Below are 115343 nucleotides of genomic sequence, written 5' to 3' on the forward strand. Positions count from 1 at the left end.
AAACCGTCTGGTACAACCTCTATGAACCTGGGGTCGCCCTGCTGGTGCTCGTCGCGATGACCAAACTCGGCGTCCCGGAGCGGACACAGTTGAAATCGCTCAGACAAGGCGCATTGAAGCGCGCAGTCCTCGGCGCTAGGGCGTCCCGTCCTGGACCATGAACGCTACGGCAACGCCCTGTCCCCTAGCTCTGAGAGACCCGACCGGCCGAACCTGTACCGCGCCAGAGGGCTGGTTTCAGAACATCCGGCGCGCATTTAGGCCCTTTGACATGGCTAAACGACACGTCCCCCATGCGAAAAAATACGTGACATCTACAGCCCGGCGGGGCCAGCATCTGCCAGCAGATTCAATCGGCCAGAAGCCTGTTGTACGTAGCGGTGATAATCGTCAACGCTTCGACTTCGTCCGGCGCTGAATTCTTGGCGCGAAGTTCGTCCGCAAGCTCCGCCGCATCCTTGATTCGACTGGGCACTCGTACATACCAGTCGAAACCGCTGGGGAACTTCGCGATTCCCGCCAGCTGAAGGCCGAAATTGACGAACTCATCGATCGTTCTTTGATCGTCGTCGGTGAACTCCTCGAAGTGACTCTCTCGCTGGCCAGTCCGCGGGTTTGTGTGAGTGACCTTGACCGGGGGGCGAGCCGAGATCGGGACGGCAACACGGAAAGCGCGGGCCGGTCCTGCCGCCCACACGGTCATCAGATCGTGGCTGGTCATTGCGACTCGCACATAGTGCCCACCCTCGACGGTATCCGGCAGACTGCTCGGCTCGTGGGAGACCGGGAAATCGCTCCACTGCTGGCTCATCAGTAGGACCTCCTGACATCACCTCGACGGCACACACCATCAGAGTGTGTGCCGCCGAGGTGAGCTTGTCGACTACCCGATCTGGAATTGGCCGATTGTCTCGCCCTCTCGCGAAAGAAGCGGCACAATTCTCGTGGTCGCGGTATCGGTGGACGGTTGCGCCGTCAGATCACTGGCACGGACGAATCCGGCTTGCAGGTCGGATCCGATAGCACTGACCAAGTCAGGCAGCTCAGCGTCGCTTTGAACGTTCAGCGCGTCCCCGTAACTCTCGCCCCTTGCGTTGACTCCGCTCTCGCCCGCCGTGAGAGCTGGCTGGCGCTGAAGAGCTGAGGGCGCAGGGAACTGGAGCGGATCGGTCGGGAACGTGACGTATTCGTTGATGGCGCCGTTCGACTGGTTGAGAACTGCTACGAATCCGTGACTGTTGTAAAAGCCTGCACCGCAGTCCCTTTGCGTGCTGGCAACTTGGGAGTTGGAGATGAGGGCATTGAACCGGTAATCGGTGGCACTGCACAGGGCGCCCTCGCGGAACAGCCGCGCCTTCGCTCCCATGATGCCCGGGGAGACCACGTTGGCGAACGAGGTGTAGATCCGACTGCTCGCGATGGGCACTCCCCCGTTGTCGATAGTCGAGGTGTGGAGGAAGATCGTGCCGTTGACCGGTGGAGTGGGTCCGATCCAACCGGTGCGCACCTCCGCTTGAGCTGGGGACGCACCTACCAGTGCAAGAACAGCTGCTGCGGCGATCGCTCCTGGAATGATTTTTCGTAGAGATGTCATACCTTTGTCCTTTGCTTGGTTGTCAGGCAGAGACATTGACGTGCAGGGGGTTTCGGATCAGCGATTGAAATAGCAGACTCGGTTTTGGGTGGGGCAGATAAATCGTTCGCTCTGTGGCCCAGGACCCCATACTGAAGCCGTTGTCGGGATCGACCAGACATAGTCGTAGCCGGATGGCTGAAACTGCATACGCCCTTCGATGAAGTACGTGCCGGCATCGACGATGTTCGACCCTTGAGCTGGTCCGTAGTTGAATCTGGGGCTCGCCTCCGAGACAGTGAACGGTGATCCCATGTAGTTGATTCCGCAACTCGTATCCAGGATCGGTCCGGGAACCACTTCACGGCAATGGGCGTCGTGCCGAATGAAATTCAGCGAAGGTCCTTCGTCATGGATCACTGTTGTAGTGATTCGTGTGGACCGTCCGTTCAAATTCAAATGAACGATCCAATCGAAGGTTCCCACCACACCGTCTTCGTCGCCGTAGATCATGTTGCTCTTCGCTTCCGACTGGTACTGGGCGATTTCCCTGATGCATGGGGAACTCGAATCCGGTTCACACCAGAGGTCGTAGTCAGGATCATCATTTAGCCGTGACTGCGGATTCGGAGGTGGCACCGGCTCCACAAGGTCAGGGCGAGGGACGACCGGAAGCACCTCCTGGCCGTCGGGAGTAATCAACATCGCTCCGTTGCAGACCCAGTTGGAGATGTTGCGCTCGAGCGCAGTATTGACACACTGCTGCCCAGCACCGGGAACTTGCATCATTTCCGGAGGAAGATCAGTCGAGGGATATTCCTCTACAGCGGGCGACTCAGGGGCAGGTTGGTCGAGTGTGTCTGGCGAGGCGCCGGCCACAGGTGCAACAGCCAGGGATAGCACCATGAGTACGACCGAGACCAGTGTGCGACGTTTCCACAAATTCGTTTTGACCACGCGGAGTACCTCCAGTGAGGTGCAGCAGCTCAGCGAAATGGCTGCCTGCGAAATTGACCGGTTAGCTAAGGCCAGCAAGTGATTCCGTGTGAGACTAACCGACCGCGCGGTTTCAAGCTAGGGCTTCACTGGAAAAATTTCGAGAGAGAACCCCTTTGGCGATTACATCAAAGATGTTTTGCCGCAATGGAAAACAGATCCCGGACCGGGTTTCCCCTCAGGATTGAGCTGGTTTGCCGCTATGTTGTTGAGGGTGAGGAGTTTTCGACAGAATCGAGTGTGCGCCTCTCGCGCGAGGAGAGTATTGAACTGGCTCGGGCTGTGACGACAGCGCCTATTGCGCCGCCGTGTACCCGATCCGCTTCCCGTGTCGCGCACACCGAACTTCTGCGGGCCGATGGATCGGGTGGAGCGACGGTGTTTGTCGAACTCGACGGTTGTGGGCGTGTGTATCTCGATGGCTATCGCACGTTGGTCCCTGATCAGGTGGCGATCCTGTCTCGATGAAGTTGGGTGCCGTCGGTATCTACAGCCGCGCATCCGACGAGGTGGGCGCGCACCGGGGTCCTGGGGGTCAACGAGGCATCGGATCCGCCTTGTTTCAGACGAGAAGGCTTGCTTAGTGCAGAGAACTGAGGAGCGCCCACGCATAGAGCTTTTTGGCATGGTGCCTTCGAGGCGGAGTCCTCCGGCGAGTACGCGCAGAGGGAGCTTGTCGGGGCGCGTGGCGTTCTTCGCCAAGGGCAGGGCGCGGTTCGTTTCGACGATGACCGGCTGGGGCTGTGGGAGTAGTGGGCGCAGGGTCGGGGTCAGTGGCCACGGCTCCTGCCAGCCGTTGAAGTCCGGGGCGGTCATAGCGCCTGCGGAAGTGGAAGCGGAGCCGATTGTTCGGGAGCGTGGGCCGTCCACCCCACTGCCCGGGCTGTGGGGCTCAGATCGAACCTGCCGGACCGGGGCGTATCCCCCGGCCCACTTGACCTCGATATCGACGGAGAAGCCTGTGATGCGGCCATAGCCCTGCCCGATCCCCGTGTAATTGGTGACGTGGGAGTCGATGCGGATATCCGCACCGTCCCATCGCCCTTCGGTGACCACCAGGCAGGAACCTTTGCTGCGTGCACGGGCGACCACCGCGCGCGCTCTGGTCGGCGGAACGGCGGCACCGGCCAGCCCGAGGACAACTAAGTCCATTCCGTCGAGCAGGATCGCTGCACATTCTCTTGGGGTACAGCGCCGTCTCAGATATTTGGGAACACGGTCGTTGCAGCTCAAAGGCTTTCACCGCGAACCTAGCAGATTGCAACAGGTGTCGCGCAGTAGAAACAACAGCCACCGGCCCCAGAACCGCGAGCGGCGCTATTTCTCAAGTCCTTTCATGGCGAACGAACAGTTGAGCTAGTCGCGCCAGATCGCTGTGAACTCGTACCAGGGGCCGCCGAGATGCGTTGCAGAGAAGTGGCCGAACCCAGAAAGTGTCCCGCTGGGTGAGTACACCCACCCCCGCGTCGTGGTGAACATGCTGCCGTTGTCGATGAAATAGACCTCATCAGGAGGTACGACACGGGTGCGACGAATATCGAACGAGCCGATCTCCAACTGTTCGGCAACAGTTCCCGCATTCTTGAGGAGGTCGAGTGCGATGGTCTCGAATTCTCCGCTCTTGTCGAGGAAAGACACCTGAGGCACCAACATCACCACAGCGACCGCGGCGGTGACGACGAGCGGCGCAGGCAGGATCCACCACGACCAGCGCCGGTCCTGACCCACGACGTACAGCGTGCGGATCGCCCACACCAACCCCACCATCACCAGAATGACCAACGCCGCAGCAGAAACGAGCAAAGGATCCAACCATCGGAAACCCCCGAACGGGGAAGGCCACCACCCGTAATGCCTACACATCAACACAAGAACCGGAACAACAGTGAACGCAAGAAGAATCGGCCCCGGAGGCTTCGACGATGCAGGCGGATCAGCTGCTACCCATTCACCCAACGACCTCAGCTTTCGCATCGCCTCACCGTATCGCTATGTAGAAGGGCGGACCTCAGCGATGCCACCCTCGGACCGACCCAGAGCGCTGCGGGCATCCATCGCGCCCGCGGTCGATCCCCTCGTTGTTTTTCAAGTTGTTTCCCCAATGTTCTCCGCGCACTCATTTCAAGCGGCGGATGTTGATCTCCAACAGGATCACCAATATCAGTGTCACAGCCGAAGCAATCAACAACGGTGTGCGGACATACTCGCTCTCCGACCACACGGAAACAGCCACCACGACAATGAGCACGAACAAAGCCAACACCGAGATCTGAAGATTTCGCATTTCCCCTCACATTGGTAGACGAGCACATTTCGCACGCTGCGCCACGCGTTACAAGACCCAGCTGCGTTGAGATCTCATAGGTCCAGACAAGACCTCTAGGTGCCCTGCTCGAAGGAAAACCAGTTCTCAGCAACGGGTTTGAGCCGGCGGAACCGATCCAAATTCGGAGTGCAATTCGCTGTGTACAACCACCCCACGACCTCAGTGGGGGTGCTCCGCCTGCTATCGACGAAGTACACACAGTTGTCCACCCGGATGAAGACAGTGGAGAATTCGTAACCGTCGATCTCGGTGGGGCCGAGATGCTCGGTACCGTCACGCAGCATCGAGTCCGCAAGCTCCGCCATCTCTGGATTGGCTCGATCGAAAGCGCGATCCGTTGGCGTTTGCACCGTGAAGAACACGAGAGCAGTCGCTACCACGACCAGAGGGGCAGGTCCCATCCGCCACGACAGGCGCTGCTCCCGTTTCCAGAAACCGTAGGACCGGACAACCCAGAACACCCCGATGGCAAGGAGTCCCAGGAGCGCGAAACATACCGTGGCGGGTTCGAGGAAAATGACTGCGGCTGTGGGGTACTGCCACCAGTCGTAGCGGACTCCCGCAATTATCGCGAGAAAGGGCACGGCAGCGAGGGCGGTGCCCAGCGCAGGCGGACGCACTAGTCGAGCATCATTGCCGGCGCTACCGAACACCTGTCCCCCTCCTTCTTCGATCCCCGATCGTCGATCGCCTGCACACCCACCATTCACGGACGGTTGAGACTAACGGAATCGATCTGCGTAACAGTGGTTTCGACCTGACCTGCTGCGCAATCCCGCCCGGCAACAGCGTGGTCGCGCGGAGGCAGGGCGGTTCGGTCGTTCACCTCCGTTCGGTTCGAGGAGTTCCGGCCGCAGCCGGCCAAGACCTTCAGATGCTGGCCTTTACAGCCAGCGTTTTCGGCGGAACAAGGTGAACAACGACACCGCGCCGGTCACCGCGATGATCCACCACAGCAGGTACCCGTATCGCCATCGCAGTTCCGGCATGTCCTGAAAGTTCATGCCGTAGATCCCGGCGAACGCAGTCACGAACGCCGCCACCGACGCCCACGCGGTGATCTTGCGCAAATCGGTGTTCTGCTGAACATTGACCCGAGCAAGAGTCGCAGCGACGAGAGAGCTGATGACATCGTCGAACTCGACGATCCGTTCCGCCACCGCGGCGTGGTGTTCGGCGACATCACGCAGATGCCGGTGTACGTCCTTGGGAATCGGCTCCGGCAACGCAGTGGCGGCAGCGAGCGTGGACAGCGCCGCAGCGAGGGGGTTGACCGAACGCCGTAATTCGAGCACTTCGCGTTTGACGAGGTAGATCTGCTCGATAGGGGTGTGACGATCGGGGCTGAGCAGTTCCACTTCCAAAGTGTCGATATCGACGTCGACCGATCCGACCACTCCCAGGTAACCGTCGACGATCCGGTCGATCACCGCGTGCAGGACAGCCCACGGCCCGATTTGCAGGTGTTCCGGCGATCCTTCGAGTTCGGCGCGCACGCCCGCCAACGCGGTATGCGCGCCGTGCCGGACGGTGACGATGAAATCCGACCCGACAGCAGCGAGAATCTCACCGGTTTCGACGATGTCGTCGGCGGTGCGGATCGAGGTCGGTGAAAGGTAGTGGGCCGTGCGCATCACCAACACGGTCACCTTGTCGTATTGTTCGAGTTTGGGGCGTTGATGCGCGTGCACCGAGTCCTCGGCGACCAATTCGTGCAGGCCGTACGTCTGGGCGATTGCCGTCATCTGCTCGAAGGTCGGTGCGAACAACCCGAGCCACACGAACCCCGAACCCCGACGCCGAACCTCATCCAACGCACTCTCCGGTGTGTGAGTGCCGGGGAGTCGCACCCCGTCGACATAGACGGCGCAGTCGACCACAGCAGCGGCAGCACTCGATGGTGGTTGTCGATCCATCCCCGCAGCTCACCGTCCCTGTGCTTCCCTGCCCATGCAGAAGAGGGCGACTCAGGATAGCGGCTGACCGCGCACCGAACGCGATCAGCGCTGCGACGGAAACCGATCAGCTGCGGAAAGAATGTGCGGCAGGCACTTCCGCGGGCACATTGGCGGTAGGAAACCGGCGTGTCAGTTGCTCGACAAGAGCGTGCACCCGATGAAGGTCCTTACGCAGAGCCGCCGCATCGGTGCGCGCCGCCGACGCCAACTCAGGTGCGACCGGGCGCGTACCCCGCACCAGGCGCAGCGCGGATTCGATCCGCTCCGACAACTCGTCGATCTCCGAATTCAACAGAGCCAGAAACACTCTCGCCTGCGCAATATCGGACTCTTCGGCCGCGGACACGGCCTTTATGAAGCGACCAGCGAGGAAAGTTTCTCCCCCGCCATGCGCTCGACGAGCAGAGGAACGAAATCACGCACCTTGTCGTCGAAATGAGCATGAGCAGACGCCACAGCGTCCGCCACGACATCAGCCGAGATCGACGGATACTTCGCAGACAACCTACTCACCGCATGAGCGATCAGACGCTCTTCCTCTTCGGTCTTCATCTGTAAATACTGCGCCCCACCTGCCCATAGTTCAACACGAGAGACGACTATCGGCCGCGGCGACAATCAGCACGTAGTCACGCTCTGCTGCCACGAGTCGAACCCGACCGGCCGAGTTCGCCCCACACCGGCAAACGGGTGCGCGGAACCGGGATGCGATCCTCACGCAATCTCTCACCCTGAAACCATGAGCACCGTCCCGTCGTCGTGACCGAACACGGCCGCAACGCCGCGTTCTGCGACCTGATGGCGCGCGCCGCAGCTTCCGCGGAGGGCTCGGCCTTTTTCTTCGTCATATCTTCCAATGTCGTCATCACGGCACCTCCCTCGCTGAGCGTTTACTCAGCGGCTCGGGCCGAAACACCGAATAAGAAACAGTCCCCGCGGATCGGCTAGAGGGACACGTCAGGGACTGTCCATCTGAGGGCCTTGTTGGTCTTCGTGTGTAGTGGGCGCGGTCGCCGCCGAGGCGTTGTGTCGGGGGGTCAGGAAGTGGTCGATGTCGACGATGAGGAACAGTGCGGTGGCGGTAGTGACCACGTGGGCGTGGTTGTTTTCGATGGTGGCTCGCAGGTGTAGTTTGCGGCCTGCTCGGGAGTGGATGTGAGAGCGGAGGGTGTAGGGGGTGTCGAGCAGGACCGGGGCGAGGTAGTCGATAGCGAGGTGGCGGGTGACGGCGAGCTCTCCCACGGTGTAGAGCAGAAACCCGAACAAGTCGTCGAGGACGGTGGCGACCGCGCCCCCGTGGGCAATCGCTGGGGCGCCGACATGGCGGGAATCGAAGCTGTGGTGGGCGTAGACGCCGTGTGCGTCGCGTCGGACGCGCAACTGGTGGCCGTGAGGGTTAGCCGGTCCGCAACCAAGGCAGTGGGGGTGGTGAGGCGGCAGGTCGACGTGTTCGGGCGGCGCCACAGCGAAGGTACGGATCCAGTCCTCGGCCTCGAAAGGTTCGGGGCCGGCGGTCTCGGGTGTGTTGGTGTTGGGTGTGTGCTCGGTCATGGACGCCTTCCGTAGGTGTCCTCACCATTAGCAATGAGGATGTCGCAGTGGGCTTTGTGGGCAAGCTCGGCCGGCGAGGTAATAGTAGCCGGGCCAGTGGTGACCGGTGGGGGTTCGCGGTGACGATGAGGTCGTCGGCGGTCGGGCCGGCTAGGTGAAACAGTGCGCGGACGGTGGGCTCGGGCAGGATGCGAGTTTCGATGTCGACGGCGCCGTGGGCGATCGCATGTTGGTGCGCGGTGCGCAGGATGGCGTCGGTGGGTGTGGTACCTCGCAGCCGGTCGACGTCAGTACCGAGTGCGCGTTCGTCGATGTCGTGACGGGCGCAGATGATCAGGAGTCGGGCGTGGGTGACGTGAGCCAGCTCGGCGGCGTGGTCGACCACGCGGTAGGAGTAGTCGGATCCGTCGGTGTCGACGAGGATCGTGCGATAGGCCGTCATGATGGGGCCTCTTTCACGAGAAGGGGGTGTTCGAGCGGGGAGGGGTGTTCGTGTGAGTGCGTGACGCGCGGGAGCGGCGGGTGGTGGGGCCGGGAGAGAGGACTGCCAGCACGATCGCCCCGGCGGCGGTGAGGGCGGCCAGCGTGAGCGCGGCCTGGCTGCTGCCGTGCACGAACGCTGCCTTGGCGAACTCGGCCAGCGGTTGGGCCGCCGGTCCGGCCTGGTCAGCGACCTGCAGAGCAGCGGCCAGGGAATCGGCGACCGGGCCGCGGGCGGGCTCGGGAAGCTGGGGCAGAGCGGGCTGGATGTGGTGGGTATAGCCTGCGGCGAGCACGCTGCCAGCCACGGCGATCCCGATCGCGGCGCCGATCTCGCGGGCAGCGTCGTTGACCGCGGCGGCGACCCCCTGTTTGGCCGCAGGGGTGTCGGCGACGATGGCGTAGGTCGCCGGGGCGGTGCACAATCCCAGACCCGCGCTCATGATCAGCAGCGGCCACAGCAGGCCGGGATAGTCCGCGGCCACGGTCAACCGGCTTACCAGCACCAGTCCGGCAGCGATGGCAAGCAGTCCTGAGACGGTCATCACTTTCAACCCGACGAGGCTCGACAACCACGGTGCGATTACCGAGATCACGACCAGCGGCACCACCATCGGCGCCAACGCCAGTGCCGAGGCCAGCGGCCCATAGCCGAGGATCAGCTGCAGGTACTGCACCAACAGCAGGAACACTCCGAAGGTAACCAGGAACTGGATGGTCACCGACAGCGAGCCGGCCCCGAAACCGCGGCGGGCGAACAACCGCACGTCCAGCAGTGGCGCAGAAGACCGCAGCTCTACGATCACAAACACCACCGCTGCCAGGAGACCGACCCCGGCGATAGCGGCGACGAGCTGGTCGGCCCAGCCCCGCGCGGGAACCTCGATCGCGGCGAACACGATCGCCGCGATCGCGACGGCCACCACCGCCGCACCCACCCAGTCCACCGGGGGATGCTCGCTCTCTCGGGACTCGGCGATAGTGCACGCCAACCCCGCCAGCACCACCCCCGCCACGGTCAACCCGACGAACACCGAAGGCCATGACCACCGCTCGAGCAGTACCCCGGCGCCGAGGATGCCCAGCACTGCCCCTGACCCCGCAACTCCGGCCCACACCCCCACCGCCCGGCCACGATGGGCAGCGGCGAACCCCGCGGTCAGGATCGACAGCGTCGAAGGCATCACCAGCGCCGCGCCCACCCCGGCCAGCGCGCGCGCTGCGATCAGCCACACCGGGTCGGCCAGCAGCAGCGGCAGCGCCGACGCGACCGAGAACACCGCCAGCCCCGTGACCAGCACACCGCGACGCCCGTAACGGTCACCGATTGCTCCGGCAGGCAGCACAAGACACGCCAGCACCAGCGTGTAACCGTCGACGATCCAGGTCAACTGGGCTTGCGTCGCCCCGGTCTCGACCGCGATCTGCGGCAACGCCGAGTACAACGCCGCCATGGCCGCGACCACCAGCGCCACCGCCAGGCACGACACCGTCAGCATCCACCACTCGGCCCTGGTCCACCGGTCGATCTCAACAGCGCCCGTCCCAGGTGTGTCCACCGGCGCCTCCCAACTCAAAGACCAACAGTCTCGGTACGAGACCATTCGTATCATAGTGGTGGGGGCTCGGGATAGAGTCGACACATACGCCCAGGGCTGAACGAGACGAATCGGAGGAGCGCGCTCCCATGACCGCCCCGGACCACGCCACGACCGACTCACTCACCGCAGTCGACGAGCAGGCCGATCCGCGGCTAGCACGCTCACGCAACCGGTTACTCGACGCGGCCGCGCCCAACTTCGGGGGTGTCTTGACGTGCCCAAGCAGGCGTTCTCGAACAAAGGTGGTCGGCTGGCGCTCCGGCCCGCGGCCACAACTGCCGCAGCACCTGCCTTCAATCCGGAAAATCTAGGTTCCCATGCGGAGCTGTCACTTCCGAGAAAGATGATCATGCCCGAGCACATGCCCATGCCCACACAGCAGGCATAACCCCTCGCTTTGGCTGCAAAGTGCCCACGTCGACGCGGATTCCACCACTGATCACGCCGTTGCGGTGACCCCGAGACTCAGGAAGATCCTGTCGGACCGAAATCTTGGTCGGCCCCTGGAGTACCACTGATCTCATGCACTGGGAACGGCCCCACACTGATTTACCGCATCCGCCAGCCCCCTCAACCCGCCGGAGACCGGGCGGCTCAGCGTCATGGATGCCGGAACTCGTTCGGAGAACGGCCGGTCCATCGCTTGAAGGCGTGTGAGAAGTTGGTGAGGTCACTGTATCCGAGCTCCGTGGCGACCTCAGTCACCGACATTGATCGGTCGAGTAGCCGCAGCATCGCACGCTCGCGCAGGAATGACTGGCGCAACTCGCGGAAAGTGGTCCCCTCTTCGGAGAGGCGCCGCTTGAGTGTGCTGACGGATATCGACAACTCGCGTGCGACCCAGTGGATACTCCCCTGTGCGGGCTCCTTCTCCAGCAGCCGTCTCGTCTTCTCCGAAAACGACGTGGTCCTGCCCCGCTGGTCGAGAGTTCGCTGCAGATCGCCGATGGCGAGTCGGTATGTGAGGGGATCGGAGAACCGGCAAACCTCGTTAAGCGTGTCCGCGGGAACATGAAGGAAGGACATCGGAGCGCCGAAAAACAGGCGCCCGGCTATTAAGTCCTCATGATTGGACAGGAGGGGCGGCACCGGCCAACTCAAGTGGAGTGTGACGGTAGGCATGTCGCCGGCGAGCATGTCAAGCAGTCGCAGTAGCGCCGACCCGCAGTAGGCGACGACCAGGCAGTCCAGGGCCGGATCGCTTGTGTGTGCGGTGAACCCGATGGTGAGGCCGTGGTCACTTGGATGGAACTGTGGACTGAGAGCTGTCGAGATCAACGGCAGATAGGTGAGCAACTCCACGATCTCGGCTACCGAGCCTGCGCTGACCAGCGGAGAACTCAACGGGCCGAAGGACGTCAACTGGGCCTGTTCAGCGAACGCAAAGCCGAGCAGTGTTGCCTGGTCGACGTCGAGTTCGGGGTAGACCTCCCGAAACCACCGTATGGGGGCCTGAACGTCGCGCTGAATCAGCGTCGCCTCGTCGGTTCCTTCGCGAGACATGATGTTGCGAAGCCGCGCGACGGCGTCTGGGTCGAATGCTTGGCGCTCGAGCAATTGCACGAACAGGAGCGGGGGCACACCCTCGTCATCGAGGATCATTGGTTCACCAGATCCCTTTGAGCCGAATTCACAAGTTTTTGACTCCGCAGAACATAGCCGTAGCGGTCATCCCCGACGACACTTTGATCAAGTTCCCAAGGCGAGGACAACGTATCAGGAGTTGGTTATGGCAGTTGTCACCTTTGTCTCACACGACGGCAAGAAGCACGAGGTCCCTTTCCAAGAAGGACAGTCGCTGATGCAGGTCGCGACCAACAATGCAGTGCCCGGCATCGACGGCGACTGCGGAGGCGAGGCCGCGTGCGGCACCTGCCATGTGATCGTCGATCCGCAGTGGTCCGAGGAGGTGGGCCTCTCCGGCTCCGACGAGGAGGAGATGCTCGCGATGAACCCTGAGCGTCAACCGACCTCTCGACTGTCCTGCCAGATTCCGGTCTCCGAGGCGTGGGACGGCCTGACCGTCCTAATGCCTGAGTTTCAGATGTGACGACGAGAGAGACGATAAGACGCAATGAAGTTTTCTGAGGCAATCGCCGCTAAGGTTCAGTCGACTATCCCGATGGAGCGGCAGATCCAGGGCGCACAACTGTACGACAAGACGCGGCGATGGGTGACCGGAGCGAACGGAGAGAGGCTTTTCATCGAGAGCCCCATCCCTCCTGTGGAGGACGTCGAACTCGCCGACATCGACCTCAGCAACCCTTTCCTCTATCGCCAGGGGCGCTGGCAGTCGTACTTCGAGCGCGTACGCAACGAGGCTCCGGTCCACTACCAGCCTAACAGTCCGTTCGGGCCGTTCTGGTCCGTCACAAGGCATGCCGACATCATGGCCGTCGACAAGAACCACGAGGTCTTCTCCGCCGAGCCGTTGATCGTCATCGGGGTTCCACCTCGTTTTCTTGATATCGAGATGTTCATAGCGATGGATCCGCCACGACACGACGCGCAGCGGGCCGCTGTCCAAGGCGTGGTCGCACCGAAGAACCTGCGTGAGATGGAGGGTCTGATTCGATCGCGCGTCCAGGAGGTGCTGGACAACCTGCCCGTGGATCAGCCGTTCGACTGGGTCCAGAACGTCTCGGTCGAGTTGACCGCTCGGATGCTTGCGACCCTCCTGGACTTTCCCTACGAGCAGCGCCGCAAGCTCGCTTACTGGTCTGATCTCGCATCCTCGATGGAGCAAGCCAACGGCGGCCCCTCGGACAATGACGAGGTGTTCCGCGGCATGCGCGACATGGCGCGAGGTCTCAGCACTCTCTGGCGCGACAAGGCTGCCCGGACAGCTGCCGGGGAGGAACCCGGATTCGACTTGATCACCCTGTTGCAGAGCAACGAAGACACCAAGGATCTGATCGACCGACCGATGGAGTTCCTGGGCAACCTTGTGTTGCTGATCGTCGGAGGCAACGACACGACGCGGAACTCGATGAGCGGCGGTGTTCTCGCGTTGAACCGGTTCCCTGACCAGTTCGAGAAGCTGAAGGCGAACCCTGACCTGATCCCCAATATGGTCTCGGAGATCATTCGGTGGCAAACACCGTTGGCCTACATGCGCCGGATCGCCAAGGCCGACACCGTGCTGAACGGGCAGTTCATCCGCAAGGGCGACAAGGTAGTGATGTGGTACGCCTCAGGCAACCGTGATGAGCGGATGTTCGATCGGCCCGACGACTTCATCATCGACCGGGCCAACGCTCGCAACCACATCTCCTTCGGCTTCGGTGTCCACCGCTGCATGGGCAACCGACTGGCGGAATTACAGCTGCGGATTCTCTGGGAAGAGTTGCTTTCTCGCTTCGAAAAGATCGAGGTCGTCGGCGAGCCCGAGTATGTGCAGTCCAACTTTGTCAGGGGCATCAGCAAGATGATGGTCCGTCTCACCCCGAAATCCGACGTATGACCTTACATCGGGCCCTCGTCGTCGGGGCCAGCCATGCCGGAGCCCAACTCGCGGCCAGTCTTCGACAGGAAGGGTGGACCGGCGAGATCGTTCTCATCGGCGATGAGTCGACGTTGCCCTACCAACGCCCTCCTTTGTCGAAGGCGTACCTGGCCGGGAAGAGCACACTCGACGAGCTTGCGATCCGCAATGCCGATTTCTATAGCAAGCAGGGAATCCAAGTCCTGAATGCGACGGTGGAGGCGATCGACCGCTCGGGTGGTCATCTCTCACTGAGTACCGGCGGCGCACTAGCTTACGACCAGCTTGCGCTGTGCACTGGCGCCCGCCCTCGGCGACTCCCCACCCCGGGAGCCAACTTGGCCGGAGTCTACTACTTACGCACAGTCGCAGACGTCGAGATGATCCGAGTGGCCGCCCACGCAGGACGTCGGGCAGTGATCATCGGCGGCGGTTACATCGGACTGGAGACGGCTGCCTCGTTGCGTGCACTGGGGCTGGAGGTCACCGTGCTCGAGGCGACTGGGCGCGTCCTTGAGCGGGTCACTGCCCCCGAAGTATCAGCGTTCTTCGACCGTATTCACCGGCAGGAGGGCGTGAAAATCCGGACGGGTGTGCTGGTCGAGGTTCTGTCCGGCGAGGACAGGGTCCGTGAAGTAGTTCTGTCCGGTGGCGAGTCAATTCCCGCTGACCTCGTCATTGTCGGCATCGGCGTTGAGCCGAACACCGATCTTGCCGCCGCCGCAGGTCTGGTCATTGATAACGGCGTCGTGATCGACGACCAGGCCCGGACCAGCGACCCCGACATCGTGGCCGCCGGGGATTGCGCAAGCCACAGCATGGCTCGCTACAGCCGCCCTCTACGCCTGGAGTCTGTGCCGAGCGCGCACGAGCAAGCCAAGGTCGCTGCCGCGACGGTGTGTGGGAAGTCCAAGAAGATAGCGGCGCTTCCATGGTTCTGGTCGGATCAATATGATCTCAAGCTCCAGATCGCCGGTCTGAACACCGGTTACGACGAAGTCATCCTCAGCGGAGACCCGACCCGAGACCGCGACTTCACCTGCTTCTACCTCCGTGAGGGAGAGCTTATTGGCGCCGACTGCATCAACCGCCCCCGTGACTTCATGTTCAGCAAGCGGGTAATCACGCAGCAACTCCCCATCGACCGAACTGAACTGGCGCTTGCCAGCTCCGCCTGAGATGACGGGTCTTCGGGCGATGGGTACGAAATGGTGAGTGCGGGCTGCGTTTCGGAAAGGAACACAAGTGACGAACATTATCCATCTCCCGCTGGCGAAGGGTCGTGAGCGACTCTCGTCGGTCCTCATGGTGCCACTGCCGAGTCGGGTCGACGCGGCCCTGCTCGGGGCCAGTGACCGGTGGCCTGTCCGAGAGCTCGCCCCGCCCCCGGCGGGGTCAGGCCTCAAACCGGTCTTAGGGACCGCTGGCATGCCTCTGCTCGGTCACACCCTGGACTACATCCGGTTCGGATCTAACTTCTCCCGGGCCAGGTACCAGCGGCTAGGACCTGTGTCGTGGATGGGCGCCTTCGGCACGAAAATAGTGGCGGTTGCCGGACCGGATGCCATACAGGAGGTGCTGACCACCAAGGCGAAGTCGTTCTCCCAGGACGGGTGGACCTATCTCATCGATGCCTTTTTTCATCGGGGCCTGATGTTGATGAGCTTCGACGAACACAGGATGCATCGGCGGATCATGCAGGAGGCGTTCACCCGCGACCGACTCGCCGGCTACGTCGACCAGCTCGGCCCGACGCTGGAGGCCAGCATCCCAGGGTGGACAGCGGGACAATCCACCACGCGCATCTACCCGCTGCTGAAGGCACTAACTCTCGACGTCGCCACGAAGGTCTTCATGGCAGGTCGGGGGGGTAGCGAGGATACCGATGCCATCAACGACGCCTTCGTGGCCACCGTGCGTGCGGCCAGCTCGATCATCCGTTTCCCGTTACCGGGGACTCGTTGGCGAGCGGGAGTCCGTGGGCGCGCGCTCTTGGAGGACTACTTCACCCGGCACCTGCCGGCGGCTCGAAGTGGCCAAGGAGGCGACCTCTTTGCGGGGCTGTGCCATGCGCGCACGGCCGACGGTGAGGCGTTCACCGATGAGGACGTCGTTAGCCACATGATCTTCTTGATGATGGCGGCCCACGACACATCGACCATCACCACCACCGCTGCCGCCTACTTCCTCGCCAAGCACCCGGCCTGGCAGGAACGGGCGCGGGCCGAGTCCGACCGACTCGGTGGACGCCGCCCGGACATCGACGACCTGGACTCACTGGAGACTCTCGACCTGGTGATCAAGGAGACACTCCGTCTGGTGGCGCCCGTGCCCATCGTGATGCGCAAGACGGTCGAAGACGTGGATATCGCCGGCCACCACATCCCGGCGGACACCCTGGTGGCCGTGGCTCCGTCGGTGAACCACTTCGACGAGTCGTGCTGGACCGACCCCGACACCTTTGACCCTGACCGCTTCAGCGAACCGCGGCGTGAGGACCAGAATCACCGCCTCGGGTGGATCCCCTTCGGAGGAGGGGTACACAAGTGCATCGGTCTGCACTTCGGCACCCTCGAAGTCAAGGCGATTCTGCACCACATGCTACGCACCTACACCTGGACGGTCCCCGATCAGTATGAAGCGAGGTGGGACAACACCTCGCTCCCCATTCCGGTCGACGGGTTGCCGATAACTCTGGAGCGCAGATGAATAAGGCACCGCTGGCGCACTCGTGGGCGACCGACTTCCTCGACATCGAGCACGAGTCCGTCCGGGCGTTCACCGCCGCCGCGGTTGGGGATGCGGGCACCGACCGGGACAAGGCGAAGCGCCTCTTCGCCGCCGTCCGCGACCAGATCCGGTACGACCCCTACACGGTGTCGGACGATCCCGCCCATTATCGAGCAAGCTTCGTCCTCGAGACCGGGCGCGCCTATTGCGTCCCGAAGGCGGTGCTCTTGACCGCGGTGTGCCGTGCGGCAGGGATTCCGGCGCTACTGGGGTTTGCCGACGTCCGAAATCATTTGCAGACCGAAGCGTTGCGAGCGCTCATGGGCGGCACGGACCTGTTCGTCTATCACGGCTACAGCCATCTCTACGTCAACGGCCGGTGGATGAAGGCGACCCCGGCGTTCAACACCGAGTTGTGTGCCCGTTTCGGGGTGCCGCCGGTGGATTTCGATGGCGAGCACGACGCCCTCCTGCACGCCTTCGCCGCCGACGGAGCCCTGCACATGGAGTATGTCCGCGAGCGCGGCGTCTTCGACGACCTGCCTTTGAACACGATCTTGACCGAGCTTCGGCATACCTATGGACAGCGAATCTTTGAGCGCACCCACGTGATCGCTGACGCTTTCACCGACACACCCGACAGATGCACCCAGCCCGACGGGATCGCCCGCGGGCTCCACTCACTCCCGGAGGCCCGATGAGCACGGCGACCACAGCGGATGCCCTGGACGTACGCAACCCCGCCGACGGCCGGCTGGTCGCAACCGTCCCCATCGATACCCGCGAGACCGTGAACAGCATCGCGGCCGATCTCCGCCGCGCTCAGCTCGGGTGGGCTCAGGCAAGCCCGCGGCAACGCTCCCGATGGTTGCATCGCTGGCGAGACTGGATCCTGGCTCACACCGACGAACTCACCGATCTGCTGCAAGCCGAAACAGGCAAGGTGCGCCCCGACGCCCTGGTTGAGACGACAGCATCGTGCGAGTTCATCACCTACTACGCAAACCATGCCGAGAAGTTTCTCGCTGACGAGCAAGTCCGATCCGCAGGTCTGCTAAGTCTGCCGAAACGGTTGTCCAAGACCTACCACCCGTACCCGGTTGTCGGGCTCATCACACCGTGGAACTTCCCGATCACCCTCTTCCTCATGGATGCAGCTCCTGCGCTGGCTGCCGGATGCGCAGTCCTGGCGAAGTCCTCGGAAGAGACGCCACTGACCTGTGCACGAGTCGTCGAGGGCTGGCACGAGATCGGCGCCCCACCAGTTTTGGCGCATGTTGTGGGTGCTAGCGAAGCAGGTGCTGCGGTCGTGGACGCCGCTGACTTCGTTCAGTTCACGGGCTCGACAGCCACCGGGAGGACAATCGCGATCCGCTGTGCCGAGCAATTGAAGCCTGTGAGCTTGGAGTTAGGTGGTAAAGATCCGGCGATCGTGCTGGAGGATGCCGACCTTGCTCGTGCTGTGGAGGGGATCGCGTGGGGCGGTCTGTTCAACGCGGGGCAGGTCTGCATCTCAGTCGAGCGGGTGTATGTGGTCTCTGAGATCTACGACGAGTTCGTGGCCCGGCTGGCTCAACGAGTACGGTCACTTACCCAAGGTGCCGCGGCAGGTGACGACGTAGGTGCGATGGTCACGGCGAGACAGGTCGAGATAGCCGATCGCCACGTCAGCCAGGCAGTGGCGGCAGGTGCGCAGGTACTGGCCGGCGGAACCCTAAGCGCGGTCGGGAACTACTACGCTCCAACCGTTGTGGTCGGCGTCGACCACACAATGGCCTGCATGACCGAGGAGACCTTCGGCCCCACGATCCCTGTGATGCGTGTCGCGGACGAGGACGAGGCCATCCACCTGGCTAACGACTCGGCGTTCGGCTTGTCTGCCACAGTGTGGACCCGCGACCATGCTCGTGCGCGGCGTATCGCACAACGTCTGGACGCGGGTGCAGTCAACATCAACGACGTCTTCAGCAACCTCTTCGCCACCACACTGCCGCACAGTGGATGGAAGGCCTCAGGTATCGGTGCGCGACTAGGCGGCGCCTACGGACTTCACAAATACTGCCGGGTCCAGTCCGTGACCGAGCCGCGGATCCCTGTCCTGACACGAGAACTCACGTGGTACCCGTACACCTCCCGACGTACGGCCATCGCCGAAAAAGTATTGCGTGCAGCAGCCGGTCGCGGTCTACGACAACGCCTCGGCCTGAACAAGGAGCACAGCAAGTGACGACACACAATCCCCATACCGCCGCGAAAACAGTGGCGATCACCGGGGGAGCCCGCGGCATCGGCTACCAGACCGCGAAGGAGCTGATCCGACGAGGTCACCGCGTGGCCATCGGCGACATCGACGAGGCACGTGCTAAGGAGACCGCCGCCGAACTGGGGGTTAAGGTTGTCACCCGCCTCGATGTCACCGACCCTGACTCGTTCAAAGACTTTCTCGACCTAGTCGAGGGAGACCTCGGCCCCCTCGACGTGCTGATCAACAACGCGGGCATCATGCCCACCGGGCACACCCACGAGGAAGACGACGCGGTGACCCGGCGGCAGGTCGAGATCAACGTCCTGGGAGTCATCTTTGGGACCAAACTCGCCCTTCAACGGATGCTCCCTCGTCGTACTGGACACATCATCAACACCGCATCACTGGCCGGCGAGCTCGCCGTCCCCGGTCTGGCGACCTACTGCGGCACCAAATTCGCGGTCATCGGATTCACGGAGGCGGCGCGACTGGAATACCGCAAGTCAGGCGTGCGGCTGTCCACAGTGCGGCCCACGTTCACCAACACCGAACTCGTTGCTGGGACAGCAGGAGCCAAGGGACTGCGCAATGCAGAGCCCGAGGAAATCGCTCGAGTGACAGGCGAACTGATCGAGAAACCGCGGCCCTTCGTGCGCGTCACTCGCCTCGCAGGGAGCATGGTCGCAGCGATGAAGTTCGTCCCCGAACGGCTCGCCACCAGGCTCGGATCGGCCCTGGACACAGACTCTGTATTCCTCGACGACGTGGACATGGGGGCACGTCAGGCCTACCTGGACAGAATTCGGAACAACTGACCTGGTCTTCGAACCCACCACCCAGAAAAGGAAGATACATGCCCCGCAAGATCCTGATCAAGGACTACCCCCATCAGATCGGGGGGCACTGTGGTTCTGGCGCAATGCGGGATCTTCTGCACTGGCATGGACTGGGGTGGGAAGGGCCACCCGATGAAGGTCTGGTGTTCGCACTCGGCGGCTCGCTGGGGCTAGCGTACCTCCGATCGAATGACCTGGTTCCACCATTGTATTTGGTGGGACGAGGGGCCGACTTCGAAATCGATCTACCCCGCCGGCTAGGCGGACAGGTCCACGTTCTCACCACCGACGATCCCAGTGAGGGATGGTCTTGGGTTCTCGACGAGATCGACGCAGGCAGACCCAGCCTGGTGTGGGGCGACATAGCCGAGCTACCGTACCTGCAGGTCCAGTTGCAGATGAGTCGCCACGACATCGTGGTGATCGGTTACGACGAAGCTAAGGGGATTGCCTTCGTCGTAGACAATGATCGCGCCGAGGTGCAGGAAGTCCCGCTCGATTCGCTGGCTCGGGCGCGTTCCTCGACGTCCTTCCCTCAACCGACGCGCCACTGTACATACCGCATCACCTGGCCGAGCGCGCTGCCAGACATGGCAACAGTGGCGGCAGAGGCATTTCGCCAATCCGCGGCCAACATGCGCCACCCGTCACAGCCGGGGATCGTTGATCTCACGACCATGGAGGCCGGGGCCGAGGGGCTAGCTGCAGTCGAGCAGTTGGCGGCCGACCTTCGAGCCTGGGCAGACCTTCCGACAAGAGATCTTGAGATCTTCCTGTTCAGTCTGGGCGCTTTCATCGAGAAGGCGGGCACCGGCGGCGGCCTATTCCGCCGGTTGCTCGCCGATGGCTGCGCGGATGTCGCACGCCTGACCGGTGATCTAGCCACCGCCGACCTCGCCGTCGCCGCCAGCCGTTGTGCGCAGGCATGGACCGAAACTGCACGTGCCGGGACCCAACGCGACATTGATGCGCGCGCTCGCTTAGCGGCGGTGGTCACGGCGGCTAGCCGACTACCAGAACTCGAGTCGAACCTGGTCGAGTCCCTGGAATTGGCTTCAACCTCACTTACGGCTGCAGGTCTCTGACAGCCCGCTGTTAACCAGGACGCCCGGTGAATTGATCTGCGGATCGCTGTTCGTTCGCAGGCACTATCGAATGAAGGAATGGTATGCAGAGCACGATGATGAACTTTCCCTTGACAACTGCGGCGATTCTGCGCCACGGTTCGAGTGTGCATAGCTCGGCAACCGTACGGACCTTGCAGTCCGACGGGAGCGTTAAGGTCGGCACTTTCGCCGAAGTCGGACGGAGAGCCGCACAGTTGGCCAACGCATTGCGCGGTTGCGGGATCACAGGCGATGAGCGTGTTGCGACCTTTATGTGGAACAACCAGGAGCATGTTGAGGCCTACTGTGCGGTGCCCTCGATGGGCGCAGTGCTGCACACCCTGAACCTACGTCTCACCCCTGATCAACTTGTCTACATCGGCAACCACGCCGAGGATCAGGTCGTAATTCTCGATGGAAGCCTGCTGCCCTTGCTGGCCCCTGTACTGCTGCAGCTCACCAGCGTGCACACCGTCGTCGTGACCGGCGAAGTGGACCTTACCCCGCTGCACCGTGACGGGGTCAGGGTCGTGGGGTACGAGGAGTTCCTCGCCTCTCAGTCCGATACGTTCGACTGGCCTGATCTCGATGAGCAGTCCGCAGCCGCTATGTGTTATACCTCGGGTACCACCGGCAACCCCAAAGGGGTCGCCTACAGCCACCGGTCGACGTACTTGCATTCGATGGCGGCCTGCGCCGCCGACGGACTGCGAGTCAGCTGCGATGATCGGATCCTTGCCATCGTGCCGATGTTCCACGCCAACGCTTGGGGACTAGTCTATGCCGCCCTTATGTCGGGCGCCGACCTACTCATGCCTGACAGGTTCCTGCAGGCTGAGCCGCTGGTGCGGCTCATCGACGCGCAGAGGCCGACCGTCGCGGGCGCAGTTCCGACGATCTGGAATGACGTCTTAAACTTCTTGGAGGCAAACTCCAGCTATGACATCTCCTCTCTCGGTCTGGTCGCCTGCGGTGGTTCCGCAGTACCCCTTCACCTGATGGAGGCCTTCGAGGAGAGGTACGGCGTGCAGGTCGTCCAGGCATGGGGAATGACCGAAACCTCGCCGCTGGCCGCCATCGCACGCCCACCGGTATCGCTCGATGTGCAGGAGCGCTGGCGCCTGCGCGCCACCCAAGGCCGCCCGGTTGCAGGGGTGGAGCTGAGGATTGTCGACGACGAGGGCAATAAGCTCCCGCACGACGGCGAAGCGGTCGGTGAGTTGCAAGCACGCGGGCCCTGGATTACCGGCTCGTACGTCGGCGAGGAGCATGACAGTGAGAAGTTTCAGGAAGGGTGGTTACGCACCGGCGACGTCGGGCGGATCGATGCACGCAATTTCGTGACGCTGACCGACCGCGCCAAGGACGTGATCAAGTCCGGCGGGGAGTGGATCTCCTCGGTCGAGCTCGAACTGCTGCTTGCCGGTCATCCAGACGTGCTCGAGGCATCTGTGATCGGAGTGCCGGACGAGAAGTGGCAAGAACGCCCCCTCGCGGTGATCGTTCCACGTGAGGGCCGCGAGCCCACACCTGCTAGTCTGCGCGACTTCCTCGACGGCAAGGTCGCCAAGTGGTGGCTGCCCGAGCGTTGGTGCTTCATCTCCGAGGTGCCCAAGACCTCAGTCGGCAAGTTCGACAAGAAGCGCCTACGCTCCCTGCACGCCGAAGGAGAGCTAGCTGTCATCGAAATCTAGGAAATTTTTTTCCAACCGGAGTTCTGAATAGGACGAGGCAGATGGAACGCGGGGCGGGAAGTTTTTCACGACACCGGCGTCCATCGCAGACTACGGCACTGGTGAAGGAGATGGGGTCGTGATCTCCCGTTGGGCGGGACACCTCGCCTGACCAACGTGGAGTTGAGCGAAGGGCTGCCACCGCACTCTCCGGAGTGCGCTCAGGTGTATTTGCATAACGGTCACACTCGAGACCGGCATTAAGCGCGGTTTCATCGACAGGAAGGTCGGACCATGGGCAAAGCTTCGGATGCGGTCGGGGGGTCGGTCGACCCAGACATGGAGGACTGGGTGCGCTCATTCCGGCCGCTGGAAGAATCTAGCTCGCCTGAGTTGCCACCCCACCACCCCAACTGTCTTGGGTGCGGGCCGACGAACCCGCACGGGCATTACCTGTCGGTACGGCGTTGCCGAGACGGCGTCGTTGCTCACCACCTCTTCGACCAACGTCACGTAGGGGCGCCCAGGATAGCACACGGCGGCGCGGTGGCGACCGTAATCGACGATCTTTTCGGTTTCCTGCTCTACACGGTCGGAGAACTCGGCGTGACGCGCCGTCTCGAACTCGACTACCTCGCGCCGGTTCTGCTTGCCACGCCTTACACCCTGCACGCCGATACACGGTCTCGCGATGGCCGGAAATTGAATCTCGCGGCCAGGATCGAGGATATAGAGGGTCGATCGGTCACCACGGCGACCGCCCTGTTCATCCTGGTCGACGTCGAACATTTCCTGCAGTCACAGGCGAATACTAAGAGGCAAGCATGAATGTACCGACCGAGAGGGAACTGCTCCTGGACGCCTTACTCACCGATCACGGCGCAGCCGGACCTTACGAAGCGTTCCGACGGCTGCGAGAGACGCGCCCCGTCTTGGTTACGCGATCGGGGGTGCTGGTATTGAGTCGCTACGACGATTGCGCGGCGGCGCTCCGCGACCGCAGACTCGGCAAGGCCGACGAGTCGCTGGGCTTCGGCTTGTCCGAGATCCCTGACGAGCTGCAACGTCGGGCCATGCATCGATTCCGGCGCACCATGCTGTTCCGTAACCCCCCTGACCATCACCGGCTGCGTCGACTGGTGGCCGACGTGTTCACCCCTCGACACATTGACGAGTTGCGCAGCCGCATCATCACACAGATCCATCACCTACTTAACGTCATGGAGGTACAGGTCTTCGTCGACATCATCACCGATCTGGCGCTCCCGCTGCCTGTGAATGTGATAGGCGAACTTCTGGGAGTTCCCGCGGCCGATCGGGCAGTTGCCGCGCCATTGGTGCGTGCCCTGCTCGCCTCACTGGAACCCGGAGCCAATGTTGAGGCTCTGACCGCCGCCTGTGAAGCCGAGAACCAACTTGCCATGTATTTCGCTGACCTGTTGGCGGTCAAACGCGCCCGCCCCGCCGATGACCTACTCAGCCGACTCGCCGTCGCGCACGGCGACGACATCCTGGATGACGACGAATGCGTCGGCACCGCGATTCTGTTGTTCGCCGCAGGGTTCGAAACCACCACAAACCTCATCGGCAACGGCGTCGCCGCGCTGCTCGCTCACCCCGACCAAATGCGCGAACTGGGTGCCAGGCCCGACTTGGCGAGCAATGCCGTCGAAGAATTGTTGCGTTACGACTCCCCCGTCCAGACCAACGGGCGCACGGTGCTCGAGCCGACACGGCTGGCAGGAGTCGATCTACATCCCGGTCAGATCGTATTGACCTTGCTCGGGGCGGCCAACAGAGATCCGGACCGATTTTGTGACCCGGATAAGCTCGACATCACCCGAACCGGAGTCCCACCGTTGTCGTTCGGCGCCGGCATTCACTTCTGTCTCGGCGCGCCGCTGGCCCGGCTCGAAGGATCCCTACTGTTCCCGATCCTGGTGGCTCGTTTTCCCGGTCTCCAGCTCGTCGAACAGCCTCGCTGGCGTACCGGGCTATCCTTCCGCGGGCTATCGAGTTTAAAGGTGGCAACCAGATGAGCCCTCCCCTACCCCCCACCAGAAGGGCTCAAAGTCTCGGGAGTTGAACCCGACCGAACCACCTCAATCGATCGGAGTCGCAGTGTCAGCGCAGCCTTTCCTAGGCTTCGCAGGTCGGGCGCCGACTCGCTTGCACGGCGCGACCGGAACCAGTTTGTCAGATCCATGCTCAGGGAGACGAGTTTACGGCCTGCGCGTGTGGTAGACGTGAGCGTGCGCGTGTGGTACATGTGAGCGGCTGGTGGCGGGGCCGGGAGAGAGAATACCGCAGCCCCGTGACCAGCACACCGCGACGCCCGTAACGGTCACCGATTGCTCCGGCAGGCAGCACAAGACACGCCAGCACCAGCGTGTAACCGTCGACGATCCAGGTCAACTGGGCTTGCGTCGCCCCGGTCTCGACCGCGATCTGCGGCAACGCCGAGTACAACGCCGCCATGGCCGCGACCACCAGCGCCACCGCCAGGCACGACACCGTCAGCATCCACCACTCGGCCCTGGTCCACCGGTCGATCTCAACAGCGCCCGTCCCAGGTGTGTCCACCGGCGCCTCCCAACTCAAAGACCAACAGTCTCGGTACGAGACCATTCGTATCATAGTGGTGGGGGCTCGGGATAGAGTCGACACATACGCCCAGGGCTGAACGAGACGAATCGGAGGAGCGCGCTCCCATGACCGCCCCGGACCACGCCACGACCGACTCACTCACCGCAGTCGACGAGCAGGCCGATCCGCGGCTAGCACGCTCACGCAACCGGTTACTCGATGCGGCCACCCATCTGCTGTCCACCGGTGGCGTCGAAGCGGTCACTGTCGAAGCCGTCACCCGCATGTCGAGGGTCGCGCGCGCGACTCTATACCGACACTTCGGTAGCACCAATCACCTGCTCGCGGCAACCTTCGAACGGCTACTCCCTCACGTCGACACCCCTTCCGGCACCGGACCCGTGCGCGAGCGGCTGATCGCACTGCTCACCACCGAATCCGACCTCATCGAACAGGCCCCAGTACAGATGACCACCCTGGCATGGCTGGCCATGGGGTCCCTTGGCGACGCCCACACCGACCCCGCCCGCCGCCCCGATCCGGCCGCGATCACCTCGCTACGCGCCCGCATCATAGAGCAATACCGCCAACCCTTCGACTACATCCTCACCAGCCCCGACGCCCGTGCCATGCTCGGCGAACTCGACACCACCTTCGCCCTCATCGAACTCCTCGGCCCGATCGTCTTCGCACACCTCACCGGACTGCGCACCATCGACCACGACGATTGCACCCGACTCGTCGACAACTTCCTCACCACCCACCGAATAGGCGCGGCATCAACCACTCCGGCCGAGCACAGAACGCGGTAACCGAAGACCTGGGCCAGTCGGTCAGAACAAAAAGTGTCGCGGACCCGCAGAGCCCGGTGTCGTAGCAAGCATGCTGTAGTGGACGGCGACTCAGCGCAGCCGTCCTGCGCGTTGTTGGTGTGGTGGGACCTTGATGCGTGGGTGCTGAAGGCCGAGGTTGACGAGCGCTTCGCGGCGTTCGAGGTAAGGCAGGACGGTCGTCGATGTGTCGTCGACGTCGAGGACATCGACGATCCGGCAAAGCCAGCATTGTTACGGCCACCGAGCGCCGTGACGCTTCCACAACTTCTCTTCCGGAGTCACATACGCACACCACCAACAAGAAGATCAACGATCACTTCTTATCCGAAACACGATGAGCGCCCTCCTGCCGGTTTGGGTGTTCGTTTTGACCGTCGTCATACCGGACGGTTAAGAACGGGCGTCTGGGCGCGACTGATGTCAGTTTCAGAAGACGGCTGCACTATGCCAGAAGTGGACTGCACTAGAGGGTCGACTAAGTCGACATAGCTTAAAGAGTGATGTCCACAAATCTCGCTAACGAAGCGAGCAGCCTCTCGCCGACAACGGAATCAGTGAATCGAACCGGAGTTTCCGGAGACTTCATCCTTTGGGAAAGATGGAGTCATGTCCTCAGCAACGAACAAGAGGTACCCGCCCGAACTGCGTGAGCGGGCAGTGCGGATGGTCGCAGAAGTCCAACACGAGTACCCGTCCGAGTGGGCCGCAGTCGAATCCGTCGCTGACAAACTCGGCATCGGAACAGCGCAAACGCTGCTCAACTGGGTCCGGAGAGCTCAGACCGACGCCGGCGAACGTCCCGGTGTGACGAGCGAAATGGCAGCGGAGATGCGCAAACTTCGAGCCGAGAATCGGGAACTCAAGCGCGCCAACGAGATCCTGAATTCGGCATCGGTTTTCTTCGCAGCGGAGCTCGACCGCAACAACAAGTGATCATCGACTTCATCAACCGATACAAGAGTGAGTACGGCGTCGAGCCGATGTGCAGGGTGCTCAGCGAGCATGGCTGCTCAATTGCGCCGTCCACCTACTACGACGCGCGCAATCGTTCCGCATCTCGGCGGGCTCTGCGCGACGAAGAGCTCAAAGCCGCGGTCAGCCGTGTACATGCCGAGAATTATTCGGTCTACGGAGCCCGGAAGGTGTGGCTGGAAATGCGTCGAGAAGGCATCGACGTGGCACGGTGCACGGTCGAACGGTTGATGGGTGTCCTCGGGCTCGAAGGTGCACGTCGAGGCAAGGCGAAACGGACCACTATCGCAGATCCACAAGGCCGTCGGGCGGACGATCTGGTGCAGCGAAAGTTCAACCCGGTTGCGCCAAATGTGTTGTGGGTAGCCGACTTTACCTATGTTTCGACGTGGTCGGGTTGGGTGTACGTCGCGTTCGTGATCGATGCGTATTCACGGCGGATTCTGGGTTGGAGGACTGCGACGACGATGGCGACACCGTTGGTACTCGATGCGATCGAGCACGCGATCTGGACTCGACGCCGAGAAGGGATTACCGAACTGGCCGGGCTCATTCACCACAACGACCGCGGGTCGCAAGGCGTATTCAACCGGTCGTCGCAACACCTACCCGATAGAGGTGTTCGATGAGAGCCATCGAGAGGCAGAAACGAGTCCGGGAATATCGAGGACAGATCGCTTCACCAGGGCGACCGACAATAGCCTGGCGTGAAGACCGGGTTCGCTTCTGGATCGCGATCGCCGGTGGAGCGAAAACCGTTGACGCGGGGATTACCGCCGGAGTGTCAGAGCCGGTCGCTCATCGTTGGTTCAAGCATGCTGGTGGAGTGAATCCGCAACTGCCCCCTAGTGTTTCTGGACGGTACATCTCCTCGTCCGAGCGTGAGGACATCGCGCTTTGGCGTGCGCAAGGCGAAGGAGTCCGACAAATTGCTCGCCGTCTGGGCCGCAGCCCGTCGACGATCTCGCGGGAGCTGCGCAGGAACGCGTCAACGCGAACCTACCGACTCGAGTACAAAGCATCGACAGCTCAATGGCATGCCGAGCGTCGTGCTCGCAGGCCCAGGGTCGCCAAAATGGTCATCAACGGTCGATTGCGTGAGTACGTGCAGGACAGGCTCAGCGGTGAGGTCCACACCACCACAGGGAAAGTCGTAGGTCCTGACGGTCCGTCTTGGGATGGGAAGAACAAACCCCATCGCGGAGATCGGGCGTGGGTGACGGGGTGGAGCCCCGAGCAGATCTCGAAACGGCTGCCGCTCGATTTCCCCGATGACGAATCGATGAGGATCTCAGCCGAGGCGATTTACCAGGCTCTTTACATCGAAAGCCGTGGCGGGTTGGAGCGAATGCAATCCTGGCATCTACGGCGAGGCAGGACCAAACGAATGCCCAGATCGCGTGCACGCCAGCAAACGTGGGCTCATGTCACTGCAGACACCGTGCTGGCTAAACGTCCGAAAGAGGTCGCTGATCGTAAACTCGCCGGCCACTGGGAGGGCGACTTAATCATCGGACTGAAGCGTTCTGCGGTAGCGACATTGATCGAGCGCACCTCCCGCTACGCGGTGCTCGTCCATCTCCCTCGCCAAAAAGGATACGGGATGATTCCCCCGAGGAAAAACGGCCCAGCACTGGCCGGTTACGGCGCCTTGACCATGAAAGACGCCCTGGCCAAGGCCGTCACCCCTCTACCGAAAACCCTCAGGCGGTCTTTGACATGGGATCGAGGCAAGGAACTCTCAGCTCACGCACTCTTCACCGAACAGACCGGTGTCCCAGTATATTTCGCTGATGCCAAGAGCCCATGGCAGCGAGGCAGCAATGAGCATCTCAACGGTTTGCTACGCCAGTATTTTCCGAAGGGGACCGACCTTTCCCGATGGAATTCCGCGGAGATCACCGCAGTGGCGAACGTGATCAACAACCGCCCCCGAGGAATCCTTGATTGGCGCACCCCCGCGGAGGTATTCGAAGAATTGCTACGATCTGCACAACAACACACTGTTGCGACGACCGGTTGAATACGCCCAATATACGTCAATTACGTTCACCGACAGGCTCATTGAGGTGGGTATCGATGCCTCGATCGGGGCGACTGGGTCGAGTTACGACAATGCTCTCGCCGAGACGATCAACGGGTTGTACAAGACCGAGTTGATCAAACCTCGTGGGCCGTGGCGAACGGTCGAGCATGTGGAGATCGCGACGTTGGAGTGGGTGGACTGGTTCAACCACCGGCGACTCTACGAGCATTGTGGGGATGTGCCTCCTGCCGAACTCGAGGCGTTCTACTACGGTGAACACAGAACTACGCGAATTGCGGAGTTCTCAAATCAGTAAGTCTCCGGACTCGCCGGTGCGATTCACAGAGTGAGCGAGTGCTACGGAATCATCCGGTGACTGGGCGCGTTTACCGCCGGGGCGTGGTTCGGGTTCGTTCGGTTTTTCGCATAACTGAGCACGGGTTTCATACACCGTCACCAACGCTAGATGTGGATCACGCATAGCGTCGCCTGACGTCCGAATCCACCGAACCGGCCACGCCGTTTGGATAGGTGACGGGCCGCGAAGCAGAGGCAGCTGCGGTCGTTGTGGTCGCGCCCTTCCGCTCAATCTGACGTGGGGTCACCGCGGATGAAGGTCTCTTCGTGTTCGCGGGACAGCCGAGCGGCCCTTTCGGCATCGCCCGCACCGAGCGCTTCGAGTATTACTTGGTGCTGTTCCGTGCTGGCACCCATGTCGAATCCTGGTGCCAATACGAGTTGAGCGGTTCGACCTTCGATCGACAGATGCTCCCACGTCGACAGCAGTGTGCTGTTGCCGGAGGCCGCGACGACGAGCCGATGGAATGCCATAGCGTGCGCGACCCATGCTCGACGGTTCGCGGTGACGGCGGCGGAGCGCATACCGTCGACTTCATCGGCAATGCGGTCCACCGCCATGCCGCGACCGGCTGCCAGTCGTGCTGCTGTCTCTTCCAGTGCGGCGCGCACCACTGACACCTCATCGAGCTCGTCCTGGTCGACCCGTCTGACTCGGCACCCGCGGTGCGCTTCGAAGACCACCAGGCCCATTCCGGCCAACTGCCGAAGAGCTTCACGGACGGGACCTTGGCTCACGCCGAGCTCACGAGCGATCCGCGTCTCGATCAACCGATCTCCTGGCGGGTACGTGCCATCGGCTATTCGTTCCCACAGCAGATCTTTGATTTGTTCGGGCAGACCGGTCACCGTGACGCCCTGCCCTGTCTTTGACCGAGTATCCGTCGACTCCGAGGGGACTTTCACATGTACCATCATAGATGATCGATTATTTAGGATCTACCATTATTGAGAGGATGCACCGATGAGTATTCGATTGGGCGATACAGCTCCAGATTTCACCGCCGCTACGACCACAGGAACGATCTCCTTCCACGAATGGCTGGGAGACTCGTGGGGAATGCTGTTCTCCCACCCCGGTGACTTCACGCCCGTATGCACAACCGAACTCGGTGCGGCAGCGCGGCTGAAACCTGAGTTCGACCGACGTGGAGTCAAGCTACTCGGCCTCTCTGTGGACTCGGTGGATTCGCATCTGGCATGGGAAGGCGATGTCGGTCAAACGCAAGGCACAGCAGTGAATTTCCCGATGATCGCAGACACCGATCGCGCAGTCTCCGAGCTCTACGACATGATTCACCCGAGCGCCAGCGCGGCGGCCACCGTACGTTCGGTGTTCGTCATCGCCCCGGACAAGTCGGTACAGCTGATCCTCACTTACCCGATGTCCACCGGCCGCAACTTCACGGAAATTCTGCGCGCGATCGACAGCTTGCAACTGACCTACGGTCAGCCAGTGGCTACGCCCGCCGATTGGCAGCCGGGTCAAGACGTGATCATCGGACTGGGCGTTTCCGACGACGAGGCAACAACACGGTTCCCCGGATATCGAACCTTGAAGCCTTATCTGCGGTTGACCGCGCAGCCCTGACCAGGGCACTCGTTCGCGCTGTTACCCCCCGGGGTACAGTGCAGTGAGTCACAGCTTCGTCGACGCGTGGGGTTGTCCGACCCTGCGGTGGTCAGCGGTGGAAAGGCGTGAATCAGTGAATTCGTCGGACTGGGATGCTCGGTACAGCAGCGTCGAGCATCCGTGGGGGTCGGCCCCGGCGGCTGCCCTGTCTGCGCGGTTTGCGGAGCTGCCCCCTGGCCGGGCGGTCGATCTGGGGTGCGGGAACGGGCGCCACGCTCGATGGTTGGGCGACGCGGGGTGGACGGTGAATGCTGTCGATTTTTCTTCTGTGGCAATCGAACTCGCACGCAGCGGCGGGGAGGACCGGTCGATCGACTACACCGTTGCCGACGTGCGGGCCTGGGAGCCGCCCGGCCCGGTGGATCTGGTGGCCATCGGCTTTCCTGCATCTACCGGTCGACGAGTTGGTTGCCGTCATTGCCGGTGCAGGAAGTTGGCTCGCACCGGGTGGACGGCTGTTGTATCTCGGTCATGCGCTCGATAACTTCACTCACGGAGTCGGGGGCCCGCCGGATCCGTCGATCCTGCCCGCCATCGACGACCTCGCCCGCGCCGCGAGCGGATTGCAGGTCCACGAGCTGGAACATCTGGTCCGCCCTGTCGGCGAGGGTCGGGCCATCGATGTTCTTCTCCATGCACAGCCGTGGGGCGCCGCAGCTCACCGTGATCTGAAGAGCGGAACTTTCACGTGACCGATCATCCGACTCCCCTGCGTGTGGTGTTCGCCGTCAACACCACACCCACCGTGGTGGTGCGGGCGATCCACAACCTTCTCGATGCTGCGACCGAGCCGGTGACGATCGAAGTCGTGTGCTTCGGACCGGGTCTCGATGCGGCCCTGCGCTGTTCGGATATTTCCCTGGAGATGCGGGCGTTGATCGATTCGGCCTCCATCACGGTGAAAGCATGCCGCAACAGTCTGGAGGGCAGAGGGCTCGGTGACGACGATCTGCTGATGGGTGTCGAAGTGGTTCCCGCTGTAGTGCTCCATCTCGCTCGACGTCAGCGAGATGGGTGGTCACAGCTCTACGCCTGACATCACATCCCCGCTCCAGTGTCGTAGGCACATCGTCTCAGGGCGTTCGGTTCTCGCGTTCACCGAGCTCGGAGGACTCGGCTGCGGTGTCACGGCCTCGACCACGGACGATGCGCACCGTCAGGACTGCGATGATCATCAGCACTGCGATCAGTAGTACTGCGGTGTTCGGTACCGCGTCGGCCACATCGCTGATCCAGACCTGCAGCGAGTACTGACTGTCGACCCCCATGACGCCGCCGAGGTTCGCTGTGCCCTCCGTGAGCAGGAACAGCACTCCGATACCGATGAAAAGTACCCCCGATATCAGAGACGTGGTATGCGTCTTCAGCGGTCCTATGCTGATTTCCTTGCCGCGCAACCACGTTCGTGATCCGAGCGAGAATCGGTCCCATACCAGCGCCAGCACGAACAGGGGTATCACCATCCCCGCTGCGTAGAGTGCCATGAGCACTCCGCCGTATGCGGCCTGACCGCCGGCGACGGCAACGGTCAGGACCGCGCCGAGCAGGGGTCCCGAGCAGAACCCTGCGAGCCCGTAGACCGCGCCGAGGGCGAAGACCGATCCGGTGGAGGAGACGTCGATGCGCGCGGCTGCTCTCTGAGCGGACCCCAGCGCGAAGCCGCGACCGACGATGATCATCACTCCGAGTGCGATGATGACCACGCCGCCGATCATGGTGGTGACCTCGCGATACCGGGTGATCGCCGAGCCGATGGCACCGACTCCGGCACCGAGGGGCACCAGGACCGCTGCCAGCCCGAGGTAGAAGATCCCGGTGCGGCCGGCGAGCTTGCCGGCCCCGTCGAAGGCGTACGCGAAGAAGGAAGGGAGCAGCAGGGCCGAGCATGGACTGAGAAGTGCCAGGAGCCCGCCGAGAAATGCTCCGAGAAGTCCGATCTGCGACATCGCGGGCCGCCCTACGCGCCGGCTGCGGTGTCGATCAGATCGACGAATTCCGAGAACGGTTGTGCGCCCAGAACCGGATCACCGTTGATCGAGAACGCCGGAGTGGCCGGGATACCCAGCGACTGCGCTTCGGTGGAGTCGGCGGTGATCGCGGCATCGAATGCGGTGCCGGTGGCGTCGGCGGTGAACCGAGCCAGATCCGGTACCCCGGCCTGTTGCGCGTAGCTTTGCAGCGTCTCCAGTGTCAGGTCCGCGTGACCGGTCTCGGGTGCATCGGCGTAGACGGCGCGGGTGAACTCCCAGAACTTGCCCTGGGCGGCGGCCGCGCGTCCGGCCCGGGCAGCATCGAATGATTGTTGCCCGAAAATGGGTAGATCTCGCCATTCGATGCGCAGGGTGCCGGTATCGACGTATCGATCGATCAGCTGCGGCTCGGTTTCCCGGCTGAACTGGGCGCAGAACGGACACCGAAAGTCCGAGAAGGCGATCATCACCACCGGGGCCTCGACGTCGCCGAGGGCCATCGGATCATCGGGCTCGCGGTGCGCCAGATCGCCGAGCGGTCCCATCGCCGGCGGGCCGCTCACGCTGCTCGACCCGGCGTCCGGTGCCGCCTCCGACTGCTCGCCGTCACCTGTCGTTCCGAGCACGAGAGCTCCCACGAGCACGGCCGCCACCACCACGGCGATGGCCAGGAGCACAAGGTCGCGTCGGCGAGTGGAGCGAGATGTCGAAGTCATGCAATACCTTTCGGCAGTCGGCAATACTGGCAGCGATACCCATCTGGGTATAGCCTCACAGTGTCACCCTACTCACACAACTACAACCCGTAGGAGATCCTCGCTGATGACCGAGCCCGCCACGTCCGACCGCCTCGACGTCGAAACCGCAGGCCGTTCCGATGACGAGGTGGTTGCCCAGTTCTCTCGGTACCGGCGTTGGGGGATGCGGGCGGCACGCGGCACTGTCGCCGGTGTGATCACCGTGTTGGTGGTCGGCATTCCCACCGACATCATCGACACGCCCGTCTTCGGCCGTGAAGTGCCGGTGCGGGCATGGGAGCTTCCGGTTCTGCTGGCCACGGCCCTGTTGACCGCACTGTGGTTCGGGATCGACAAACCCGCGCGGGTCGAGCGGACCGGCACACCCGCCGCCCTCGGTGTCGCATTGACCTTCTTCGCCGTCGGATGTCCGGTGTGCAACAAGCTGGTGCTGCTTGCGCTCGGCACCTCGGGTGCCCTGGGACTATGGGCCCCGATCCAGCCGTTCCTGGCGGGGGTATCACTGACGATGTTGACCGCTGCCGTGATCGTGCGATGGCGCAAGCGTGACTGCACCGCAGCGTCCTGCGCGGCATGATCGAGTATCGGTGGACCCACGCGGACCACTGTGAGTGACCACCACCCCCATCGATCGAAAGGAACCGAACGAACTATGACCGAATTGGCCATCGGTACCCGAGTGGACATGCCGTTCGAGGAAACTGTCGATGCAACCCGTGAGGCACTCGCCGAACAGGGGTTCGGAGTGCTCACCGAGATCGACATGCAGTCGACGTTGAAGAGCAAGATCGACGCAGACATCGAACGCTACGTCATTCTCGGAGCCTGCAATCCGCAGTTGGCGAAGGCTGCGATCGACACCGATCGGCAGGTGGGGTTGCTGCTGCCGTGCAACGTGGTGGTGCGAGCCGACGGCGGCAGCACCATCGTCGAAGCGATGAACCCCCAGGTGATGGTGGGGCTCTCGGATGCAGCGGGCCTGGCCGAGGTCGCCGACCGGGCCACTGCACTGCTGCAGAGCGCAATCATGGCACTCGGCGGAGACAGCACCACCACATAGATGGGTGCGCACCGCATCGGCAGAGCGGGGGCGGTGATCGGGACCGTTGCACTGTGCGCAGTCGCGCTGGTGTCGGGGTGCAGTTCCTCGCCTGCTCGAGACGTCACGGGCACCGATCCGGCGGCGCACCCGTCGTCGCCGTCCGCGCCGCCGGCGGCTTCGGAGACACGGCCCTGTGGTCGATCCCGTTCCTGTCGCAGCCTCACATCGTCGAGGACGGGTTCGTCGGAGTCGTCGACTCCTCGGACGCATCCGGTTCGCACCGGGTGCAGGTACTCGACGACGCCGGCACACCACGATTCGGCGTGGACGTACCCGCCGATCGCGACGAGTTCGCGGTCACCAGCACACACAACCGTGAGCTGTTGATCACCGAGGACATCGATGATTCCGGTTCGGGGGCACCGGCCACGATGACCGCCCGCGATACCCGCACCGGCGACCTCGTATGGGGTCCGGTCTCCACTGCAGGCTGCCTGACCGGGGCCGGGCTGCTGATCGACGCCGACTGCTCGCAAACGGATGCGCCCGTGGCTGTCGCCGCCGTCTCGGAAACCGACGGACACCGCACCGACCTGGCGGGTGCGGTCTCCGAATCCGGTGGATACGCGGTCACCGTCGACGGCGACACAGCGCATGTCGTGACCGCCGATACCGGCAACATCGCCTGGTCCACCGACACTCTCACCCCGCCCCCCGCAGCGATCCCCGGGAGCGCACGATTCGTCGCTACCGCCGGCAATGCAGTGGTCGTGGCATGGACGATCCCGACCCGTCCCGAACCGATCCAGGCGGTCTATCGCCTCTCCGATGCCGAGATCCGATGGATCAGCGGTAGCCGCAGTCCGATGGTGGTGACCGCCGACAGCAGTAGCGGGGCGACGATGATCACCACCGCAGACCTCACCGACGACGGAATCGCTGTCCTGTTCGAGCAGTACGGCACCCGAGGTTTCACCGCCGATCAATTTCCCGGTGCCGACCGCTTCGCTCTGGTCGGCGGCATCGTCTACGGCGCGTCGGACTCGGGGGTGACCGCCATCGATGCGACCTCCGGCCGCGTCACCGGCACATCACCGAGTGCGGCGCCGACAGCAGTGACCTCGAACGGTGTCGCATTGGCCCAGAGCAACGACGGGTACACCGCGTTCAAGGTGATCCCCCATTTCTGAGCTGCCCGCCCGCGCACCCCGTTCAGGACGTCTTGGGTCGACCTCGAAGATCGACGGAGAACAACGGGCCGAGCAGACACACGTTGATCACCCCAGTCAGCACGAAGACACCGCCGATCACTCCCACCACGATGCCCCCGACACCGCCGAGCACGACGGCGACCACGATCAGAGCTATTCCCACCACGATGCGCAGTGCGCGTCCGGCAGTACTGCGCATGAATTCGACGAACGACATGATGATTCCAGTTCTGTAGAGGGACTTTCACTGTTGGACGGGCGAGAACGACGAAGTGGACCAATCCATGGCTCCTCGCGCGAACAGCCCAGCCCCGACCTCGACAGCGCGGCATACGACGAGCGCTTCGCGCGCGATCTGATCGACCAGGGCACGACTCTTCGTCGCTTCGCAGCCGCGATGACACGATCACCGGCCGATACCGACGATCTGGTGCAGGACGTCCTCGAACGCGCGTGGCGCAACCGGAGAACGTTTCGATCCGAATCGGCGCTCACGACGTGGCTGTATCGAATCGCGATCAATCGTGCCCGCGATGTGGCCGCACGCGCGGAGAATCAGCGCACCGAACCGTCGGGCACGGGCGAGATCGATGGACCGATCAGCGACCTCGAGCATCCCGAGACGGTGGCGCAGGCGCTGAGCGATCGGTCCACGGTGCGAGCGGCGCTGGCGACGTTGACCGTCGAGGATCGAATGGTCCTGGCATTACACGACGGCGAGGGCTGGACGGCGACACAGATCGGTGCGGTCGGCGCGCTCACCACCGCGGCGGTGTACAAGCGCATCCACCGCGCACGGGTGAAGCTGCTACGCGCCCTCGACGACGGTCCCGCACACCCGCGAAACGACTCCCAGGCATGCAGGCGCACACTCGCCGCGGCATCGGACTACCTGGACGGGCGTCTCGATGTCGACGCCTCGGCCCGCATCGATGCGCACCTGCGGCAGTGTCGCCGGTGCCCACCCATCGCACAGGCCCTGATCGGTATCAAGACCGCACTCGGCCTGCGGCCGTGGACCAGCGCGGTACCCGAACAGTTCGTCTACGACGTCGCCCGCTTGGGCGGACCCCTGCCCGCCGCGAGGACCGATCACCCCCGACACCCTCAATCGGATACCCCATAGGGTATATTGGGGCGTGATTCGTCGACCGAGGGAGAGACTCATGTGCAGGGCTGTCACGTGCAAGAAATGCGGAAAAACGACGTGGGCGGGATGTGGTCAACACGTCGATCAGGTGATGCGGGGCGTTCCGGCGTCCAATCGCTGCAAGGGGCACGACTCCGATCCGAAGTCACCGGGATTGTTCTCCCGCATGTTCTCCAAAAAGTAGATCGCGGTCCGCAGCCCTGGTCCTGCCAGGGCTGCGACCCGAGTCGTATTTCTTCGCGATCTCGGTTGTCACGGTCCCGGTCTTCGTGGTCTCGCCCGTCGCGGCGTCGACCGGTCGGACCGTGCATGCGCAGGTCCGCATCCTAGTGAACGAACAGTCCCCACCCGATCAGGTGCAACACCACGACCACACGTGCCATCGCCAGCAAGCTGGGGCTTCGTCGCGGGAGAATCGATGTCGCGCAGGCACACTCACGTCGATCACCAGCACAGCCAGCCGTCCGGCGGGCAACGGAGGGTGGTCGTGATCGACGTCTGCGACCGTGGAGTGGCTTTCGCCGCCGCGCGGGGTGCGGGCGAGGTTGCTCGATCAGCAACGCCCGTTCCCGGACGCATCGTCGATGCTCGGACCGACCCCGACCAAGGTCAACGACCGACGGTGCTGCGGGTCGACCCACACCGAAATGGTGGCACCGGTCCCAGTGCGCGGACGATCGACCGTTCTGCACGCACATCGCACCGGTACGTTCCGGCCCCGGGCACCGTCACTTCCAGTTCCACCCGCCGTGAATCGACGTCGGATTCCAGGACCACCGCCCACCCTTCGACGATGTCGTCCTCTCGGTCCGCCGCCGTGTCGCGGACCGGAGACACTGCTGCGGGATGCAGCGGCGTGCGGGCTGCGAACATCATCGCCGCCATCAGCAGCACCGCGAAGCCGGCCACCACGGCAGCGGTGACAGCGGTCGCTGACCCGGGAGAGAGTCGAGGGACGAGGAATGTGAACACCAGGATCAGCGCGAGCACATAGAACCCCATGGCGACCGCTATCGCGTACGACACCCGCCCCGGTACCAGGACAGCGGCACCCGTCGAGCGCAGTCTCCGCGTGCCCGTCACCGACTCTCCCCTGAGGTCCCGCTGGCGGTGCCCTCTTCGACGCCGTCGGCGATGATTTCGGACGGCGCCCGCACGTCGGCGGTGTGGCCCGTCAGCCCGACATGGGCTTCGGTGCGCATACGTTCGACCATGTGAGGGTAGTGCAGCTCGAACGCCGGCCGCTCGGAGCGGATCCGGGGTAGTTCGGTGAAATTGTGGCGGGGCGGTGGGCAGGTGGTGGCCCATTCGAGGGAATTGCCGTAGCCCCAGGGATCGTCGACGGTCGCGACCTCGCCGTATCGGTAGGACTTGAACACATTCCACACGAACGGCAGCGTGGACAGTCCGAGGATGAACGCTCCGATCGAGGAGATCAGGTTCAGGGTGGTGAATCCGTCGGAGGGCAGGTAATCGGCGTAGCGGCGCGGCATCCCTTCGTTGCCGAGCCAGTGCTGAACCAGGAACGTCATGTGGAAGCCGACGAACGTCGTCCAGAAGTGCCACTTGCCGAGGCGTTCGTCGAGCATGCGTCCGGTGATCTTGGGAAACCAGAAGTACACCCCGGCGTAGGTGGCGAAGACGATGGTCCCGAACAGCACGTAGTGGAAGTGCGCCACCACGAAGTAGGTGTCGGTGACGTGGAAATCGATCGGGGGGCTGGCCAGCAGCACACCGGTCAGTCCGCCGAACAGGAACGTGATCAGAAACCCCGATGCTGAACAGCATCGGGGTTTCCAGGGTGACCTGTCCTCGCCACATGGTGCCGATCCAGTTGAACAACTTCACCCCGGTCGGCACGGCGATGAGGAAGGACATGAACGAAAAGAACGGCAGCAGAACAGCTCCGGTGGCGTACATGTGGTGCGCCCACACCGTGATCGAGAGCGCTGCGATGCCGAGGGTGGCGAAGATCAGGCCCTTGTAGCCGAAGATGGGTTTGCGGCTGAAGACCGGGAAGATTTCGGAGACGATGCCGAAGAACGGGAGCGCGACGATGTAGACCTCGGGATGGCCGAAGAACCAGAACAGGTGCTGCCAGAGCACCGCTCCCCCGGTCGCCGGGTCGAACACGTGACCACCGAAGTGTCGATCGAAGGCCAGCCCGGCCAACGCGGCCGCGAAGGTCGGGAACGCCAGCAGTACCAGCACCGAGGTCACGAGTATGTTCCAGGTGAAGATCGGCATCCGGAACATCGTCATGCCGGGTGCGCGCAGGCACACCACGGTGGTGATGAAGTTGACCGCACCCAAGATCGTGCCCAAGCCGGACAGGATCAGACCCAGTACCCACAGGTCGGCACCGACACCGGGGGAATGCAGTGCGCTCGTCAGTGGGGTGTAGGCGGTCCATCCGAAGTCCGCGGCACCTCCCGGAGTGATGAACCCGGCGAGCACGATCAGCGACCCGAAGACATACAGCCAGTACGCGAACGCGTTGAGGCGCGGGAACGCTACGTCGGGTGCGCCGATCTGTAGCGGCAGAATGTAATTGGCGAATCCGTACGCCACCGGGACTGCGTAGAGCAACAGCATGATCGTGCCGTGCATGGTGAAGAGCTGGTTGTACTGCTCGTTGGACAGGAACTGCAATCCCGGCACAGCCAGTTCGGATCGCATCAACAACGCCATCAACCCGCCGATGAGGAACAGACCGAACGAGGTGACCAGATACATCTTGCCGATCGTCTTGTGATCGGTGGTGGTCACCAACTGCAGCAGTGTCCAGCCCTTGGGTTCACTACGCGCCGGATACGGCCTGGCCGCCTCAGGGCGGGGAATCAGTGCGGTCATCGACGATCTCCTCGATCCAGGTGTGCGATGCGCCGCATTTGCGTGCGCAGAAATAGGCTGTGATGCACAACGATGTGCGTTACAGGGCCATGGAGGCCTGGACGGTGACGTAGACGGCCACGGCGAGCAACAGGGCTGCGAAGCTACGGGTGAGTGTGGTGGCAGTGACTTTGTCGCTGATGACTTTTCCTGCGAACGAGCCTGCGATTGCCGCGAGGGTGAACGGTACGACGATCTCCCACGGGATGGTGGCACCCGTGCCGAGGCGTTCGGTGAAGGCTCCCGCGCTGGTGATGGAGATGATCACCAGTGACGTTCCGACCGCGACGGGCATCGAATAGCCCAGTGCCAGAACCAGAGCGGGGACGATGAGGAAGCCGCCGCCTACTCCCAGAAATCCGGTGAGGAAGCCGACGACGAGCGCGGACGCGACCAGCTTGACTACCTGCGACGCGGTGATCTTCACTTTCGTGGGCTTCGTGGCGACCGCGACGGCGCTCAGGCGTGTTCCCGCGGTCTCGGCCGGGTCCGGTGTCGGTAGGTCGGCATCGTGTCCGCGCCGGGTGCGGCGCAGCATCGCACCGGCGGCGACGATCATCAGTGCCGCGAACGCGAGCAGCAAGATCTGCGGGTCGACCGATCGGTTGAGGATCGACCCGCCGAAGGCGGTGACCGAGCCCAGAATTCCGAACACTGCCGCTGCCCGCCACCGAACGTGCCGTGCTCGCGCATGGCTGATGGCCGCGATGATCGAGGTGATTCCGACGATGATCAACGAGGCGCTCGTTGCCGATTGCGGTTCGACCGCAAGGAGATACACCAGGGCAGGAACAGTCAGTATCGATCCCCCACCACCGAGTGCGCCGAGGGAGAGCCCGATGAGAATCCCTGCGGCAACTGCGATCGCGAGGGTGGCGACCATGTCAGATCACTGCGCCGGGGGTGCCGTCATCACGGACCACAGGGCGGCCGTCTTCGTGCCACGCTTTCATTCCGCCCGACAGATTGTGCGCTGCGCGACCGGCATCGGTGAGGGCCGCGACAGCTGTGCTCGACCGAGCGCCCGAGCGGCACACCACGACCAATTTCTGCTCAGGAGGGTAGGCAGCAGGATCGAGATCGCCGAGGCGTACATGGACGGCGTCCGGGGCGTGGCCGGCTGCCCATTCGTCGTCCTCGCGGACATCGATCAGGATGGCTCCCGATTCGGCGATCAGTGCGTGTGCAGCGGCCGGATCGGCTTCCGGTGGTGCTCCAGTCATGAACAACGCTCCTTGGATCAGTGGGTGCTTACAGGGCGTGCAGCGGCGTGGCCGGCACGAAGCGATAGCCCTCGCTCGGTGAGAACGTGGCCGAGACGGTGAACCGATCTCCTCGAACCACTGTGTGCCGCAACTCCACCGGCCGGGAATTCATGCAACCCAAGCGGCGGATCGACAGCGCGGCGGTCTTCGAATCGAGTTCGAGTGCTGCCGCATCCTCCCGATCCGGGACGACGGCAGTGACGTCCTCGCGGCCACCGGTGAGGCGGATGCCGCAGCGTTGCTCGAGCTCGATGTACAGAGCCGTGTGAGTGAAGTCCGCATCCAGGAGGTCGCGTGCCAGATCCCCCGGCAACCAGGCATAGTCGAGCGCCAACGGCATGGCCCCTGCCATACGGATGCGCTCCAGGTAGAGCAGCGGAGCCTTGGGACCGACCTGCAGAGTGACAGCGACCGCGGGGTCGGTCCGCAGTTCGAGTGCACGCACCACGCTGTGCTGAGCAACACCCGTGGCTTCCACGGCAGCGAAGAGACTGTAGAGCGCACCGAGAGGTTGCTCGATCACCGGCGGACCGGCCAGTCGAGAAGGCCGACCGCGCTCTGCAATCAAGATTCCTTCGTTCCGCAGGTGCCGCAGGGCCTCGCGGGTGGTGTGACGGCTGACGCCGTAGCTCGTCGTCAACGCATGCTCGCCCGGGAACTCGGAGCCGGCGAATTCGTCGTCACCGATTCGGCGGACCAGATCGGCATGCAGTTGCGCCCACAGCGGCATCGCACTGGAGCGGTCGAGCGCGGCACTGCGATCTGGTTCAACCATCAGAGGCCCTCCTGTCGATCTGTGTCGGAATCCGAATTCGAGCCGCCTGCTGCTGGCCCCCTCGAGGCCACTGTACAACAAATGTACGTACATCCGTACGGGCGGGTGTGATGCTCTGTACGCGTCGAAGCGATCTTCACCGAGAACCTCGGGTGCCGCAGCTCCCCCGTCCACGACGGACCATCCGTCAGCGTCGTCGACACGCAACGAGACGACCCTCGCATCGAGAAAGTTCTCGCCGAGCGCGAACGAGCTCCTGGTGGAGATCGCGCCGAACCTGGCGAATCCGTCGGCGTAGCGACGCGGCATCACGTCACTTCCCAGTCGGTCCCGGATCAGGCCAGTCGGTGCCGGATCGGGAGTGTCGCCCGGGGTCTGCTCTACCGCAGGTGGCGCGGCGAGCCGGCTGGGCGAGCACAGGACCGAACCGGCGGCGGACAGCACGACCGCCTCCGATTCGGGCGTGTTCGATCAGACTGTTTCGAGCTTGCGCTCGGCCCAGGCGGCGTAGCTGCCCTCGAGTTCGACGACTCGGTAGCCGGCGCGGCGCAGGGCGCTGGCTGCGACCGCGTTACGGACGCCGCTCTGGCAATAGGTCACGATCGGACCGCCCGTGGGCAGTCCGTCGAGGTTCCACAGCAATCGGCCGCCGCTGAGCTGGTCGGAGCCAGGTATGTGGCCGTCGGCGTGTTCGGTTTTGTTGCGCACGTCCAGCACCATTGCCGAGTCGAACGAATCCAGCTCGTCCGCACCGATCGTCTCGGGCGTCGTCATGGGGAGGCCTCGTAGACTTGTGACGTACCCGGTCACCGTATCGATGCCGACCCGCAGCAGGTGATCACGGAGCTCGTCGGCGACAGTGCGGTCCTCGGCGAGCACCACCAGTGGAGTGTCCTCTCGCTCGGGGTCGTAGACCCAGGCACCGAACGAGGCTGCCTTGCCGACGCCGGGGATGTTGAGCGCTCCGGGGACAGCGCCGGCGTGCACCTCATCGTGGCCGCGGGTGTCGAGGAGGACGACCTCGTCGGAATCGAGAGCGCGTGCCAATTCGGTGGAGTCGTACTCGTGCAGCGGAGAGAGTGGCCCGAGAACGACCGGGCCCTGCTTGTTCTGACGCTTCATCCGGCCGAAGTAGGCGTGTGCATCCGGTTGGCCGTCGAGCATCTCATCGACGAAGCCCTGCTCGTCGTCGCGCTCGACATACCCGGCCCACCAAGCGAAGCGACGTTCGTAGCCGACGCTGGTCGACGGGAGCGCACCGAGAGCTTTTCCGCAGGCACTGCCCGAACCGTGACCCGGAAAGACCTGGATATGGTCCGGCTGCGTGACAAATGATCGCTTCAGACTGCGGAAGATCTGTTTGGCACCCTCGAAACGGGTGTCGACACCGTCTGCAGCTTCGTCGAGTAGGTCCGGTCGGCCGAGATCGCCGGCAAAGACGAAGTCGCCCGTCAACATGTATCCCGGAGCATCGGCGAAGGCACCGTCGGTCACCAGGAACGAGAGGTGCTCCGGAGTATGACCGGGCGTGTGAACGGCTTGCACGGTGATGTTACCCAGAGCCAGCGTGTCGCCATCGTGGAGGCGTTCGGCCTCGAAGCCGTACTGCCAGTCGTCGCCGCCCTCTCCTGAGACGTAGGTGACCGCCCCGGTGGCCTTCGCAAGCTCGCGAGTGCCGGACAGGTAGTCGGCATGGATGTGGGTCTCGGTCACGGCGGTGATGGTCATGCCATGCCGAGCGGCCAGGTCCAGGTACACACCGATGTCGCGGCGGGCGTCGACCACCACTGCCTCCCCCTTGGCCTGGCAGCCGATGAAGTATCCGGCTTGGGCGAGGTCTTCGTCGTAGATGCGTTCGAGAAGCATTCAAATCTCCTTGTCGATCGTGGTGGCGTTCGTAGGGGCGTCAAAATTCATGGTACCCCGTGGGGTATTTTCAGGAGGTCCTGTGCGGCGAGGCACGGTCCCGATCTCACAAGGTGGAGGTGGAATGGGCGGCATTCCACTGGGCGACCAGGGGCATCGCAACCGACCGATCCAGCGCGGCGCAACCACTCACAGCGACACCGCAGCGGTTGCCGACCATCACGTCCTCCTCGGCCGTCCGGCACTCGCCGACTCGGGGCGGACGAGGAAATTTGATTCGTCCCGAGTGTGGCGTTTGTCGGAATCGGCGACTAGCCTTATCCATAATGTACGTACATCCGTACGATCAATCAAGGGAGAGGGCGTCCGTACACCTCGGCACGTGTCCTTGCACCACCTGCTCGAACGCCGGAATGACCTTCCAGCACGACTGCTGTGGATGCAGTGCACCTGGCCTCAATGACCACCAATGTCGTGACCACACGGCTCGCGCCCACACCGACGTCGAGCTGAACCACCCCGGCACCAACCGAAATCGAGACAGCTCACCGAGCTCGTGTCTCGAACAGGAGGACCACATGTCCGCGCACACCATCGACCACAAAGTCGCGATCATCGGCGGAGGCAACGCCGGTATTTCGCTCGCGGCACGTCTGCGGCGAGCAGGAATGACCGACATCGGCATCATCGAGCCGGCAGAGACCCACTACTACCAACCTTTGTGGACGCTCGTCGGTGGAGGCCGCGCCCCGGCCGCGGAAAGTGCGCGTAGCGAGGCGTCGGTGATGCCCCAGGGCGTCGGCTGGATCAAGGATCGCGCCGAGGGGGTCGACCCGGATGCCCAGACGGTCAGCACCTCCTCGGGAACTACGATCCATTACGACCACCTGGTGGTGTGCCCCGGCATCCAGCTCGACTGGGACTCCGTGCCCGGTATGGCCGAATCGATCGACACCCCGCAGGTCTCGAGCAACTACCGCTACGATCTCGCACCCAAGACGTGGCAGATGATTCAGAAGATGCGGTCGGGCACCGCAGTGTTCACGATGCCGTCCGGCCCCATCAAATGCGCGGGTGCCCCGCAGAAGATCGCGTACCTCGCGGCCGACTACTGGCGAGAGCAGGGCGTGCTCGACGCCATCCGAGTTGTCCTCGTCCTACCCACACCCGGAATGTTCGGGGTACCGGTGTTCGCCGAGGAGCTCGAACGAGTCGTGGCGCGCTACGGCATCGAGGTGCGCAAGAACAGCGAAGTCACCGCCGTCGACCCGGACGGCCGATCGGTGACGATCACTGATAACAGCGCAGGTACCACCGACGAGCTACCCTACGACCTGCTCCACGTCGTACCGCGCCAATCCGCACCGGACTGGATCAAGGCCAGCCCCATAGCGGACCCCGAGAATCCAGCCGGATACGTCCAGATCGACAAGAACACACTGCGGCACAGTCGATTCGACAACGTCTTCGCCCTCGGTGACGCCGGATCGTCACCGAACTCCAAGACCGGTGCCGCCATCCGCAAGCAAGCACCCGTGGTCGCCGAGAACCTGCAGGCGAGCATCGCCGGCCGTCCACTGACCGCACAGTACGGCGGGTACGCCTCCTGCCCCTTGACCACCTCTCGCAAGACGATGCTTCTGGCCGAGTTCGACTACACGATGCAGCCGGCCCCCTCGATACCGCTGATCGACACCACCCGCGAACGCCGCGACATGTGGTTCCTCAAGAGACGCGGACTGCCGGCGTTGTATTGGAATGCCATTCTCACCGGCCGAGCGTGAACGGTCGACCGCCGCACAGTTACGACCGCGAGGGCGACCTGAGCCACTACCGGTCGGTGTTCGAGGCCATAGAACGCCGCGTGATACCGGAGGTCGTGGTCACCCGGATCACGCCGTATCTGCTCGTTCTGGTGTCGGCGGCCGTGCTCGGCGTGGTGCTTCCACACACCGGCGGCGCCCATGGATACGACGTTCTTCTACGCACCGCACACGCCGACGCGGAATCAGCCGGGGTTTTGGCGACGCTGTTCACCGCATTCAGCGTCACGTTCACCGCTGCGGTGGCCTCGATCGCGCGTCTGGTTCGGCGGTTTCGATGGGCCGCTCTGGCATTGGCGGGCAATGGCGTCACCACAGTCTTCGGTGTGCTTGCGATCTGGGCGCGTCAGTCACTGGCACCGACGCAGACGTTCGCAGGCCCATCGACAGGCCTGTATCTGGGTGCGGTGGCCGCGTTGCTCTCCACTGTTCTCTGGGCACGTGTGGTGTTCACCCGCCCGGACGAGCAGCCCGGTCCAGCGCACAGGGGCTGACACGTCGCGGGCCCGATCACCCCACCTCGAACCGGCTACCCTGCCTCGCTCCGATCACCCCCGTGCATCGATGCGGGGGTGATCGGACCGTTGTCAGGCGAGGGCGAGAAAGAGCTTCTCGAGCTCGGCCTCGGTCATCTTCTCCCCTGTTTCCGCTCCGGTGATGCACTCACGGAGTCCGGTGGCGACGATCTTGAAGCCTGCCCGGTCGAGAGCCTTCGATACCGCGGCCAGTTGCGTGACGACGTCCTTGCAGTCCCGGCCGCTCTCGATCATCGAGATCACTCCTGCGAGCTGACCCTGCGCACGCCGCAAACGGTTCAATACCAATGCGATGCTTTCGGTGTCACCGGTCATGTCGTTCAGTCCTTCGTTCGATGAAACTCCAGTTTACCCCTAGGGGTAAGGGTGGTCGTGGTGGCCGAAGCCGAACGGCCTCGGCCACCACTGTGTTGCTCGAGATCGGTGACACTCAGCTGTGCGAGAAGCCGATCTTGGGCAGTACTGCTCGTAGCCACGTGGGTGACCACCATGCGGCGTGGCCGGTCAGGCGCAGGAGAACCGGCAGCAGAACCAAGCGGATGAGAATGGCGTCCAACAGTACGGCGACACCCAGAATGATGCCCATCTCCTTGGGTGGCAGTGGTTCGGCGAGCGCGAACGAGAAGAACACCGCGATCATCACCGCGGCCGCCGCGAAGATAACCCGTCCCGAGTGCGCCATTCCGTCGACCTGAGAACCGTGTGGATCACCGGTGTTCTCGTAGTGTTCCTTGACGCTCGACAGCAGAAACACCGTGTAGTCCATCGCAATTGCGAAGATCATCGCGAAGAAGAACACCGGTCCCCAGCCGTTCAGGAAGCCCTGCGGGGTGAATCCGAGCAGCGACGAGCCGTGACCGTCTTGGAAGATCAGCTTGGCCACACCGAAGGCCGCTCCGGTGGACAGCAGGCTGACCACCGTGCCGAGCAGGGCGATCAGCGGTGCCTGCAGCGCAATCAGCAGCAACAGGAATCCGAGCACGAGGATCACCGACACCACGATCGGCAGATACTCGTTCAACGCAGACTGCAGATCCAGGTTCTCCGCCGGTGCACCGCCGACGATCGCACCCTCGGGCAGCTCGGCGCGCAAGGCGTCGAGCGTGGTCTCGAGTGCGGGGTCCGACGGGTCCACGTTCGGGATCGCCTGCAGCATGACGAAGTCGGATCCGTCCATGGCGGGCATCGGCGGCGTCACCATCGATACGCCGGCCACGCTCGCTGCGATCTGCGCGGTCTGCTCCGCCTCCGCCGTGGGGGCGATGATCTGCAGCATGCCTGGTGCACCCTCACCCATCTGCGCCTGCACCAATTCGTAGCCCTGCCGGACCGGAGCATCCTCGGGCACAACCGAAATGGACGGCATGGCGACCTTCAGACCCAGCGCCGGAATCGACAGCGCCACCAGAATCAACAGCGAACCGATGGCGAACGGCCACGGATGCTTGTGCAACAACTGACCCCAGGACGCGAACTTCGGCGAGCGATGCACCTGTCGCTTCGCGTACGGGAGGGACCCGGCATTGACCTTCGGTCCGAGCTTGCCCAGAACTGCGGGAAGCAGGGTGAGTGTGGCAGCGAGCACGAACACCACCGCGAGCATGATGCCCACCGCCATCGTGCGCACAGCAGGTGCAGGTACCAGGAGTACGGCCGACAAACTGATCAACACTGTCAGTCCCGACAGCAGGACGGCTTTGCCTGCCGTATCCATGGTTTCGGCCACCGCGCGTCGTGAGTCGATTCGTCCGGCGTCGATCGTCTTCCGCAGGGCATCCCGGAATCGCACGACGAGGAACAGCGCGTAGTCGATACCGAGCGCCAGCGCGAACATCATCGCAAAGTTCATGGCCCACACCGAGATCGGCGTGATCTCGTTCAGCAGAACCAGACCACCCGCGGATGCAACCAGACCGGCCAGCGTCAACAGCAGAGGCAGGCCCGCAGCGACGAGCGAACCGAATGCGAGCACCATAATCGCCAACGTGACCGGCCAGGAGATGATTTCGGCCTTGATCATCGCGTCGTGGTTGGCCTTGTTGAAGTCACTCCACAGCGCGGAGGCTCCCGTCGGGTAGACCTCTATCGAATCCGTGGAGGCCGCGGTCAACTCGCCTTTGAGATCGTCGACCGCCTTCACCATCTCGTCGGTCGTCCCGTTCGCTCCACCGATGAGGATTCCGGTGTGCCCGTCCGGGCTGATCGACATCCCCGGTTGCGGGGCGATGACCTCGGAAATTCGCGAGTCGGCGGCCAGAATGTCGGTGACCTCGGAAATGACAGCTGCCACAGCAGGATCGGTCACCTGCTCGGTGTCCGAGTGCACGACCACCTGTATCGCGGCCGAGGAGTTCCCACCGAAATGCTCCTGGGCAAGTTCCCGAACCTGGACCGACTCCGATCCGTTGGATTGCCAGCCGGCACCGGCGAGAGAGCCGAACACCGACGGGGCAAATGCTCCCAATCCGATGATGACCACGAGCCACGCCGTCACCACCCACTTGAAATTGCCGGCCATGCGCGCACCGAAGCGCGCCAACGGCCCGCCGGTGATCCCTGGCGGCGAGCTGTCTGCAGAACTCTCGTCGGTTCGAACGTCCGTAGAACTCACATCATGTCCTTACTGGTCGGGAAGATGGAGGAACCCTAGCATGGTACCCCAGGGGGTATGCTGAATGTTGACACCTACCCCCTGGGGTATACATGTGGTGCCGCACCACACTCACAGAATCGAGGACCGAACTCATGTCATGCACCGACACCCTCACCGGCCCCGGCGGACCGAGTATCGAACGCGCAGTCCCCGCACTGGCGGGCACCATGATCCTCGCCAGCCTCGCCGCCGGTTCCCTTCACAACCGCCGCTGGCATGCCCTGACAGCATTCGTCGGTGGCAATCTGCTGCTGTATTCTGCAGTCGGATGGTGCCCGGCCAGCTTGGCAATGCGGCGACTGGGGATGCGCCAGAGCACAATGACCCCGGCCCGGTGAACCGCTACAGGACCCGCCCTACGCCGTGGCAGTGGGTCGGCTACGCCTTCGGTCGTCCTCTTCCCTCGACCATGACGGACTGGGTGGCCCACGATCTGACGGGTGATCACGCCGTCGTTCGGCACCTCATTCGCGGCCAGGTTCCGTTTCTTCCCATCTACGCCGTGTTCATGTTCTTTCCGGGTGAGCTGTGGTTGCGTGGTGCCATGGTGCTTCTCGCGGTCCTGCTCTCGGTGTTCTTCACCGCCTCGTACATGGAAGAGAATCGGCAACGCCGCCTCGTGCGGCACATGCTGCCGCACGATCTGACGAACCCCCGCAAAGCGCAGGAATCGGAACTGGTCAAGAAGCGTTATCTCGCGGCGCACCCCGAGTCCGGGGCCTCACGCACCGCCGCGGCACCCATCGCTCCCGGCCGGGAGCACTGAGCGATGGTCGTCGATCCAACGCACCGTCTCGCCCGGTGGCAGCGATTCTGGGACAAGCAAGCGGCCGGTTACGACAAGCACATGACCTTTCTCGACCGAGTCCTCTTCCGCGACACCAGGTCCTGGATCTGCAGTCGCGCCCGAGGCCAGGTTCTCGAGGTCGCAGTGGGAACTGGACTCAATCTCGAGCACTACCCGGCAGGGACGTCGTTGACCGGAATCGAGTTGAGCCCGGACATGCTCGCGCAGGCGCATACTCGGGCCGCCGGCGTCAGACCCGACGCTCGCCTAGCTCTCGGGGACGCTCACGCTCTGGATTTTCCCGATGCATCTTTCGACACCGTGGTGTGCACGTTCTCGCTCTGCGCCATCCCCGCCACGGACATCGCGCTCGCGGAAATGTCGCGAGTGCTGCGTCCAGGTGGAACGTTGCTCCTCGCCGATCACGTCGCCTCGTCGATCCGGCCGGTTCGATGGATCCAACGCCTTCTGGAACTGGTGAGCGTCCCGGTCGGTGGCGAGCACTTTCTGCGCCGGCCCTCGCTCGCGATCGCCGGTGACGAGAGCTTCTCCATCGAGGACATCGACCGGTTCACTCTCGGTCTCGTCGAGCGTCTTCACGCCCGAAAGGTGTCCTGAACGGGCAATTACGATGGCCGCGGCACGAATTGCCGGCCACGCCCCGGTACATCGGTCTCGACGAACTCGAGAAGTCGTTTTTTACAGTCCACCCACGCTTGTCGCGCGCCCACGGCGAGCGACCCAGGAAGTAGGGCCAACGAGATCAGCACACCGGTACTTCGCGACGACGCCGAGACACTGGAACGACTGTCAGTTTCAGAAGACGGCTGCACGATGTCAGAAGTGCACTGCAGTGCAACTCCGAGTTCTCGAGCACACGTCCGGCCGTATCCAGTGAGCGCTGCGATCCCTGACTGGATAGCGCATTGATGGTGAAATTTCGCATCAAGTTTTATTGGCCGTCGGTGAGCTGCGGGTCTAGCGTCGCGGCCGGCCATGGACGGCTGTTGTCGCGCGAAGTGCTCGATCGGACACTTGCGGCATGGGCGGCGAGAAAGTTGTCGACGATTTGGATGCAGTCGTCGGCGTGGATGTGGCGCAGTCCTGTGAGGCGAGCGAACACTATCGGTCCGAGGAGCTGAATGAGGGCGAAGGTGGTGTCGATCTCGCCGAGCACAGCGCGGGCGTCAGGGGCCGTCAGGATCTGATCCAGGGACCTGCGGTATTGCTCTATGACACGGGCCCGAAGCGAGACCACCGCGCCAGGATCGAGATCGCGCCGGCTGGCGTCGCCGCTGTTGACGGGTCCCATTGCCAGCCAGGCCAGCGTGGTCATCTGCACCGGAGCTTGTTCGATGAGGTCGGCTTGGGTGGTGAGCAACGAAATCAGACGTTCGCGTAGCGGACCGGTATCGATATCGGTGTCGACTGGGGGTAGTAGTCGCTCGAAGGTTGCAGCAAGCAGGTCAGTGGTACTTCCGAAGTGGCGGTACAGCGTGGCACGCGCAACCTTCGACATGCGGGTGACCGCCTCCACGGTGACCGCCTCGACACCGCCGGTGGCCAGCAGCTGGCCCGCCGCTTCGAGTAACCGGTTACGTGAGCGCGCCAGCCGGGGGTCGGCCGGGCCCTCGGCCGCAACGAGAGGGTCGACCATGAACGGGCTCCGCTCCATTTGACTGACAAGACATGTCCTCGCATGACCATTCTGTCACACCCGCAAAGTTATGATACTAATAGTCTCGTACCGAGACGATCAGTCTCGAACTGGGAGGCTGGCCGTTGAACGAACGTAGATCCGACTCTGCCAGCGTCGCTCGATGGAGCGGTGCCCAGTGGTGGATGTTGATTGTGTCGTGCATGGCAGTCGCGTTAGTGGTGGCCGCAATGGCGGCATTGTATTCAGCGTTGCCACAGATCGCGGTCGCGACAGGGGCGACGCAAGCTCAACTGACCTGGATAGTCGACGGTTATACGCTGGTTTTGGCGTGCTTCGTTCTGCCTGCCGGTGCGATCGGTGACCGGTACGGTCGCCGCGGGGTGCTCGTGGCGGGGTTGGCGTTGTTCGCTTTCGCGTCGGCCTTGCCCTTGTTTCTCGCCGACCCGGCGTGGCTGATCGCTGCTCGCGCGTTGGCTGGGGCGGGTGCGGCGCTGGTCATGCCCTCGACGCTGTCGATACTGACCGCGGGATTTCCACCGGCGCATCGCGGTCGCGCTGTAGGTGTGTGGGCCGGGGTTGCTGGATCCGGGGCGGTCCTGGGCATCCTCGGGGCTGGTGTGCTGCTCGAACAGTGGTCGTGGACCTCGGTGTTCGTCGGGTTGACCGTCGCCGGAGCGGTTCTGGCCGGGTTGGCATGCAGTATCGCGGAGTCCCGCCAGCAGGAGCATCCACCGGTCGATTGGGTGGGCGCGGTGACCGTAGTTGTCGCGGTCGGGGCGATCGTCTTCGCTGTGATCGAGGTTCCGGCCCGTGGCTGGTCGGATTCGCTCGTCGCCATCAGCACTGCGGTGGGCTTGTTCGCAGTTGTGGTGTTCGTCGTCGTAGAACTACGTTCCTCGGCACCCCTACTCGATGTCCGGTTGTTCGCCCGCCGTGGCTTCGGTGCCGGCGCACTGTCGGTCTGTATCCAATTTCTGGTGACCTTCGGGGTGTTCTTGCTGTTGGTGCAGTATCTGCAGTTGATTCTCGGTTATGGACCGCTCACCGCCGCGTTGGCGTTGACCCCTATGGTCGTGCCGCTCATCGTGATCTCGGTGATTGCACCCTGGCTGTCGAACATTGTTGGCCTGCGGGTGATGACCACTGTAGGTCTGCTCACCATCGCGGCGGGACTGGTGATGGTGAGCAGACTGACCGTCGCGGCGACTTACCCTGACCTGCTGTGGCCCTTGCTCATCATGAGTGCGGGTTTGGGGTTGTGTACCGCCCCTGCGACTTTCGCCATCGTCTCGGACACTCCTGAGGCCAAGCACGGGGTGGCTGCCGCGGTCAACGACGCAGCTCGCGAAATCGGTGCCGCGATTGGGATTGCGGTAGCCGGTAGCGTGCTCGCGGCCGGTTACGTTCAGCACATTCAGCCGGCTCTGCCCCAGCTACCCGAGCCTGCCCGTGGTCCGGTGGCCGATTCTCTGGCCGCCGCGTTACAGGTCGCCGACCGCGCAGGACCAGCTGGTCAGCCGCTGGCCGAGTTCGCCAGAGCCGCATTCGTACACGGAAGTGGTCAGGCGACACTGGCGTTGGCGGCGCTGACCGCCGCTGGGGCACTCGTCCTCGCCGTCTTTGCGCCAGGTAGACGCAGCCGTACGACAGCCACCGCGGGTGATGGACGTCGGTGAAGGTCGGCCAGGGTGTCTATTCTTCGGTGTGATTCGTGTCCGTGGCCCGGAGTTGGGCTCGGGCTTGGGACTGCATGAAGTGTTCGACCTCGACCACCACGAACAGGGCAGTAGCGGTGGCTACCGAGCGGCCCTGCGCATCGTCCATCGTGGCCGTGAGATCCAGTTTGCGCCCATCACGAGACCGAACGGCAGCACGCAATACGTATGGAGTGCCGAGCAGAACCGGCGCCAGGTAGTCGAGCTCGAGACGCCGCGTCACGGCGAGCTCACCCACTGTGTAGAGCAGGAAGCCGAACAGATCGTCGAGAACGGTCGCCACCGCGCCTCCGTGTGCTATCCCGGGTGCCCCGACATGACGTTGATCGAACACATGGTGAGCCACCACGCCGTTCTCGTCACGCTGGACCGACAGGGCGTGGCCGTGCGGGTTCTGCGGCCCACAACCAAGACAGTCGGGGTGGTGGGGCGGTAGATCAGGCGACTCGGAAGTCGTGCTCCAGAACGAGCGCGCCCAGTTCTCGACAGCGGGGCCGGCCGACCCGCTGACCTCGTCTGGAATTCTTTTCATGGTCGGACCTCTCTGTCGTGAAACCGTGCCGAGTCTGTCGCGTCTTCGCGCGCTCGGCCTGCACCGCAGCATCCGGTCGGGCGTTCGTCCGACCGGTCGGCGCACTCGCCCCCGCCATGATTACCACGAGCGGGAGTCTTCTCACTCAACGCACCGCCCGGCCCGATAGCGCACACGACGCGGCCGTCGAGCCGAAAATGGTGACCGCGAAACATCGAGGGCTTCCGTCGGCGGGCTGAATTGTTGTCGGCGTGGGGCAGGGATCAGGGTCTGTTGCCGAGCAACGACACGGCATCGATGCAGCGTCCACCGAGAGGCGTCCGACTGTTCCGTCCGGCAACTCCTCGGTCGTTCGGTGTTTCCGCACGCCTGGGGCGATCCGGCACGAGCGGCTGCAGCACAGTGCGATGCGCCGTGCACCGCGCGCCGTCGAACGCCGATGGGCATCATGTCGTGGTGGCGGCCAGCGAGCGTGAAGCAGACTCCAGGGACTCCACCAAGATCAGCTCGAGTGCAGGCAGTTTGGCAGCCGACACGGCCACCGCAGCTGCGCGTGTTCGCACATCGAGACCGCGTTGTGTTCCGGCGCGGGCAGTTTCGGTCCAGGCCTGGGCGCAGTGATCGGCGGCCGCCGCGAGGTCTGCGGTAGCGGGATCACCGGTCAGACGTGCAATCTCGGTACAGCCGTCGGCGAGAAGCCGACGAAAGAGCCCGCCTCCGGTTCCGGCCTTTTCGATGAAGATACCGAGACTGAACAGCAGCGTCTCGAGGTCATCGGGCGGAAGGTCGACCCAGCTCTTCACGTCGGTTGCCAGCTGGTCGACCGCGGCCAATCCTTCGGCACCGGCCGCTGGTACGTGGTCGGCTATTCCCGGTGTCGATGGGGCGCGCATGCTGGCGGCGGATCGGGCAAAGGCCGCGGCCGCGGCAGTCGACACGGGCGGCAGTGTCTGCGGCCATGTGATTCGGTACGTGCAGTGACGTGTCGGTTGCGGGAACGAGGTGGAAGATCGCGCCCGAGCGAGCGCGTCGAGCGGGATCTCCTGCACATCGGCCCGATCGTTGTCGACGACCGAGGCAGTCCCCCCGATCTCGTCGTAGCCGATCACCACGATGTCGTGGCGACTCATCTGCAGTTTCACCCGTAAGTAGGGCAGTTCAGCGATATCGGCCCAGACCAGACTGGGTCGTCCCGCATCGATGTCGTCGCGAACCCATGACCATCCCTCAGCGGGATCGTCGGTCGTGAGAACCTCGACTTGTCCGCCGAGCCTGCGCGGCAAGACGATCTCGAAGTCGGCACCGCGGCCGACCAGGTACATCGGTGGGACCAGGTCGTCCGATCGCAGGTAGGACAAACCGAGATCACCACCCAGTGCGAACACCAACCCCTCGTCGGGTGGTCCGTCCCATCCCAGACCGTGCCACTGGAGAAGGTCTCGCATTGCACCTGACCCGCAGTGCCCTCCCATCCGGTGGGGATAGTTCTCGATCAGAGTCGTGCGGGTCACTGTGGCTGCCTTTCGGGTGGATGGTCGAGCGCGCATGTCGGCATCCTCAGCTGTTCCGGATTCTGTCGAGATACGTTCGGCGAGCAGCCATGTCGACGTCCGCGAGGAACACCGAATCTGTGTTCAGGGCCGCACCCAGTCCGGTCACCAGACGCCGGGGGACGAATTTCACCGCCGCGACCATTGCGCCTGCGAGACGGGTGACGCGGACGAAGGGGCGTGGATTCTCGATCAGATCTGCTGTCGCGCGGGCGATCTCCTCCGGCTCGGCGTTGCGTAATCCCTTTGCGCCGGCGGTTCCGGCGACGAGTTCGGTGTTGGTGAACGTCGGGCGGACTGTGGACAGTCGAACCCCTGACTTGCGATACTCCAGTCGTGCGGCCTCTGTGAATCCGATGACTGCGAACTTGGTAGCGCAGTAGGTCGCCAAACCAGGTACCGCGAGCTCGCCGGCCAATGACGCAGTGTTGATGATGTGTCCGGTGCGGCGCGGCAGCATGCGCTGAAGAGCCAGTTTGGTCCCGAAGATGACCCCCAGGACATTGATCTCGACTTGACGCCGGGTTACTGCATCGTCCTCTTCGTGGGCGTGGCCGGTAGGCATGATGCCCGCGTTGTTGATCAGGATGTCGAGGGGTCCGAGTTCACGTTCGACCAGGTCCAGAAACGTTGTGAACGAGTCAGGTTCGGTGACGTCGAGTCGGGTGACGACCTTCACCCCGAGTTCGGCGGCGGCCTCCTTCGCACGTGCCTCGTCGATGTCGCCGATGGCGACCCGGTGGCCTCGTCGAATCAACTCCTTCGCTGTCTGATAGCCGATGCCGCGAGCTCCACCTGTGATCGCCACGGTCCTGGCGGGGGTGTGAGGTGCGTTGTTCATCATGCTGCGCTCCTTGCATAGATAAGAGACATCGGTAGACGCCGTTCGGGCCGCTCTCGCGGTAGCGGTTGCGCACACAGGAGAGGGATATGGGTATCGCGCGTCGTCTCGTGCCCGGGGAGGCGTTCGGATCGGTCGTTCATCGCCCGCAGCCGCAACCCCAGCGGCAGAACGGGTCTCGTCTGTTCGGTGCAACTTCCGGTGCCCGGCCTCAACACGGCCGCGGCGACGAGACAGTCATGTGGCACAGCTCTGCCAGCAGGTGTCGGCTCACCCGATTCGAAGGTGTCCGAGGCGGTCCGAGTGTTCACGATCGCGATTGTTCGCGGAGAGAACTCCGACCGATCGGCAGTCGGCCGCGATACGGGGTTCGGCGCGTATGTTCTCACCGCTTGTGTTCATCGAGACTCCCGCGGCGAGTTTCGATCCCCGGGAGTTTCGCCCGGCCGGGTGCGGCCGGTGAAAACATCATCGAGTGGGTGAGCGCCCGTGAAGATCGTGGGGCCGTAGGCGTGCCGAAGCACCGTCAAGATCGCGTTCAAGGGTAGGTCATCGAAGACTCCTCGCTCGCGGACATACTCCATGTGCTGAGCTCCGTCTGCGGTGAAGGCATGCATGAGAGCATCGCGATCGCCGTCGAATTCCACTGGCGGCACGCCGAAACGAGCGCACAACTCGACATTGAATGCCGGCGTGGCCTTCAACCACCGGCCCTCGATGTAGAGGCGACTGTAGCCGTGGTAGACGAACAGGTCGGTGCCGCCCATCAGCGCGCGCAACGTCTCGGTCTGCAGGTGATTTCGGACGTCGGCGAAACCGAGCAGTGCCGGGATACCCGCCGCCCGGCACACTGCGGTCAACAGCACCGCCTTCGGGACGCAATAAGCGCGCCCGGTCTCGAGGACGAAGCTCGCTCGATAGTGGGCAGGATCGTCCGACACGGTGTACGGGTCGTACCAGATCCGGTCGCGGACGGCGGCGAAGAGGCGTCTGGCCTTGTCACGGTCGCTGCTCGCATCCCCGATTGCCGCGGCGGTGAACGCCCGCACGGATTCGTGCTCGATGTCGAGGAAGTCCGTTGCTCCCAGATACGCGTGTGGTGGCTGCGTCGTATGTGCCCCGGGCGGGCGGTCTGTCATGGTCATCGCTGATGTTCCCTTTTCTGAGCAAACCGGTTGCTGTTGTGTGCACAACGACCGAAGGATCGGTCAGTTGCGCGCGAGTCCGCCGAGCATCAGGTCTTCGCGTTGGACGGAGAGTCGCTGGGCGATCACCCGTTTGCTGTACATGAACTCGCGCGGGCGACCTATGCAGTCGGCGGCAATGAGCTCACCGGCCTGGAGATAGAAGCAACTGAAATCACTGTCACGGGTGGGGTCACCGCTGAGAACCACTTCGTCGTATCCGGTGTTGAGGCCGGCGATCTGCAGCTTGAAGTGATACTGATCTGACCAGAACCACGGCAACGCTTCGATTTTTCTGGACTTCCCGCAGGCGGTCGAGGCAGCGACTTTGGCCTGCTCTCCTGCGCTCGAGACGGACTCCAACCGTAGTCGACGGCCGTAACGGGCCATGTCGTGGCTCGCGCAGTCCCCCGCCGCCATGATGTCGGGGTCGTTGGTCCGAGTGTGATCGTCGATCACGATGCCGTTGTCGATGACAAGACCCGCATCGGCGGCGAGGTCGGTGTTCGGCTCGACGCCGACACCGACGATGACCAGATCTGCGGGGATCGATTCCCCGCTGGCCAAACTGACTTCGCGAACCTCACGGTCACCGGACAGGCCTTCGACCATCGCGTTCGTTCTGATGTCGACTCCCTGCTCGCGATGTATCCGCTCGAAGAACGTCGATACCTCGGGAGCAGTGACCCGCTCGAGCACACGCCCAGTTGCCTCGAGAACTGTGACCTGCACGCCCAGTGCGCGCAGCGATGCCGCTGTCTCGAGTCCGATGTAGCCGCCTCCGACGATCACCACCCGCCGGCCAGGGCCGGTGGCCATACGGATCCTCTCGACGTCCGCTGCGGTACGTAGGTAGTAGACCCCGTGGAGATCGGCCCCGGGAACGGTGAGCCGACGAGGGCGGGCTCCCGTGCACAGCGCGAGCTTGTCGTAGGCCAGCTTCTCCCCGGTGTCGAGAACGACGTTGCCTTCCGACCGAACGATGGCCTCCACCTGCGCGTTCAGGAGCTGAATACCTTGCTTGGAGTAGAAGTCCGTGCTGCGAATGGCGATATCGTCGAGTACGCATTTGCCCGCCAGGTATGCCTTCGACAGCGGGGGGCGTTGATAGGGAGTGGCAGACTCGTTACCGATGAGGACGATCTCGCCTGTCCAACCTTCTTGGCGCAAACTAGCTGCCAGTTGTGCCCCAGCATGGCTTGCGCCGACGATGATCGCCCGTTGCGATGTCATGCGCTGGAAGTAGGCGTCAGGCGCACCATCATCTTGCTGATGCCCCGCACGAAATTCGACTGAACGTACTCGGGGTCGCCGACGACCTCGATGTTCTCGAAGCGGGGAAGCAACTCCTCCCACAGAATCCGCAGCTGCATTTCGGCCAGCCGATTGCCCATACACCGGTGTACACCGAATCCGAACGCGATGTGATTGCGCGCATTGGCACGATCGATGATGAAATCATCAGGATTCTCGAAAACGCGTTCGTCGCGGTTACCCGAGGCGTACCACATCACCAATTTGTCACCCTTGCGGATGAATTGTCCGTTCAGAACGGTGTCGGCTTTGGCGATTCGGCGCATGTACGCCAAGGGTGTTTGCCATCGGATGATTTCCGAGTTCATGTTGGGGATCAAATCGGGATTGGCCTTCAATTTCTCGAACTGGTCGGGGAATTGGTTCAACGCAAGAACGCCACCGCTCATCGAGTTTCGCGTCGTGTCGTTCCCACCGACGATCAGCAGGACGAGGTTGCCCAGAAATTCCATCGGACGATCGATCAGATCCTTGGTGTCCTCGTTGCTCTGCAACATGGTGATCAGATCGAAACCGGACTCTTCCCCTGCAGACCTCCTGGCTGCTTTGTCATGCCAGAGAGCGCTGAGGCCACGGGCCATGTCACGCATGCCCTCGAACACCTCGTCGTTGTCCGAGGGCCCACCGTTGGCTTGCTCCATCGAGGTTGCCAAATCGGACCAGTAGACGAGTGTGCGGCGTTGTTCGTAAGGGAAATCCAGAAGAGTTGCGAGCATCCGAGCTGTCAACTCGATCGAGACATTCTGCACCCAGTCGAACGGCTCGTTCAAGGGGAGGTCGTCCAGCACCTCCCGTACCCGCGATCGGATCAGTCCCTCCATCTCCCGGAGGTTTTTCGGTGCGACAACCCCCTGGACGGCAGCGCGCTGCTTGTCGTGGCGTGGCGGGTCCATCGCGATGAACATCTCGATATCGAGAAACCGGGGCGGGACGCCGATGACGATGAACGGTTCGGCCGAGAACACAGCGTGATTCTTGTCGACGGCCACGATATCGGCATGGCGCGTGACCGACCAGAACGGGCCGAACGGACTGTTGGGTTGGTAATGAACCGGTGCCTCGTTCCGCACGCGCTCGAAGTACGACTGCCACCGCCCTTGTCTGTAAAGAAAGGGGTTACTGAGGTCGATGTCGGCGAGCTCGACATCCTCGACCGGTGGAATGGGACTTTCGACGAAAATCTTCTTGCCATTCGTGCCAGTCACCCACCGTCGGGTCTTGTCGTACAGATGAGCGCCCTGGATCTGCAGCCCTATAGGGATGGTCGACTGGACCTTGTCGGTGATCGACTCAGAAACTTTCATGCTGTCGTGCCTGCCTTTCACACATCACAATTGGAATTCAGGTGTTCGAACGATCAGGCCATCCCACGCTTCCGAGGCCACCATCTGGCACGACAACCGAGACGTGGGTTCACGCTCGGGGTTCATCGCCAGCATCTCCTCCTCGTTGGCACCGGACAGACCCACCTCTCCTGACCACTGCGGGTCGACGATCACATGGCAGGTGCCACAGGCCGTTTCGCCCCCACAGTCTCCATCGATCCCCGGCACAGCATTGTCGGTTGCAATCTGCATCAACGATCGACCTTCGACCAAGCCCGCCTCGTGCTTCTCACCATCGTGGGCGACGAAAGTTACAACTGCCATGTCAACTCCTCAATTTTCTTCCGCGATTGATAACAGTGTCGCCGCAAACGTGAATGGCGGCCATGTTACGTAGAGTCAAAAACTTGTGAATTCGGGTCAGACGGTTCGCCCCAGAGATCCGACCTGAGTCCACTCCAGATGTGGAGTGCGACAACTCTGCGCTCCGCACGAAGGCATCGAGCGACTGGGCTCCTGTTTCGAAATGCGCGCTCACCAAGTACTTCTTTCACCGCGAAGCCGTCTCACCGGCGACCAGATGGCCATTTCGGATCTCGACGATAGGCAATCTCAGTCCACCCGGAGCGTCCACCGGAACAACGGGCGAGTTGGGGGCGATGGGATCGAGCCGCTGATACGGAAGCCCCTGTGCCGGACGAAGATCCAGCTCGCCCTTGTTCGGCCACAGTGCGGCGGACCGCTCGGCCTGCGCACTGATGGTCAGCGACGGATTGACCCCGAGGTTTGCCGACACGGCCGCCCCGTCCACCACGCTCAGCGTCGGGTAGCCGTGGACGCGGTGGTACGGATCGATGACGCCGTGCGCCGAATCCGAGGCGATGGCGCAGCCGCCGAGGAAGTGGGCGGTGAGCGGAATGTTGAACAGCTCTCCCCAGGTACCGGCCGCGAGGCCGCCGATCTTCTTGGCGATCCGCCGGGTGGCGTCGTTGCCTTCGGGGATCCACGTCGGATTCGGCTCCCCGTGGCCCTGCCTGCTGGAGATCGTGCGGCCGAACGGCCCACGCTTGGTGAACGTGGTGATCGAGTTGTCCAGGTTCTGCATCACCAGCGCGATGATGGTGCGCTCGCTCCAGTGCCGGACGTTGACGACGCGGACGAACTGAATCGGATGCGCGATCATCGCGAACACGAATTTGAGCCAACGCGGAATCTTTCCTCCGCCGTCGGTCATCAGGGTCTGCAGCATGCCCATCGCGTTCGAACCCTTGCCGTAGCGGCACGGCTCGATGTGCGTGTTGGGGCTGGGGTGGAACGAGGACGTGATGGCAACGCCACGCGTGAGATTCATCGACGGGTCCACCTCGTATTTGGCCGCTCCGACGATCGACTCGGAGTTGGTACGCGTCAGTTCGCCGAGTGTGTCCGACAGCTTGGGCAGCGCGCCGGTGTCTTTCATCTTGTGCAGCAGGTTCTGAGTGCCCCAGGTACCGGCTGCCAGAACGACATTGGCCGCGCTGTAGGTCTTCTTGCCCTTGCGGAGCCGAGCGCCGGTGCGCTCGGTGTCGACATCCCAGGTGCCGTCGGATCGGGGGCGCAGGCCGGACACCGTCGTCATCGGCACGATCTCGGCTCCTGCGCGCTCGGCGAGACCGAGGTAGTTCTTGAGCAGGGTGTTCTTGGCTCCGTGGCGGCAACCGGTCATGCACTCACCACATTCGATGCAACCGGTGCGCTCGGGGCCTGCGCCGCCGAAGTACGGGTCCGGGACGGTCTTGCCGGGCTCGTCACCGAAAAACACGCCCACCGGTGTCTGAATGAAAGTGTCGGCGACGCCCATGTCCTCGGCGACCGACTTCATCACCTCGTCGGCAGGGGTCATGTGCGGATTGCGCACCACGCCCAGCATGCGGGTGGCCTGGTCGTAGAACGGCGAGAGCTCACTGCTCCAGTCGGTGATGTGCGCCCACTGCTTGTCCTCGAAGAACGGTGTCTGCGGCTTGTAGAGGGTGTTCGCGTAGTTCAGCGATCCACCGCCCACTCCGGCACCGGCGAGGATGAGGCAATCGCGCAGCAGGTGTACGCGCTGGATGCCGTACAGACCGAGTTTCGGTGCCCACAGGAAACGCTTGAGATCCCAACTGTTCTTCGCGAAGTCCTTGTCCTCGAAGCGTTGCCCGGCTTCCAGGATCCCGACGCGGTACCCCTTCTCCACCAGCCTCAGCGCGGTGACACTTCCGCCGAAGCCCGAACCGACGATCAGAACGTCGTAATCGATTGAACTGCTCGGTGGCGTCGCCATGGCGTCTCCTTCTGGTTCTTCAAACCGGATAACTGCTCCTCGCCCCAGGGGCCTGGACCCCAGCGCAAGAGTGCGCCCCCTCGACGGTGAGACCAAAGCCGACCGCCTGCCTACCCGGGCACACTACTATACAGACGATGACTTTTTGTCCAATTAATTGACAGATGCAGCCTGCGTGTACAGATACTAGTGATGCAGCTCATCAACCACAAGCCGCTGACGCTTCCGTCACCGGCGAGCCGAACCGAAAGGAGCCGGTGCGTCAGAAGCCAGCAAGGAGGGCTCTGACGAGAAGCCGAGGTGCACAGGCGGCGGGGCAAGCCCCGAGATCGACAAGCTAGATCCGCAGCGATCGTCACCGAAATGGCGTGCCGCTCCAGAATTGAACTACCAGGGTAGGTATGACACTAAAATGATATCGACTCATTTGATGGAAACACTTGTGGACGAGATGGAGGACAGGAAGGCAGAGTTGACCGAGAATATCTCTTCATTCATAAGTGCATCAATCCATGAAATGAACGGCAATGCAGACGCAACCGGACTTCTACACACCAGTGTGAAAGCCAACATCAATGCGGCTATCGACTTCCTGGCCGACAGGACTGAGCACGACAACTTGCGAGCTCCGCATGCCGCCCTGTGCCATGCTCGCGTTCTCGCACACACGCATGTCCCGCTGACGGCGCTCGCCCGCGCTTATCACCTGGGCCAATCGAGATTTCTTGAGCATGTCCTGTTCTCGCTCTCGCGAGCTACGCACACGTTGGCCGCGAATCAACTTGCGCATCTGGTCAGCAGGTCTGCCGTCTTCATAGACCGCGTGTGTCAGGACGCATGTTCAGAATACGAAGCGGAGAAATCGAAGATACGTGAAGAAAATAGTTCTGTAAACACGGAACTCGAACGCGCAATGTCGCCATCATGCACAGATCCTTTGGACGCATACAAAATCGATTCATATTACAATCTCACAGGAAACCCTATTGCCATTGAGTTTTGGACGAATGACCGGGAACCATTCCCGAGCAAGTCCTGGCACCAGCTCGTAGATACCGTTAACGTCAGACTCGGTACGATCGGTCGACCGCAAGTCAACAGTAAAGGCGATGCCCGATCCCTGGTTTGGTTTCCGATAATTCACGCCGGAAGGATTTGCCTTGAAAGCGTTACAGACGTTCTTCAGAAGTACGGCCGAATTCGAGCAGCAATTGGAACCGTGCAGAGTGGTGAAAATGGTTTTCGGAAGACAGCCAGGCAGGCAGAGCGCGCGGCCCGCGTGGTTTCGGACGGCAAGGTCGATATCAGTCCGGTGGTAACTTTCGAGGAAGTTGCAGCCATCACTCTTCTGCTCGAAGATCCGGAAAGCCTAAGGGCTCTAGCGGAAGACTCACTCGGAGGCTTGCTTCTGGACAGTGCGCGGAACCGCTGGCTCCGCGAGACCTTGCGAGTCTACCTGGCAAACAACTGTAGCGTTACCGCGACCGCTCACGACATGACGATCCATCGCAACACGGTCAAATACCGCATCCGACAAGCAGCGAAAGAGTGCGGTTGCAAGCTGGACGATGCCGGCATCCTCATGAACCTCAGGATTGCGCTGGATGCCGCGTGGTGGACACCCAGCACAGTACTCAAATTACCCATACCGCTCGGCTCAGTAGACGCACGGTTGACGGTTTGAGCAGGGTGGCTGCGACCCGGCTCAAACCTTCCAGGTTTCCAGCGCCACGTTCGTCAGACTCCATTGCCATGCTGATTCACGATTGTTGCTATCAGAATATCGAATGCCGCATTCGGTGAAAGCGACTTGATTCGGTCATTGATATCCATTTCTTTGCCCTCGATTCCTTCACTTGTCGCAATGTTCGCCGCATTTGATTCGACAGATCCTTCGGACGTCTCCAAGATTCGACCGGCCCACACTCCGGCTGGCGAAGGATCAGTAGCAAGATACTGCTCGCAGTCGGTCAGTATATGACATTTCATGCAAGAGTCCGCTGCAGTTTTATGACGCGCAGCTCGCTGAGCAACCGTCTCGTAGGGTGGATCGGATTCGTAGTCCCACAGTTCGGGCTCCCCCTGGCAGGGTGTGACCAGCACCCGACCACGAACTGCGAGACGGTCCAATGCTCGATTCAAGGTTGATTCCTTTAAATACGGGAGCGAACTCGATACGACCTAGTTGTACGATAGCCATTCCTCATGTGTCAAAGAGGGAAGGATGAGTTGTGCATAAAGAACAAGGACTCCTTGCGACTTTGGCCAACTTGGACATATCACAGAACGGTGCCGATCCAGTACGATCGACACCACGACGACGGCTTCTTCAGGCCTCCATGAATGCAGTGGAAATCGAGGTATCGTGCTGGATTTTGTATTCTTCACATTGACACCGCTCCTACTGTTAATGTTGGCACCCGCGTGGATTCCGTTGACTTACCATGGGTGCGCGAGTCTGATCGAACGCCGAAATATTCGCGACGTGAAAACCAGCCAGATGTAGGTCGAGCTACGCAGACGAGGGGTGTGCGTAGCCGACCTCTGCAATGGAGAGCTTTTCTGACGCCACACGCCGGCAGTTGTGCCGAGTTGCATGCTCTGCGTTCGCTGCACGCCGCTCGGGAAACCTACCGAAAGAACAGATGAGTTCTTCGTAGGTGTTCGGCTCACCGCTGCGCCTGGTTCGTTCGCCCGCCGATAACGCCACTGGTCGCATCGCTGGCAGCATCGACGCGCTGGCGACAGCGACATCATCCCCCACCACCAATGTCCGAACGCGCCTAGACTTCTATTCATGAGTTCCGTCCACACTGCGCGGAGATATTGTCAAGACCTGTGGATGAGGGTGTTTCAGGCGACCTCCGTTTCGCTTGATTCGTCGGGCTCAGCGGGTGAGATGTCGATGGGTCGTTCGAGCAGCTTGCCTTTGTGGAACACCGCGCCGGCACGGACCAGCGCGACCAGATGGGGGGCGTTGACCGCCCGCCAGCGGGCTTGTGCGGCGTCGATCAGCTTGTAGGCCATGGCAATCCCCGCTGCGCGTGACCCAGGGCCCTTGGTGACCTTGGTTCGCAACCGCACGGTCGCAAACGTCGATTCGATCGGATTCGTAGTGCGCAAGTGGATCCAGTGCTCGGCCGGGTACCGGTAGAACTCCAGGAGCACGTCGGCGTCGTCGACGATCTTGGCGACCGCCTTGGGGTACTTCGCGCCGTAATCTACCTCGAAGGCCTTGATCGCGACCTGGGCCTTGTCGATGTCCTCGGCGTTGTAGATTTCCCGCATCGCCGCGGTCGCACCTGGATGAGCCGACTTGGGCAGCGCAGCAAGCACATTGGCCTGCTTGTGAAACCAGCAGCGCTGTTCACGGGTATCCGGAAACACCTCCCGCAGTGCCTTCCAGAACCCCAGCGCCCCATCACCGACGGCCAGCACCGGGGCGGTCATCCCGCGGCGTCGGCATGAGCGCAGCAGATCAGCCCACGACTCTGTGGACTCCCGGAACCCATCGGTGAGCGCGACGAGCTCCTTGCGGCCGTCGGCGCGGACGCCGATCATCACGAGCAAGCACAGCTTCTCCTGCTCCAGGCGGACCTTGAGATGGATGCCGTCGACCCATAGGTACACGAAATCGGTGCCCGAGAGATCCCGGTCGGCGAAGGCCTTCGCCTCGTCCTGCCATTGCGCGGTCAGCCGGGTGATCGTCGAGGCCGACAGCCCGGCACCAGTGCCGAGGAACTGCTCCAACGCCGCACCGAAGTCGCCGCTGGACAGCCCGTGCAGGTACAGCAGCGGCAACACCTCGGTCATCTGCGGGGACTTGCGTGACCACGCCGGCAGGATCGCCGAGGAAAACCGTTGCCGTTCACCGGTCTCGGCGTCGACACGGCGGTCGTTGACCCGCGGTGCGGTCACCGTCACCGCCCCCGCCGCGGTGAGCACGTCACGCTCGTGGTGATAGCCGTTGCGGACCACCAGCCGCCGGCCGTGCTCATCGAGATGCTCGGCGAACTGCTCGATGTATGCGGCGACTTCGGCGGCCAACGCCGCCGCGAGCATCTGCCGGGCACCGTCGCGAACGATCTCGTCAAGCAACGACCGACCAACACCGCTGTCGTCGTTGGAGGATTGCTGATCCTGAACTACCGTGAGCATGGGCGTACCTTCCCGAACCAGCGCGCCAACGCCGGTCCTGATCAGAGCTGATGGAATTTCAGATCATTCCCGGGAAGGTGCGCCCACTCACGCCGCCTCGCCGAGAACCATCCACAGGTTCTGATCATTGCTCACTGCGCGCCCTGATGGTGGCTACCGGACAGCGGCAAGCACTCTCCTTCGTGCGACCGCGTTAGACGCATTGAGCGCTCTCCTGCTGCGGCAGAGCTGGAAGTCCGTGACCATGTCCGAGGTCGCGAAGGAAGCCGGTTTGTCTCGACAGACCATCTATAACGAGTTCGGGTCCCGGCGCGGTGTGGCGGAGAGCTACGCGATACGACTGACCGATCAGCTGGTCAGTGTGGTGGACGATGGACTCTACACTTGCGTTGGTGATATCAGATTGGCGCTCGGCCGAGGTTTGGCTGCGTTTTTCGCCGTCTCCGAACGTGACCCATTGGTCAGATCGCTACGAGAAGAAGACGCATCCGCAGACCTCCTGCGGCTCATTACTGTTCACAGCACCCAGCTTGTCGAGCGAGCCGCAGATCACCTCTCTGCCACATTTCAGCGATGCTGGGTGCAAGCCCCGAAACGCCAAGCCGATATCCTGAGCACGTCCATCGTTCAGATGGCCTTGGCGTATGTCTCACGGCCCCCGACTGACGCAGCCCAGACCGCCACCGATATCGCAGACCTACTCGCTCCGTACATCGAGGGGTTCCAAGATTTTCAAGCCAATCCAGAGTTGAGCAAGACGACTCGATTCGGTCGACCGTAGCGACAGCGGTGTAGCGCCGCTAGCGTCGGTGTCACGCAATATTCCCATTCTCAAGAGAAACGAACTTCCGGACAAGAATCCGTCCAGCTTGCCACCACCTCAGTTCCTGGCGTGATCGACGAAAGTGTCGTCGCAAACGTGGGTGACGGCTATGTTCGGTGGAGTCATAAACTTGTGAATTCGGGTCAAAGGAATCACCGTGAAGCTGAGCGATGAGGGTTTGCCACCGCTTGCGTTCGTGCAGCTGCTCGAACGCCGCGCACTCGACCCTGGCGCCGCCGCGCGCCTTCGCGCGATCATGCACCGCGAAGGAACCAGTGAAGCGACGCTCATTCAGCATGACGTCCAGGCACCGATACGGTGGTTTCGGGAGGTCTATCCCGAACTCGATATCGCCCAGGCCACTCGACTCGGATTTGCGTTTGCCGAGCAGGCCCAGTTGACATCGTTCGGGCCCCTGAGTTCACCTTTGATCAGCGCTGGTTCGGTCGCCGAGATCGTCGATCTCCTAACATACCTGCCATTGATCTCCACGGCGTTGAAATCGCAGTTCCACACTGGCGACTACGGTCTGATCGTCGGGCTCACTGCGCACACAGGCGATTCCGCACTGGACTGCTTGGTCATCACCTACGGTGGGTCGGCGTTATTACGACTGCTGGACATGCTCGCCGGTGACATATCGCCGGTGACACTCCATCTGAGCTGGCCGGAGCCGACCGAGGTGAGCCACGACAAAGGTCCGGGGGCGAATCGCCGGTTCTTCGACGCTCCGATTTCCTTCGTCCACGTACCCGAGGACACACTAAACAAGGCTTGTCGGTTCTCGGACCCTCTCGCATATCGACTCGCTATCGCTGATCTGCAGCGAACACTCGCCCATCGGAGTGGGTCCATGCCATCCGCCGAGAAGGTGAGGCAACTGTTGGAAAAGGACCTCGGACAGCGAACCAACCATGATGTTGCACAAGCTTTGTCGATGTCCAGCAGCACGTTGAAGCGGCGGCTTGCCGAAGAAGGGACCACTTATAGCAAGTTGCGCCAATCGCTGCTGTACGAACGCGCGATGCTACGGCTCCTCGACCGCTCGGTTTCGGTCAGCGAGATCGCTTCTGAACTCGGATACAGCGACCTCGCCAACTTCTCTCATGCCTTCAAACGCTGGACCGGGCGCTCTCCGAAAGACTTCCGAAACCCACGACTCTCGGACGACCCGGATTCGACGTAGACCACACAGACGGGGTCAGATCGATGCCTCCGTTCGCGGCCTGGTCGATCTTCATCGCGGAGATTTCGGAGACGTCACCGCCACCCTGCCGTGAGAAGAAGAGTTTGTGCAAACCCGAGTACGAACCACTTGTCACTCGACGGTGTCGGCCGGTACGCGTGTGGTCTCCGATTCGAGAAAGTCGACGAGTGCTTCCAACAGGCTGTCCGCGCGCGTTTCGACATCGGCCAGAACGGAGTCCACGTCGTCGAGAAGACCGTGGGCGTGTCTACGCGCAAGCGTTCCGCGTTCGCAGTAGCCGGGGTCGAGTAGGACCCGCGGTACTGGATCCGGTGCCGCGATCTGCTCCGGCTGTTGTGACCGCGCAGTGGGCTGCAGGTGGGTGGGTGCCCGTCCGTCCAGGTGCATTCGCACGATGCCCGCGACCGCACGGGCGGTCAGCGGGGTCGCAGCCAACGGGGTGTGGCCCCACCGGTCGATAGGAGTCGACAGCGGCTGTTTCCCGGCCGGGTCGAAATACCGGTCGTATCCGCCGAGCCCGGCGCCGCCGTCCACGGCATCGAGAGCGTCGGCGATCATTCGAGTGCTCGGATACCGGGTCCGATGGCCGAGCACCTCACACCAGCGCTGGTACACCATCCGCGGCGAGATGCCCGTCCCCGCCAGCGCGAGGGAGGTGAGGGTATGAACGCCGCGGCCTGTCTCGACGCGAAGGGCGTCGAGACCCGCATCGGCGGTGACATCGCACGCCCGCAGGGCCGCGATGTGCGTGTACGGCAGACCTGTCGTAGCGAGCGTGAGGATCAGTGCGTCTCTGCGTGCGAACAACGCTGACGGCCAACCGTATTCGGGAAGCCGCGCGATGATTCCGCCGATCACGGCTGCCACCTCTTGCAGGCGCGACGTGCGGGCACCATCCAGCGCAGCCCGGACGGTCTCAGCGCGCCCGGGAGGAGGTAATAGATGCCGATGATGAGCGGTGTCGATCACCGCGATCCGACGGCGTTGGGTCGTCGGCGCGGCGGGGTGCGCGTGAAGGAACCGAGCAAGTGACTCCGGAGAGGCCGCCAGTGAGGGTTCGCCATGGGCGGTGCACCAGTCCTCGAACAGTGACCACGTGTGCCGATCCCGCCTCGGTATCGACGTGTTCGTGATGTCCGCTGGTCGTATCGGACAAGGGCGGTCGTCGTGGTCAGCATCTGCCCCGGTCGTCCCGTCGCCGGTCACGGGCTCGGTCGGGTGCCTGGTCATAGGCCGAGCTCGGTAACGGCGTTGCCGACCAGTGGCGCATTCTCGTGAGCGTATGTTTCGACCATTGCGGGTTGTGGTGTACCCGGTTTGGTGCATGATGGCGCGTACGTCTGCACCGTTACGGAAGGCTTGGGTGACGAATCCGGCACGCAGTGAAGCCCGCCCAGTTGGGCGACGGTGGCGGTATCGTAGCCAGCGCGACGCCGGATTGCCGCATGTACCGTAGCCCCGGACAGGGCTGTGTCGGAGAGATTTTCTCGTATGGCAAATAGGTCTCGCCCGCAAATAAGTCTCGACCTTCGAACTCGTTCCGTGAACCAGCATCAGCAGGAGCGCACGAGCAGGCGGGTCGAACCTCGTGTGCCAGCGCTCCGTCCAGTAAGCCGACGGCAGGGTGGAGTGGCCTTCGTGCGATTTCATTCTCCAAGACCGTGTCAGGGCACGGTCGGGCGTACGGCCACACCTCGCCGACACGTCTCGAGGCCGCGCAAGTATCCTCTTTCAACACCCGGGACCGTGTAGTAAGTAGGCCCGTGATCCATCAAATTCGCCCGAATCTGGTTCATCGCGCGGGCACGCGGTGCTAGCGCCGCCGTACGCACGGGAAGGATACCACGAAATGACGTACGGACCCTTGTCCCGGTGAATCCCGTCGATTGACGATGCCAACCCGCCGAAGACATAAGGATGCACAGACCGAATGACTTTTTGCCCTGCTCACAAAGGCCTCGTGGGGCCGAACCTAGTGGCACTGATAGACCGCTAGCACGCCCCACGCTAAGGACAACCACCTCGGACGAAACCCCACCAGCACACCCCAAAGGATCGGTCGAGGCGAATTCTGCCGTGATGCCGGGTGGCGCGCTCGGGCCAAAGGTGGCGCTCAAGGACCGCGCGGTGATGTACACCACACCGGCACAGTAGACGTGTCGGAGGTTACTGATGAATGGAGAATATGGATGAAAACTAAGGCTGCGGTCCTGTGGGGACTCGGCGAGAAATGGCAGGTCGATGAACTCGATCTCGACGATCCCAAGCCAGGCGAGGTGATGGTCAAGCTCACAGCCAGCGGCTTATGCCACTCAGACGAGCATCTGGTCACGGGCGATATTCCGATTCCCTTCCCCGTCGTCGGCGGTCATGAGGGCGCAGGGATTATCCACAAGGTGGGAGCCGGCGTCACCGAAGTCGAAGAGGGCGATCCCGTCGTCCTTTCCTTCCTGCCAGCTTGCGGACGATGCAGCTACTGCGCCCGAGGCATGACGAACTTGTGCGACATGGGCGCCTCCATCGTTCTGGGGCCACAGCTTGACGGCACTTACCGATTCCACGGACGCGGTGAAGACATCGGGCAGATGTGTGTGCTCGGCACATTCAGCGAGTACACCGTGGTCCCCGTGGCCAGCGTCGTGAAGATCGATCAAGGCTTCCCCCTCGACCGCGCTGCCTTAGTCGGCTGTGGCGTGACGACGGGCTTCGGTTCAGCGGTTCGCACTGGCGAGCTGCGCGCAGGCGACACCGCGGTGGTCATCGGAGTGGGGGGGATCGGCAGTAACGCAGTGCAGGGCGCGCGGATTGCCGGTTGCCGCTACGTGATTGCTATCGATCCGGTCGCATTCAAACGTGAGAAGGCACTTGAGTTCGGTGCAACGCATGCCTTCGCCACCGTTGACGAGGCATGGCCGGTGGTCGCGGACCTCACCCGCGGGCAACTGGCAGATGCATGCATCATCACCACTGGTGTAGCCGAAGGTTCCTACATTCTCCCTGCCCTTTCGTTGGTCGGAAAGCGTGGCCGAGTGGTCGTCACTGCCATTGGCCATCCGGACGAAGAATCGTTTTCCGGGTCACTATTCGAACTCACCCTGTACGAGAAGTCGATCAAGGGATCCCTCTTCGGCTCGTCCAACCCCCAGATGGATATTCCTCGCCTCCTTGAGCTCTACAACCTTGGTCAACTCAAACTCGACGAGCTCATTACCAAGGAGTATGCACTCGAGGACATCAATGAGGGCTACGAAGACATGCGTCAAGGACACAACATCCGCGGGCTAATCCGCTTCTAAACCCTGGGCTGACAGAGAGATCAGAAGAATGGCTAGCACGGAATATTCAGTCGATGTCGACCTGCTCATTGTAGGCGCCGGTCCGGTAGGTCTGTACGGCGCCTACTACGCAGGCTTCCGCGGACTGTCGGTCGCCGTCATCGACGCACTACCCAACCCGGGTGGACAGATCACGGCGATGTACCCGGAGAAGCTGATCTTCGACATCGCCGGATTCCCATCAGTAAAGGGACAAAAGCTGATCGACGGACTTCTTCAGCAGGGCGCACCGTTTCAATCGACATATCTGTTGGGGCAGCAGGCGGTTAGTCTCGACCCAGTTGGAGACCGGTGGAAGATTGCAACCAGTACAGGCTTGCAGATTCTGGCTTCGGCTGTTGTCATTACCGCCGGGGTGGGGTCCGTGTCGCCTCGACCTCTGCCCTGCGGCGAAGAGTTTGTGGGCAAGGGTGTGCAATATTTCGTCCCCCGGCTCGACGTGCTTGAAGGGCAAGACGTGCTCGTGGTCGGGGGCGGCGACTCAGCGGTTGACTGGGCGCTGGCTTCTGTTGAGCGTGCCCGATCGACAACCCTGGTGCATCGCCGCAAGCAATTCCGCGCCCACGCACACAGCGTCAAACTGTTGCAGGAATCGTCATGCCGCCAGCTCGTCGATGCCGAAATCATCTCACTGAACGGAAATGGCAGCGTCGACTCCGCCATCGTCAACGTCAAAGCCTCTACCGAGCCGGTCACGGTTCCCTGCACGCTGGTCGTCGCGGCCCTCGGATTCACGATGCAACTCGGTCCGCTCGCGAACTGGGGACTCGAACTTGAGAATCGGTCGATCCTGGTCGATACCACAATGAGGACCAATCGAAACCGCGTCTTTGCTGCCGGTGATATCGCCACATATCCAGGAAAAGTGAAACTTATCGCGGTCGGTTTCGGGGAGGTCGCCTCTGCGGTGAACAACGCCGCGGCCATCCTTCAGCCCGAAGTCGGTCTTGCACCCGGACATTCCAGCGACAATGCGCCGGTATTCGCAGCCATCAGCTAGAAACCCGGATCGGAAAGGAGCATCGTCATGGGCTTCGTCATCGGCGAAAATTGTATTGACATCATGGACAAATCCTGCATGGAGGAATGTCCGGTCGACTGCATCTACGAGGGCGGGCGGATGGCGTACATCAACCCAACCGAGTGCATCGACTGTGGCGCGTGCGAAATCGTGTGCCCGGTAGAGGCGATCAAACCCATGCAACGTCTGGCCGACAAGTGGAAGCCCTTCAAAGAAGCGGCTGCCAACATTTTCGAGACCATTGGGAATCCCGGCGGCTCAACCACAGTCGAGGAAGCACTTGAGGATCCGGAATTCGTCAAGAACTTTGTCAAAGACGACTAACCCGGCGAGTCACGCCACCGACACGCTATATGCATCAGTCGTCGCGGAACGCGCGGCGACATCACCGAAAAAACTGTTAGGAGCAGAGTATGGAGCGCTCGATCACACACAACGGTCGGACCGGTTTCGGCAGCCTTACCCCAGGTGGCCTGAAACTCGACAACTTCCCGATGAAACTTTTCACCAAGGGTAATGGGAAGGTCTGGAATCCGGCGGCCATCGACTTCACCCAGGATGCGGTGGATTTTGCCGCAATGAGCGCGGACGAACAGCGATTGACCATGGTGCTGGCGTCTCAATTCATCGGCGGCGAGGAATCGGTGACTCAGGACCTGCAGCCGTTCGCGGCGGCAATGGCTGCAGAGGGGCGCCTCGGTGACGAACTGTACCTGACACAGTTTATCTACGAGGAAGCTAAGCACACCGAGGGTTTCCGGCGCTTCTTCAATGCCATTGGCCACGAGAATACAGATCTGCACCAGTACGTCGAGTACAGCGACGCGTACAAGCAGATTTTCTTGGACGAATTGCCCAGTGCTCTATACACCCTGACCGAGGACCCATCCCCGGCGAACCAAATACGGGCGAGCGTGACGTACAACCACGTCGTTGAGGGTTGCATCGCTCTGACAGGCTATTTTGCGTGGGCCAAGATGTGTCAACGACGGGGGATCTTGCCCGGTATGCAAAAGCTCGTCAAACACATCGGTGACGACGAGCGCAGGCACATGGCGTGGGGAACATTCACGTGCCGCCGTCACATTGCAGCTGACGATCGTAACTGGGACGCTGTCAGTGACCGCATGCAGGAACTGCTCAATCCTGCGTTGAACCTAATCGTCAATCTCTTCAGCGAGTACGAGGATCGCGGAATTCCGTTCGGCATCACGATCGACGAGATGACCGACTACGCACTCGACAAGGTCAACCGTCGACTCGAATCGATGGAGAGTGCTCGCGGTCTAGATCCCGCGGGTATCGATCTCGACTACTCCCCCGCCGATTTGGAAGAACGCTTCCATATCCAGGATCAGAAGGCAATCGCTGACGCCATCGCACAGGACAAGAAACTGGTCGGCAGCTAGGCTATTTAGACCTTGGGGGGCTGGTCTCGACCAGCCCCCCAAGTCCCTTCAATCGCCGCCCCGTTAAGCCTGGATACACCGATCCAAATAGTGGCCGAACGCAAGTCGTAATGCGAAAAGCCTTGCCGTAGTGAATGAACAAGATTTCCTGAAGATCACATTCGGACGCAGCGAAGAGCACCTCGCAGATGCAACTATCTCAACCCCGACCATCGCAACTTCCAGATTCGACGACCCGAATCTTGTTTCCACCGTATGGCTGGGCCCCAGTGGTCGCGTTGGCCGAGCGACCCGGACTGCTCACCTGTCCGTACCGACTGATGCAGGCGCCAATGCCGGCCGAAGATTGATCACTCGGCGGCGCTCACGTCGACGGCACAGCTAGGCTAGCATGTTGCCATGGCGATCCTCCGCCACGGAGCAATGAAATCGCTATTCGACCACCCTTAGGCACCTTCGACGTCGGGTTCGTGCCTGCGCAAATTCGCCTTCGGGCACGCGCGCCAACTCGACGCCGTGGCGTCACGGTTTCTCTGCGGACTCGCTGAAATCGCCCTGACTGCCGGCGACGGCGGTCGGGTGCTAATCGACATCAACGACTCGATCATCGAAGTCCACGGCCACAGTTCAACAAGGACGCCCACACCGCGCCAACGATTGTCAGACAGACGGCTGAGGAAAGGTTCGTGCGGTTCCTCCCGAGAAACGGCCCGAAGGATCGCCGACAATGGCGCTGATCCCCAAAGGATATCGAAGCCATTACGCGCAAACTCCGCGTTTTCCGGATATCCCACTATCGGTGCGGCAGTTCGGGGAGGCTCTGTCAACGACGGGTTGGAATTGGTTCTGGCCCACTTTCCGTGACGGCTCCACCTTCACGCCGCGTGTCGTTCCGATATGACGTGGACCGTGTGGGAGATGATCGTTCTGATGTCCTGAGAACTGGTGTGACCTGCGTGCATTTCTTCCGCATCTGGCGGGTGTCGACATCGATTCGGTCGATGTGACCGCAGGCGGAGTCCGTATTCGGGCGTCACCGTTGTCGACGTTGGCGAGCTGCCCGACGTGCGGTGTTTCCTCGAAACGAGTGCACAGTCGGTACGAACGAATGCTCGCCGATACGGCTATAGCTGGCCGATCGAGTTACGTTGTCTTGCAGGTACGTCGACCTATGTGCTCGAACACCGGCTGTGACCGACGCACATTTGTCGAGCAGATCGACGGACTGACCAAGGCTTACGCACGGACCACTCCGCTGCTACGCGGAACCCTCGAGAAGATCGCATTTGGCATCTGCGCTGGGCATATATGTCGGACGCTCTACCCTGTTGCGCCTGGTCCGAGCGCTACCTGATCCGCCCACGACCACTGTCGAAGTGCTCGGTGTCGATGATTTCAAGCTGGGAAGGCGACATCGGTACGGCACAGTTCTGATCGATATGGACACTCACCGGCCCGTCGATGTTCTCTTACCAACCGGAAAGCCGAAACAGTCACCAAAATGGCTCACCGAACATCCGGGAACACAGGTGATCTGTCGTGATAGCGCTGGCGCGTATGCCGAAGCCGCCCGTGCCGGAGCGCCCGAGGCGATCGAAGTCGCCGACCGCCGGCACCTATGGCACAACCTCGCCGAAGCTGTGAGGAAAACCGTTGCAGCCCATCATAATTGCCTGAAGAATCCTGAGTTCGAGCCTGAACCTTCGATCGAACGCACCGCGTCGAAACAACTGAAGCAGGTCGCCGAGCAGGTACACACCACCCGTCCGGAGAGTTCAATGCTCGTCATCCGCACGAAGAATCGTTTCCAGGCGGTCGAGACTCTCAAGAACGAAGGCATGGGAATCCGAACTATCGCACGGCAACTCGAACTGGCACGGGAGACCGTTCGTCGTTTCTACTACGCGAACAGTGTCGATGAGTTGTTGGGGCATCGCGAGCCGGCCTGCCAACTATGTTGGACGAGTTCGCCGAATATCTTCACGAGCGTTTCAACGACGGCCATGCCTACGCTGCTGCACTTTACGAAGAACTTCAAGAATTGGGATATCGCGGCAGCTATACAGCTCCGTTCTGGATTACCTTCGCCCGTTTCGCAGGATAGGGGCAGCTCCACCGTCCACACCGAAAGGTGCCGAAAGTGCGGCGGATCACCTCGTGGATGCCGCGGCATCCCGACAACCTCACCGACGATGGGCAGATCAGGCTCAAGCAGGTTCTCGCCAGCTGCCGGCACCTCGAAGCAACTGCAGGCCATGTCAAGTCGTTTGCAGGGATGCTCACCGGACGCCTTGGCAAACAATTGAACCTGTGGATGTCGGCCGTTTCGGCTGATGATCTGCCGAACTTGCATCGGTTCGCTCGAACGAGGCCAAGCCGATACGTCGGCTTTGTGGGTCGGGCGACGTCAGGCAAAGGGTCGTCCGTTGCGCTACCCAGCTTTCGAGGCGTCGTTTCGGGCCACTGCGACTCGGCTCGGTGTTCATGCGACATCGCACATGTTTCGGCATACGGTGGCTCAGTTGCTGGTCGACACGGCGGGACTGCATGTGGCACAACAAATCCTCGGACATCGGAATGTGTCCACCACTGCCGATGTGTATGCCTATGTCGATGAGAAAGCTATGTTGAAGGCGCTCGTGGAAAGTCGCTCGCCGTCAGCGGAGCGCGCACCTGACTGTTGTGGAAGGAATCCGGACGTCGGTATGCGCGACTACGCCCCGGAGACAATTGCGGCATTGGACGATCTGGGAGGGTGCCGGTGAACGCGGTCAGCCTTCAGATCGATCGGGACCTGCGCAAAGAGCCATTCGAACCCGATCGGGTGATGGCTGCCGTCAGGGAAATGGTGCGCACCTGGGACTGCGGACCGCGGCGCCGACAGCACGTCATATCGGATACGGCGGCGATACTTACGAACACTCCTGCGCAAGAGGGTATTTCGTTGCAGCAGTGGTGGCTGATAGCCGAGGAACGGTGCACCGTCTCGGAGGGGCGGGCATTGGTGCTCGGCCGTTTCGTTCAGCCGACATGACCGTTCATCACATCCGCCCGGATTCCGCAGAACAAGGCACGAGCCATCGGTGAACCCGCCGGACGAATCGCTGCCCGCGAACTCGAAGTAGAATGACTCCGCAAGGCACTACGACGAGCCGAAGAACTCAACGACGACGTCGCCACCGCCCTCGAATCCTTCAGCTGACCAACACAGCATCAAACTCTTGAGACAAGACCTCGTCGATGATCAGTTTGTAGCGGCGAATCTTCTTCAGTTCCGCTTCGATCCGGCCTGCATGGTGTACGGCACCGAGACGAGCAATCCAGTTCGATGCCGTGTCGAAGAGGACGGAGTAGCCGGCGTGGGCCGCTTTTGCGCCGAGTCCGATTGCTATGTGTGTTTTGCCGATGCCGGGCGGGCCGAGCAGGATCACGTTCTCTGCCTTCGCCACGAATGTTTCGGTGGCCAAGGGCGCCAACACCTCACGACGTAGCGATGGCAGGCGGTCGAGGTTGAAGTCCTCGAGTGTTTTCACCGCCGGAAAGTGCGCAGTGCGGATCCGCATGATGGCACCCTTGGATTCGCGCTCAGCGACCTGCTGTTAAAAACAGCGCTGCAAGGTATTCCTCGTGTGGGACCAGTTCTCATCCCGCCCCTGGGCTGCGAGATCTTCCCAGGTTGCTCCGGTCGTCCGCGTTTTCAGTACCCGGGTGAGGTGGGCGATCATCGACGGCAACCCATCGGATGATCCTGCCGGCTTCGTTGGCGTTGTGGTCTTCGAACTGGTAAAGGTAGCCACTTACGTTCTCGCTTTCGTTGTGGGAATGCAGAAATCGACCCTGAAAAGGGCGTCATAGTCAGGCAGAGCACGCAAGGCGGCCCGGTGCCCGTCGAGATGGTGGCGGTCGGCGTCATGGTGACGTCGCTGGTCGGCGGTGAACTGTTGCCGCAACTGCGCGGCCGCCTGGACGTGAGCCGGATCGGTAACCACGGCATGTTCGCCCAGGATCGTCGGTAAGAGCCGACGACCTGTCCCTCGCAGGTGACCACCACCTCGTTCGGGTGATGCGGCGACGTCGACGAACCTGCCGATCACTCGTGGGTCGACGGAGTAGTCTACTGCATCCATCCTGATGTAATAGTCACGGGCCAACTGGATTCGGTGGTGCAGTCCGATCGGCGGGTTCACCGGCGGCGGTGGAAGCATCGCCGAATAGTCCGTGTCGAGCAGGTCGATCGCGCGGCCCCCGATCGAGCGAACCATCCGAGAGTTGGCGCGTAGGAACCAGTCGCCGAGTTAGTCGTTGAAGTCCTCGGGGGAAGCGAACCGGCGGCCAGGCGGAAACGAGGTCTCGAGGTAGCCGTTGTGCCGTTCGACTAAGCCCTTGTACTCGGGGTCCCGCGGTGGAGCGAGTTTGATCTGCGTGGCCAATGTTCCCGCGAACGCCACCGCTGGAGTGATCACCCTTCCAGTGCCACCGATCGCCGAATCTCTATCCCACAGCAGTGTTTTGGTCACTCGACCGATCTTCGCGACCGAGGTCCACATTCCCGAGAGAATACCCCCGCCCTGCCTCGAAGGAATCATCGATGCGGTCGTGAACCGTGAGAACGCAAATGTCATCACCCGCACAAGGCAGGATTCGTTCTTGCCCGGCTGCGACCGGGATTCTCGTCTCTGGGAACCAGAGATCGTATTGGGTGAGTTGACCAGGCTCCTAAGTGATTCGGTCGGCGGAGTCGATTCCCTGGTACTCCGGCCGGATCTGTCCCACCCGATCATTGAGTGTGGTCAGCGAATGTTCCCAGCCGATCCGTTCGGCGATCACCGTCGCGGGCATCCGCGGATACTCGGACAGCAGTTGCCTGATCTGTGGCTCGACTCCATCGGCGAGTGAGCCGCGTCCCCCGACCCGGCTCTGGCCCTGCGCGCGTAACGCAGTGCGCCCGGCGTCCCAGGCGATGCCCATCCGTCGTGCGATTTCCTTGATCGGTGTTTCTTCGCCGCGCTGCAGACGACGAATTTCTGCCCAATCCTCCACTGATATCACCCTCCTAGCATCGGAGACGGTCAATCCCAATCCGTCGCTAACCCCAACGGTTCAACGTGTGGCGCTCCACGCATTCTTCACCCCCACCGACCTCGCAGACATCGACACTTGTTGCGGCCGATGGAATCCATCGCCGGCATACGATCATCGAGCAAGTGCATGCGGATCTGGAGAACTCCGTGCTCGCACACAAAGCCCACAGTGCGTTTTGCGCGAATGCCGACTGGCTCGTCTGCGCTGGAATGGCCTTCAACCGCACGCACACTGCAGCGACACTAACCGGTGACTCCGCACTGGCGAAAAGCGAGCGCCGGCGCCATCCGCCGGACGGTGATCTCGGTCCCCCAACGGATCGCCTAACTCCGTCCAAAAACTGACCTTGCACCTCCCGCCGGGCTGGCCGTGGGAGAAACCGTGGACAACGTTGTTCGAGAGCATGTTCTACCGCCCCGATCATCGCCTGACCGGGTCCGACTCTTGCGCGCCCACGTTGTGAAGATCCAGTAGGACGACCCGACAGCTGAGGTCGGCTGATCGACCACGCTCACAGCTCACCCGATGGCGCGCAAGATAATTCACAACGACGAATCATTACCTCGGTGCATCCAGGAATCGGCGTCGAGTAGCCCATAGCGACCCGCCATGGCCGCTGCTTCGATACGATTTCGCGCCCCTACCCGTTGAATAAGTGATGCGACCATCCTCTTGGCTGTTCTTTCGCTGACATGCACTCGCTCAGCGATTTCCGTTGTCTCCAGACCATGAGCGAGCAGGCTCCACAGTTTCACTTGTTGTGGACCGAGCTTGTCTAGGAGATCATTCTCGGGCTTGCGACTACTTCTGAGTATTTTCTCAAGCACGCCCGCCTCGACGACTTTCATTCCGGCCGCAAGGGCGAGTAGCGGGGCCACGAGCGCGTCCGCGTCGGACGACTTCGCCATGAACCCGTCCGCACCGCTCCGCAATGCACGTTCGGCCAAGGCGAGGTCCTCAGTGCCCGAAAGTGCCAAGATCCGCGTCGTAGGATAGGCGGCACGGACTGCTGCGATGGCCTCCAATCCGCCTCGTGGTGGCAGAGTCAGGTCAATCGTCACGATGTCCGCTCGGTTCTTCCCGACCAGTGCGACTGCCTCATCGCCGTTCGTCGTGGTGCCAGCAACATCGAAAAGGTGGTCAGCCCTGACACCTAACAACAGTTCGAGCCCCTGAGTGAAGAGCGCATGGTCGTCCACGATAACTACGACGAGTGGGGTACCAGACATAGATTGTAGTGTGACATGCCCGACAAGTACGCGATGCTATGCGGGCTCTCACCTAGAGAATCTGAAGGGATCGACTCAGCGCAGCCTTGAGGAGCAACGATCATGTTCAGAGGGTATGACCCTATCGCGGGAGCTGCGATAAAGCCTGTTCATTGGAAGGAACCCGAGCGAGTAATCGCGGTGCTGCGAGTTCTCGTCATCGGCAGCATCACCGTGGTCGTAGCTTTCGGAACACCGATAAACCGTACATACCTGCCGATAGCGGTGCTCGGTCTCGGGTTCGCCTTCACGTATGCCAGTTACATTTTGATTGCCGATCTGCAGGGCCTGCGCCAACTACCCCAGGATGTGGTCGCGGCCCTCGACGGGGTGGCGTCGGTGACATTGGCGGCCGCAACTGGTGGAGCAATGAGCCACCTTGTCGCAGTTCTGCCTTTGGCGATCGTCGCGATCGCGATACGCCAGGGGATTCGGCACGCCATTGCCGGCGCCGCGTGCGTGGGTGCACTATTTGCCGTGGTTGCACTCGCCATACCGCTGCCTAGTGCGTCGATGGCGTACCGCATAGAGACGGCATGGTGGTGGTGCGGTTACCTAATTATGTTCGCAGTCTTGACCGGCACCCTACGGAGCCTCCTCGATCGTGAACATGACCGAGCGGTCCAGGCGAGGGCCGAGGCGCTCTCGGAGCATCTGACAATTGTCGAGGAACGCGATCTCCGAGCCAGACTGCTCGAAGCCCAAGCGATGCGAGATGATGGGCTGAGGATCGTACTGCACGAATTCCGCACGCCGATATCGTCATTGAGTTCGTTGGCTAACTCCCTCGCCACCCCGGGCCGGTTTGACACCCAGGCCCAGGAAAGGGCCATCAGTCTGATTGCAGCACATAGCCGGCACCTCACCGACATGCTCGACAGTTTGGCCGATGTGGCGTTGAGTACGGGCGATCCCACCGGCGTCGCCCGCGTGCGGCGCATCGCATTGGACGAGCTTGCCCACGGGTCGCTCGCAGCGGCTGGCATCTCGCGCGCGAACAGCAAAATCACCATCACACCGCCCGGTGCCGTGGTCCACTGCGATGCCCACCGACTACAACGTGTCATGACGAATCTTCTCGAGAATGCGCGACGATACGGTGCGGACCATCCCGTGGAACTGTCCCTGATCTGCACCCCATCGTCCCTGAAGGTCGAAATCGGCGACCGCGGACCGGGTTTGACCGATGACGAGGCCACCCTGGTTACCCGCAAGTTCGTTAGCCTCGGCGAGCGCAGAGGCACGGCGGGGCTCGGTTTGTGGATCGTCGCGGAAATATCGAGCGCGATGGGCGGTACCTTTGTCTTGGTACCGCGCCCGGGGGGAGGACTGATCGCCCGAGTCGTCATCCCACTGGACAGCCCTCCGGAGATCTCAGCACGCGTCGACCCACGCTGACGCGACTCCCGCACGCCGTAAGTGCAGGAAACGGTCCCAGTCTCAAGCCACGATTCCAACTGGTCAAACAGCACCGGCCTGCCTGACTCGCCTGCCTGCACCGCTCACCACCTTACGGAGAGCTTCTGCCCAGTCGATGCCGTCAATCCGGGTCCTGGTCACATATAGCTTTGCCCGTGAAAGCTGGCACCACCCCGCGACCAGAAAGCCTGTCACTGCGGATATTTCATCCCGATGCACCAAAACCAGCCCCTTTGCAACGCACTTTTCTCAAGCCTCGCACCGGCCCCGGATTGCCCGCAGTGACGGGATCCGCAGCGGTAGTCCTCTCGTGCATTATGGGCACCTCCCGCCCGTCCGCCAACTACCCGCTCGTCGGAAGCTTCGGGCCTTTCATCGCGGCCGCCGACGGCCCGCTCGGGCCATCCATGGCCCGTATGACCCGCGCAAAGACGTGACCTGGATCACCAGACTTGACCCCTAGTGCGCCGAAGTCCGGCGTCCATAAGCAGGAGATTCGATGACCACGATCATCCCTGAAGGCACGGCACCGTCCTTGGATGGTGCCGAGGAGAGTATCTTCATAGCGGGACAGCGCCGCCCAGCGTTGAGCGGCAACACTTTGGATACTGTCGACCCAGGAAACGGGAAGGTCCTGACCCGGATCGCGCTGGGCACCGGCGATGATGTCGACGCCGCTGTGCGCTCGGCCCATTCCGCCCAGACCGAATGGGGTGCGCTTAAGCCCACTGCACGTAGTCGTGCGCTTGCGGAGCTTGCGCACCTCGTCGAGCAAAACGCTGAGGAGCTTGCCACACTCGAAACCCTCGACAACGGTAAGCCCCTCACAGAGTCCCTCTTCCTTGACCTGAGCATCGCAACGGAAGTCTGGCGTTACTACTCGGGTAGTCCATCCCGGTTGACCGGCGATGTTTTGCCGGTGTCGCCACTGGTGGGCGAGGCCCTGACGTATACTCGGCGGCAACCACTCGGTGTCGTCGCGGCCATCGTCCCGTGGAACTTCCCGCTCCTTATCGCCAGCTGGAAGATTGCGCCCGCTCTGGCCGCTGGTAATGCCGTCGTCGTCAAGCCGAGCGAGATGACCTCGTTGACGACGGTGCGGCTCGCAGAATTGGCGATCGAGGCAGGGCTACCTCCTGGCTTGTTCAACGTCGTAACCGGCTTGGGTCACGAAGCGGGACAAGCACTCGTAGAACATCCCGGTGTAAACAAGATTACGTTCACCGGGTCGACTGAGACGGGTCGGCGCATCGTTGCCGCCAGTGCCCGCAACCTTGCGAAGGTGACGCTCGAACTCGGTGGCAAGTCCGCCAACATCGTCTTCGCGGACGCAGACCTCGATGCAGTGGTCGAGGGTGTCCTGACTGCCATCTTCGTAAATCAAGGACAGGTCTGTTGCGCTGGTAGCCGCCTGTTCGTGCACCGCAGCATTCATGACGAGGTGGTTGCCAGACTGGTAGAGGCGACACAGAGAATCGTGACCGGTCACGGCCTCGACGATGGCACGCAGATGGGACCATTGATCTCGGCAAATCAGCTCGACCGGGTCGAAGGTTTTGTTCAGGCCGCACTCGCGGAAGGAGCGGTCCTGCAAACCGGCGGCAACCGCTGCTCGGACTCCGCCGGCTACTTCCTCGAGCCCACGATCTTCACCGGCGTGACCGACCACATGCGTATCGCCCGCGAGGAAGTGTTCGGCCCGGTTCTGTCGGTCCTTGCATTCGATGACGAAGCCGAGGCAATCGCCCGGGCGAACTCGAGTGAATACGGACTCGCAGCCGGCGTGTGGACCCGTGATGTCTCACGCGCACACCGGGTTGCGCACGCACTCGACGCAGGGACGGTGTGGGTCAACATGTACAACATGCTGGACCCAACCTCGCCTTTCGGTGGCTTCAAAAATTCCGGGTATGGACGTGACCTCGGCGAGGAAGCGCTTCTCGGCAATACCCAGACCAAGTCGGTCTGGATAAATCTCGACTAAGGAGAAACACAAATGGGCATCTTCAAGAACGCCGACGATGTGTACAAGTATGTCGGCGGTGTATTCAATCAGGGAGTTTCGGATCCCGAATTGGGACCGAAGTTTGCGGAGTCGGGTGTGACTCTTCGGATTACGTACACCGACCCTGATTCGGTGATCACGGTCGACTTTCCAAACGGTAAAGTTTACACCGGAGTGGATGTCGGGCCCGACCCGAACGTCGAACTGTTCATGTCGGCCGACAGCGGAAACAAGTTCTGGCTCGGCAACCTCAATCTCCCCGTCGCCATGGCGAAGGGCACGGTGCGTGCCAAGGGGCCAGTGCCGAAGCTTCTCAAGATCATCCCTACAGCGAAGACACTGTTTACCCCGTACCGAAACATGCTTGCCGTCGACGAGCGGACTGATCTGCTGAACGCCTAGCCGTGTATGGGAGCGTGGTGCGTCAATTTCACCGCGCCGCGCTCCCGTCGACAAGTCCCCCTTTTTTCTGAAACCTGGAGACCCCGTGCTTAGTACGATGCAAAACTCCCCACTGCTGGTCCGCGAGATACTGCTACACGGGCAGCGCATATACGGGAACTCCACTGTCGTGACCTACGAGCCGGATTCCTGCCGTCGCACCACATTTGACGAAGTAGCCCGCCGTGCCGAACGCCTCGCCAGCGGGCTGACCGAAATCGGAGTTTCTCCAGGCGACCGGGTCGCCACGCTTCTGTGGAATACGCAGGAACATCTTGAGTGCTACCTCGCGATCCCCTCGATGGGTGCCGTCCTCCACACCCTCAACCTGCGACTGACCCCAGAGCAGTTGTCGTTCGTGATTAACCATGCTCAAGACAAAGTCATCATCGCCGACAGGACTACTCTTCCGCTACTGGCCCGAGTACTCGACCAGCTCACGACCGTCGAGCATGTAATCGTCGTCGGCGACACCGACCAGCTACCCAACAACCGATACTTTCACTACGAGGACCTCCTGACAGTGTCCCGCGCACCATACGTGTGGCCGGATCTGGATGAATCGCAGGCCGCGGCAATGTGTTATACAAGCGGCACGACGGGCGACCCGAAGGGTGTCGTCTACAGTCACCGCTCGACGTACCTACACTCCATGGCATCTGCCGCAGGGAACGTCTTCGGTCTCACCGAGCACGACATCGTGCTTCCAGTAGTACCGATGTTCCATGCGAATGCGTGGGGATTGGCCTACACATCATGGCTTTCCGGGTCCGATATGCTCTTACCTGGCCGCTATCTCCAGGCCGATCACCTGGCAAAGATGATCGAGTCCGAGCGACCCACCCTCGCCGGCGCCGTACCGACAATCTGGAACGATCTCCTCAGCTACGCCCGAACACACAGCACAGATCTGAGCAGTCTACGACTCGTCGCGTGTGGAGGATCCGCGGTTCCACGCTCTCTCATCGAGGGCTACGACTCCGATTTCGGTGTCCGCATCATTCAGGCCTGGGGAATGACCGAGACCAGCCCGCTCGCAGCGATAGCTCTGCCACCGAAGGGAAGCGCGCCGGAAGACGAAATGTACTGGCGATCCAAGACTGGCCGAGTGACCGCGGGCGTTGAAGCGCGTCTGGTAGACGACTCCGGCAACGAGGCGCCCTGGGACGGAAAGTCGATCGGCGAGATCCAGGTGCGAGGGCCATGGATTACCGCGGCATACTACGGAGTCGACGCAGCCGACAAGTTCGCGGACGGATGGCTGCGCACCGGCGACGTCGCCCATATTGACCCCCGCGGATACATCCAGATCACCGACCGAACGAAGGACGTCATCAAGTCCGGCGGCGAGTGGATCAGTTCGGTCGACCTCGAAAACGCCCTGATGGGACATCCGGAGGTCTTCGAAGCAGCCGTTATCGCCGTACCCGACGCCAAGTGGGAAGAGCGGCCGCTTGGCTGCGTTGTGCGCACCCCGGGCTCGACGATCGGCACCGATGAACTGCGCACATTCCTGAACGCACAGGTCGCACGGTGGTGGATTCCCGAACGCTGGGCATTTCTCGAGGCGGTGCCCAAAACCAGCGTCGGAAAGTTCGACAAAAAGGCGCTGCGCGCGCTGTACGCCCGAGGTGACATGGAAGAGCAACTCTCGACCCGCACAGCGCAGCTCAGTCATGATTCACCCAACGCCGACGGTACTCGGAGCCTCCGGCAGGGATCCCTCGGATAGCACGATCGGACCGTCACAAGTGGTGACGGCTTTCATTGGGTCACCGGGCTGTGCCGGGGTTCCCACAGTCGCGGGAACCCCGGCACAGCCCCTCTTCACCGTCGGTGTGGACCGCACCCCACTGGTACCGAGCGCCGAAAAGGGGCCCATCCCAGTCAAACCCGGCCGGAGGCGTCTCTGTCGACGCGAATCGAACGCTGCGGCATCCGTCGACACACTCATACACAGGCACTCATCATCGCGGAGGACTACGTGCAACTGCTGGACAGATCCCGATCGGCGGGCGAGAGTGGCGCGAAGGCTTTGGCCGCCTTACGCGTGGCACCCCGTGCGGTCGGTGCTTTCTACGCCACGTCCCTTGAGACGTTTCGCTTCATGTTTCGTCGCCCCTTTCATCTGCGCGAATTTCTCCTGCAGGCGTGGTTCATCGCCAGTGTGTCGATCATGCCGACTCTGTTGATGGCGATCCCCTTCTGCATGATGTTCGTCTATCAGATCAACATCCTGCTGGCAGAGATCGGTGCCGTGGACCTCAGCGGTGCGGGTGCCGGTGTAGCCATCGTTCGCGAAATCGGGCCAATCGTCACAGTCCTGGTCGTCGCGGGCGCCGGATCGACCGCGATCTGCGCGGATCTCGGCTCTCGGACGATCCGCGAGGAAATCGATGCGATGAAGGTCCTCGGGATTGATCCCATTCACCGGCTTTGTGTTCCGCGAGTGTTGGCCTCCATGGTCATCGCGATGTTCCTCAACGGCCTGGTCTCGTCCGTCGGTCTGGTGGGAGGTTATATCGCCACCGTGTACATGCAGGGCGCGTCGCCCGGTCAGTACGTCACCTCGATCTCCATTCTGACCGGTCTCGGGGACTTCTTCGTCGCCGAAATCAAGGCCGCGGTGTTCGGGATGCTCGCCGGACTGGTCGCATGCCACCTCGGCTTGAACGTACGAGGAGGACCGAAGGGCGTCGGTGACGCCGTCAACCAGACAGTGGTCTTCAGCTTCCTGCTGCTGTTCCTGGCGAACTCGGTGATCACGACTTTGGCCTTGCACTGAACACGTTTGGACAACTGACAGAAACCGAACGACAAGAATGACGGGAATCTCGTGTCGATAGCCAACAAACCTACGGTTCTCCGGGGAACCGGAGCCGCCGCGATCAAGTTGATTGATGCGCCGGTCAGCCATCTCGAGGAGATGGGCCGACAACTCTCCTTCTACAACCACACCATCGCGTCGATTCCGCGGACCCTTCGGCGCTACCGCGCTGAGACCGTCCGCCTCCTCGCCGAAGTGAGCATGGGCACCGGAGCCCTCGCCGTAATCGGCGGCACCCTCGTGGTCATCGCCATGCTCACCGCCGCCGTGGGATACGAGGTCGGCCAGCAGGGTTCAACCTCGCTCGGCCACATCGGCCTCGGCGCCCTGTCCGGTTTCATCTCTGCCTTCTTCAACACCCGCGAAGCGATCCCGGTGATAGCCGGCATCGCACTGACAGCGACAGTCGGCGCCGGTTTCACCGCACAGCTCGGGGCCATGCGCGTGAGCGAGGAGATCGACGCAATGGAAACCATGTCGATTCCGTCACTGCCGTACCTCGTCACCACAAGGGTGCTAGCCGGCGTGATCGCAGTGATCCCACTGTATTCGGTGGCCTTGTTCATCGGCTTCGCCGCCACCCAGCTGGTCACAGTCTATATAGTTGGGGAAGCCGAAGGCACGTTCTCGCACTACTTCAACGTCTTCCTCGTACCCAGCGATGTGATCTGGTCCGCGGTCAAGGTGCTGGCGATGGCCGTCGTGGTGATGTGCGTGCACTGCTACCACGGCTATAATGCCGTCGGAGGTCCAGCCGGTGTGGGGGTCGCGGTCGGTCGAGCAGTGCGGACCTCGCTGATTTCCATCATGATCATCGACCTACTTATCGGTATCGCCGTGTACGGCGGCACCGCCGGGGCTGTGCGGGTGTCGGGCTGACATGAGTGGACATCTGACAGAACACAGCCGCAAGGCCTACGTCACACTCGGCCTGGTCCTGATCGTGGTAGGAGCGCTCGCGACGGCGACCTCGATCGCCGTCTACCGGGGAAGCTTCACCTCGGCCATCCCCGTCAAGCTGTATGCGACCCGCGCCGGATTGTCGCTCGAACCCGGATCCGACGTAAAGATGCGCGAGGTCGTCGTCGGCCGCGTCATCGACGTGAAACTGGTCGACGGACACGCCGAGATATCGATGGACATCGACAAAAACCGTGCGTCCTCGATCGCAGCGAACGTCTCTGCGGCAGTAGATCCCACGACCCTGTTCGGCCGCAAGTTCGTAACCCTCATGCAACCCGAATCTCCCTCCCCCGAGTCGATCTCGGCGGGAACTGTGCTGTCGACCGGGCAGGTTGCGACGGAAATCAACGATCTGCTCGAATCATTGGTTACGGTGTTACGCACCGTTGAACCGGAGAAGGTCAACGGGACCTTGAATGCGTTGGCGACGTCGCTCCACGGCCGCGGCGACAAACTCGGCGACACCTTGGTCGACCTCGACACCTATCTGTCGAGTTTCAACGACAGCATCCCCACACTGCAACGTGACCTTGCGCAAGGCGCACAGACCACCGACATCCTCGCAGCCGCGACTCCTGACCTCATGGCAACTGTCGATCACGCCAGCACCACCGCGACGACGATCACCGAACGCCAAGACCAACTCAACGCGTTCATCCTCAGCTTTACCGGCTTCGGCAACAGCGGTCATTCCTTGCTCGACGCCGCCGGCGCACCGCTGAAAGAATCCCTGTCATCGTTGGCGCCGACCACGGACCTGCTCGCCGAGCGCGCGCCAGCCCTTCCCTGCTTCGTCGAAAGCCTGAAGCAGTCCAATACCTACCTCGAACGGACGCTCGGGGGAAGCGATATGCCGGGGTTGAACATCCTCGGCACCCTGTTGATGGGCGACCCGCCGTATACGAACCCGGCCAACCTACCAGTGGTGCAGGCGGACGGTCCCGTTGCCTGCTACGACTGGACACAGCCGCAGGGGCACACCAACTTTGATGACGGCAGTAACGCATATCGTCCCGCACGGACCCCGACGGATCTGATCGGGAACCCCTTCGCGCAGTTCTTCCTGGGAGGTCTGCGATGACCAAAAGCACACCGGTATTCAAGTTGCTGATCTTCGTGTTGGTGACCATGCTGACCGGGTTCGGTGTCGCCACACTGGTCGGCAATCTTCGGTTCGGCAGCACACACACTTACAGTGCAGTCTTCTCCAGCGCTTCCGGAATCGGGAGCGGTGCAGACGTCCGGGTGGCGGGAGTGCCAATGGGCAAGGTCACCGATGTCGCTCTCAACTCGGACAGCACGGCCGTGGTCACCTTCTCTCTGTCCACCGAGCGGCCGCTGACCTCTGCCACCGAAGCGAAGATCAAGTACAAGAACCTGATCGGGGACCGATATGTCGACCTGTCCCAGGGTGCATTCGATCCGCGTCCGCTCGACGGCCCCATCCCACTCGCGCAGACGACCTCCGCTCTGGATCTTGACCAGGTCGTCAACGGTTTCCGTCCCCTTCTCCAGGGCCTGGACCCGGACCAGACCAACCAATTGTCCACCTCTCTGGTCCAGGTCCTCAACGGTCAGGAATCGAGTATCAGCACGCTGATCACCCAAGTCGACACCCTCACTAACACCCTCGCTGACCGCGATCAGGCCATCGGTCAGGTGATCACCAACTTCAACACCGTTCTCGGCACCGTAAATAGCCGGCACGACCAGTTCGGGGCGCTCGTCGATCAGCTGCAGCACCTAGTCGCAGGTCTCAACGACGACCGGGGACTGATCAGCCGCTCCTTGGGACAGATCGACGACGCATCCAAGACATTGGCCGAGGTTCTTACCGAGAACCGTCCCGCCATCGCGCAGGACGTATCGGCCCTCGGCGACCTGGCCGGTCGACTCAATGCCAAGACCGACACCCTAAACATGATCTTGGCCAAGCTGCCCGAGAACTACCGCCTGACTGGTCGGGCCGGTGGATACGGAAGCTATATGAACCTGTTCGTGTGCGGGCTGGCGGTCAAGTACGCGCAGGGACCAGGCGGAGTCACGCCGATGTTCACCGCGCCCGCCGAAAGGTGTAAATAATGATGACTAAGTCATTCCTCGAACGGAACCCGATCCGTATCGGCGTCGTAGGCACCCTCATCCTCGTCGGTGCAATCGCCCTCGCCCTCAACTTCGACACGATGCCCGGTATCGCTGCGAAGACGTATCACGCCGAGTTCGGCGACGCGAGCGGTCTGGCGGTGGGTGACACCACCCAGATCGCCGGTGTCAAGGTCGGCGAGGTGCGGAAGATCTCGCTGGACGGAGACAAGGTCGACGTCGAATTCGATGCCGACAGCGGCGATATACGCCTCGGTGACGACACCCATGCCACTATCAAGGTCGAGACTGTGCTCGGACGCCGGTATCTCGAACTCGCGCCGGGAGGCGGCGGGGAGCTCGGTCGAGGCGGCACGATTCCGCTCGCCAACACCACGTCCGGATATGACCTGACACGATCGCTCGAAGAAGTGACCGACAAGGTTTCCAAGACGGACACCGTCGATCTGTCCGGCGCTCTCGATCAGCTCTCGCAGGTCGAACAGGCTCTCCCCCCCGACCTGCAGTCGTCACTGACTGGACTGTCCCGGTTGTCCGAGACGGTGGCCAGTCGCGATGCCGAACTGCGTCACCTGCTGACCAACACCGCAGGCGTCAGCAACGTCCTCTCCGACCGCAGTCAGCGTGTCGCCCAACTGCTCGGCCAGGGTCAGTCCCTGTTCTCCACGCTCAATCAGCGGGCCGACTCTATCCACAACATCCTCGTGCAGGCCCGGCAGATCGCCGACGAACTCACCGCGTTGAAGCGGGACAACGAAGGCACCCTCACACCCACCCTCTCGCAGGTGGACATCCTGGTGACCACCTTGAACAACAACTACGACAACATCAACGCCTCCCTAACCGGTCTCGAACGCTATTCCAAGCAAATCGGTGACGTCGTGGGCAGCGGGCCATTTTTCGGGGCGCTTCTGCAGAACATTCTGCCCGCGAATCTTGCAGGTCAGCTTCCCGGCAGTCTCGGAGGTCCTCGATGAAGGGGACACGCAAGCCCACTCGTATGCCGGCGAAAGTTCTGCTGCTCATCGTGGTCGTGGTCGCCGTCGTGGCCGGAACTGGGACCTGGGTCGCTACCAACGCCACCCACCAGGTCTCCGCTTACTTTCGGAGCACGACAGGACTATATGTCGGCGACCGCGTCATGATCCTCGGCGTCCCTGTCGGCCGGGTCAACGAGATCATTCCGGAAGGTGATCGCGTCCGGGTCGAGTTCGAATACGACGGCGACTACGACGTCCCGGTTGACGCACAGGCAGTGATCGTGGCACCGGTCCTGGTCACCGGCCGATACATCCAGCTCGCGCCGGCCTACACCGAGGGCGAGAAGATGCAGGACGGACAGATGATCCCCGTCGAACGCACCGCGATACCAATGGAGTTCGACGAGGTCAAGGAGCAAGTCGTCAAACTCGCGCAGGACGTCGGCCGCACGCCTGAGAACCCAGACGGATCACTAAACGACTTCGTGGCGAACACCGCAGACACCCTGCGCGGCAACGGCCAGACCCTGCACGATTCCCTCGTCCAGCTCGCCGACGCGACCACCACGCTCAGCAAGGGCGGGGAGGACCTGTTCGCCTCCGTCCGGAATCTGCAGTCGTTCACCAGCGCACTGGCCGCCAACGAGCAGCAAATCACGGCCTTCAGTAGGGAACTCGCCACCACGTCGTCGGTACTCAACGACAACCGCACCGAACTCGATGCCCTGCTCAACAGCATGCTCACAACCTTCAACGAGGTCACCCAGTTCCTCCAAAACAATCGCGGAGCACTGACCACCGACGTGGGTAAGCTCACCGACATCACCCGCCAGCTAGTCGACCGCGAGGACGCGCTCGCCTCGATACTGCACTCCGCTCCAACCTCGCTGACGAATTTCTACAACATCTACGACCCCGACTCGAACTCGCTGACAGCCGCGATAGCCGTTTCCGATACCCCCGACCCACGGTCATTGATCTGTGCCCTTCTCACCACAGTCGACGCTCCGGCCGACGAATGCATCAAGGCCACAGGAACACTCGCCAACGGCCTGGTCCAAGGCGCTGGCGCACCAGCTCCGAGTGGAGGAACCCGATGATTTCGATCAAACAGCTCGCCACCTGCTCGGCCTTGGCACTCGGGATCGCGGTGACAGCCACCGGATGTCGATTCGACGGCATCAATTCCATCCCGCTACCAGGAAACGCCGTCGGCGGCGAGACCTACGAAGTCACAGTCGAGCTCGCTGACATCCAGAATCTGGTTGGCAACTCGCCGGTCAAGGCGGACAACGTCATCGTCGGGAATATCGCTCGCATCGGTGGAGAGGATTGGATCGCTCACCTGACACTCGAGCTGCGCGACGACGCCGCGATCCCAGCGAACGTCACTGCGAAGCTGACACAGAACAGTGTGCTCGGCTCGCAGTATCTGGAACTGACGGTTCCAGCCGCAGAAGAGCCAACGGGAACCCTGCAGGACGGAGCCATCATCCCCCTGTCCCGTACCAGTCAGTACGCCTCCACTGAAGAAGTTCTGTCCGCCCTGTCCCTGGTTCTCAACGGCAGTGGGCTACAGCAGGTCCGCACGGTGACCTCCGAACTCGTTCGTGTCCTGGACGGTCGGGAGCAGAATCTGCATGAGCTCTTCGGGAACTTGGAGACCTTTATGGGCGGACTCGATCAGCAGCGAGCCGACATCGTGCGCGCTATCGACGGGCTCGACCGGCTCGGCGGCGAGTTGGCAGCGCAGAACGGAACACTCGACCGAGGCATCGAGACCATCACCCCGGCCATACAAGTGCTCAACGACCAGCAAAAGCAACTGACGACGATGCTGACCAGCGTCGGTGAGTTCGGCCAAGTCGCCACTGAGGTGCTCGACAGCAGCCGGGCGAATCTGCACGCCAATCTCACCGCGTTGCAGCCCACATTGAGTCAACTCGCCTCCGTCGGGGATTCGATCCCCGAGGCGCTCAAGATCGCCGCGACCATGCCGTTCCCGATCGAAACCACCGAGCGCGCGGCGCGTGGTGACTACGTGAACCTGTTCCTCACCCTCGATGTGAGCGCCGAGACAGTGGGCGGAAAGGTGCTCGGCAGCATTCCGTTTTCCGAGCTGGCCGGCCTCAACCCGGCCAGACAAGCCGCCAACCCGCTGCTGGCACCCACCGAGTCGCACCCGGCCGCACTTCCTGCCGTCGGGACACCCCAACAGCAGGGAGGTCAGCGTTGATGCGCACGAAACTTGTCCGCACCCAACTCGTCATTTTCACCGTTGTCGCAATCGTCGCCGTCGGTAACTCCGTCTACAGCTACATGGGGTTGAAGCGATTTTCAGGTATCGGAATGTACTCGGTGGATGTCGAACTCGAACGAGCTGGCGGACTCTACCCGAACGCGCTCGTCACCTACCGCGGCGTCGACGTCGGCGTCGTCGAATCCCTCGACGTGAACCCCGACCACGTGACCGTGCATATGCAGCTGGACTCAGACCACAAGATTCCCCAGGCGACCGATGCATACGTACGCAGCGTGTCAGCGATCGGTGAGCAGTACGTCGATCTGATGCCGACTACCTCCGAGGGACCATTCCTGGGCGACGGCGACGTCATCGATCGATCCCGCACCACCCTGCCCGTGCCAGCCGCGAAAGTGGTCGACGAGGTGAACACCCTCCTGGAAGGACTGCCCAAGGAGGACCTGAAGACCACCGTCGACGAGGCGTACATTGCTTTCGATGGTGCCGGCACCGCCCTGTCCCAGCTGATCGACTCCACCCGCCCACTCATCGCGCTCGCGCAAGCGAACCTGACACCGACCACCACCTTGATCGACGACGCCGAGCCTGTCCTCGCTGCAGCCAACGAGGCCGGCTCGGACATCACCAGCTTCGCCACCGATCTGGCCTCGTTCACCGAGCAGCTGACCATGAATGACACACAGATTCGCGGAGCATTGGACAGCGGCCCCGCATTCTTCGACGCATTCGGCGGAACTATGACCGATCTCCAACCGTCGCTGCCGCTGCTGTTGGCGAACCTGCAGAGCACAGGTGAAGTGTTGCGGGTCAACTTACCCGGTCTGCGCCAGATTTTGGTGGTCTATCCGGCGTTGTCGGCCGCGATCAACTACTCACATCTGGGCGTGCAGGGCGCAGACCGCACCTACGGCCAGGGACCTCTCGATATCAAGCTGGGCAACACCGCTAATCCCCTGCCCTGCACCGAAGGATACGGACAGACCCAGCGCCGGGACCCCGGCGATCTGTCCCCTGCCGAACCGGCCATCGACCCGTACTGCAAGTTGCCCCCGAACGAGCCCCGTGTGGTCCGTGGTGCTCGCAACCTCCCCTGCGCCACCGACCCTGCTGTGCGCACGGCCGAGGTCGGGGAATGCCCAGGCGGCCTGCCGTCGAACTGGCCGCAGATGCTGGCTCGGCCAGGGCAGCCCTACACCCCGGCGCCGGGGGAACCGCCCACGACGCCCGAACAGTCCGACAGCTCTCAGCCGACGCCCGTCACGGCAACCCCAGCCTCCTGGGACATCAGCAAAACGCCGGCGATCACCACTTCACCCTACGACCCGATCACCGGCACGTTCCGAGCCCCAGACGGCACCCTGTACTCCATCGACGCCACAACCCCCACCCGGTCCAAGGAGGAACTGACATGGCAAAGTCTGCTACTGCGTTAGCCACCGAGACGATCGACGACGAAAACGTCCTCGACCAACCCGAAACACACACTCACACCACCGATTCCGGCGACTCCGCAAGCCGACAGACCGGCCGTATTACCCTCGCTGCAATCGTGTTCGCCGGTGCTCTCGTGCTGGCGGGCACTGTTTTGGGGATAAACTCGTGGAACGACTGGCGGACTACGGAAACAGCCGCATCCCGCGACATCACCATCCTCGATACCGCCACACAGATGGCCACCAATCTGGTAACCCTCCGCCACCAGAGCCTCAAGGAGGATATCCAGAGGGTCTCCGACGGCACTACCGGAACATTCCACGACCAGTTCACCACCTCCTCAGGTGGTTTCGGTGATGTGCTGAACGAGGGACAGGTCGAGTCCACCGGGGAAGTGAAGTCCGTCGGAATCATCGACGCGACAGACGATCACGCCACCGTCCTCGCGGCAGTCACATCGACGGTCAAGAACACCGAGGCACCCGACGGTGAGCTGCGGGTCTACCGCATGAAAATGACACTCGACCAGGTCGACGGTCGCTGGCTGGTATCCAACGTGGAGTTCGTCGCATGATTACCTACATCTCTCGCATCACCTCGTTCCTCAACACGTGGAGCAGCCGCAAACGCACCCTGGTGGTCGCCGGCCTCGGCGTCCTGACGGTCGCGGTGACAATCGCCAGTGCGACGCTGACAATCCTCGCCTACGAAGGCCGCAGCCAGGAAGACACCCGGCAGCAAGCCCTCACGCAGGCCACGCAAATGGTCCCCGACATCCTGTCCTACGACTTCAACACCGTCGACGACCACTTCACCAGCGCACTCGCGCATCTCGGGGGCGACTTCCGCACTCAGTTCGAGAGCGTAAGCAAAGACATCATCATCCCGTCCGCGAAGAAGCGACAGGTAGTCACCTCGGCCACTGTCGTGGAATCTTCTGTAGTCTCGTCCGACACCGATGCCGCCACCGTGCTGATGTTCGTCAACCAGTCGACCACCAGCACTGACAGTCCCGCCCCCAAGCTGGACGGCAGCCGTATCCAGGTTTCGCTGCACCTCGACGACAACGGTTGGCAGATCACCGAAATGACCCCGATCTGAGCCCCGGCATCAACTACCCGAATTCCCCCGTTCACGAATCGATGTAAGGAAGTCACGCGATGGGTGTCGAAGTTTCAGTCAGCGACCTGACCAAGTCTTTCGGCTCGCAAAGGATTTGGCAGGATGTGTCGTTGACGCTCCCTGCCGGAGAGGTCAGTGCTCTTCTGGGACCGTCGGGCACCGGTAAGTCGGTATTTTTGAAGTCCCTGATCGGACTACTCCGCCCGGAACAGGGCTCCATCCTGATCGACGGCACGGACATCCTCCAGTGCTCGTCCAAGGAACTCTATGAGATTCGCAAGTTGTTCGGTGTGCTCTTCCAGGACGGCGCACTTTTCGGTTCCATGAACTTGTACGACAACATCGCTTTCCCATTGCGCGAACACACCAAGAAGTCCGAGTCGGACATCCGCAAGATCGTGATGGAGAAGCTCGATCTGACGGGTCTCGTCGGCGCCGAGGAAAAGCTCCCCGGCGAGATCTCCGGTGGTATGCGTAAACGTGCAGGTTTGGCGCGGGCGCTCGTTCTCGATCCCGAAATCATCCTCGTCGACGAGCCGGACTCCGGCCTCGACCCGGTTCGCACCACCTACATCAGCCAGACGCTCATCGACATCAACGCGCAGAGCGACGCCACGATTCTAATCGTGTCGCACAACATCAACCTCGCACGAACCGTGCCGGACAACATCGGCATGCTTTTCCGTCGCCAACTTGTCATGTTCGGCCCGCGTGAGGTACTCCTCACGTCGGACGAGCCCGTCGTCAAACAGTTCCTCAACGGCACCATGATCGGTCCGATCGGTATGTCGGAGGAGAAGGACGAGGCTCAGATGGCGCACGAGCAGGCGCTCGTCGACGCCGGTCACCACGCCGGTGGTGTCGACGATGTCGAGGGCATCGTTCCGCAGATGAAGGCAACGCCCGGTAACCCGGAGCGTCAGGCCGTCGGTCGCCGTCAGGAACGTGTCCGCCAGATCATGCACACCCTGCCTGAGAGTGCACAGATCGCCATCCAAGAAAGTTTCGAGGAACACCAGATCTACAGCGACTTCGATTCCGCTACAGAAGAACTCGGAGCCATCGACGTTCATGATTGGAGCATTCCCTAACCTATGCCTGTCTCCGTTGCGCATGTGCACACGGCCGGTGAAGCCGATAGCCGCGATTTCGGTCATGTCGGCGAGTTTCGAGGCGGCTACTGGTTTGCTGCACGTGCGCACCCCGGCTGCGATCCTCATGCAAAATCAAGTGATCTGCATCTACTGCCGGACAATGCGGTGCATCACGGCCGGAAACGTGGTGCGTGTGGGTGCGTCGAGAGAATTCCAATGGCGGTGTGGGCGAAACCGCGGAACTCGCGGGTGGTTCCGCTGAATTTCCTGGTGATGCGGGCATTGGATCTGTACTTGCTCGAACGGACAGAAACTGGGTGATGCTCGTCGTAGCGGCGAGTGCGACTTCGTGAGCGATGCGCTGCGCTCGGACTTTGACGAAAACTGAGGAATGCGCCTCACACCATCGAGATCACACGCCGGAAACTATCGCTGCGCTCCTGGCCGCTTGTGCGGCAGGCACCGCTGCGGTCGTTGCCGTCGACCCGCCAGCGAGTGCGTCGCCGATCTCTACCCGGCCGCGTTGTCCGACAGCTTCTACACCTCGCCCGCCGATCTGACCGACCACCGACCTGGTGACGTTCTCGCTGCGCAACCAGCACCTGACCTCCTCGCAGTCCTTCTCACCCCATCGAAACAGTGAGCGCCCTACTCCTCTTCAAGCTGCGTGCGATGATCACCTCCCCCCTGATGACGACAGGTTACCGAACCGACACCCGCTTCCTCGAAGCATCAAATTGGATTTACACCACCCGCCAAGCGCATAAAATGCGGGACAGCCTGCAGTACAATACGATTCGATTCAGATGCACATCACCGAAAGGCCCATAACCGTCGATGGACAAGGGATACTTCCGCACACAATGCCGCCACTGTGGCAACCTCGTCTACGAAGGACCCTGGATCCCACCCCAGCGGCGCCACCACATCCATCACGACCACCGAACAACCTGCACCAGCAGTGCTGAGCAACGTCACCCGCTACGACCACTGCTCAGCCTCGTCGGAGCCACCTCGGCCGAGCCCCACTGACCGCGCGCGCCCCGGCTTCACGTCACACCCTCGCGCAGCACGCGGCGAGGCAACTCAGCTAGCCGCTCACTGTCCGCCTGCTCCGGCTACGCCCAAGGGTGCAAGCTGACAGTTCCGTTTCACCGCAACCCTCGACGGGTAGCCAACTTCACGGCGGAGAGCTGCACACGCAACGAGTCGCCGACCAGGGCCTTCCCCAGGTGAGCACCAACCGGAAAACGGCCTGCGGCATCCCCACACGCGAGCAAGGGATACACCCGATTCGTCGGCTGCCACCACCAGCAGCCGGCGAATCGCCCACACCACACGACACTCGCTGCGCTCGACGACTTCCGTCTCACTAGTGTTTACGACCGCCGAGCCCGGAGTTCGTGACTTCTATCGGGATGGCGGGCCTATCGCCGCCCTCCGCCCATATTGCTTTACGTGACTGACTGTTTCGGCATTCCACGCCCGTCTGCGCCATGTCCGCGCTGACATACTCGCCTCCTGGAACCGATGCAGGAGACCAGACGAGACCGTCACCTTTCTTCAACGTCGACCTCGCAATGTAAAACTCAGGGGTAGTAACACCTGACCATCGTGCTCGCCGACGCGGGAGACGAATGGCGCACTGACGCGAGCGGGCTATCTGGTGACGTACTCGAATGTCCTGCCGGACGCCGGCGCAGAGAATACCGTGATCGTCGGTCCCGGCGATGCGGTGACCGGGCTCGGATGGTCCGCACCCGAAGGCCCGGACGAGGCCATAGCCCTCGGAAGATTCGAGGGCTCGCCGGTTGTGACGATCACCCAACCAAACGGTGATCTCATCTCCGGTTTCTGACCAGACCGGTGGTGTCCACGTCCGATTCCGATCGCAGCGACCCACAGGCGCTACGCACGGTACCTGCCGTCGGCAACGAAGTTCCCGTGGACTCGCTCGGCGCCGACACCACGGCCCGTGCAGATCACCGACAGCATCGCTGGCGGATCGGATACTCCCTCGCTGATCTGCCAAGGTCACTGTATTCCGCAATCGATTCGGGTCGTCATGCAGATTCCCTCGCCCCCGGACGATCTCACCTGGATCCTCGATGTTCAGCTCAACGGCCAACTCATCGAGTGTCGCCGACTCGACCGCACGATGGCGGCGACACCATCGCCGCCGTCGACGAGGCCGCCGGAACCTACCCCGGACGGATTGCTTGATCTGGCAACCGAGCTCGGTGAAATACGTGCCTGGCTACCTGTGCTTTCGACTACTGCGTAGCTACTTCACCTTGAGGTCGACCCTGAGCTTGATCTATCCGCCGATACACCCGCGCCGTGCCGGCGCACGGGCGCGTCACGCTGTTGCACGACTTCACCGTTCGAGACTTCGTCGGCCGTCAATCACCCCTAACAGGTGAAGTGAAACATGCCCACCGCGCTCCACACTGTCGGTATGGCTACGACATCGAATGCGGCATCCGAGTCAATCATCCGCCAGCAGAAGGCACTCCTCGAGAGTCTGCCGTTCTCCGATACGCAGGATTTCGACGACGCACACCGCGGCCTTGTCGGCCGCCGCCAACCGAACGCGGTCACCGCCGAGGACGGAACCGTCCTCTGGGACAACGACACCTATTCGTTCCTGCAAGGCGACGCACCCGACACCGTCAATCCGAGTCTGTGGCGGCAATCCCAACTCGTTGCCATCGCCGGATTGTTCGAAGTAGTCCCGGGCATCTATCAGGTCCGCGGAATGGACTTGTCGAATACCTCCTTCATCGAAGGTGACGAGGGGGTCATCGTCATCGACACCTTGCTCTGCGCCGAAACAGGTAAAGCTGCCCTCGAACTCTATCGAGAACATCGCGGCGACCGGCCGATCAAAGCGATCATCTACACCCACTCGCACGTCGACCATTTCGGGGGTGTCAAAGGTTTCGTCTCGCAAGAGGAAGTTGACTCCGGGGCGGTGAAAATCATTGCACCGGAAGGATTCGTCGAACACGCCGTCTCCGAGAACGTCTACGCGGGAACCGCGATGGGGCGACGCGCCGGCTACATGTACGGCGCTGCACTGGCCCGCGGCCCACAGGGACAGGTTGGCGGCGGATTGGGACAGACCGTGTCCATCGGAACCGTCACGCTCATCGCTCCCACCGACATCGTCACCACCACCGGACACGAGGACACCATCGACGGCGTGCGCCTCGTCTACCAAATGGCGCCGGATACCGAAGCGCCCTCGGAGATGTTGATCTACCTCCCCGATTTCAAGGCGCTGTGCGCCGCCGAAGACGCGACCCACACCTTCCACAATCTGCTGACCTTGAGAGGCGCCGTCGTGCGTGATCCCCACGGCTGGTCGCAGTACCTCACTGAAACCATCGACATGTTCGGTGACGACGTCGAAGTCGTCTTCGCCTCGCACCACTGGCCGACCTGGGGCAAGGAACGTGTCGTCGACTTCCTGTCTACCCAGCGCGATCTGTACGCCTATGTGCACGATCAGACGCTGCGCATGATCAACCAGGGCCTCACCGGACCTGAAATCGCCGAGCGGATCCAGTTGCCACCCTCGCTCGAGAATGCCTGGAGCGCAAAAGGTTACTACGGTTCGATCAGCCATAACGTCAAAGCGATCTATCAGCGCTACATCGGCTGGTTCGACGGTAATCCGGCCAGTCTGTGGGAACACACACCGGTCGAACAATCCATTCGATACGTCGAATTCATGGGTGGTGTCGACGCGGTCGTCACGAAAGCCCGCGACTCGTTCGACGCCGGCGATTACCGTTGGGTCGCACAGGTACTCAATCACGTTGTGTTCGCGGAACCTGACCACGCCGGAGCAAAAGCGCTGCTGGCCGACGCCTACGAGCAACTCGGCTACGGTGCCGAAAACGGTACCTGGCGCAACTGGTATCTCTCCGGTACCACAGAACTGCGTGACGGCCAGTTCGGCACCCCGACCGAAACCGCCGCGCCCGACGTCGTCGGCCAACTGACCCCGGCGATGCTCTTCGACGCCATCGCCATTCAAGTCAACGGCCCCGAGGCGTGGGACGAGCGACTATCCATCGACATCGTGCTCACCGACGTGGACGAACGCTACCGACTACGACTTGCCAACGGCGTGCTCACCTACACCGCTCACAATCAGAAGGGCTCCGCCGACGCCACACTGACCACGACCAAACGAGCCCTACCTGCCTTGGCACTCGGAGGACTCTCTGCCGATGGACTCGCGGACGCGGGCATCGAAATCAGCGGCGACGCCTCTGTTCTCGGCCGCCTGGCAGCGGTGCTCGAACCAGGTGACAAGAACTTCGCGATCGTCACCCCGGAACGGCCGAGCTAACCCGCACTCCTCACCCGGGATTCTGCGTAACGGCGAAGACTCCCGGGCGAGGGGTTCGTGAATGACCAATCGACACCGGTCACCTCGCTGAACTTGGTCTGACCCGGTCCTGTCGCCACCATCCGCAGACCTGCACCGATCAAGGAGTGAACATGAACGGAATCGCGGTCCTACTGGTCGGGCTCCTGCTCTGCTTCTACGGCATCCGCTCCCTGCACCTGGGTGTGTTGGCCATCGGTTTCGGGCTCGGCTGGATGATGGCGGACCTCTTCCACGCCTCACTGACTGCGCTGCTGCTGTTCGGACTCATCGGCGCTGTCAGCGCCTGGATCGTGACCACTCTCGTCTTCAAGTTCTCCGCCTACTTCATCGGCGGGCTCGCCGGCGCGATGGCCGGCGCCCGCACCGCCGACGTGCTTCAACCCGGAGACAACGACTGGGCTTTGAGTGCGATCGTCATACTCGCCGTCGCGGTCGCCGCAGCCTTCCTGGCAGACAAATACCGCGCCCGAGCACTACTGTGGCTCACCTCCATCGGAGGTGCAAGCATGATCCTCAACGGGCTGGGACGGACCACGGACGCGCTCGAATTCCTCCGAAGCCCACAGCCAGGCTGGCAACAGATCTTCGCCACGGCCGCGTGGATCGCGCTCAGCGTCGCCGGATGGATCGTCCAGCGACACCTCTTCGCAGAGAAGCTCGGAGTAAAGAACACTCTAGTTGGTAGCACCAGTCCCTAGGCCGAAAGGTCCTGAATCCCTCCAGGACCTTGTGCGGTCGACTCCCCTGCATGCACCCTTAGCGTCATTACCCACACATGCAGTGATCCCCCACACATGCAGTGGCCAAATACTTTTCGAAACTCAACCCAGCGAACCCCCCAAGTGCAAATCGATTCGTCATCGCTGGGTTCGGATATTTCCGAGCATCTCGGCACTGCTCGATAGGGCGCAGACATCACCTGTATCGGTCGACCGATCAGCTCACCTTCGACTCCCATGAGAACGCCAAGACCGGCTACGCAAATCACTCGCAGAAGCCCGTTTAGCGAAAGGCCTAAAAAACTCGAATCCAACAGGCAGCACTTCGGTGTCGAAACGGTGCTCCGCCCACGCGCGGTGCGCTTTCACCTGCGAGTGCACACCGAAGGCTTCGATGTCGGCCCGGGTCAGATTGCGACGACGGGCGATGCGTTCGGCGGCCTCGAATTGATCGGGCATGTCGATGTTCCAGGAGGCAGGACGACGAGGTCCGGCATGCACACCGACATTGGCGCCGAGGGGCACCCGGCTCATCGCTTCGACGCCACAGCCGATCCCGACGTCGAGCGCATCGGTGGCGATCAGACCGGCGATCAGATGGGTCGACTGTTGGGCGGAACCGCATTGGCAGTCGATGGTGGTACACCCGGTCTGCCAGGGAAGACCGGCATGCAGCCATGCGGTCCGCGTCACGTTGTTGGACTGTTCGCCAGCCTGCGTGACGCACCCCCCGATGACTTGTTCGACGAGCATCGGATCGAGTCCCGCACGATCGAGTAGCCCTCGTTGAGCGGCTCCCAGCAGTTCGGCGGCGTGCAGACCCGAGAGCCATCCTCCGCGCTTTCCGATGGGAGTGCGTACCGCTTCCACGATCACAGGATTTCCCATGTGTTGTCGTACCTCCTCGAGTAGCAAAAATTATTAGAACGTGTTTGTCCTTTTCAGGGCGACGAATAAAGCTATACCACAACATGTTTCAAATCACTGACGCCCCTTTTCTGAAACATGTTGTGCTTTGAGTCTTCGCCATGGCCGACACTTCCCGCTCTGCGCCGACGAATACCCACGCAAATTGCTAAGATTCGCAAGTACCACAACCGGTGGGAGCTTCTGCGCTCGATTCGCAGGGGCAGGACAGCGGCGCGCCACACCTACGCGCATGCCGCCGATCCGACTCGAGTGACAGGAGGCGTCGTGGTTGTGAACTCGCGCCAGCCGCTTTATCAGATGAAGGCCGATTTCTTCAAGACGCTGGGACACCCCGCACGTATTCGCGTCCTCGAGCTCTTGAGCGAGCGTGAGCATGCCGTCTCGGAGATGCTTCCCGAGGTAGGGATCGAGCCGGCCAATCTGTCGCAGCAACTGTCCATTCTGCGTCGAGCAGGTCTGGTGACTGCGCGGCGGGAAGGGTTGTCCGTCTCATACGCTCTGACGTCGCCGCGTGTCGCCGATTTGTTGACCACGGCGCGCGCCATCTTGACCGGGATGGTCGCCGGCCAGGCCGAAATGCTGGTCGAGGAGATTCCGGAGCCGCCCGCTCTGGCCGGTAAGGCACGGTAGGGCGCACATCATGCAGGACTAGTTCCTGCACTTATCCACCAGTTGCGAAATTGCTAAAGTACGTACATTGTAGAACTGGTAACCGGACGACCGGTTGATCGATTCGAAAGAGGTGGCGTGCGGTGACGACCAACGACGTCCATCCGAACAGTGCAGTCTTGAGCCGCGGCGATGTCGCGGTGGTGGGAGTTGCGGCGGCCCGATCGCATCGCGCCGCGGTCAGGACGCGGTCACCGTGGGAGGCGATGGAGGACTACGCCGCCATGATCTGCGACCGGACTGCACTGCACGCAGTTCGGTTGCCCTTGGCGACGGCGGACGTCAACACCGTGATCGCCCGTGTACTGAGCCTGCGACCGCGGATCTCCGCTGCCTTCGTCGGCGGACTGGACGCGAATGCTGCCACAGCCGTGCAGCACGGGGTCGCCGAGCGTGGCGGCCCGCTGGTCGTCACCGAGATCGACGTCGTGACAGCAACATTGACCGCGATGACGATTTCGGCGCTGCGGAACCTCGTCGTGGGGCCGCGGGTAGGGCAAGTGATGATCACCGGGGCCCATCGAGCTCCGATGCTCGGGCCGACGTTGTTGATGTCCGGTGTCGCCGGTATCAGCAGCTGGCGTGCGAGTGATGCGCACCAGTTTCCGCTGCGCCGACTGATGGAACACAACGATGTTCTCGTCGATCTCGATGGCTGCGTGGGCGATTCGGTGCCCGCGCGGCAAGTGGTGAGCATGCCTGGTGACACTTTCGATCACGGCGCGGTCGTTCTTCCCGGATTGCTCGGTGTCCTCTGCGGCCATGGCGTCACGGTTCTGACCGCCGAGATGATCGCTGCCTGCGCGCGCTCACTGGCGTTGATCACCCCTGTGGGGTGCACTCTCCCGTCCGCGGACGAGCGGATGCTGCTCTCCTCCATCGCCAGGCAGGTCACCAAATCTCTCGGCCACGCCCCTCCATACAGCACCCACCTGCACTGATCGTATTTCCCGTCTATCCCGCTCGGACAGGTGCGTACCGCGCACCGAACACATGTCAGGAGAACACAGTGACAACCCATATCGACTCCGACCCGATTCGTCTCGGCGCGCTTCGTGCCGACATCGCGGCCTGGGTGGCCGAGGTCGAGGACCTGACCTCACCGCGAGAGGTGGTCTGGTGTGACGGGTCCGGCGCCGAATGGGATCGCCTGACCGATCTGCTCGTCGACAAAGGCACGTTCGTGCGCCTGGACCGCAAGCCGAACTCGTTCCGGTGTGTCTCCGATCCCGAGGACGTCGCCCGGGTCGAGGACAGGACGTTCATCTGTTCCCAGTCACGCGAGGCTGCCGGTCCGACGAACAATTGGATGGACCCGCTCGACATGAAAACGGTCATGACCGAGCACTACCGCGGCGCGATGTCGGGGCGCACGATGTATGTCATCGCGTTCTGTATGGGGCCCCTCGATGCCCCGGAACCGAAATTCGGGATCCAGATCACGGACTCCGAATACGTCGCCGTGTCGATGCAGATCATGACCCGATCCGGGACACCGGCCTGGGAAGCGCTGGCCGCAGATGTCGAGTACGTCAAATGCCTGCACTCGGTCGGCGCACCCCTCTACGACGGGCAGGTCGACGTCCCGTGGCCGTGCGATCACACCAAGTACATTTCCCACTTCCCCGAAGAACGCATCATCTGGAGCTACGGTTCGGGCTACGGTGGCAACGCGCTGCTGGGGAAAAAGTGCTACTCCTTGCGGATCGCGTCGAAAATGGCCAAAGACGAGGGTTGGCTGGCAGAGCACATGCTCATCCTCAAGCTCACCTCCCCGGACGAGGTGGTGCACTACATCGCCGCGGCATTCCCGTCCTCGTGCGGTAAGACGAACATGGCGATGCTCGATCCCACGCTCGAGGGGTGGACCGCGGAAACGATCGGTGACGACATCGCCTGGATGCGGTTCGGTGACGACGGCCGACTCTACGCCGTCAATCCCGAAGCCGGTTTCTTCGGTGTCGCCCCCGGTACCAGCACCGCGACGAACCCACATGCCATGGCGACGATCGAGAAAGGGAACTCCATCTTCACCAACGTCGCCCTGACCGACGACGGCGACGTGTGGTGGGAAGGGATGACCAAACAGCCCCCGGCGCATCTCCTCGATTGGCAACAGCGCGAGTGGACTCCGAAATCGGGAACACCGGCCGCACACCCGAATTCACGTTATTGCACCCCGATCGCACAGTGCCCGACAGTGGCGCCGGAATGGAACGACCCGGCAGGGGTTCCGATCTCGGCGATCTTCTTCGGAGGCCGGCGCGCCACCACCATGCCGTTGATCACCGAATCCTTCGACTGGCAGCACGGCGTCTTCCTCGGTTCGACACTCTCCTCGGAGACCACGGCCGCCGCAGCCGGCGCCGTCGGGGTGGTACGCCGCGACCCGATGGCAATGTTGCCGTTCCTGGGCTACCACGTCGGGGACTATTTCCAGCACTGGCTCGATATCGGCGCGCGCACCGATTCCTCGAAGTTGCCGAAGATCTTCTACGTGAACTGGTTTCGCCGCGGCGACCACGACGAGTTCCTGTGGCCCGGCTTCGGAGAAAACTCGCGGATTCTCAAGTGGGCGCTCGAACGCGTCGACGGAACCGGTGACTCCGAGGCGACCCCGATCGGTCACGTTCCGACCCTCGATGCCTTGGATCTGACCGGACTCGACCTTCATCGCCCCACCATTGCCGCTGCGTTGAAGGTCGACCCGGCGGAGTGGGCGGCCGAACTTCCCCTCATCGATCAGTGGTACGCCACGATCGGCGGCAACAGACTCCCCGACGCGCTGCGTGAAGAGTTGCGTGCCTTGCGTCAACGACTGTCGACATTCGATTACGAACTCACCGACGAGGCCCCGTCCCGCGACACGCATTTCCGGCGTGTGCGCACCCGCGCCGACGACTGCTGACCCCCGAGCAGGGCTGCCAGCGCATCTCACGTCGAGTCTCTCGCGCTGGAGGCCCTCACCGAAGGTCCCGATCCGGTCAAGTTGCCCCTCAACCTCCCGGATCGGGATCTTCTGACGTGAGACCGAACGTGGTGATCTCCCACCCAGAGCGCCGTCAACTCGACGAGCGCAGCGGGGAGCCCAGGACAGCCGTCGACAACGCCCGCTCCCCACACCATGGGCACACGTTTCCGCCCGGCGTCACCGCGGACCGACGGCACAACCTGGCACATTCGCGGCACTGCAGCAACGGCGCGCTCAGCAGTCCGCGCAGTGGTGTTACACGCATCACCGCTCCCTTCATCTGGTTACTTGCTAATATTAGCAAGTAACCAGACAGGCTTCCACTTTCTTCTCGCAGTACCGAGGAACCTTATGACCGCTACGCCCGCACCGAATTCCACTCCGTCCCCGCAGAACTCGCTCGGCCGCGCTGCCCAGGCCGTACGGGACCTGTTGCCGCGATGGAGCGAATGGAGTTCGTCGCTGCGCGCACCCGGCGCGGATCTGCTGGCCGGCCTGATCGTGGCACTGGTCGCTCTTCCGCTGGCCTTGGGATTCGGCATCTCCACCGGGCTCGGGGCGGCGGCCGGGCTGACCACAGCTGTCGTCGCCGGCGCCGTCGCCGCTGTCTTCGGCGGCTCCCGGTTCCAGGTGTCCGGGCCGACCGGGGCCATGACCGTGGTCCTGGTTCCCATCGTTCACGAATACGGCGGATCCGGTGTCCTGGCGGTCGGGTTGATCGCCGGCATCGTGCTGGTGGTGTTGGCGTTCGCCGGAGTGGGGCGGGCCGTGCGTTTCATGCCGGCACCGGTCATCGAAGGGTTCACCGCTGGTATCGCCGTGGTCATCGCCCTCCAACAGATCCCGGCCGCTCTGGGTATCACCGACGCCGAAGGGGACAAGGTGTGGCGCAGCGCAGCGGACGCGGTCGCCAAATTCGTCGCGCACCCCTCGATTCTCACCCCGGCAACAGCGCTCGCGGTGGCCGTCGCCATCCTCGTCGGCGGACGCTACTTCCCCAAGGTTCCGTTCTCGCTCGTCGCCGTGGCTGTCGCGACGTTGGCCGCGCAACTGCTGCACCTCGACATCGCCCGCATCGGTGAAATCCCCTCCGGCATCGCCGCACCCACACTGAACTTTCTGCATCTAGGGGATCTGACCTCGCTGGTGGCCCCGGCCCTGGCAGTGGCCGCGCTGGCCGCCCTCGAATCACTTCTGTCGGCGACCGCGGCGGATTCGATGGGAGTCGGGACCCGCCACAATCCCGACCGGGAATTGTTCGGACAGGGGTTGGCGAACATCGCCGCACCCCTGTTCGGCGGCGTCCCGGCCACCGGCGCCATCGCTCGCACGGCCGTCAACGTTCGCTCCGGCGCGCGCAGTCGCCTCGCCGCACTCACCCATGCCGTCATCTTGGCCGCGATCGTCTACCTGGCATCGACCATGGTCGCCGAGATACCCCTGGCCGCTCTCGCCGGGGTACTGCTGGCCACCACCGTGCGCATGGTCGAAACAGCCTCGATCATCGCCATCGCGCGCGCCACCCGAGCCGACACCGCGGTCATGGGCGCAACGTTCCTGGTCACCGTCGCACTCGACCTCGTCACCGCGGTCGCGGTCGGTGTCGCATTCGCCGCGATCCTGGCACTGCGCGCAGTGGCGAAATCGGCCAAGATCGAACAAGTCCCACTCGATGACGACGGGCACCAGAGCGAAGAACACGAACTGCTCCGTGAACACATCGTCGCCTACCGCATCGACGGCGCCTTGTTCTTCGCCGCCGCTCACCGCTTCCTGCTCGAATTGGCGGACGTCTCCGACGTCAAGGTCGTCATCTTGCGCATGTCACGGGTGACCGCGATCGATGCCACCGGCGCCATCGTCCTCAAGGACGCCATCGACAAACTCGAACACCGCCATATCACCGTCTTGATTTCCGGTATGAAACCGGACCACCTCCGGCCACTGAAAGCCCTCGGTGTCTTCACCACCTCCGACAGCGAACGCCGACACATCTTCTCCGACACACCACGCGCCATCGAATACGCCCGCATGCTGGTGCTTCCGAGGAACCAGTACCTATCGATGAACATCGAGGAATGAAACACCATGTCCCAGAACGGAACCATCGCACATCCCACCTTCGCCCAGCACCTCAAGTACCTCGCCGGACGCACCCTGCCGGACGAGTTCATTCCGTGGGTGATCGAGGACATCACCGGCCCCGGCGCCGCCCGCCGCTACGCGACACGGTGCATCGTCCCCTTGCTGCCGATCCTGCTGGGGCTGTTGCTGATCCCCGGCCCCTGGATCATCCGGATCAGCATGGTGCTCCTGCTCTTCCTGCCCTTCGTCTATTTCCTTCTCGCCTTGAAAAAGATCTACCTGCGGCACCGTCTGGTCAGCCACGGATTGAGCCCCGCGCTCCTCGACGTGCACGAGAAAAAGAAAATGGACGAGGAAAAGCAGGCCTACGAATCCCGCTACCGCCCATGACAGCGCGGCCGTTGACGGCGAATGATCCGATGAATCCGCCCCTTCCCTCCCTGACCGCGGCGATGGCATCCGCTGCCGCTGTGGTGCTGGCGATGACCGCAGTGTTCTACATCCTCACTGCCTGAACAGACGCACGACAACATCCGATAACAGGCCATTTCACCGACGCGGTCTCGGCAATCGACCCCCGAGACCGTCGCAAAAGACTGGAGAACGCGTTGAACACGACCACTGTGATTGTTGCGGGAGCTCGTACCCCGATGGGTCGACTCCTCGGATCGTTGAAAGACCTCTCCGGGTCCGACCTCGGCGGCATCGCCATCAAAGGCGCCCTCGACAAGTCCGGAGTCGCCCCCGAACAAGTCGACTACGTCATCATGGGACAGGTCCTCACCGCCGGCGCCGGCCAGATGCCCGCCCGCCAAGCCGCCGTCGCCGCCGGCATCCCCATGAACGTCCCCGCCCTGAGCATCAACAAAGTGTGCCTCTCCGGCATCGACGCCATCGCCCTCGCCGACCAACTCATCCGCGCCGGCGAATTCGACATCGTCGTCGCCGGCGGGCAGGAATCGATGTCCCGCGCACCCCACATGCTCGAAAAAAGCCGCGAAGGCTTCAAATACGGCGACGTCACCCTCCGCGACCACATGGCCTACGACGGCCTCCACGACATCTTCACCGACCAGGCCATGGGCCTGCTCACCGAACAAGTCAACCAACAAGAAACCACCCACATCACCCGCGCCGAGCAGGACGCCTTCGCCGCCGCCTCACACCAGAACGCGGCCCGCGCCTGGAAAGACGGCTACTTCGACAACGAAGTAGTCCCCGTCTCCATCCCCCAACGCAAGGGCGAGCCGATCGTCTTCGCGCAGGACGAAGGCATCCGCGCCGACACCACCACCGAATCCCTCGGCAAACTGCGTCCCGCGTTCAGCAAGGACGGCACCATCACCGCCGGCTCCGCCTCCCCGATCTCCGACGGCGCCGCCGCCGTGATCGTGATGAGCAAAACCAAAGCCGAAGAACTCGGCCTGACCTGGATCGCGGAAATCGGCGCCCACGGCGTCGTCGCCGGACCCGACTCCACCCTCCAGTCCCAACCCGCCCGCGCCATCGCCAAGGCCTGCGCCAAGGAAGGCATCGACCCCACCGACCTCGACCTCGTCGAAATCAACGAAGCGTTCGCCGCCGTCGGGATCGCCTCCACCCGCGAACTCGGCCTCGACCCCGCCAAGGTCAACGTCAACGGCGGCGCCATCGCCGTCGGACACCCCCTCGGCATGTCCGGCGCCCGCATCGCCCTGCACCTCGCCCTCGAACTGCAACGCCGCGGCGGCGGCATCGGCGCAGCCGCACTCTGCGGCGGCGGCGGACAAGGCGACGCACTCATCATCCGCGTCCCCAAGGCGTAAGCGTCCACGTGTGCACGGCCGACGAGTCACCAGAACCCGGGCAAGGTTTCGTCGGTGTATCGCGGCCGGTGGCGGGCACGTCGACTCTGCCTCAGCGCCGTGAACCCGGCGAGACGTGTCACGAATCGAAGAATCAGTATGCCGAACAAGGAAGAGGATGGCCCCCGTGAACAATGCACTGCCGCCGTGCCCACAATGCTCCAGCGAATACAGTTACGAGATGGGGGCGCACTGCGTGTGCCCCGAATGTGCTCACGAATGGATATCTCACCAGGGATCGCAGATTGTCGACCGGTCCATCGTTGTCGACTCCGTCGGAAATGAGCTTTCCGACGGGGACGCGGTCACCGTTGTGAAGAACTTGAAAGTCAAAGGCAGTCCGACAGGAATAAAAGCTGGAACCAAGGTGCGTAACATACGCCTGGTCGACGGTGCCGACAACCACAATATCGAATGCAAAATCGCCGGAATCGGGTCGATGCAACTGAAATCCGAGTTCGTCAAGAAAGCATGACAACCCAGGCGAGGCTACGGCGCGGTGAGGAATTCTCGTGTCCATGATCCGGGTACATGTGGTCTTCGCCGTTCTCGCGGTCCTGGGCCTCGCAGTTGCCGCGCCCTACGCTGCTCTGGCTTGCACGGCATCGCCATACCGGCGCTGTCGGCGGTGGGTGCTCGCGTGTTTCGGGTTTGTGATGATCGCTGTCGCGGCGATAGGCATTGTCGTCACCGGCATCTAGCCCGCCGCATTCCGTGCGTTGGCACATCGGGTCGTGTCGATACGAGTCCGGTCTGGGAGATTCGCCGTCACAGATACTCACCGACGAAATGTGTGCGCCAGATTGTCTTCGAAGATTTTCGCGCACGGCGACGAACGTGGTTGTCCGGTCGGTACGGTCTTTTCCCGTTCCGGAATCACGCTTGTCGAGTGAGCGCGCGTCGGTATCGTCGTCGAGGTATCGCGAGAAGAACAGTAGCGAACCGCTGATGACGTAGACCAGGACCAGAGGAGGAAATTTCACCGCCGGCGCCGCCAACGCCGCGGTCGATATCGTGACGAATACCGTACGACGGATGACGTGTCTGATGTTCGTATTCCTCTCTCCTCTATCCCGTTTCACCGCTCACATACCCCCACTGAACGTCGGGACGGCTCGGGTGATCCTCGCTTGAGAGGCTCGGCGAGGATCACCGCCGTGGATACGACTGGATCAGAGAAGTTCGAGGATGGTGGCGTTCGCTTGCCCACCGCCCTCACACATGGTCTGCAATCCGTAACGCGTTCGTGTGTTTCGCATGTGATGGATCATCGTCGTCATCAAGCGTGCACCACTACCACCGAGGGGATGCCCTAATGCGATCGCTCCGCCGTGCGGATTGAGCCGCTTCGGGTCTGCCCCTGTTTCGGCCAGCCAGGCAAGGGGCACCGTGGCAAAGGCTTCGTTGACCTCGAAAACTCCGATATCGGACAACGTCAAACCGCTGCGCCACAAGGCTTTCTCCGTGGCCGGAATCGGTGCGGTCAGCATGATCACCGGATCGGCGCCCGCCAGGACGGCAGTATGGACTCGAACGATCGGTGTCAGCCCCAACTGCGTGGCCTTCTCGCTGGTCATCATCAACAGTGCGGCCGAACCGTCGGAAATCTGGGAACTGTTTCCCGCCGTCACCACCCCGGTGTCGGAGAACGCGGTCTTGATCCCGGCCAGGGTTTCCGGCGTTCCGCCGCGGCGGATCCCCTCGTCGCGGGCGATCTTGGTGCCGTTGGCGAGCACGATCGGCAGGATCTGGTCGTCGAAGCATCCGTCGTCTTGCGCGTGCGCGGCTTTCGCATGCGAGGCGAGCGCGAAAGCGTCACATTGACGGCGCGACAGACCCCACTGCTCGGCGATCATTTCCGCACCGACCCCTTGCGAGGGGGCGACGCCGTGATAGCGCGCCAAGAACCAATCTCCCAGGGGATTCATCCCGCCGGACGAGGATCCCATCGGAACCCTGCTCATGGATTCGACGCCACCGGCGACCACCACGTCGTACTGGCCTGCAATCAACCCTGCGGCAGCGAAATGCACCGCCTGCTGTGATGACCCGCACTGCCGGTCGATGGTCACCCCGGTGACGGTGTGCGGCCACCCGGCCGCCAATACGGCGGTCCGTCCGATATCACCGGTCTGCTCACCGGCCTGACTGACGCATCCCCAGATGACATCGTCGACGACTGCGGGATCGAGGCCGGTGCGATCGGCCAGCCCCACCAGAATCTGGGCCGACAAATCGGCCGGATGAATGGTCGAGAGCACTCCGTTACGGCGACCCAAAGGGGTTCGCACGGCTTCGACGATCACTGCATCGCGCATTGTGTGTTCCTTCATCCATCAGCCGGCGAGATGCCCGGCTTCCCTCGGAGCTCACCAAACCCATGCGACCGAGTTGGTCACCGAGAGTCGCAAGCATCCCTGACCACAGCTACTTGCTAATCTTCTTAACTAGATATTATGGCAAGATGGCGTGAGCTTAGCCCTACCTGTCCGAGAGCACCAGAAGCCGAACACCACCCGTTCATTCGAAGGGACGTCATTGATGGCCAGCACGCAGGAAACCATCGTCACCGAGCTCGCACAGATCGTCGAAGAGGTCACCGGAATCGAACCGTCCGAAATCGGTATCGGCACGTCCTTCGTCGACGATCTCGGTATCGACTCACTGTCCATGGTGGAAATCGCGGTACAGACCGAAGACAAGTACAGCGTGAAAATTCCCGACGAGGATCTGATGGGTCTGCGCACGGTCGGCGACGTCGTGGACTACATCCACACCCTCGAAGCTGCGGCAGCGCTCGAACTCGCCGCGCCGAGCAGCGACAGGTGAGCACCACCGAGGCACGCTCCTGGCTCGGCCGCGCACCCAACGTCGTCGTCACCAGCCTCGCAGCGACCACATCGGTCGCCGGGGACGTCGCCGGCACATGGAGGGCGCTCCTCGCGGGAGAGAGCGGAATCGGTCTTCTCGACGATTCGTTCGTCGAGGAATTCGACCTGCCGGTCCGTATCGGCGGTCACTTGAAGGTCTCTCCGGACGATGCCCTCACCCGGGTGGAGATCCGGCGGATGAGTTGGCCGGCGCGGGTCGCGTTGACACTCGCTCGCACGGCATGGATCGACGCGGGCTCACCCGACGTCGACAGGGATCGTCTGGCTGTGGTCATCGGCACCGGACTCGGAGGCGGCGACACCCTGATCGATGCGGTCGACCGGCTCAGAACCGGCGGCTACCGCAAAGTGTCCCCCTTCGCAGTGCAGATGGTCATGCCCAACCGCCCCTCCGCGACGGTGGGCCTCGAACTCGGCGCCCGCGGCGGGGTGATGACCCCGGTGTCGGCATGCTCGTCAGGCGCGGAAGCCATCGCGCAGGCTTACCGGATGATTGCGATGGGTGACGCCGACATGGTCGTCGCCGGCGGAGTCGAAGGCCGCATCGATTCGTTTTCCATCGCCAGCTTCGCCACGATGCGCGCGCTGAGCTCGAACAATGCCGACCCTGCCGGTGCGTCGCGTCCGTTCGACAAGGACCGGGACGGTTTCGTCTTCGGCGAGGCCGGAGCGCTGATGGTCCTCGAAACCGAGACGCATGCCCTCGCACGCGGTGCGACGATCCATGCGCGTCTGCTCGGCTGCGGTACCACCTCCGACGGTTACCATCTTGTCGCTCCCGACCCCACCGGCCGCGGAGCCGCTCGCGCGATGACCCACGCCATTCAGCGAGCCGGGCTGACACCCGCCGACATCACCCACGTCAATGCCCACGCCACCGCCACCCCGGCCGGCGACATCGCCGAAGCACAGGCCATCACCACAGCGGTCGGCACACACGCGGCGATCTACGCCCCGAAATCTGCCCTCGGGCACTCCGTCGGAGCCGTCGGAGCGCTCGAAGCGGTTCTCACCGTCCTCGCCGTCCGCGACGGCGTCATTCCCCCCACACTCAACCTCGACACGCTCGACCCGAGGATCGACCTCGACGTGGTCACGACAGCGCCGCGCATCGGCCCCGTCGACTATGCCGTCAACAATTCCTTCGGCTTCGGAGGACACAACACCGCTCTCGTCTTCGCTCGCCCTTGACCCACCTCACGAAAACAGGACCCATGCCGACCGTCACCCTCAACCATGTTCCCGTCAACTACGTCGTCACCGGCTCCGGCCCGCGTGTACTGCTGATCATGGGAGCCGGCAGCCCCGGCCGAGTATGGAACACCTACCAGGTTCCTGCACTGGTGAAAGCCGGCTTCGAAGTCGTCACGATGGACAACCGCGGAATCTCGAGCATGGCCGGAATCGACGGGATGAGCATCGCCGACCTCGCCGCCGACGCAGCGGCACTGATCGAACATCTCGGCGGACCCGCCCACGTGATCGGCACATCACTGGGCTCACGAGTAGTACAAGAGCTGGCGATCACCCGCCCCGAACTGCTCGCCAAAGCGATCATGCTCGCCGCCACCGGCCGACCACACCCCGTCGAAGCCGCCCTCAACCGCGGACAAAAGGCCCTCCACCAGGCAGGGATCGACTTGCCCCCTTCCTACACCGCGGCCATCAGCGCGGTGCTGAACCTCTCCCCGCACACCCTCGCCGATCCGCAGAAGGCCCAGGAATGGCTCGACATCTTCGAATACTCCGCCCCCACCA

Annotated in this window: 111 protein-coding genes, 9 pseudogenes and 1 other annotated feature (1 of these 121 running past the window's edge); of the genes and pseudogenes, 72 read left to right on the plus strand and 48 right to left on the minus strand. The window is 62.3% G+C overall.

Going from position 1 to position 115343, the window contains the following annotated elements; genetic code table 11:
- Positions 1-349: 349 nt before the first annotated feature.
- From A0W34_RS29295 to A0W34_RS29355, 14 genes are all read right to left on the minus strand, one after another.
- Positions 350-811 carry a DUF5956 family protein gene (locus A0W34_RS29295; protein ID WP_003946439.1) on the minus strand — a complete coding sequence of 154 codons (462 nt, stop codon included), beginning with the start codon at positions 809-811 and terminating at the stop codon, positions 350-352.
- A gap of 72 nt (positions 812-883) precedes the next feature.
- Positions 884-1594: a hypothetical protein gene (locus A0W34_RS29300; RefSeq protein ID WP_003946437.1), complete on the minus strand. Its 711-nt coding sequence runs from the start codon at positions 1592-1594 to the stop codon at positions 884-886.
- A gap of 57 nt (positions 1595-1651) precedes the next feature.
- A complete protein-coding gene (locus A0W34_RS29305) occupies positions 1652-2608 on the minus strand; it encodes a hypothetical protein (protein WP_147343839.1) in 957 nt (318 codons plus the stop codon).
- A gap of 1317 nt (positions 2609-3925) precedes the next feature.
- Positions 3926-4543, minus strand: coding sequence for a hypothetical protein (locus A0W34_RS29315; RefSeq protein ID WP_003946082.1), 618 nt, complete (start codon positions 4541-4543; stop codon positions 3926-3928).
- A gap of 142 nt (positions 4544-4685) precedes the next feature.
- A complete protein-coding gene (locus tag A0W34_RS32875) occupies positions 4686-4853 on the minus strand; it encodes a hypothetical protein (protein ID WP_003946089.1) in 168 nt (55 codons plus the stop codon).
- 95 nt (positions 4854-4948) lie between these two features.
- Positions 4949-5548 carry a hypothetical protein gene (locus tag A0W34_RS29320; protein WP_003946084.1) on the minus strand — a complete coding sequence of 200 codons (600 nt, stop codon included), beginning with the start codon at positions 5546-5548 and terminating at the stop codon, positions 4949-4951.
- Positions 5549-5779: 231 nt separating this feature from the next.
- A complete protein-coding gene (locus tag A0W34_RS29325; RefSeq protein ID WP_003946088.1) occupies positions 5780-6811 on the minus strand; it encodes a magnesium and cobalt transport protein CorA in 1032 nt (343 codons plus the stop codon).
- Positions 6812-6917: 106 nt separating this feature from the next.
- Positions 6918-7199, minus strand: coding sequence for a hypothetical protein (locus A0W34_RS29330; RefSeq protein WP_003946081.1), 282 nt, complete (start codon positions 7197-7199; stop codon positions 6918-6920).
- A 5-nt stretch (positions 7200-7204) separates the two neighbouring features.
- Positions 7205-7405, minus strand: a complete 201-nt coding sequence (locus A0W34_RS29335) for a three-helix bundle dimerization domain-containing protein (RefSeq protein ID WP_003946083.1) — start codon at positions 7403-7405, stop codon at positions 7205-7207.
- A 77-nt stretch (positions 7406-7482) separates the two neighbouring features.
- Positions 7483-7719, minus strand: a complete 237-nt coding sequence (locus A0W34_RS32880; RefSeq protein WP_003946087.1) for a hypothetical protein — start codon at positions 7717-7719, stop codon at positions 7483-7485.
- Between the two features lie 91 nt (positions 7720-7810).
- Positions 7811-8332, minus strand: a complete 522-nt coding sequence (locus tag A0W34_RS29340) for a PaaI family thioesterase (RefSeq protein ID WP_231915899.1) — start codon at positions 8330-8332, stop codon at positions 7811-7813.
- A complete protein-coding gene (locus tag A0W34_RS29345) occupies positions 8250-8846 on the minus strand; it encodes a universal stress protein (RefSeq protein ID WP_003946090.1) in 597 nt (198 codons plus the stop codon). The genes A0W34_RS29340 and A0W34_RS29345 overlap by 83 nt, the downstream gene beginning before the upstream one ends.
- Positions 8847-8859: 13 nt before the next feature.
- Positions 8860-10383, minus strand: a complete 1524-nt coding sequence (locus A0W34_RS29350; RefSeq protein WP_019750069.1) for an MFS transporter — start codon at positions 10381-10383, stop codon at positions 8860-8862.
- Positions 10384-11085: 702 nt separating this feature from the next.
- Positions 11086-12087, minus strand: a complete 1002-nt coding sequence (locus A0W34_RS29355; protein WP_003942428.1) for an AraC family transcriptional regulator — start codon at positions 12085-12087, stop codon at positions 11086-11088.
- Between the two features lie 127 nt (positions 12088-12214).
- Between A0W34_RS29355 and A0W34_RS29360 the strand changes: the two genes are divergently transcribed.
- From A0W34_RS29360 to A0W34_RS29410, 11 genes are all read left to right on the plus strand, one after another.
- The gene (locus A0W34_RS29360; RefSeq protein ID WP_003942421.1) at positions 12215-12535 is read left to right on the plus strand and encodes a 2Fe-2S iron-sulfur cluster-binding protein; all 321 of its coding nucleotides are present in this window, start codon (positions 12215-12217) and stop codon (positions 12533-12535) included.
- A 24-nt stretch (positions 12536-12559) separates the two neighbouring features.
- Positions 12560-13948: a cytochrome P450 gene (locus A0W34_RS29365; RefSeq protein WP_003942426.1), complete on the plus strand. Its 1389-nt coding sequence runs from the start codon at positions 12560-12562 to the stop codon at positions 13946-13948.
- Positions 13945-15147 (plus strand): NAD(P)/FAD-dependent oxidoreductase, encoded by a 1203-nt coding sequence (locus A0W34_RS29370; protein ID WP_003942429.1) that lies wholly within the window; start codon positions 13945-13947, stop codon positions 15145-15147. Before A0W34_RS29365 ends, A0W34_RS29370 begins: the two co-directional genes overlap by 4 nt.
- A gap of 67 nt (positions 15148-15214) precedes the next feature.
- A complete protein-coding gene (locus A0W34_RS29375; RefSeq protein ID WP_019750067.1) occupies positions 15215-16678 on the plus strand; it encodes a cytochrome P450 in 1464 nt (487 codons plus the stop codon).
- On the plus strand, positions 16675-17400 hold the full coding sequence (locus A0W34_RS29380; protein WP_003942420.1) for a transglutaminase-like domain-containing protein: 726 nt from the start codon (positions 16675-16677) through the stop codon (positions 17398-17400). The genes A0W34_RS29375 and A0W34_RS29380 overlap by 4 nt, the downstream gene beginning before the upstream one ends.
- Complete coding sequence (locus A0W34_RS29385) at positions 17397-18926, plus strand: aldehyde dehydrogenase family protein (protein ID WP_003942430.1); 1530 nt, start codon at positions 17397-17399, stop codon at positions 18924-18926. Before A0W34_RS29380 ends, A0W34_RS29385 begins: the two co-directional genes overlap by 4 nt.
- Positions 18923-19759 carry an SDR family oxidoreductase gene (locus tag A0W34_RS29390; RefSeq protein ID WP_003942425.1) on the plus strand — a complete coding sequence of 279 codons (837 nt, stop codon included), beginning with the start codon at positions 18923-18925 and terminating at the stop codon, positions 19757-19759. The genes A0W34_RS29385 and A0W34_RS29390 overlap by 4 nt, the downstream gene beginning before the upstream one ends.
- 38 nt (positions 19760-19797) lie before the next feature.
- Positions 19798-20865, plus strand: coding sequence for a BtrH N-terminal domain-containing protein (locus A0W34_RS29395; protein ID WP_003942427.1), 1068 nt, complete (start codon positions 19798-19800; stop codon positions 20863-20865).
- Between the two features lie 83 nt (positions 20866-20948).
- Positions 20949-22580 (plus strand): fatty acid--CoA ligase, encoded by a 1632-nt coding sequence (locus A0W34_RS29400; protein ID WP_003942422.1) that lies wholly within the window; start codon positions 20949-20951, stop codon positions 22578-22580.
- Between the two features lie 273 nt (positions 22581-22853).
- Positions 22854-23387 (plus strand): PaaI family thioesterase, encoded by a 534-nt coding sequence (locus A0W34_RS29405; protein WP_003942418.1) that lies wholly within the window; start codon positions 22854-22856, stop codon positions 23385-23387.
- On the plus strand, positions 23384-24598 hold the full coding sequence (locus A0W34_RS29410; RefSeq protein ID WP_003942419.1) for a cytochrome P450: 1215 nt from the start codon (positions 23384-23386) through the stop codon (positions 24596-24598). The genes A0W34_RS29405 and A0W34_RS29410 overlap by 4 nt, the downstream gene beginning before the upstream one ends.
- Positions 24599-24866: 268 nt before the next feature.
- On the opposite strand, the pseudogene A0W34_RS29415 reads toward A0W34_RS29410, so the two are convergent.
- Positions 24867-25142 (minus strand): annotated as a pseudogene (locus A0W34_RS29415) (MFS transporter); the annotation flags it as partial.
- A gap of 128 nt (positions 25143-25270) precedes the next feature.
- Here A0W34_RS29415 and A0W34_RS29420 point away from each other — a divergent pair.
- The 4 genes and pseudogenes from A0W34_RS29420 to A0W34_RS29440 all read left to right on the plus strand — a co-directional run.
- Positions 25271-25957, plus strand: a complete 687-nt coding sequence (locus A0W34_RS29420) for a TetR/AcrR family transcriptional regulator (protein ID WP_042926433.1) — start codon at positions 25271-25273, stop codon at positions 25955-25957.
- A 627-nt stretch (positions 25958-26584) separates the two neighbouring features.
- A pseudogene (locus tag A0W34_RS29430) lies at positions 26585-27576 on the plus strand (IS3 family transposase); the annotation flags it as partial.
- Positions 26872-27000, plus strand: a sequence feature (AL1L pseudoknot). It overlaps the preceding pseudogene by 129 nt.
- Positions 27576-28973, plus strand: coding sequence for an IS30 family transposase (locus A0W34_RS29435; RefSeq protein ID WP_051649791.1), 1398 nt, complete (start codon positions 27576-27578; stop codon positions 28971-28973). The pseudogene A0W34_RS29430 and the gene A0W34_RS29435, both read left to right, overlap by 1 nt.
- Before the next feature lie 4 nt (positions 28974-28977).
- Positions 28978-29292: pseudogene (locus tag A0W34_RS29440) on the plus strand (integrase core domain-containing protein); the annotation flags it as partial.
- A gap of 269 nt (positions 29293-29561) precedes the next feature.
- Here the strand turns inward: A0W34_RS29440 and A0W34_RS29445 are convergent.
- On the minus strand, positions 29562-30239 hold the full coding sequence (locus A0W34_RS29445) for a GntR family transcriptional regulator (protein ID WP_167349920.1): 678 nt from the start codon (positions 30237-30239) through the stop codon (positions 29562-29564).
- A 58-nt stretch (positions 30240-30297) separates the two neighbouring features.
- Here A0W34_RS29445 and A0W34_RS29450 point away from each other — a divergent pair, with 58 nt between their 5' ends.
- The 4 genes from A0W34_RS29450 (at position 30298) to A0W34_RS29460 (ending at position 32002) form a co-directional block, all read left to right on the plus strand.
- Positions 30298-30924 carry a peroxiredoxin gene (locus A0W34_RS29450; RefSeq protein WP_042926436.1) on the plus strand — a complete coding sequence of 209 codons (627 nt, stop codon included), beginning with the start codon at positions 30298-30300 and terminating at the stop codon, positions 30922-30924.
- Positions 30925-31039: 115 nt separating this feature from the next.
- Positions 31040-31450, plus strand: coding sequence for a class I SAM-dependent methyltransferase (locus tag A0W34_RS29455; RefSeq protein ID WP_308216554.1), 411 nt, complete (start codon positions 31040-31042; stop codon positions 31448-31450).
- Entirely contained in the window at positions 31425-31658 is a 234-nt protein-coding gene (locus A0W34_RS33770) for a hypothetical protein (protein ID WP_306670234.1), read from the plus strand. Before A0W34_RS29455 ends, A0W34_RS33770 begins: the two co-directional genes overlap by 26 nt.
- Positions 31655-32002 carry a DsrE family protein gene (locus tag A0W34_RS29460; protein WP_042925967.1) on the plus strand — a complete coding sequence of 116 codons (348 nt, stop codon included), beginning with the start codon at positions 31655-31657 and terminating at the stop codon, positions 32000-32002. Before A0W34_RS33770 ends, A0W34_RS29460 begins: the two co-directional genes overlap by 4 nt.
- Positions 32003-32039: 37 nt before the next feature.
- On the opposite strand, the gene A0W34_RS29465 is transcribed toward A0W34_RS29460, so the two are convergent.
- Positions 32040-32912 carry a cytochrome c biogenesis CcdA family protein gene (locus tag A0W34_RS29465; protein ID WP_042925969.1) on the minus strand — a complete coding sequence of 291 codons (873 nt, stop codon included), beginning with the start codon at positions 32910-32912 and terminating at the stop codon, positions 32040-32042.
- A gap of 11 nt (positions 32913-32923) precedes the next feature.
- Positions 32924-33652, minus strand: a complete 729-nt coding sequence (locus A0W34_RS29470) for a DsbA family protein (protein ID WP_042925970.1) — start codon at positions 33650-33652, stop codon at positions 32924-32926.
- A gap of 106 nt (positions 33653-33758) precedes the next feature.
- Here A0W34_RS29470 and A0W34_RS29475 point away from each other — a divergent pair, with 106 nt between their 5' ends.
- The 3 genes from A0W34_RS29475 (at position 33759) to A0W34_RS29485 (ending at position 35926) form a co-directional block, all read left to right on the plus strand.
- Positions 33759-34271, plus strand: coding sequence for a hypothetical protein (locus tag A0W34_RS29475; RefSeq protein ID WP_042925971.1), 513 nt, complete (start codon positions 33759-33761; stop codon positions 34269-34271).
- Positions 34272-34346: 75 nt separating this feature from the next.
- Positions 34347-34754: a DUF302 domain-containing protein gene (locus A0W34_RS29480; RefSeq protein WP_042925972.1), complete on the plus strand. Its 408-nt coding sequence runs from the start codon at positions 34347-34349 to the stop codon at positions 34752-34754.
- Between the two features lie 53 nt (positions 34755-34807).
- A complete protein-coding gene (locus A0W34_RS29485; RefSeq protein ID WP_231917489.1) occupies positions 34808-35926 on the plus strand; it encodes a hypothetical protein in 1119 nt (372 codons plus the stop codon).
- 22 nt (positions 35927-35948) lie between these two features.
- On the opposite strand, the gene A0W34_RS29490 is transcribed toward A0W34_RS29485, so the two are convergent.
- The gene (locus A0W34_RS29490; RefSeq protein WP_006898201.1) at positions 35949-36164 is read right to left on the minus strand and encodes a YgaP-like transmembrane domain; all 216 of its coding nucleotides are present in this window, start codon (positions 36162-36164) and stop codon (positions 35949-35951) included.
- Positions 36165-36197: 33 nt separating this feature from the next.
- On the opposite strand from A0W34_RS29490, the gene A0W34_RS29495 reads away from it, so the two are divergent.
- Positions 36198-37073, plus strand: a complete 876-nt coding sequence (locus tag A0W34_RS29495) for a sigma-70 family RNA polymerase sigma factor (RefSeq protein ID WP_074447159.1) — start codon at positions 36198-36200, stop codon at positions 37071-37073.
- 633 nt (positions 37074-37706) lie between these two features.
- On the opposite strand, the gene A0W34_RS29500 is transcribed toward A0W34_RS29495, so the two are convergent.
- The 6 genes and pseudogenes from A0W34_RS29500 to A0W34_RS29525 all read right to left on the minus strand — a co-directional run bounded on the left by A0W34_RS29500 (position 37707) and on the right by A0W34_RS29525 (position 43895).
- A complete protein-coding gene (locus A0W34_RS29500; protein WP_058228376.1) occupies positions 37707-38180 on the minus strand; it encodes a hypothetical protein in 474 nt (157 codons plus the stop codon).
- Positions 38177-39950: pseudogene (ctaD, locus tag A0W34_RS29505) on the minus strand (aa3-type cytochrome oxidase subunit I). The gene A0W34_RS29500 and the pseudogene ctaD overlap by 4 nt, the downstream one beginning before the upstream one ends.
- Positions 39951-40029: 79 nt before the next feature.
- Positions 40030-40872 carry a sulfite exporter TauE/SafE family protein gene (locus A0W34_RS29510; RefSeq protein WP_042925974.1) on the minus strand — a complete coding sequence of 281 codons (843 nt, stop codon included), beginning with the start codon at positions 40870-40872 and terminating at the stop codon, positions 40030-40032.
- 1 nt (position 40873) lies between these two features.
- The gene (locus A0W34_RS29515) at positions 40874-41212 is read right to left on the minus strand and encodes a rhodanese-like domain-containing protein (protein ID WP_042925975.1); all 339 of its coding nucleotides are present in this window, start codon (positions 41210-41212) and stop codon (positions 40874-40876) included.
- 28 nt (positions 41213-41240) lie between these two features.
- Positions 41241-42473, minus strand: coding sequence for a GntR family transcriptional regulator (locus tag A0W34_RS33850; RefSeq protein WP_231915860.1), 1233 nt, complete (start codon positions 42471-42473; stop codon positions 41241-41243).
- A 27-nt stretch (positions 42474-42500) separates the two neighbouring features.
- Positions 42501-43895: an MBL fold metallo-hydrolase gene (locus A0W34_RS29525; RefSeq protein WP_042925976.1), complete on the minus strand. Its 1395-nt coding sequence runs from the start codon at positions 43893-43895 to the stop codon at positions 42501-42503.
- 578 nt (positions 43896-44473) lie between these two features.
- Between A0W34_RS29525 and A0W34_RS29530 the strand changes: the two genes are divergently transcribed.
- Complete coding sequence (locus tag A0W34_RS29530; RefSeq protein ID WP_054186660.1) at positions 44474-45679, plus strand: NAD(P)/FAD-dependent oxidoreductase; 1206 nt, start codon at positions 44474-44476, stop codon at positions 45677-45679.
- Positions 45676-46212, plus strand: coding sequence for an Rv2732c family membrane protein (locus tag A0W34_RS29535; protein WP_042925977.1), 537 nt, complete (start codon positions 45676-45678; stop codon positions 46210-46212). Before A0W34_RS29530 ends, A0W34_RS29535 begins: the two co-directional genes overlap by 4 nt.
- 93 nt (positions 46213-46305) lie before the next feature.
- Here A0W34_RS29535 and A0W34_RS29540 read toward each other — a convergent pair whose 3' ends face one another.
- Positions 46306-46569 (minus strand): metal-sensitive transcriptional regulator, encoded by a 264-nt coding sequence (locus A0W34_RS29540; RefSeq protein WP_042925979.1) that lies wholly within the window; start codon positions 46567-46569, stop codon positions 46306-46308.
- Positions 46570-46684: 115 nt separating this feature from the next.
- Positions 46685-48865 carry an MMPL family transporter gene (locus A0W34_RS29545; protein ID WP_054186659.1) on the minus strand — a complete coding sequence of 727 codons (2181 nt, stop codon included), beginning with the start codon at positions 48863-48865 and terminating at the stop codon, positions 46685-46687.
- A gap of 134 nt (positions 48866-48999) precedes the next feature.
- Between A0W34_RS29545 and A0W34_RS29550 the strand changes: the two genes are divergently transcribed.
- Genes A0W34_RS29550 through A0W34_RS29560 form a run of 3 tightly spaced genes read left to right on the plus strand, consistent with a single transcriptional unit; the run spans position 49000 to position 50312 of the window.
- Positions 49000-49245 (plus strand): YgaP family membrane protein, encoded by a 246-nt coding sequence (locus tag A0W34_RS29550; protein WP_042926020.1) that lies wholly within the window; start codon positions 49000-49002, stop codon positions 49243-49245.
- On the plus strand, positions 49242-49673 hold the full coding sequence (locus A0W34_RS29555; protein ID WP_042925988.1) for a DUF5313 family protein: 432 nt from the start codon (positions 49242-49244) through the stop codon (positions 49671-49673). The genes A0W34_RS29550 and A0W34_RS29555 overlap by 4 nt, the downstream gene beginning before the upstream one ends.
- Before the next feature lie 3 nt (positions 49674-49676).
- Positions 49677-50312 carry a class I SAM-dependent methyltransferase gene (locus tag A0W34_RS29560; protein WP_042925990.1) on the plus strand — a complete coding sequence of 212 codons (636 nt, stop codon included), beginning with the start codon at positions 49677-49679 and terminating at the stop codon, positions 50310-50312.
- Positions 50313-50646: 334 nt separating this feature from the next.
- On the opposite strand, the gene A0W34_RS29565 is transcribed toward A0W34_RS29560, so the two are convergent.
- Positions 50647-51351, minus strand: a complete 705-nt coding sequence (locus A0W34_RS29565; RefSeq protein ID WP_042925992.1) for a TetR/AcrR family transcriptional regulator — start codon at positions 51349-51351, stop codon at positions 50647-50649.
- A 203-nt stretch (positions 51352-51554) separates the two neighbouring features.
- Between A0W34_RS29565 and A0W34_RS29570 the strand changes: the two genes are divergently transcribed.
- Positions 51555-53030 carry an MFS transporter gene (locus A0W34_RS29570; protein WP_372510032.1) on the plus strand — a complete coding sequence of 492 codons (1476 nt, stop codon included), beginning with the start codon at positions 51555-51557 and terminating at the stop codon, positions 53028-53030.
- A 16-nt stretch (positions 53031-53046) separates the two neighbouring features.
- Here the strand turns inward: A0W34_RS29570 and A0W34_RS29575 are convergent, their stop codons facing one another.
- The 8 genes from A0W34_RS29575 to A0W34_RS29610 form a co-directional block, all read right to left on the minus strand.
- Positions 53047-53601, minus strand: a complete 555-nt coding sequence (locus tag A0W34_RS29575) for a PaaI family thioesterase (protein WP_042925998.1) — start codon at positions 53599-53601, stop codon at positions 53047-53049.
- Between the two features lie 446 nt (positions 53602-54047).
- Complete coding sequence (locus tag A0W34_RS29580) at positions 54048-55112, minus strand: BtrH N-terminal domain-containing protein (RefSeq protein WP_042926000.1); 1065 nt, start codon at positions 55110-55112, stop codon at positions 54048-54050.
- Positions 55113-55158: 46 nt separating this feature from the next.
- Positions 55159-55995, minus strand: coding sequence for an SDR family oxidoreductase (locus A0W34_RS29585; RefSeq protein WP_054186658.1), 837 nt, complete (start codon positions 55993-55995; stop codon positions 55159-55161).
- A 395-nt stretch (positions 55996-56390) separates the two neighbouring features.
- On the minus strand, positions 56391-57131 hold the full coding sequence (locus tag A0W34_RS29590; RefSeq protein WP_054186661.1) for a transglutaminase-like domain-containing protein: 741 nt from the start codon (positions 57129-57131) through the stop codon (positions 56391-56393).
- 69 nt (positions 57132-57200) lie between these two features.
- Entirely contained in the window at positions 57201-58409 is a 1209-nt protein-coding gene (locus tag A0W34_RS29595; protein WP_042926002.1) for an NAD(P)/FAD-dependent oxidoreductase, read from the minus strand.
- Entirely contained in the window at positions 58406-59794 is a 1389-nt protein-coding gene (locus A0W34_RS29600) for a cytochrome P450 (RefSeq protein WP_042926022.1), read from the minus strand. The genes A0W34_RS29595 and A0W34_RS29600 overlap by 4 nt, the downstream gene beginning before the upstream one ends.
- A 24-nt stretch (positions 59795-59818) precedes the next feature.
- Positions 59819-60139 carry a 2Fe-2S iron-sulfur cluster-binding protein gene (locus A0W34_RS29605; RefSeq protein WP_042926005.1) on the minus strand — a complete coding sequence of 107 codons (321 nt, stop codon included), beginning with the start codon at positions 60137-60139 and terminating at the stop codon, positions 59819-59821.
- A gap of 226 nt (positions 60140-60365) precedes the next feature.
- Positions 60366-62117 (minus strand): FAD-dependent oxidoreductase, encoded by a 1752-nt coding sequence (locus A0W34_RS29610; protein WP_042926008.1) that lies wholly within the window; start codon positions 62115-62117, stop codon positions 60366-60368.
- Between the two features lie 430 nt (positions 62118-62547).
- Between A0W34_RS29610 and A0W34_RS29615 the strand changes: the two genes are divergently transcribed.
- Positions 62548-63801, plus strand: coding sequence for a PucR family transcriptional regulator (locus A0W34_RS29615; protein ID WP_042926010.1), 1254 nt, complete (start codon positions 62548-62550; stop codon positions 63799-63801).
- 53 nt (positions 63802-63854) lie between these two features.
- On the opposite strand, the gene A0W34_RS32885 is transcribed toward A0W34_RS29615, so the two are convergent.
- Both A0W34_RS32885 and A0W34_RS29625 read right to left on the minus strand, forming a co-directional pair.
- On the minus strand, positions 63855-64259 hold the full coding sequence (locus A0W34_RS32885; RefSeq protein WP_128638070.1) for a hypothetical protein: 405 nt from the start codon (positions 64257-64259) through the stop codon (positions 63855-63857).
- Between the two features lie 711 nt (positions 64260-64970).
- A complete protein-coding gene (locus tag A0W34_RS29625; protein ID WP_042927240.1) occupies positions 64971-66275 on the minus strand; it encodes an IS256-like element ISRer3 family transposase in 1305 nt (434 codons plus the stop codon).
- A gap of 127 nt (positions 66276-66402) precedes the next feature.
- On the opposite strand from A0W34_RS29625, the gene A0W34_RS29630 reads away from it, so the two are divergent.
- On the plus strand, positions 66403-67056 hold the full coding sequence (locus A0W34_RS29630; protein WP_042920075.1) for a TetR family transcriptional regulator: 654 nt from the start codon (positions 66403-66405) through the stop codon (positions 67054-67056).
- A 199-nt stretch (positions 67057-67255) separates the two neighbouring features.
- The gene (locus tag A0W34_RS29635; protein ID WP_051649474.1) at positions 67256-68284 is read left to right on the plus strand and encodes a helix-turn-helix domain-containing protein; all 1029 of its coding nucleotides are present in this window, start codon (positions 67256-67258) and stop codon (positions 68282-68284) included.
- Between the two features lie 132 nt (positions 68285-68416).
- Here the strand turns inward: A0W34_RS29635 and A0W34_RS29640 are convergent, their stop codons facing one another.
- Both A0W34_RS29640 and A0W34_RS33505 read right to left on the minus strand, forming a co-directional pair.
- Positions 68417-69535, minus strand: a complete 1119-nt coding sequence (locus A0W34_RS29640; protein ID WP_051649475.1) for a hypothetical protein — start codon at positions 69533-69535, stop codon at positions 68417-68419.
- Positions 69532-69789: pseudogene (locus A0W34_RS33505) on the minus strand (hypothetical protein); the annotation flags it as partial. The gene A0W34_RS29640 and the pseudogene A0W34_RS33505, both read right to left, overlap by 4 nt.
- A 705-nt stretch (positions 69790-70494) precedes the next feature.
- Here A0W34_RS33505 and A0W34_RS29650 point away from each other — a divergent pair.
- From A0W34_RS29650 to A0W34_RS29690, 8 genes are all read left to right on the plus strand, one after another.
- Complete coding sequence (locus A0W34_RS29650) at positions 70495-71601, plus strand: NDMA-dependent alcohol dehydrogenase (RefSeq protein WP_042920077.1); 1107 nt, start codon at positions 70495-70497, stop codon at positions 71599-71601.
- Between the two features lie 28 nt (positions 71602-71629).
- On the plus strand, positions 71630-72640 hold the full coding sequence (locus tag A0W34_RS29655; protein WP_042920079.1) for an NAD(P)/FAD-dependent oxidoreductase: 1011 nt from the start codon (positions 71630-71632) through the stop codon (positions 72638-72640).
- Positions 72641-72667: 27 nt separating this feature from the next.
- Positions 72668-72985, plus strand: coding sequence for a ferredoxin (gene fdxA / locus A0W34_RS29660; protein ID WP_042920082.1), 318 nt, complete (start codon positions 72668-72670; stop codon positions 72983-72985).
- Between the two features lie 89 nt (positions 72986-73074).
- A complete protein-coding gene (locus A0W34_RS29665) occupies positions 73075-74070 on the plus strand; it encodes a R2-like ligand-binding oxidase (RefSeq protein ID WP_042920084.1) in 996 nt (331 codons plus the stop codon).
- Positions 74071-75073: 1003 nt separating this feature from the next.
- Positions 75074-75424: a transposase family protein gene (locus tag A0W34_RS29675; RefSeq protein WP_074447157.1), complete on the plus strand. Its 351-nt coding sequence runs from the start codon at positions 75074-75076 to the stop codon at positions 75422-75424.
- Between the two features lie 22 nt (positions 75425-75446).
- Positions 75447-76376 carry a transposase gene (locus tag A0W34_RS29680; RefSeq protein WP_058228368.1) on the plus strand — a complete coding sequence of 310 codons (930 nt, stop codon included), beginning with the start codon at positions 75447-75449 and terminating at the stop codon, positions 76374-76376.
- 27 nt (positions 76377-76403) lie between these two features.
- Positions 76404-76835 carry a tyrosine-type recombinase/integrase gene (locus tag A0W34_RS33855; protein WP_051649477.1) on the plus strand — a complete coding sequence of 144 codons (432 nt, stop codon included), beginning with the start codon at positions 76404-76406 and terminating at the stop codon, positions 76833-76835.
- Entirely contained in the window at positions 76832-77104 is a 273-nt protein-coding gene (locus tag A0W34_RS29690; RefSeq protein ID WP_058228369.1) for a hypothetical protein, read from the plus strand. Before A0W34_RS33855 ends, A0W34_RS29690 begins: the two co-directional genes overlap by 4 nt.
- A gap of 178 nt (positions 77105-77282) precedes the next feature.
- Here the strand turns inward: A0W34_RS29690 and A0W34_RS29695 are convergent.
- Both A0W34_RS29695 and A0W34_RS29700 read right to left on the minus strand, forming a co-directional pair.
- Positions 77283-77795: pseudogene (locus A0W34_RS29695) on the minus strand (ATP-binding protein); the annotation flags it as partial.
- A gap of 72 nt (positions 77796-77867) precedes the next feature.
- A pseudogene (locus tag A0W34_RS29700) lies at positions 77868-79119 on the minus strand (Mu transposase domain-containing protein).
- A gap of 67 nt (positions 79120-79186) precedes the next feature.
- Here A0W34_RS29700 and A0W34_RS33510 point away from each other — a divergent pair.
- Positions 79187-79615, plus strand: a pseudogene (locus A0W34_RS33510) (IS1380 family transposase); the annotation flags it as partial.
- A gap of 79 nt (positions 79616-79694) precedes the next feature.
- On the opposite strand, the gene A0W34_RS29710 reads toward A0W34_RS33510, so the two are convergent.
- Positions 79695-80351, minus strand: coding sequence for a response regulator transcription factor (locus A0W34_RS29710; protein WP_332316283.1), 657 nt, complete (start codon positions 80349-80351; stop codon positions 79695-79697).
- A 132-nt stretch (positions 80352-80483) separates the two neighbouring features.
- Here A0W34_RS29710 and A0W34_RS29715 point away from each other — a divergent pair, with 132 nt between their 5' ends.
- The 16 genes from A0W34_RS29715 to A0W34_RS29785 all read left to right on the plus strand — a co-directional run bounded on the left by A0W34_RS29715 (position 80484) and on the right by A0W34_RS29785 (position 97068).
- Positions 80484-81818, plus strand: a complete 1335-nt coding sequence (locus tag A0W34_RS29715) for a sensor histidine kinase (protein ID WP_051649478.1) — start codon at positions 80484-80486, stop codon at positions 81816-81818.
- A gap of 302 nt (positions 81819-82120) precedes the next feature.
- Entirely contained in the window at positions 82121-82276 is a 156-nt protein-coding gene (locus A0W34_RS32890) for a hypothetical protein (protein WP_156519336.1), read from the plus strand.
- A 62-nt stretch (positions 82277-82338) separates the two neighbouring features.
- On the plus strand, positions 82339-83823 hold the full coding sequence (locus A0W34_RS29720) for an aldehyde dehydrogenase family protein (protein WP_042920093.1): 1485 nt from the start codon (positions 82339-82341) through the stop codon (positions 83821-83823).
- Positions 83824-83835: 12 nt separating this feature from the next.
- Positions 83836-84246 carry a sterol carrier protein gene (locus tag A0W34_RS29725; protein ID WP_042920096.1) on the plus strand — a complete coding sequence of 137 codons (411 nt, stop codon included), beginning with the start codon at positions 83836-83838 and terminating at the stop codon, positions 84244-84246.
- A gap of 85 nt (positions 84247-84331) precedes the next feature.
- Positions 84332-86017 (plus strand): long-chain fatty acid--CoA ligase, encoded by a 1686-nt coding sequence (locus A0W34_RS29730; protein WP_081558941.1) that lies wholly within the window; start codon positions 84332-84334, stop codon positions 86015-86017.
- Between the two features lie 375 nt (positions 86018-86392).
- Positions 86393-87070 carry an MlaE family ABC transporter permease gene (locus A0W34_RS29735; protein WP_231915856.1) on the plus strand — a complete coding sequence of 226 codons (678 nt, stop codon included), beginning with the start codon at positions 86393-86395 and terminating at the stop codon, positions 87068-87070.
- Positions 87071-87211: 141 nt separating this feature from the next.
- Positions 87212-87991, plus strand: a complete 780-nt coding sequence (locus A0W34_RS29740) for an MlaE family ABC transporter permease (protein WP_081559622.1) — start codon at positions 87212-87214, stop codon at positions 87989-87991.
- Between the two features lies 1 nt (position 87992).
- Positions 87993-89156 carry an MCE family protein gene (locus tag A0W34_RS29745; RefSeq protein ID WP_058228372.1) on the plus strand — a complete coding sequence of 388 codons (1164 nt, stop codon included), beginning with the start codon at positions 87993-87995 and terminating at the stop codon, positions 89154-89156.
- Positions 89153-90157: an MCE family protein gene (locus A0W34_RS29750; protein ID WP_042920102.1), complete on the plus strand. Its 1005-nt coding sequence runs from the start codon at positions 89153-89155 to the stop codon at positions 90155-90157. The genes A0W34_RS29745 and A0W34_RS29750 overlap by 4 nt, the downstream gene beginning before the upstream one ends.
- Entirely contained in the window at positions 90157-91155 is a 999-nt protein-coding gene (locus A0W34_RS29755) for an MCE family protein (RefSeq protein ID WP_042920103.1), read from the plus strand. The genes A0W34_RS29750 and A0W34_RS29755 overlap by 1 nt, the downstream gene beginning before the upstream one ends.
- Complete coding sequence (locus A0W34_RS29760) at positions 91152-92258, plus strand: MCE family protein (RefSeq protein ID WP_042920106.1); 1107 nt, start codon at positions 91152-91154, stop codon at positions 92256-92258. Before A0W34_RS29755 ends, A0W34_RS29760 begins: the two co-directional genes overlap by 4 nt.
- Positions 92255-93394 carry an MCE family protein gene (locus tag A0W34_RS29765; protein ID WP_042920109.1) on the plus strand — a complete coding sequence of 380 codons (1140 nt, stop codon included), beginning with the start codon at positions 92255-92257 and terminating at the stop codon, positions 93392-93394. The genes A0W34_RS29760 and A0W34_RS29765 overlap by 4 nt, the downstream gene beginning before the upstream one ends.
- The gene (locus A0W34_RS29770) at positions 93394-94854 is read left to right on the plus strand and encodes an MCE family protein (RefSeq protein WP_042920112.1); all 1461 of its coding nucleotides are present in this window, start codon (positions 93394-93396) and stop codon (positions 94852-94854) included. The genes A0W34_RS29765 and A0W34_RS29770 overlap by 1 nt, the downstream gene beginning before the upstream one ends.
- Entirely contained in the window at positions 94830-95429 is a 600-nt protein-coding gene (locus A0W34_RS29775) for a hypothetical protein (protein WP_042920115.1), read from the plus strand. The genes A0W34_RS29770 and A0W34_RS29775 overlap by 25 nt, the downstream gene beginning before the upstream one ends.
- Entirely contained in the window at positions 95426-95956 is a 531-nt protein-coding gene (locus tag A0W34_RS29780; RefSeq protein ID WP_042920118.1) for a hypothetical protein, read from the plus strand. Before A0W34_RS29775 ends, A0W34_RS29780 begins: the two co-directional genes overlap by 4 nt.
- Positions 95957-96015: 59 nt before the next feature.
- Positions 96016-97068 (plus strand): ABC transporter ATP-binding protein, encoded by a 1053-nt coding sequence (locus tag A0W34_RS29785; protein ID WP_042920120.1) that lies wholly within the window; start codon positions 96016-96018, stop codon positions 97066-97068.
- 415 nt (positions 97069-97483) lie between these two features.
- Here A0W34_RS29785 and A0W34_RS32895 read toward each other — a convergent pair whose 3' ends face one another.
- Entirely contained in the window at positions 97484-97666 is a 183-nt protein-coding gene (locus A0W34_RS32895; RefSeq protein ID WP_128637843.1) for a hypothetical protein, read from the minus strand.
- A 1071-nt stretch (positions 97667-98737) separates the two neighbouring features.
- Here A0W34_RS32895 and A0W34_RS29795 point away from each other — a divergent pair.
- From A0W34_RS29795 to A0W34_RS29810, 4 genes are all read left to right on the plus strand, one after another.
- Positions 98738-98929, plus strand: a complete 192-nt coding sequence (locus A0W34_RS29795) for a hypothetical protein (RefSeq protein ID WP_042920127.1) — start codon at positions 98738-98740, stop codon at positions 98927-98929.
- Between the two features lie 117 nt (positions 98930-99046).
- Positions 99047-99355 (plus strand): hypothetical protein, encoded by a 309-nt coding sequence (locus A0W34_RS32900; protein ID WP_058228373.1) that lies wholly within the window; start codon positions 99047-99049, stop codon positions 99353-99355.
- 174 nt (positions 99356-99529) lie between these two features.
- The gene (locus A0W34_RS29805; protein WP_042920323.1) at positions 99530-101434 is read left to right on the plus strand and encodes an alkyl/aryl-sulfatase; all 1905 of its coding nucleotides are present in this window, start codon (positions 99530-99532) and stop codon (positions 101432-101434) included.
- Between the two features lie 152 nt (positions 101435-101586).
- Positions 101587-102174, plus strand: coding sequence for a DUF4203 domain-containing protein (locus A0W34_RS29810; RefSeq protein WP_058228374.1), 588 nt, complete (start codon positions 101587-101589; stop codon positions 102172-102174).
- A gap of 333 nt (positions 102175-102507) precedes the next feature.
- Here A0W34_RS29810 and A0W34_RS29815 read toward each other — a convergent pair.
- Positions 102508-103083, minus strand: a pseudogene (locus A0W34_RS29815) (steroid 3-ketoacyl-CoA thiolase); the annotation flags it as partial.
- Between the two features lie 306 nt (positions 103084-103389).
- Between A0W34_RS29815 and A0W34_RS29820 the strand changes: the two are divergent.
- From A0W34_RS29820 to A0W34_RS29830, 3 genes are all read left to right on the plus strand, one after another.
- Positions 103390-103755, plus strand: a complete 366-nt coding sequence (locus tag A0W34_RS29820; protein ID WP_019747233.1) for an ArsR/SmtB family transcription factor — start codon at positions 103390-103392, stop codon at positions 103753-103755.
- Positions 103756-103877: 122 nt separating this feature from the next.
- Positions 103878-104735, plus strand: a complete 858-nt coding sequence (locus A0W34_RS29825) for a hypothetical protein (RefSeq protein WP_042920135.1) — start codon at positions 103878-103880, stop codon at positions 104733-104735.
- A 68-nt stretch (positions 104736-104803) separates the two neighbouring features.
- A complete protein-coding gene (locus A0W34_RS29830; protein ID WP_042920139.1) occupies positions 104804-106702 on the plus strand; it encodes a phosphoenolpyruvate carboxykinase (GTP) in 1899 nt (632 codons plus the stop codon).
- Positions 106703-106856: 154 nt separating this feature from the next.
- Here A0W34_RS29830 and A0W34_RS32905 read toward each other — a convergent pair whose 3' ends face one another.
- Positions 106857-107030, minus strand: coding sequence for a hypothetical protein (locus A0W34_RS32905; protein WP_154606736.1), 174 nt, complete (start codon positions 107028-107030; stop codon positions 106857-106859).
- Positions 107031-107116: 86 nt separating this feature from the next.
- Here A0W34_RS32905 and A0W34_RS29835 point away from each other — a divergent pair, with 86 nt between their 5' ends.
- The 5 genes from A0W34_RS29835 to A0W34_RS29850 all read left to right on the plus strand — a co-directional run bounded on the left by A0W34_RS29835 (position 107117) and on the right by A0W34_RS29850 (position 111169).
- Complete coding sequence (locus tag A0W34_RS29835) at positions 107117-108847, plus strand: SulP family inorganic anion transporter (RefSeq protein WP_042920142.1); 1731 nt, start codon at positions 107117-107119, stop codon at positions 108845-108847.
- A 6-nt stretch (positions 108848-108853) separates the two neighbouring features.
- Complete coding sequence (locus A0W34_RS29840; RefSeq protein ID WP_042920144.1) at positions 108854-109240, plus strand: DUF5313 family protein; 387 nt, start codon at positions 108854-108856, stop codon at positions 109238-109240.
- Complete coding sequence (locus A0W34_RS33690) at positions 109237-109365, plus strand: hypothetical protein (RefSeq protein ID WP_257784574.1); 129 nt, start codon at positions 109237-109239, stop codon at positions 109363-109365. The genes A0W34_RS29840 and A0W34_RS33690 overlap by 4 nt, the downstream gene beginning before the upstream one ends.
- 93 nt (positions 109366-109458) lie before the next feature.
- Positions 109459-110655 carry an acetyl-CoA C-acetyltransferase gene (locus A0W34_RS29845; RefSeq protein ID WP_042920147.1) on the plus strand — a complete coding sequence of 399 codons (1197 nt, stop codon included), beginning with the start codon at positions 109459-109461 and terminating at the stop codon, positions 110653-110655.
- 166 nt (positions 110656-110821) lie between these two features.
- A complete protein-coding gene (locus tag A0W34_RS29850; protein ID WP_042926495.1) occupies positions 110822-111169 on the plus strand; it encodes a zinc ribbon domain-containing protein YjdM in 348 nt (115 codons plus the stop codon).
- Here A0W34_RS29850 and A0W34_RS29855 read toward each other — a convergent pair.
- Together A0W34_RS29855 and A0W34_RS29860 are read right to left on the minus strand one after the other, a co-directional pair.
- Positions 111156-111677: a hypothetical protein gene (locus A0W34_RS29855; protein WP_042926483.1), complete on the minus strand. Its 522-nt coding sequence runs from the start codon at positions 111675-111677 to the stop codon at positions 111156-111158. The genes A0W34_RS29850 and A0W34_RS29855 overlap by 14 nt on opposite strands.
- A gap of 189 nt (positions 111678-111866) precedes the next feature.
- Positions 111867-113012: a thiolase family protein gene (locus A0W34_RS29860; protein ID WP_042926492.1), complete on the minus strand. Its 1146-nt coding sequence runs from the start codon at positions 113010-113012 to the stop codon at positions 111867-111869.
- Between the two features lie 223 nt (positions 113013-113235).
- Between A0W34_RS29860 and acpM the strand changes: the two genes are divergently transcribed.
- The 3 genes in view from acpM to A0W34_RS29870 are tightly spaced (at most 23 nt apart) and all read left to right on the plus strand, a layout consistent with a single transcriptional unit that may run on beyond the window.
- Positions 113236-113523 (plus strand): meromycolate extension acyl carrier protein AcpM, encoded by a 288-nt coding sequence (gene acpM, locus A0W34_RS32910; RefSeq protein WP_042926481.1) that lies wholly within the window; start codon positions 113236-113238, stop codon positions 113521-113523.
- On the plus strand, positions 113520-114776 hold the full coding sequence (locus A0W34_RS29865; RefSeq protein ID WP_042926479.1) for a KasA/KasB family beta-ketoacyl-ACP synthase: 1257 nt from the start codon (positions 113520-113522) through the stop codon (positions 114774-114776). The genes acpM and A0W34_RS29865 overlap by 4 nt, the downstream gene beginning before the upstream one ends.
- 23 nt (positions 114777-114799) lie before the next feature.
- On the plus strand, positions 114800-115343 hold the 5' portion of the coding sequence (locus A0W34_RS29870) for an alpha/beta fold hydrolase (protein WP_042926476.1). 278 nt of this gene lie beyond the right edge of the window; only the first 544 of its 822 coding nucleotides appear in the window; it begins with the start codon at positions 114800-114802; its stop codon lies beyond the right edge, outside the window.

It is taken from the genome of Rhodococcus sp. BH4 (genome assembly GCF_002079265.1).
GTDB classification, from domain to species: Bacteria; Actinomycetota; Actinomycetes; order Mycobacteriales; family Mycobacteriaceae; genus Rhodococcus_F; species Rhodococcus_F qingshengii.

Bases quoted from the DNA above. Each gene is read 5' to 3' on its own strand.
- A0W34_RS29435 (WP_051649791.1), top strand. From the start codon at position 27,576: ATGAGAGCCATCGAGAGGCAGAAACGAGTCCGGGAATATCGAGGACAG.
- A0W34_RS29810 (WP_058228374.1), top strand. From the start codon at position 101,587: ATGAACGGAATCGCGGTCCTACTGGTCGGGCTCCTGCTCTGCTTCTAC.
- A0W34_RS33855 (WP_051649477.1), top strand. From the start codon at position 76,404: ATGATCTGCCGAACTTGCATCGGTTCGCTCGAACGAGGCCAAGCCGAT.
- A0W34_RS29465 (WP_042925969.1), bottom strand. From the start codon at position 32,912: ATGTCGCAGATCGGACTTCTCGGAGCATTTCTCGGCGGGCTCCTGGCA.
- A0W34_RS29755 (WP_042920103.1), top strand. From the start codon at position 90,157: ATGATGACTAAGTCATTCCTCGAACGGAACCCGATCCGTATCGGCGTC.
- A0W34_RS29540 (WP_042925979.1), bottom strand. From the start codon at position 46,569: ATGACCGGTGACACCGAAAGCATCGCATTGGTATTGAACCGTTTGCGG.
- A0W34_RS29785 (WP_042920120.1), top strand. From the start codon at position 96,016: ATGGGTGTCGAAGTTTCAGTCAGCGACCTGACCAAGTCTTTCGGCTCG.
- A0W34_RS29590 (WP_054186661.1), bottom strand. From the start codon at position 57,131: ATGACAGACCGCCCGCCCGGGGCACATACGACGCAGCCACCACACGCG.
- A0W34_RS32905 (WP_154606736.1), bottom strand. From the start codon at position 107,030: ATGCGTGTAACACCACTGCGCGGACTGCTGAGCGCGCCGTTGCTGCAG.
- A0W34_RS29365 (WP_003942426.1), top strand. From the start codon at position 12,560: ATGAAGTTTTCTGAGGCAATCGCCGCTAAGGTTCAGTCGACTATCCCG.
- A0W34_RS29585 (WP_054186658.1), bottom strand. From the start codon at position 55,995: ATGATGAACAACGCACCTCACACCCCCGCCAGGACCGTGGCGATCACA.
- fdxA (WP_042920082.1), top strand. From the start codon at position 72,668: ATGGGCTTCGTCATCGGCGAAAATTGTATTGACATCATGGACAAATCC.
- A0W34_RS29300 (WP_003946437.1), bottom strand. From the start codon at position 1,594: ATGACATCTCTACGAAAAATCATTCCAGGAGCGATCGCCGCAGCAGCT.
- A0W34_RS29510 (WP_042925974.1), bottom strand. From the start codon at position 40,872: ATGGTCGCCACCCTCGCGATCGCAGTTGCCGCAGGGATTCTCATCGGG.
- A0W34_RS29385 (WP_003942430.1), top strand. From the start codon at position 17,397: ATGAGCACGGCGACCACAGCGGATGCCCTGGACGTACGCAACCCCGCC.
- A0W34_RS29610 (WP_042926008.1), bottom strand. From the start codon at position 62,117: ATGGCGACGCCACCGAGCAGTTCAATCGATTACGACGTTCTGATCGTC.
- A0W34_RS29335 (WP_003946083.1), bottom strand. From the start codon at position 7,405: ATGAAGACCGAAGAGGAAGAGCGTCTGATCGCTCATGCGGTGAGTAGG.
- A0W34_RS29325 (WP_003946088.1), bottom strand. From the start codon at position 6,811: ATGGATCGACAACCACCATCGAGTGCTGCCGCTGCTGTGGTCGACTGC.
- A0W34_RS29470 (WP_042925970.1), bottom strand. From the start codon at position 33,652: ATGACTTCGACATCTCGCTCCACTCGCCGACGCGACCTTGTGCTCCTG.
- A0W34_RS29550 (WP_042926020.1), top strand. From the start codon at position 49,000: ATGTCATGCACCGACACCCTCACCGGCCCCGGCGGACCGAGTATCGAA.
- A0W34_RS29315 (WP_003946082.1), bottom strand. From the start codon at position 4,543: ATGCGAAAGCTGAGGTCGTTGGGTGAATGGGTAGCAGCTGATCCGCCT.
- A0W34_RS29355 (WP_003942428.1), bottom strand. From the start codon at position 12,087: ATGATCCTCGATGACGAGGGTGTGCCCCCGCTCCTGTTCGTGCAATTG.
- A0W34_RS29720 (WP_042920093.1), top strand. From the start codon at position 82,339: ATGACCACGATCATCCCTGAAGGCACGGCACCGTCCTTGGATGGTGCC.
- A0W34_RS29835 (WP_042920142.1), top strand. From the start codon at position 107,117: ATGACCGCTACGCCCGCACCGAATTCCACTCCGTCCCCGCAGAACTCG.
- A0W34_RS29490 (WP_006898201.1), bottom strand. From the start codon at position 36,164: ATGTCGTTCGTCGAATTCATGCGCAGTACTGCCGGACGCGCACTGCGC.
- A0W34_RS29575 (WP_042925998.1), bottom strand. From the start codon at position 53,601: ATGAAAAGAATTCCAGACGAGGTCAGCGGGTCGGCCGGCCCCGCTGTC.
- A0W34_RS29745 (WP_058228372.1), top strand. From the start codon at position 87,993: ATGAGTGGACATCTGACAGAACACAGCCGCAAGGCCTACGTCACACTC.
- A0W34_RS29740 (WP_081559622.1), top strand. From the start codon at position 87,212: ATGGGCCGACAACTCTCCTTCTACAACCACACCATCGCGTCGATTCCG.
- A0W34_RS29570 (WP_372510032.1), top strand. From the start codon at position 51,555: ATGGCAGTCGCGTTAGTGGTGGCCGCAATGGCGGCATTGTATTCAGCG.
- A0W34_RS29750 (WP_042920102.1), top strand. From the start codon at position 89,153: ATGACCAAAAGCACACCGGTATTCAAGTTGCTGATCTTCGTGTTGGTG.
- A0W34_RS29400 (WP_003942422.1), top strand. From the start codon at position 20,949: ATGCAGAGCACGATGATGAACTTTCCCTTGACAACTGCGGCGATTCTG.
- A0W34_RS29405 (WP_003942418.1), top strand. From the start codon at position 22,854: ATGGGCAAAGCTTCGGATGCGGTCGGGGGGTCGGTCGACCCAGACATG.
- A0W34_RS29565 (WP_042925992.1), bottom strand. From the start codon at position 51,351: ATGGTCGACCCTCTCGTTGCGGCCGAGGGCCCGGCCGACCCCCGGCTG.
- A0W34_RS29345 (WP_003946090.1), bottom strand. From the start codon at position 8,846: ATGACGGCCTATCGCACGATCCTCGTCGACACCGACGGATCCGACTAC.
- acpM (WP_042926481.1), top strand. From the start codon at position 113,236: ATGGCCAGCACGCAGGAAACCATCGTCACCGAGCTCGCACAGATCGTC.
- A0W34_RS29655 (WP_042920079.1), top strand. From the start codon at position 71,630: ATGGCTAGCACGGAATATTCAGTCGATGTCGACCTGCTCATTGTAGGC.
- A0W34_RS29480 (WP_042925972.1), top strand. From the start codon at position 34,347: ATGACCGAATTGGCCATCGGTACCCGAGTGGACATGCCGTTCGAGGAA.
- A0W34_RS29615 (WP_042926010.1), top strand. From the start codon at position 62,548: ATGGAAACACTTGTGGACGAGATGGAGGACAGGAAGGCAGAGTTGACC.
- A0W34_RS32880 (WP_003946087.1), bottom strand. From the start codon at position 7,719: ATGACGACATTGGAAGATATGACGAAGAAAAAGGCCGAGCCCTCCGCG.
- A0W34_RS29475 (WP_042925971.1), top strand. From the start codon at position 33,759: ATGACCGAGCCCGCCACGTCCGACCGCCTCGACGTCGAAACCGCAGGC.
- A0W34_RS29560 (WP_042925990.1), top strand. From the start codon at position 49,677: ATGGTCGTCGATCCAACGCACCGTCTCGCCCGGTGGCAGCGATTCTGG.
- A0W34_RS29625 (WP_042927240.1), bottom strand. From the start codon at position 66,275: ATGCTCACGGTAGTTCAGGATCAGCAATCCTCCAACGACGACAGCGGT.
- A0W34_RS29775 (WP_042920115.1), top strand. From the start codon at position 94,830: ATGGCAAAGTCTGCTACTGCGTTAGCCACCGAGACGATCGACGACGAA.
- A0W34_RS29760 (WP_042920106.1), top strand. From the start codon at position 91,152: ATGAAGGGGACACGCAAGCCCACTCGTATGCCGGCGAAAGTTCTGCTG.
- A0W34_RS29595 (WP_042926002.1), bottom strand. From the start codon at position 58,409: ATGACATCGCAACGGGCGATCATCGTCGGCGCAAGCCATGCTGGGGCA.
- A0W34_RS33690 (WP_257784574.1), top strand. From the start codon at position 109,237: ATGACAGCGCGGCCGTTGACGGCGAATGATCCGATGAATCCGCCCCTT.
- A0W34_RS29840 (WP_042920144.1), top strand. From the start codon at position 108,854: ATGTCCCAGAACGGAACCATCGCACATCCCACCTTCGCCCAGCACCTC.
- A0W34_RS29370 (WP_003942429.1), top strand. From the start codon at position 13,945: ATGACCTTACATCGGGCCCTCGTCGTCGGGGCCAGCCATGCCGGAGCC.
- A0W34_RS29650 (WP_042920077.1), top strand. From the start codon at position 70,495: ATGAAAACTAAGGCTGCGGTCCTGTGGGGACTCGGCGAGAAATGGCAG.
- A0W34_RS32875 (WP_003946089.1), bottom strand. From the start codon at position 4,853: ATGCGAAATCTTCAGATCTCGGTGTTGGCTTTGTTCGTGCTCATTGTC.
- A0W34_RS29350 (WP_019750069.1), bottom strand. From the start codon at position 10,383: ATGCTGACGGTGTCGTGCCTGGCGGTGGCGCTGGTGGTCGCGGCCATG.
- A0W34_RS29640 (WP_051649475.1), bottom strand. From the start codon at position 69,535: ATGACCAGGCACCCGACCGAGCCCGTGACCGGCGACGGGACGACCGGG.
- A0W34_RS29780 (WP_042920118.1), top strand. From the start codon at position 95,426: ATGATTACCTACATCTCTCGCATCACCTCGTTCCTCAACACGTGGAGC.
- A0W34_RS29600 (WP_042926022.1), bottom strand. From the start codon at position 59,794: ATGAAAGTTTCTGAGTCGATCACCGACAAGGTCCAGTCGACCATCCCT.
- A0W34_RS29530 (WP_054186660.1), top strand. From the start codon at position 44,474: ATGTCCGCGCACACCATCGACCACAAAGTCGCGATCATCGGCGGAGGC.
- A0W34_RS29805 (WP_042920323.1), top strand. From the start codon at position 99,530: ATGGCTACGACATCGAATGCGGCATCCGAGTCAATCATCCGCCAGCAG.
- A0W34_RS29420 (WP_042926433.1), top strand. From the start codon at position 25,271: ATGACCGCCCCGGACCACGCCACGACCGACTCACTCACCGCAGTCGAC.
- A0W34_RS29725 (WP_042920096.1), top strand. From the start codon at position 83,836: ATGGGCATCTTCAAGAACGCCGACGATGTGTACAAGTATGTCGGCGGT.
- A0W34_RS29770 (WP_042920112.1), top strand. From the start codon at position 93,394: ATGCGCACGAAACTTGTCCGCACCCAACTCGTCATTTTCACCGTTGTC.
- A0W34_RS29665 (WP_042920084.1), top strand. From the start codon at position 73,075: ATGGAGCGCTCGATCACACACAACGGTCGGACCGGTTTCGGCAGCCTT.
- A0W34_RS29715 (WP_051649478.1), top strand. From the start codon at position 80,484: ATGTTCAGAGGGTATGACCCTATCGCGGGAGCTGCGATAAAGCCTGTT.
- A0W34_RS29765 (WP_042920109.1), top strand. From the start codon at position 92,255: ATGATTTCGATCAAACAGCTCGCCACCTGCTCGGCCTTGGCACTCGGG.
- A0W34_RS29605 (WP_042926005.1), bottom strand. From the start codon at position 60,139: ATGGCAGTTGTAACTTTCGTCGCCCACGATGGTGAGAAGCACGAGGCG.
- A0W34_RS29360 (WP_003942421.1), top strand. From the start codon at position 12,215: ATGGCAGTTGTCACCTTTGTCTCACACGACGGCAAGAAGCACGAGGTC.
- A0W34_RS29380 (WP_003942420.1), top strand. From the start codon at position 16,675: ATGAATAAGGCACCGCTGGCGCACTCGTGGGCGACCGACTTCCTCGAC.
- A0W34_RS29515 (WP_042925975.1), bottom strand. From the start codon at position 41,212: ATGACTGGAGCACCACCGGAAGCCGATCCGGCCGCTGCACACGCACTG.
- A0W34_RS29395 (WP_003942427.1), top strand. From the start codon at position 19,798: ATGCCCCGCAAGATCCTGATCAAGGACTACCCCCATCAGATCGGGGGG.
- A0W34_RS29450 (WP_042926436.1), top strand. From the start codon at position 30,298: ATGAGTATTCGATTGGGCGATACAGCTCCAGATTTCACCGCCGCTACG.
- A0W34_RS29860 (WP_042926492.1), bottom strand. From the start codon at position 113,012: ATGCGCGATGCAGTGATCGTCGAAGCCGTGCGAACCCCTTTGGGTCGC.
- A0W34_RS29410 (WP_003942419.1), top strand. From the start codon at position 23,384: ATGAATGTACCGACCGAGAGGGAACTGCTCCTGGACGCCTTACTCACC.
- A0W34_RS29525 (WP_042925976.1), bottom strand. From the start codon at position 43,895: ATGCTTCTCGAACGCATCTACGACGAAGACCTCGCCCAAGCCGGATAC.
- A0W34_RS29735 (WP_231915856.1), top strand. From the start codon at position 86,393: ATGTTTCGTCGCCCCTTTCATCTGCGCGAATTTCTCCTGCAGGCGTGG.
- A0W34_RS29295 (WP_003946439.1), bottom strand. From the start codon at position 811: ATGAGCCAGCAGTGGAGCGATTTCCCGGTCTCCCACGAGCCGAGCAGT.